At 73.2% G+C, this 113,966-nt stretch carries 103 protein-coding genes, 3 tRNA genes and 1 pseudogene (2 of these 107 running past the window's edge); 52 read left to right on the forward strand and 55 right to left on the reverse strand.

Going from position 1 to position 113,966, the window contains the following annotated elements:
* Positions 1-933, forward strand: partial view of an MBL fold metallo-hydrolase gene (locus tag CP969_RS32330; protein WP_016823645.1) — the 3' portion only. The gene continues 303 nt to the left of window position 1, outside the view; 933 of the gene's 1,236 nt are visible here — the last part of the coding sequence; the start codon falls outside the window, past its left edge; the stop codon is at positions 931-933.
* Positions 934-1,116: 183 nt separating this feature from the next.
* Here CP969_RS32330 and CP969_RS32335 read toward each other — a convergent pair whose 3' ends face one another.
* From CP969_RS32335 to CP969_RS32345, 3 genes are all read right to left on the reverse strand, one after another.
* A complete protein-coding gene (locus tag CP969_RS32335) occupies positions 1,117-3,075 on the reverse strand; it encodes a glycoside hydrolase family 15 protein (RefSeq protein WP_016823644.1) in 1,959 nt (652 codons plus the stop codon).
* A gap of 62 nt (positions 3,076-3,137) precedes the next feature.
* A complete protein-coding gene (locus CP969_RS32340; RefSeq protein ID WP_016823643.1) occupies positions 3,138-4,100 on the reverse strand; it encodes a TIGR03885 family FMN-dependent LLM class oxidoreductase in 963 nt (320 codons plus the stop codon).
* Between the two features lie 1,454 nt (positions 4,101-5,554).
* Positions 5,555-6,655, reverse strand: coding sequence for a vWA domain-containing protein (locus tag CP969_RS32345; protein WP_016823642.1), 1,101 nt, complete (start codon positions 6,653-6,655; stop codon positions 5,555-5,557).
* Between the two features lie 977 nt (positions 6,656-7,632).
* On the opposite strand from CP969_RS32345, the gene CP969_RS32350 reads away from it, so the two are divergent.
* The 9 genes from CP969_RS32350 (at position 7,633) to CP969_RS32390 (ending at position 15,658) form a co-directional block, all read left to right on the forward strand.
* Complete coding sequence (locus CP969_RS32350) at positions 7,633-9,591, forward strand: sensor histidine kinase (RefSeq protein WP_150475026.1); 1,959 nt, start codon at positions 7,633-7,635, stop codon at positions 9,589-9,591.
* A gap of 92 nt (positions 9,592-9,683) precedes the next feature.
* Positions 9,684-10,118: a roadblock/LC7 domain-containing protein gene (locus CP969_RS32355; RefSeq protein WP_016823641.1), complete on the forward strand. Its 435-nt coding sequence runs from the start codon at positions 9,684-9,686 to the stop codon at positions 10,116-10,118.
* Between the two features lie 2 nt (positions 10,119-10,120).
* Positions 10,121-10,492 (forward strand): DUF742 domain-containing protein, encoded by a 372-nt coding sequence (locus tag CP969_RS32360; RefSeq protein ID WP_004980210.1) that lies wholly within the window; start codon positions 10,121-10,123, stop codon positions 10,490-10,492.
* Positions 10,470-11,087: a GTP-binding protein gene (locus tag CP969_RS32365; protein ID WP_016823640.1), complete on the forward strand. Its 618-nt coding sequence runs from the start codon at positions 10,470-10,472 to the stop codon at positions 11,085-11,087. The genes CP969_RS32360 and CP969_RS32365 overlap by 23 nt, the downstream gene beginning before the upstream one ends.
* 59 nt (positions 11,088-11,146) lie before the next feature.
* Positions 11,147-11,722 carry a GAF domain-containing protein gene (locus tag CP969_RS32370; RefSeq protein ID WP_004980207.1) on the forward strand — a complete coding sequence of 192 codons (576 nt, stop codon included), beginning with the start codon at positions 11,147-11,149 and terminating at the stop codon, positions 11,720-11,722.
* Between the two features lie 215 nt (positions 11,723-11,937).
* Positions 11,938-12,966 (forward strand): L-threonine 3-dehydrogenase, encoded by a 1,029-nt coding sequence (gene tdh, locus CP969_RS32375; RefSeq protein WP_016823639.1) that lies wholly within the window; start codon positions 11,938-11,940, stop codon positions 12,964-12,966.
* A gap of 37 nt (positions 12,967-13,003) precedes the next feature.
* Positions 13,004-14,203: a glycine C-acetyltransferase gene (locus tag CP969_RS32380; protein ID WP_004980205.1), complete on the forward strand. Its 1,200-nt coding sequence runs from the start codon at positions 13,004-13,006 to the stop codon at positions 14,201-14,203.
* Between the two features lie 36 nt (positions 14,204-14,239).
* Positions 14,240-15,142: a LysR family transcriptional regulator gene (locus CP969_RS32385; RefSeq protein WP_016823638.1), complete on the forward strand. Its 903-nt coding sequence runs from the start codon at positions 14,240-14,242 to the stop codon at positions 15,140-15,142.
* A 156-nt stretch (positions 15,143-15,298) separates the two neighbouring features.
* Positions 15,299-15,658, forward strand: a complete 360-nt coding sequence (locus CP969_RS32390; protein ID WP_016823637.1) for an MmcQ/YjbR family DNA-binding protein — start codon at positions 15,299-15,301, stop codon at positions 15,656-15,658.
* A gap of 123 nt (positions 15,659-15,781) precedes the next feature.
* Here the strand turns inward: CP969_RS32390 and CP969_RS32395 are convergent, their stop codons facing one another.
* Both CP969_RS32395 and CP969_RS32400 read right to left on the reverse strand, forming a co-directional pair.
* Positions 15,782-16,705 carry a transketolase family protein gene (locus CP969_RS32395; protein WP_004980203.1) on the reverse strand — a complete coding sequence of 308 codons (924 nt, stop codon included), beginning with the start codon at positions 16,703-16,705 and terminating at the stop codon, positions 15,782-15,784.
* A gap of 88 nt (positions 16,706-16,793) precedes the next feature.
* Positions 16,794-17,501, reverse strand: coding sequence for a thiamine pyrophosphate-dependent enzyme (locus CP969_RS32400; RefSeq protein WP_016823636.1), 708 nt, complete (start codon positions 17,499-17,501; stop codon positions 16,794-16,796).
* Between the two features lie 165 nt (positions 17,502-17,666).
* Between CP969_RS32400 and CP969_RS32405 the strand changes: the two genes are divergently transcribed.
* The 5 genes from CP969_RS32405 (at position 17,667) to CP969_RS32425 (ending at position 22,341) form a co-directional block, all read left to right on the forward strand.
* A tRNA-Pro gene (locus tag CP969_RS32405) sits at positions 17,667-17,740 on the forward strand.
* Positions 17,741-17,960: 220 nt separating this feature from the next.
* Complete coding sequence (locus CP969_RS32410; protein WP_208868411.1) at positions 17,961-19,235, forward strand: ABC transporter substrate-binding protein; 1,275 nt, start codon at positions 17,961-17,963, stop codon at positions 19,233-19,235.
* 61 nt (positions 19,236-19,296) lie between these two features.
* Positions 19,297-20,256 (forward strand): carbohydrate ABC transporter permease, encoded by a 960-nt coding sequence (locus CP969_RS32415; protein WP_004980197.1) that lies wholly within the window; start codon positions 19,297-19,299, stop codon positions 20,254-20,256.
* Positions 20,256-21,089, forward strand: coding sequence for a carbohydrate ABC transporter permease (locus CP969_RS32420; protein ID WP_004980195.1), 834 nt, complete (start codon positions 20,256-20,258; stop codon positions 21,087-21,089). The genes CP969_RS32415 and CP969_RS32420 overlap by 1 nt, the downstream gene beginning before the upstream one ends.
* Before the next feature lie 67 nt (positions 21,090-21,156).
* Positions 21,157-22,341, forward strand: a complete 1,185-nt coding sequence (locus CP969_RS32425) for an ABC transporter ATP-binding protein (protein ID WP_004980192.1) — start codon at positions 21,157-21,159, stop codon at positions 22,339-22,341.
* 39 nt (positions 22,342-22,380) lie between these two features.
* Here the strand turns inward: CP969_RS32425 and CP969_RS32430 are convergent, their stop codons facing one another.
* The 7 genes from CP969_RS32430 to CP969_RS32460 form a co-directional block, all read right to left on the reverse strand.
* Entirely contained in the window at positions 22,381-22,908 is a 528-nt protein-coding gene (locus CP969_RS32430) for an NUDIX hydrolase family protein (RefSeq protein ID WP_004980189.1), read from the reverse strand.
* Positions 22,909-22,992: 84 nt separating this feature from the next.
* Positions 22,993-24,132 carry an amidohydrolase family protein gene (locus CP969_RS32435; RefSeq protein ID WP_016823634.1) on the reverse strand — a complete coding sequence of 380 codons (1,140 nt, stop codon included), beginning with the start codon at positions 24,130-24,132 and terminating at the stop codon, positions 22,993-22,995.
* 1 nt (position 24,133) lies between these two features.
* Complete coding sequence (locus tag CP969_RS32440) at positions 24,134-25,537, reverse strand: glutamine synthetase family protein (protein ID WP_016823633.1); 1,404 nt, start codon at positions 25,535-25,537, stop codon at positions 24,134-24,136.
* Positions 25,538-25,577: 40 nt separating this feature from the next.
* Positions 25,578-26,390 (reverse strand): SAM-dependent methyltransferase, encoded by an 813-nt coding sequence (locus CP969_RS32445; protein ID WP_004980183.1) that lies wholly within the window; start codon positions 26,388-26,390, stop codon positions 25,578-25,580.
* A 137-nt stretch (positions 26,391-26,527) separates the two neighbouring features.
* Positions 26,528-27,181 (reverse strand): HhH-GDP family DNA glycosylase, encoded by a 654-nt coding sequence (locus tag CP969_RS32450; protein WP_004980181.1) that lies wholly within the window; start codon positions 27,179-27,181, stop codon positions 26,528-26,530.
* A gap of 2 nt (positions 27,182-27,183) precedes the next feature.
* The gene (locus tag CP969_RS32455; protein WP_004980171.1) at positions 27,184-27,516 is read right to left on the reverse strand and encodes a DUF3140 domain-containing protein; all 333 of its coding nucleotides are present in this window, start codon (positions 27,514-27,516) and stop codon (positions 27,184-27,186) included.
* 96 nt (positions 27,517-27,612) lie between these two features.
* The gene (locus CP969_RS32460; RefSeq protein WP_004980170.1) at positions 27,613-28,095 is read right to left on the reverse strand and encodes a Dps family protein; all 483 of its coding nucleotides are present in this window, start codon (positions 28,093-28,095) and stop codon (positions 27,613-27,615) included.
* Between the two features lie 452 nt (positions 28,096-28,547).
* Between CP969_RS32460 and CP969_RS32465 the strand changes: the two genes are divergently transcribed.
* Both CP969_RS32465 and CP969_RS32470 read left to right on the forward strand, forming a co-directional pair.
* On the forward strand, positions 28,548-29,735 hold the full coding sequence (locus tag CP969_RS32465) for a thiolase family protein (protein WP_016823631.1): 1,188 nt from the start codon (positions 28,548-28,550) through the stop codon (positions 29,733-29,735).
* A gap of 86 nt (positions 29,736-29,821) precedes the next feature.
* The gene (locus tag CP969_RS32470; protein ID WP_026084696.1) at positions 29,822-30,595 is read left to right on the forward strand and encodes a sulfite exporter TauE/SafE family protein; all 774 of its coding nucleotides are present in this window, start codon (positions 29,822-29,824) and stop codon (positions 30,593-30,595) included.
* 36 nt (positions 30,596-30,631) lie between these two features.
* Here CP969_RS32470 and CP969_RS32475 read toward each other — a convergent pair whose 3' ends face one another.
* Complete coding sequence (locus tag CP969_RS32475; protein ID WP_016823629.1) at positions 30,632-32,059, reverse strand: diacylglycerol/lipid kinase family protein; 1,428 nt, start codon at positions 32,057-32,059, stop codon at positions 30,632-30,634.
* Between the two features lie 126 nt (positions 32,060-32,185).
* On the opposite strand from CP969_RS32475, the gene CP969_RS32480 reads away from it, so the two are divergent.
* Positions 32,186-32,935 carry a cobalt-precorrin-6A reductase gene (locus CP969_RS32480; protein ID WP_039830786.1) on the forward strand — a complete coding sequence of 250 codons (750 nt, stop codon included), beginning with the start codon at positions 32,186-32,188 and terminating at the stop codon, positions 32,933-32,935.
* 70 nt (positions 32,936-33,005) lie between these two features.
* Here the strand turns inward: CP969_RS32480 and cobF are convergent, their stop codons facing one another.
* Together cobF and CP969_RS32490 are read right to left on the reverse strand one after the other, a co-directional pair.
* Complete coding sequence (gene cobF / locus CP969_RS32485; protein ID WP_004980158.1) at positions 33,006-33,797, reverse strand: precorrin-6A synthase (deacetylating); 792 nt, start codon at positions 33,795-33,797, stop codon at positions 33,006-33,008.
* Positions 33,798-33,895: 98 nt separating this feature from the next.
* Positions 33,896-34,432: a DUF309 domain-containing protein gene (locus tag CP969_RS32490; protein ID WP_004980155.1), complete on the reverse strand. Its 537-nt coding sequence runs from the start codon at positions 34,430-34,432 to the stop codon at positions 33,896-33,898.
* 99 nt (positions 34,433-34,531) lie between these two features.
* Between CP969_RS32490 and CP969_RS32495 the strand changes: the two genes are divergently transcribed.
* Positions 34,532-34,605 (forward strand) — tRNA-Pro (locus tag CP969_RS32495).
* 110 nt (positions 34,606-34,715) lie between these two features.
* Here the strand turns inward: CP969_RS32495 and CP969_RS32500 are convergent.
* Together CP969_RS32500 and CP969_RS32505 are read right to left on the reverse strand one after the other, a co-directional pair.
* Positions 34,716-35,015, reverse strand: coding sequence for a hypothetical protein (locus tag CP969_RS32500; RefSeq protein WP_026084695.1), 300 nt, complete (start codon positions 35,013-35,015; stop codon positions 34,716-34,718).
* Positions 35,016-35,071: 56 nt separating this feature from the next.
* Positions 35,072-35,491 (reverse strand): hypothetical protein, encoded by a 420-nt coding sequence (locus CP969_RS32505; protein WP_016823625.1) that lies wholly within the window; start codon positions 35,489-35,491, stop codon positions 35,072-35,074.
* An 84-nt stretch (positions 35,492-35,575) separates the two neighbouring features.
* Between CP969_RS32505 and CP969_RS32510 the strand changes: the two genes are divergently transcribed.
* Entirely contained in the window at positions 35,576-35,881 is a 306-nt protein-coding gene (locus tag CP969_RS32510; protein ID WP_016823624.1) for a hypothetical protein, read from the forward strand.
* A 119-nt stretch (positions 35,882-36,000) separates the two neighbouring features.
* Here the strand turns inward: CP969_RS32510 and CP969_RS32515 are convergent.
* Positions 36,001-36,389 (reverse strand): annotated as a pseudogene (locus CP969_RS32515) (MFS transporter); the annotation flags it as partial.
* Positions 36,390-36,540: 151 nt separating this feature from the next.
* Positions 36,541-38,403, reverse strand: a complete 1,863-nt coding sequence (locus CP969_RS32520; RefSeq protein WP_016823621.1) for a DUF262 domain-containing protein — start codon at positions 38,401-38,403, stop codon at positions 36,541-36,543.
* A 411-nt stretch (positions 38,404-38,814) separates the two neighbouring features.
* On the opposite strand from CP969_RS32520, the gene CP969_RS32525 reads away from it, so the two are divergent.
* On the forward strand, positions 38,815-39,798 hold the full coding sequence (locus tag CP969_RS32525; RefSeq protein WP_016823620.1) for an aldo/keto reductase: 984 nt from the start codon (positions 38,815-38,817) through the stop codon (positions 39,796-39,798).
* A gap of 77 nt (positions 39,799-39,875) precedes the next feature.
* Positions 39,876-40,682, forward strand: a complete 807-nt coding sequence (locus CP969_RS32530) for a DUF427 domain-containing protein (RefSeq protein ID WP_016823619.1) — start codon at positions 39,876-39,878, stop codon at positions 40,680-40,682.
* On the opposite strand, the gene CP969_RS32535 is transcribed toward CP969_RS32530, so the two are convergent.
* The 5 genes from CP969_RS32535 to iolC all read right to left on the reverse strand — a co-directional run bounded on the left by CP969_RS32535 (position 40,672) and on the right by iolC (position 46,253).
* Positions 40,672-41,457, reverse strand: coding sequence for a GntR family transcriptional regulator (locus tag CP969_RS32535; protein WP_004980148.1), 786 nt, complete (start codon positions 41,455-41,457; stop codon positions 40,672-40,674). The two genes, CP969_RS32530 and CP969_RS32535, sit on opposite strands and share 11 nt — an antisense overlap.
* 70 nt (positions 41,458-41,527) lie before the next feature.
* Positions 41,528-43,399 (reverse strand): 3D-(3,5/4)-trihydroxycyclohexane-1,2-dione acylhydrolase (decyclizing), encoded by a 1,872-nt coding sequence (iolD, locus tag CP969_RS32540; RefSeq protein WP_016823618.1) that lies wholly within the window; start codon positions 43,397-43,399, stop codon positions 41,528-41,530.
* Positions 43,396-44,289: a 5-deoxy-glucuronate isomerase gene (gene iolB / locus CP969_RS32545; protein WP_004980143.1), complete on the reverse strand. Its 894-nt coding sequence runs from the start codon at positions 44,287-44,289 to the stop codon at positions 43,396-43,398. The genes iolD and iolB overlap by 4 nt, the downstream gene beginning before the upstream one ends.
* An 82-nt stretch (positions 44,290-44,371) precedes the next feature.
* The gene (locus CP969_RS32550; protein ID WP_004980141.1) at positions 44,372-45,247 is read right to left on the reverse strand and encodes a Cgl0159 family (beta/alpha)8-fold protein; all 876 of its coding nucleotides are present in this window, start codon (positions 45,245-45,247) and stop codon (positions 44,372-44,374) included.
* Positions 45,248-45,260: 13 nt separating this feature from the next.
* Positions 45,261-46,253, reverse strand: coding sequence for a 5-dehydro-2-deoxygluconokinase (iolC, locus tag CP969_RS32555; protein WP_004980139.1), 993 nt, complete (start codon positions 46,251-46,253; stop codon positions 45,261-45,263).
* A gap of 317 nt (positions 46,254-46,570) precedes the next feature.
* Between iolC and CP969_RS32560 the strand changes: the two genes are divergently transcribed.
* Genes CP969_RS32560 through CP969_RS32580 form a run of 5 tightly spaced genes read left to right on the forward strand, consistent with a single transcriptional unit; the run spans position 46,571 to position 51,529 of the window.
* Entirely contained in the window at positions 46,571-47,590 is a 1,020-nt protein-coding gene (locus tag CP969_RS32560) for a sugar ABC transporter substrate-binding protein (protein WP_004980135.1), read from the forward strand.
* Positions 47,590-48,666: an ABC transporter permease gene (locus tag CP969_RS32565; RefSeq protein ID WP_004980134.1), complete on the forward strand. Its 1,077-nt coding sequence runs from the start codon at positions 47,590-47,592 to the stop codon at positions 48,664-48,666. Before CP969_RS32560 ends, CP969_RS32565 begins: the two co-directional genes overlap by 1 nt.
* 5 nt (positions 48,667-48,671) lie before the next feature.
* Positions 48,672-49,583: an ATP-binding cassette domain-containing protein gene (locus CP969_RS32570; RefSeq protein ID WP_004980130.1), complete on the forward strand. Its 912-nt coding sequence runs from the start codon at positions 48,672-48,674 to the stop codon at positions 49,581-49,583.
* Between the two features lies 1 nt (position 49,584).
* On the forward strand, positions 49,585-50,487 hold the full coding sequence (locus tag CP969_RS32575) for a sugar phosphate isomerase/epimerase family protein (RefSeq protein WP_004980121.1): 903 nt from the start codon (positions 49,585-49,587) through the stop codon (positions 50,485-50,487).
* Between the two features lie 22 nt (positions 50,488-50,509).
* Positions 50,510-51,529 carry a Gfo/Idh/MocA family protein gene (locus CP969_RS32580; RefSeq protein ID WP_004980118.1) on the forward strand — a complete coding sequence of 340 codons (1,020 nt, stop codon included), beginning with the start codon at positions 50,510-50,512 and terminating at the stop codon, positions 51,527-51,529.
* Positions 51,530-51,945: 416 nt separating this feature from the next.
* On the opposite strand, the gene CP969_RS32585 is transcribed toward CP969_RS32580, so the two are convergent.
* The 3 genes from CP969_RS32585 to CP969_RS32595 form a co-directional block, all read right to left on the reverse strand.
* Positions 51,946-52,950: a Gfo/Idh/MocA family protein gene (locus tag CP969_RS32585; protein WP_016823617.1), complete on the reverse strand. Its 1,005-nt coding sequence runs from the start codon at positions 52,948-52,950 to the stop codon at positions 51,946-51,948.
* A 98-nt stretch (positions 52,951-53,048) separates the two neighbouring features.
* Positions 53,049-53,825 carry an SDR family oxidoreductase gene (locus CP969_RS32590; protein ID WP_016823616.1) on the reverse strand — a complete coding sequence of 259 codons (777 nt, stop codon included), beginning with the start codon at positions 53,823-53,825 and terminating at the stop codon, positions 53,049-53,051.
* An 18-nt stretch (positions 53,826-53,843) separates the two neighbouring features.
* On the reverse strand, positions 53,844-55,028 hold the full coding sequence (locus tag CP969_RS32595) for a phytanoyl-CoA dioxygenase family protein (RefSeq protein WP_016823615.1): 1,185 nt from the start codon (positions 55,026-55,028) through the stop codon (positions 53,844-53,846).
* 106 nt (positions 55,029-55,134) lie between these two features.
* On the opposite strand from CP969_RS32595, the gene CP969_RS32600 reads away from it, so the two are divergent.
* Both CP969_RS32600 and CP969_RS32605 read left to right on the forward strand, forming a co-directional pair.
* Positions 55,135-56,169: a LacI family DNA-binding transcriptional regulator gene (locus CP969_RS32600; protein ID WP_004980112.1), complete on the forward strand. Its 1,035-nt coding sequence runs from the start codon at positions 55,135-55,137 to the stop codon at positions 56,167-56,169.
* Positions 56,170-56,283: 114 nt separating this feature from the next.
* Positions 56,284-56,856 carry a TMEM175 family protein gene (locus tag CP969_RS32605; RefSeq protein ID WP_004980111.1) on the forward strand — a complete coding sequence of 191 codons (573 nt, stop codon included), beginning with the start codon at positions 56,284-56,286 and terminating at the stop codon, positions 56,854-56,856.
* Positions 56,857-56,860: 4 nt separating this feature from the next.
* On the opposite strand, the gene CP969_RS32610 is transcribed toward CP969_RS32605, so the two are convergent.
* Entirely contained in the window at positions 56,861-58,024 is a 1,164-nt protein-coding gene (locus CP969_RS32610) for a Gfo/Idh/MocA family protein (RefSeq protein ID WP_016823614.1), read from the reverse strand.
* Positions 58,025-58,134: 110 nt separating this feature from the next.
* Here CP969_RS32610 and CP969_RS32615 point away from each other — a divergent pair, with 110 nt between their 5' ends.
* From CP969_RS32615 to CP969_RS32630, 4 genes are all read left to right on the forward strand, one after another.
* Positions 58,135-59,172 (forward strand): LacI family DNA-binding transcriptional regulator, encoded by a 1,038-nt coding sequence (locus CP969_RS32615; RefSeq protein WP_026084694.1) that lies wholly within the window; start codon positions 58,135-58,137, stop codon positions 59,170-59,172.
* A gap of 138 nt (positions 59,173-59,310) precedes the next feature.
* Positions 59,311-59,961: a GntR family transcriptional regulator gene (locus CP969_RS32620; RefSeq protein WP_004980103.1), complete on the forward strand. Its 651-nt coding sequence runs from the start codon at positions 59,311-59,313 to the stop codon at positions 59,959-59,961.
* Between the two features lie 255 nt (positions 59,962-60,216).
* Positions 60,217-61,452 carry an L-2-hydroxyglutarate oxidase gene (gene lhgO, locus CP969_RS32625; RefSeq protein WP_016823612.1) on the forward strand — a complete coding sequence of 412 codons (1,236 nt, stop codon included), beginning with the start codon at positions 60,217-60,219 and terminating at the stop codon, positions 61,450-61,452.
* 129 nt (positions 61,453-61,581) lie between these two features.
* A tRNA-Pro gene (locus CP969_RS32630) sits at positions 61,582-61,655 on the forward strand.
* A 261-nt stretch (positions 61,656-61,916) separates the two neighbouring features.
* Here CP969_RS32630 and absR1 read toward each other — a convergent pair.
* Positions 61,917-63,002 (reverse strand): beta-glucuronidase AbsR1, encoded by a 1,086-nt coding sequence (gene absR1 / locus CP969_RS32635; RefSeq protein WP_004980097.1) that lies wholly within the window; start codon positions 63,000-63,002, stop codon positions 61,917-61,919.
* Between the two features lie 96 nt (positions 63,003-63,098).
* Here absR1 and CP969_RS32640 point away from each other — a divergent pair, with 96 nt between their 5' ends.
* Positions 63,099-65,024, forward strand: a complete 1,926-nt coding sequence (locus CP969_RS32640) for a LuxR family transcriptional regulator AbsR2 (protein WP_016823611.1) — start codon at positions 63,099-63,101, stop codon at positions 65,022-65,024.
* A gap of 9 nt (positions 65,025-65,033) precedes the next feature.
* Here CP969_RS32640 and CP969_RS32645 read toward each other — a convergent pair whose 3' ends face one another.
* The gene (locus CP969_RS32645; protein WP_171817448.1) at positions 65,034-67,607 is read right to left on the reverse strand and encodes a CHAT domain-containing protein; all 2,574 of its coding nucleotides are present in this window, start codon (positions 67,605-67,607) and stop codon (positions 65,034-65,036) included.
* 165 nt (positions 67,608-67,772) lie between these two features.
* On the opposite strand from CP969_RS32645, the gene CP969_RS32650 reads away from it, so the two are divergent.
* From CP969_RS32650 to CP969_RS32660, 3 genes are read left to right on the forward strand one after another with little or no spacing between them, the layout of a single operon-like run.
* Positions 67,773-69,203, forward strand: coding sequence for a S8/S53 family peptidase (locus CP969_RS32650; protein WP_016823609.1), 1,431 nt, complete (start codon positions 67,773-67,775; stop codon positions 69,201-69,203).
* Between the two features lie 59 nt (positions 69,204-69,262).
* The gene (locus CP969_RS32655; protein WP_004980085.1) at positions 69,263-69,838 is read left to right on the forward strand and encodes an RNA polymerase sigma factor; all 576 of its coding nucleotides are present in this window, start codon (positions 69,263-69,265) and stop codon (positions 69,836-69,838) included.
* Complete coding sequence (locus CP969_RS32660; protein WP_026084693.1) at positions 69,835-70,371, forward strand: hypothetical protein; 537 nt, start codon at positions 69,835-69,837, stop codon at positions 70,369-70,371. Before CP969_RS32655 ends, CP969_RS32660 begins: the two co-directional genes overlap by 4 nt.
* A gap of 67 nt (positions 70,372-70,438) precedes the next feature.
* Here the strand turns inward: CP969_RS32660 and CP969_RS32665 are convergent, their stop codons facing one another.
* From CP969_RS32665 to CP969_RS32685, 5 genes are all read right to left on the reverse strand, one after another.
* Entirely contained in the window at positions 70,439-71,236 is a 798-nt protein-coding gene (locus CP969_RS32665) for an N-formylglutamate amidohydrolase (RefSeq protein WP_016823607.1), read from the reverse strand.
* 96 nt (positions 71,237-71,332) lie between these two features.
* The gene (gene metX / locus CP969_RS32670) at positions 71,333-72,484 is read right to left on the reverse strand and encodes a homoserine O-acetyltransferase MetX (protein ID WP_078495335.1); all 1,152 of its coding nucleotides are present in this window, start codon (positions 72,482-72,484) and stop codon (positions 71,333-71,335) included.
* A complete protein-coding gene (locus CP969_RS32675) occupies positions 72,481-73,839 on the reverse strand; it encodes a bifunctional o-acetylhomoserine/o-acetylserine sulfhydrylase (RefSeq protein WP_016823605.1) in 1,359 nt (452 codons plus the stop codon). The genes metX and CP969_RS32675 overlap by 4 nt, the downstream gene beginning before the upstream one ends.
* A 381-nt stretch (positions 73,840-74,220) precedes the next feature.
* Entirely contained in the window at positions 74,221-76,440 is a 2,220-nt protein-coding gene (locus CP969_RS32680; protein ID WP_016823604.1) for an NADP-dependent isocitrate dehydrogenase, read from the reverse strand.
* A 340-nt stretch (positions 76,441-76,780) separates the two neighbouring features.
* Positions 76,781-77,878 carry a mechanosensitive ion channel family protein gene (locus tag CP969_RS32685; protein ID WP_004980063.1) on the reverse strand — a complete coding sequence of 366 codons (1,098 nt, stop codon included), beginning with the start codon at positions 77,876-77,878 and terminating at the stop codon, positions 76,781-76,783.
* A gap of 405 nt (positions 77,879-78,283) precedes the next feature.
* Between CP969_RS32685 and CP969_RS32690 the strand changes: the two genes are divergently transcribed.
* Positions 78,284-80,218, forward strand: coding sequence for an ABC transporter ATP-binding protein (locus CP969_RS32690; RefSeq protein WP_078495301.1), 1,935 nt, complete (start codon positions 78,284-78,286; stop codon positions 80,216-80,218).
* Between the two features lie 128 nt (positions 80,219-80,346).
* Here CP969_RS32690 and secD read toward each other — a convergent pair whose 3' ends face one another.
* From secD to CP969_RS32710, 4 genes are all read right to left on the reverse strand, one after another.
* The gene (gene secD, locus CP969_RS32695) at positions 80,347-82,665 is read right to left on the reverse strand and encodes a protein translocase subunit SecD (RefSeq protein ID WP_016823602.1); all 2,319 of its coding nucleotides are present in this window, start codon (positions 82,663-82,665) and stop codon (positions 80,347-80,349) included.
* A 67-nt stretch (positions 82,666-82,732) separates the two neighbouring features.
* Positions 82,733-83,089 carry a hypothetical protein gene (locus tag CP969_RS32700; RefSeq protein WP_223887137.1) on the reverse strand — a complete coding sequence of 119 codons (357 nt, stop codon included), beginning with the start codon at positions 83,087-83,089 and terminating at the stop codon, positions 82,733-82,735.
* Positions 83,090-83,136: 47 nt separating this feature from the next.
* Positions 83,137-83,805 (reverse strand): response regulator, encoded by a 669-nt coding sequence (locus CP969_RS32705; RefSeq protein WP_004980055.1) that lies wholly within the window; start codon positions 83,803-83,805, stop codon positions 83,137-83,139.
* Positions 83,802-84,755, reverse strand: coding sequence for a HAMP domain-containing sensor histidine kinase (locus CP969_RS32710; protein WP_026084690.1), 954 nt, complete (start codon positions 84,753-84,755; stop codon positions 83,802-83,804). The genes CP969_RS32705 and CP969_RS32710 overlap by 4 nt, the downstream gene beginning before the upstream one ends.
* A 283-nt stretch (positions 84,756-85,038) precedes the next feature.
* On the opposite strand from CP969_RS32710, the gene CP969_RS32715 reads away from it, so the two are divergent.
* The 7 genes from CP969_RS32715 to CP969_RS32745 all read left to right on the forward strand — a co-directional run bounded on the left by CP969_RS32715 (position 85,039) and on the right by CP969_RS32745 (position 91,241).
* Complete coding sequence (locus CP969_RS32715) at positions 85,039-85,365, forward strand: TraR/DksA family transcriptional regulator (RefSeq protein WP_004980044.1); 327 nt, start codon at positions 85,039-85,041, stop codon at positions 85,363-85,365.
* Positions 85,366-85,411: 46 nt separating this feature from the next.
* On the forward strand, positions 85,412-85,801 hold the full coding sequence (locus CP969_RS32720; RefSeq protein ID WP_039830598.1) for a TraR/DksA family transcriptional regulator: 390 nt from the start codon (positions 85,412-85,414) through the stop codon (positions 85,799-85,801).
* A 142-nt stretch (positions 85,802-85,943) separates the two neighbouring features.
* The gene (locus tag CP969_RS32725; RefSeq protein WP_004980040.1) at positions 85,944-86,747 is read left to right on the forward strand and encodes a rod shape-determining protein; all 804 of its coding nucleotides are present in this window, start codon (positions 85,944-85,946) and stop codon (positions 86,745-86,747) included.
* 66 nt (positions 86,748-86,813) lie between these two features.
* Complete coding sequence (locus CP969_RS32730; RefSeq protein ID WP_004980035.1) at positions 86,814-87,437, forward strand: Rv1733c family protein; 624 nt, start codon at positions 86,814-86,816, stop codon at positions 87,435-87,437.
* A gap of 444 nt (positions 87,438-87,881) precedes the next feature.
* On the forward strand, positions 87,882-88,391 hold the full coding sequence (locus CP969_RS32735; RefSeq protein WP_004980033.1) for a hypothetical protein: 510 nt from the start codon (positions 87,882-87,884) through the stop codon (positions 88,389-88,391).
* Between the two features lie 109 nt (positions 88,392-88,500).
* Positions 88,501-89,928: a flotillin family protein gene (locus CP969_RS32740; protein ID WP_016823599.1), complete on the forward strand. Its 1,428-nt coding sequence runs from the start codon at positions 88,501-88,503 to the stop codon at positions 89,926-89,928.
* A 323-nt stretch (positions 89,929-90,251) separates the two neighbouring features.
* A complete protein-coding gene (locus tag CP969_RS32745; RefSeq protein ID WP_016823598.1) occupies positions 90,252-91,241 on the forward strand; it encodes a glycoside hydrolase family 11 protein in 990 nt (329 codons plus the stop codon).
* A gap of 54 nt (positions 91,242-91,295) precedes the next feature.
* On the opposite strand, the gene CP969_RS32750 is transcribed toward CP969_RS32745, so the two are convergent.
* The 3 genes from CP969_RS32750 to CP969_RS32760 form a co-directional block, all read right to left on the reverse strand.
* Positions 91,296-93,149: a SpoIIE family protein phosphatase gene (locus CP969_RS32750; RefSeq protein WP_016823597.1), complete on the reverse strand. Its 1,854-nt coding sequence runs from the start codon at positions 93,147-93,149 to the stop codon at positions 91,296-91,298.
* Between the two features lie 224 nt (positions 93,150-93,373).
* On the reverse strand, positions 93,374-93,574 hold the full coding sequence (locus tag CP969_RS32755; protein WP_004980021.1) for a DUF397 domain-containing protein: 201 nt from the start codon (positions 93,572-93,574) through the stop codon (positions 93,374-93,376).
* The gene (locus CP969_RS32760) at positions 93,571-94,443 is read right to left on the reverse strand and encodes a helix-turn-helix domain-containing protein (protein WP_004980019.1); all 873 of its coding nucleotides are present in this window, start codon (positions 94,441-94,443) and stop codon (positions 93,571-93,573) included. The genes CP969_RS32755 and CP969_RS32760 overlap by 4 nt, the downstream gene beginning before the upstream one ends.
* A gap of 163 nt (positions 94,444-94,606) precedes the next feature.
* Between CP969_RS32760 and CP969_RS32765 the strand changes: the two genes are divergently transcribed.
* On the forward strand, positions 94,607-95,110 hold the full coding sequence (locus CP969_RS32765; protein WP_016823596.1) for an ATP-binding protein: 504 nt from the start codon (positions 94,607-94,609) through the stop codon (positions 95,108-95,110).
* Here the strand turns inward: CP969_RS32765 and CP969_RS32770 are convergent.
* Both CP969_RS32770 and CP969_RS32775 read right to left on the reverse strand, forming a co-directional pair.
* Positions 95,070-95,564 carry a hypothetical protein gene (locus CP969_RS32770; RefSeq protein WP_016823595.1) on the reverse strand — a complete coding sequence of 165 codons (495 nt, stop codon included), beginning with the start codon at positions 95,562-95,564 and terminating at the stop codon, positions 95,070-95,072. The genes CP969_RS32765 and CP969_RS32770 overlap by 41 nt on opposite strands.
* A complete protein-coding gene (locus CP969_RS32775; protein ID WP_016823594.1) occupies positions 95,561-98,050 on the reverse strand; it encodes a molybdopterin oxidoreductase family protein in 2,490 nt (829 codons plus the stop codon). Before CP969_RS32775 ends, CP969_RS32770 begins: the two co-directional genes overlap by 4 nt.
* 642 nt (positions 98,051-98,692) lie before the next feature.
* Here CP969_RS32775 and CP969_RS32780 point away from each other — a divergent pair.
* On the forward strand, positions 98,693-98,995 hold the full coding sequence (locus tag CP969_RS32780; protein WP_016823593.1) for a hypothetical protein: 303 nt from the start codon (positions 98,693-98,695) through the stop codon (positions 98,993-98,995).
* Between the two features lie 85 nt (positions 98,996-99,080).
* On the opposite strand, the gene CP969_RS32785 is transcribed toward CP969_RS32780, so the two are convergent.
* Positions 99,081-99,566, reverse strand: a complete 486-nt coding sequence (locus CP969_RS32785) for a carboxymuconolactone decarboxylase family protein (protein ID WP_004980008.1) — start codon at positions 99,564-99,566, stop codon at positions 99,081-99,083.
* Between the two features lie 174 nt (positions 99,567-99,740).
* Here CP969_RS32785 and CP969_RS32790 point away from each other — a divergent pair, with 174 nt between their 5' ends.
* The gene (locus tag CP969_RS32790) at positions 99,741-100,766 is read left to right on the forward strand and encodes an RNA polymerase sigma-70 factor (RefSeq protein ID WP_016823592.1); all 1,026 of its coding nucleotides are present in this window, start codon (positions 99,741-99,743) and stop codon (positions 100,764-100,766) included.
* 379 nt (positions 100,767-101,145) lie between these two features.
* Here the strand turns inward: CP969_RS32790 and CP969_RS32795 are convergent, their stop codons facing one another.
* The 3 genes from CP969_RS32795 to CP969_RS32805 form a co-directional block, all read right to left on the reverse strand.
* Complete coding sequence (locus tag CP969_RS32795; RefSeq protein WP_026084687.1) at positions 101,146-102,753, reverse strand: alpha/beta hydrolase; 1,608 nt, start codon at positions 102,751-102,753, stop codon at positions 101,146-101,148.
* A gap of 100 nt (positions 102,754-102,853) precedes the next feature.
* Entirely contained in the window at positions 102,854-104,074 is a 1,221-nt protein-coding gene (locus CP969_RS34480) for a bifunctional class I SAM-dependent methyltransferase/NUDIX hydrolase (RefSeq protein WP_016823590.1), read from the reverse strand.
* Positions 104,075-104,221: 147 nt separating this feature from the next.
* Entirely contained in the window at positions 104,222-104,947 is a 726-nt protein-coding gene (locus CP969_RS32805; protein WP_004980002.1) for a class I SAM-dependent methyltransferase, read from the reverse strand.
* 619 nt (positions 104,948-105,566) lie between these two features.
* On the opposite strand from CP969_RS32805, the gene CP969_RS32810 reads away from it, so the two are divergent.
* The gene (locus CP969_RS32810; protein ID WP_016823589.1) at positions 105,567-105,908 is read left to right on the forward strand and encodes an STAS domain-containing protein; all 342 of its coding nucleotides are present in this window, start codon (positions 105,567-105,569) and stop codon (positions 105,906-105,908) included.
* 141 nt (positions 105,909-106,049) lie between these two features.
* On the opposite strand, the gene CP969_RS32815 is transcribed toward CP969_RS32810, so the two are convergent.
* Together CP969_RS32815 and CP969_RS32820 are read right to left on the reverse strand one after the other, a co-directional pair.
* Positions 106,050-106,688, reverse strand: a complete 639-nt coding sequence (locus CP969_RS32815) for a hypothetical protein (RefSeq protein ID WP_016823588.1) — start codon at positions 106,686-106,688, stop codon at positions 106,050-106,052.
* Positions 106,689-106,906: 218 nt separating this feature from the next.
* Positions 106,907-107,476, reverse strand: a complete 570-nt coding sequence (locus tag CP969_RS32820) for a DUF6328 family protein (protein ID WP_016823587.1) — start codon at positions 107,474-107,476, stop codon at positions 106,907-106,909.
* A gap of 237 nt (positions 107,477-107,713) precedes the next feature.
* Between CP969_RS32820 and CP969_RS32825 the strand changes: the two genes are divergently transcribed.
* Positions 107,714-108,637, forward strand: coding sequence for a Rieske (2Fe-2S) protein (locus CP969_RS32825; RefSeq protein WP_016823586.1), 924 nt, complete (start codon positions 107,714-107,716; stop codon positions 108,635-108,637).
* A 233-nt stretch (positions 108,638-108,870) separates the two neighbouring features.
* Here CP969_RS32825 and CP969_RS32830 read toward each other — a convergent pair whose 3' ends face one another.
* Together CP969_RS32830 and CP969_RS32835 are read right to left on the reverse strand one after the other, a co-directional pair.
* Positions 108,871-109,782, reverse strand: a complete 912-nt coding sequence (locus tag CP969_RS32830; protein ID WP_016823585.1) for an SDR family oxidoreductase — start codon at positions 109,780-109,782, stop codon at positions 108,871-108,873.
* Positions 109,783-109,903: 121 nt separating this feature from the next.
* Positions 109,904-110,278 carry a hypothetical protein gene (locus CP969_RS32835; RefSeq protein WP_004979992.1) on the reverse strand — a complete coding sequence of 125 codons (375 nt, stop codon included), beginning with the start codon at positions 110,276-110,278 and terminating at the stop codon, positions 109,904-109,906.
* Between the two features lie 345 nt (positions 110,279-110,623).
* Between CP969_RS32835 and CP969_RS32840 the strand changes: the two genes are divergently transcribed.
* Positions 110,624-111,805 carry a Cmx/CmrA family chloramphenicol efflux MFS transporter gene (locus tag CP969_RS32840; RefSeq protein ID WP_016823584.1) on the forward strand — a complete coding sequence of 394 codons (1,182 nt, stop codon included), beginning with the start codon at positions 110,624-110,626 and terminating at the stop codon, positions 111,803-111,805.
* A 418-nt stretch (positions 111,806-112,223) separates the two neighbouring features.
* Here CP969_RS32840 and CP969_RS32845 read toward each other — a convergent pair whose 3' ends face one another.
* Genes CP969_RS32845 through CP969_RS32855 form a run of 3 tightly spaced genes read right to left on the reverse strand, consistent with a single transcriptional unit; the run spans position 112,224 to position 113,383 of the window.
* Positions 112,224-112,667, reverse strand: coding sequence for a hypothetical protein (locus tag CP969_RS32845; RefSeq protein WP_016823583.1), 444 nt, complete (start codon positions 112,665-112,667; stop codon positions 112,224-112,226).
* A 12-nt stretch (positions 112,668-112,679) separates the two neighbouring features.
* Positions 112,680-112,784 carry a BBE domain-containing protein gene (locus tag CP969_RS34715; RefSeq protein ID WP_109541748.1) on the reverse strand — a complete coding sequence of 35 codons (105 nt, stop codon included), beginning with the start codon at positions 112,782-112,784 and terminating at the stop codon, positions 112,680-112,682.
* Complete coding sequence (locus CP969_RS32855) at positions 112,772-113,383, reverse strand: FAD-binding protein (RefSeq protein WP_016823582.1); 612 nt, start codon at positions 113,381-113,383, stop codon at positions 112,772-112,774. Before CP969_RS32855 ends, CP969_RS34715 begins: the two co-directional genes overlap by 13 nt.
* 86 nt (positions 113,384-113,469) lie before the next feature.
* On the opposite strand from CP969_RS32855, the gene CP969_RS32860 reads away from it, so the two are divergent.
* Positions 113,470-113,966, forward strand: partial view of a helix-turn-helix transcriptional regulator gene (locus CP969_RS32860; protein ID WP_016823581.1) — the beginning only. 631 nt of this gene lie beyond the right edge of the window; 497 of the gene's 1,128 nt are visible here — the first part of the coding sequence; the start codon lies at positions 113,470-113,472; its stop codon lies off the right edge, out of view.

Raw genomic sequence — 113,966 nt, forward strand, 5'->3', positions numbered from 1 at the left:
ACGGGCCACTCCAGCGTGCTCGCGGAGATCGACGGGCAACGGGTCCTGTTCGACCCCGTGTGGGGCGAGCGCTGCTCCCCGTTCCCCTTCGCCGGGCCCAGGCGGCTGCATCCCGCGCCGCTGCCGCCGGCCGCGCTCGGGCCGGTCGACGTGGTCGTCGTCTCGCACGACCACTACGACCACCTGGACCTGCCCAGCATCAAGGCGCTGGCCGGCACGGACACCCTGTTCGCCGTCCCCCTGGGCGTCGGTGCGCATCTGGAGCACTGGGGCGTGTCCGCCGGCCGGCTGCGCGAACTGGACTGGCACGAGACGACGAGGGTCGGCGGACTCACCCTGACCGCCACCCCCGCCCGCCACTTCTGCGGCCGGGGCCTGCGCAGCACCCAGCACACCCTGTGGGCCTCCTGGGTGGTCGCCGGGGAGGAGCACCGGATCTACCACAGCGGTGACACCGGCTACTTCGAGGGCTTCAAGGACATCGGCGCCGGGCACGGCCCGTTCGACGCCACGATGATCCAGGTCGGCGCGTACTCGGACTTCTGGCCCGCGGGCCACACGGACCGCACGCCGCTGCCCGGCGCGTGGCCGGACATCCACATGACGCCCGCCCAGGGGGTTCAAGCCCACCTCGACCTGCAAGGAGGCCGGCCGGGCGGCGTGCTGCTCCCGATCCACTGGGGCACCTTCAGCCTGGCGCCCCATCCGTGGGCGGAGCCGGGGGAGTGGACGAAGGACGCCGCCGAGGAGGCCGGGCAGGCGGCGGCGTTCCCCCGTCCCGGCGAGCCGTTCGAGCCCGCGGGGAAGCTGCCCGAGGAGCCCTGGTGGCGGGCCGTGTCCCGGCCGATCGCGCACCCGTGGCGCCGTCCCCGGAGTGCCGGGGGCGCGGACGGGACGCGCAGCGGCGATCTCGACCTCGCGGGCGAGCGGTGATGCCGACGGGGGACCACCTTGCCGAGGCCGCGCGGATGCCGGAGCGCCTCCCGCCCGAAGGGCGCGACCGTGCGGTGCGGGCCCCGGGCGGAACGCCCAGCAGGCCGGGCGCGGCCTCGACCGCCGCCCCGGACGGCGCGGGGGGCCTCGAGCCGGTCGGCGGGTCCGGGCCCGGGCCGGCCGTCAGCCTCCGTGCCGGCCGGCCCAGGCCCGCAGTGCCTCCTCGTCGCCGGCCGCGTCGAGGTTCATCGCCGCGTCGATCAGACCGAGGTGGGTGAACGCCTGCGGATAGTTGCCGAGCATGGTCCCGTCCCGGGCCATCTCCTCGGAGAACAGTCCGAAACGCCCCATGCGTGAGCAGATCTCCTCGTAACGGCGGCGGGCCTCGTCATGACGGCCGGCGAGGACCAGGGCGGAGACCATGGCGAAGGAACAGAGCAGGAAACCGCCTTCGGGCCCGTTGATCCCGTCGTCGGTGGCCTCGGGGTCGTAGCGGTGGACCAGCCAGCCGTCCTCGCCCAGTTCCTCCTCGACGCGCTCCACAGTGGCCACCACCCGGGGGTCGGCGCCGTCCAGGAAGCCGAGCAGCCCCAGGGAGAGCAGCGAGGCGTCGACGTTGGCGGAGCCGTAGGACTGGGTGAAGCTCCCGACCGACTCGCTCCAGCCCTTGTCGAGGACCTCGGCACGGACCGCGTCGCGCTCCCGCCGCCAGCGGTCGAGGTCCGGCCGCTCGTCGTCCATCAGCTCCGCCAGCCGGACACCGCGGTCGAAGCAGACCCAGGCGTACACCTTGGAGATGGTCCAGTGCCGGCTCCGGTCGCGGACCTCCCAGATGCCGTCGTCCGGCTCCCGCCACACGCGGACGGCGGCGTCCACCACCTGGTACACGGCGGCCAGCTCGTCCCGCGCCAACTCCCCACCGGTGCCGAGGGCCGCCTGCTGGTACACGAAGACCGCGTCCAGCACCTGCCCGTACGTGTCGAGCTGGTGCTGGGAGAACGCGCTGTTGCCGCACCGGACCGGCGACGAGTCCCGGTAGCCGCCCAGATGCTCCAGCACGGTCTCCTCCCCCTCGACGCGCCCGTCGATGTCCAGCATCGGATGGAGCGCGCCGGACGCCCGGGCGCTGTGGTCGAGCAGGATCCGCACGTACAGGGCGGCCTCGACCCGGTGGCCCAGACGCATCAGGACCAGGACGACGAGCGCGGCATCACGGTGCCACAGGTAGCGGTAGTCCCAGTTGCGCCCGGCCCCGATCCACTCGGGCAGCGAGGTGGTGGCGGCCGCGATCAGGGAGCCGGTGTCGGCCGCCATCAACCCGCGCAGGGTCAGCGCGCTGCGCCGGACGTGGTCCGCGCCGAACCCCCGGTAGTCGTTGAGCCCGTCCCAGGCCCGCCACGCCTCCACCGTGTCGTCCCGCGTCCGGTCGACCAGCCCCGTGTCCAGGGGCTCCTGCGGGGGACCGTCGTAACCGAGGACGACGGCCAGCGTCCCACCCGCCCGCAGCACCGCCTCCACCGTCACCGCGCCGTCCTCGGCCACCCGGACCCGCGGTGCCGCGCCCGTGGCGGTGGCACCGAGCCACAGTCCGGCGGTGGTCTCCTCGAGAGCCGGCGGGGCCGCCCCGGCCTCCGCGCCGTCCACGGCGGACCAGCGTGCCCGGGCACGGGCGTAGTCCGGCCGGGCGTCGAGACGGTGGCGGACCGTCACCGTGCCGGTCTCGCAGGTGAGCCGCCGGACCAGGAGAGCCAGGGGTTCGATCAGGCAGGCCTCGTCCCGGTCGGGCCGGCGGACGGCGAGGTAGTCCTCTCCCCGCACCGTTCCGTGCGGCGTGGTCCATCGGGACTCGACCAGCAAGGTGGTGTCCCGGTAACGCTGCCGCGGTGCGGGAGCACCCTCGACCCGGAGCTCCCACGCGCCGCCGATCCGACGGTCCAGCAGGCGTCCGAAGACGGAGGCGCCGTCGAAACGGGGGGTGCAGAGCCACTCCACGGCGCCGTCGGGTCCCACCAGCGCCGCCACTCGGCAGTCCGACAGGAACGCCAGCGAGCCGATGGCGGGCCAGCCCCCGCCGTCCTCCCCGGTCCCGGAGCCCGCCGGATCCGCCGGATCCGCCGGCGCTGCCCGGTCCGCCCGATCCACCGGGGCCGTCCGATCCGTCGGGTCGCCCGGGCCGGCCGGGGCAGGTGGGTCGGGCCGGCGGGTCACGAGTTCAGCTCCGGCAGAACCTCGGAGCCGAAGACCTCCACGAACCGCACCTGGTGGCCCTTGCCCACCTGGTGCAGCATCACTTCGTCGAACCCGTGGGAAGCCTGCCGCGCCAGCCAGTCGGTGTGGTGGCCGAGATCGTCGGAAACGACCACGAACGGCTCCACGCCGGACGGCTCGATCAGGCGCGCCGCCTGTTCGAAGTGCTCGGGAAGCGGGATCTCCCAGCCGACGTCGCTCCCCAGGACCGCCTCCCGCCACTGGTCGTGGGCGGCGGCCAGCGCCTCCTCGCGGGTCGGCGCCCAGGACAGGTGCGCCTGGAGGACGGCGGGGCCCCGGCCCCCCGCCTCCCGGTAGGCGGCGAGGGTCTCCCGGTGCGCGTCATCGGGCTGGTTGACGGTGATGATCCCGTCGGCCCACGCCGCCACCCTCCGGGCCGTCGCCGGACCGACCGCCGCGCCCAGCAGGATCGGCGGACGCTGCGGAAGCGACCACAGCCTGGCCCGGTCCACCGTGACCAGGCCCTCGTGGGACACCTCCTGCCCGGCGAACAGCGCCCGCATGATCCGTACGCACTCCTCCAGGCGGCGGGTGCGCGCCTCCTTGGAGGGCCAGCGATCACCGGTGATGTGCTCGCTCAGCGCCTGCCCGGTGCCGAGCGCCACCCACAGACGGCCCGGATACATCTGGGCGAGCGTCGCAGCGGCCTGCGCCAGCACGGCCGGGTGGTAGCGCTGACCGGGCGCGGTGACCACGCCCATGGGCAGGACGGTGGAGGCCAGTGCCGCCCCGAGCCACGACCATGCGTGCCCGGAGTGCCCCTGCCGGGAACTCCACGGCGCGAAGTGGTCGGAGCACATGCCGGAGGCGAAACCGGCGTCCTGGGCCACCTTGAGCAGTTGCAGCAGTTCCGACGGCGGGAACTGCTCGTGCGACGCGTGATAACCGAAGGTGGCCATGGATCTCGCTCGCTTCCTGCTCACCGCGCGGGCGGTCCAGGCCGTCCGGCGAGGCCCGACGCCCCGCGTCCGGGCGCGGCCCTTGCTTGCCCGTCCCGCACGGGCCCGCCGTCCGGGGGCCGTGCCTCGTGCCTCACCTCCCAGCGTGCCGCAGCCGCAGGCCGACTGCTGAGATCTGTTGCTCCGATCGCGGAGGGCGCGGGCCGCCGACAAGCCCCGCTTCCTCGCCGCCCCGGGCCCGAACGCCCTGTTCAGCGAGCACTCCTCGCAGTCTCTTGAACCATGGTCTGAAGGTTGAACGGTGGCAAAAGGTCGGCACACAGTCTCCATCCACCCAGCGACCCCATCACGTCGCGCGAGAGGTACGGCGGGTATCCAAGGTCTTCGCGGATGTGCCGCAACACTTCTTGCTCGACACCCCACGCCGTCCTGCCAACCGCGAACTGCTCACAGTGCACCATTACCCAGCCCGCAGACTGAAAGCCTCTCACTCGATCACTCTTGGTCGATGTCACTCCGACCTTGACCGAATTGAACCCGCTGTGATGCAGCACATACACAAGCGCCGGGGCTTCCTGATCAAACCCATTGGTTTTGCACCTTGGACAAGGATTGAAACCTGATCGCACTTTGGCGAGCTTTACGGCAACCCGCGTGCCGCAGGGAGTGTGAATACAGCTCCAGGGGCGATTTACTCCGGGATAGTCTTCGAGTGGTTCATACCCGGCTTCAATCAGATCTGTGGCCGCTTCCACGGGATCCCCGAGCTGCCTCAGGGTGCTCGTGGCCCATCCGCAATACCGGCAACCAGATCCCTTTCTCACGTTGTCCAGTAGTGGAAAAACTGTCTTGCCGCACCTGAGGCATAACGCTTTCCACTTATGACGCATCCCCGGAAATGGTTCGAGCGGTTTCAGGCTCATGGAAAGCATGATCCTGACTGCCCCTTCTTCGTTCCACCGGCGAGACGCTGCACGTTTCCTCGCGCCACACGCTCGACAGCCTCCCTGGCCAGACGCAACGTTCGCGTACCGGGGGGGGGCAACGATGTCGCCACATACGAGGCATCGACTTTTCCATGCCTTGCCGACCGAGCCAGGATACGGTTCAAGAGGTTCGAGATTGGCAGAGAGCATCGCTTCAAACGCCTTGCCCGGATCAAGGCTTCTTGTCGACCCATGCTTTTTGGCGCCGCATGGCATGCAGCATCCTCTACCCTGGCGCAAAACGTGCAGCCGTATGCTGACCTCATTTCCGCATTCAAGATGGCGAGCTTTCCACTTGGCGGTCGTAATGCCCGGATATTCCTCCAAGGGGGCATACCCAAAACCCGCCAATTCCATCCTGGCGGACAGCGGGGTGATCCTGGCCACGCTTTGTCCTTTCCGATTCCGATGCGTCCATGGCATGGGGCGTCCCCTTCACAGGGTCGCCCCATGTCTCCGCTCGACCGGCTAGAGCATGACGAGGAGTCGGGTGCCCTTTTTCAACTTACGGTTGACCGACTTGCTCTGAATGAAGACGTGAAGGTCGGGGTTGTGGCCGGCCTTCACCGAGAGCGTGCCATTGGTGCGACCGTCGGCACCGAACAGCAGCTCGCGCGCATCGGGGCCGCCGTAGACCAGCTCGCTGGACTTCTCGAAAACTGCCACTTCCTTGCTGGCCTGCACGGAAACCCGGGCGCCAAGCTGGTAGTACGCCATCCCGGTGACATACGTGTGGTTCTTCGACTGCACGAAGTCGCGAATCTGCATGCCGTCGTGCTCATCCTTGACCTCGTACAGTTTGTACTTCGTCGAGTCGAGCGGCGTAAGGGCGGACTTCACCGTGGTCATGTCGAGATCCTGGCCGACGGCGAACAGGTTCTTCGTACCGCGCACCCCCTGCTCCCGGTCCTGCAGGAACCTCGTGGCGGCCGTCTTGACGGTGCCGATCGCCTCTTCGACGCCCTGGGCCGAGTCGGCGTCCCAGATCGAGATGTTGCCCGTCGGGAAGCCGTACTGCTGAGCGGTGCGCTTGGCCAGGGAGTTCGGCACCATGATGGCCGAGGTCCAGTGGTCCGGCAGGTTGTTCAGCTTGTCCGCGATCCTGCCCCGCCACTCGTCCAGGACGGCGCGGCCGTCGGGAAGGTGGTCGTGGCGCGAGCCCGTCCTGTCCGCGCCGGAGGCGTTTTCCTCGCCGTCGGTGACGACGACCTGGAGGAAGCTGTGCTCGCCGTACTCCTCCCATATGTGGCCGAGGTCGTCGAGCGCTTTCACCGACGCCTGGATCAGCGCGGTCGCGCCGTTCTCGACGGTGTACAGGCCCCGCATGGACGGCAGGTGCTTCACGTCCATGTCCCACACCAGGTTCTCGACCAGGTGGTCGAAGGCGTAGAGACTGATCCGGGTCTCGTGGCCGAGCCTGTCGGACTCCTCCTGCAGCCCCTTCACGAACTCGTCCACCACACGGATGAGTTGCTCCGAATGCCCCCTCATCGAACCGGACTTGTCGATGACGAGGGCGACGTGGTTCACGAAGTGCTTCTTGAGTCGGTCCTTTACCGTTGCGCTCATCGCGCCGATCCCCTTCCGTTCGTTCCCCGTGGGGCCGCGACGGCGCCCTGCGGAGACATGGCTTCCTGACGAAGGCGTGCCAGTCGGTGTTCCAGCCTGTCCAAGTCGTCGAGCGTCGGCGTGCACCGGTGGCGGACGGTTGCCACGGGAGTCACAAAACGCCCTCTTCCGTCGGCGGACGTCTCCTTCCGGGCGCGCGCAACCCGGTGGGGAATCCAGTCCGTTCGGATGATGGCTTCACTGTAGGGAGCAGCACTGACAAAGCAGGGGGCGGACGGCCGCGGCCGCCTTCCGGCAAGGCGCAGCGAGGCAGCGCGACTCCTGGGGGCCTTGCGGGGTGTCGGCGAGGACGGAGCGCCGGTTATTACGCTGAGTGAAGTTCTGGCCGGTGAAGGGCGGGTGGGGCGACGTCCCGTGGAAGGGGGTGAAGGGTCGGTCGCGAGGGGGTGGAGCGGGGGCGGTGGCGGCCGGGGAGGCAAGGGCTCCCCGGCCGCCGAGGTCTTCGCTTGACCGCTTATGACCAGCTCGGATCGTTCTCTTTCCGTTTGAGGTCCCCCCGCTCGAAAGGGTTATCGGCCTGTCGTACGAAACCTCATACCAGAGCGGGATGCTGTCCGTATGAGTTTGTCAACTGCCCACCGCACATGATGCGGTGACGACTACGGTGAGTGTCGGTCGGGCGGCGCGTGGCCGACCCCTTCGGCCTTCCCGGGCCCTCCCGACCGGTACGGCGACACACCGCTGACGACGCGGGTCCGACGGGCGCACCGCGCCACCGGACCGTGTCGGTCGGTGTCGGCCGGTGTCGATCAGGTCGGAGCAGGGAGCGGGGACGGGCAGTGCAGGCACAAGGCGGACGAGGGAGCCGGCGGGGCGACGGGCCCCGCCACCGGGGCCCGGCAGACGCCCCGGTCACGACCGGCACACCGGCGTCCACCGGCACCGCGGTCGCGGCCCGCGAGCCCGGCCGCACCGCCGTGCGCTCCCCCGGAGCCCGGAACCGGCGGACCGGTCCGAGGGCACCGGGGCCCGGCCTCCGCGCTCCGGCCGCCGGCCCGGACCGGCGCGAGGGCGGACGGCACGGGCGCCCGCCCGCCCGGACCGCCCCCGCGCTGCCCGAGACGCACATACGGCCCCAGTTGCTGCGCCTCGCCGTCCTCCCGCCCACTGCGGTGGTCCTCAGCGCCTGTGCGGCCGTGCTGTTCACCGTCCGCTCGAGCGGAGTGCGGCCGGACCCCGCCCTGTGGTGCGTGCTCGGCGGCGCGCTGTCGGTGGCGCTCGCCGGCATCGTCATCGCCGCCGTGGCCGCCGACCGCGCCGCCCGGTCCGTGCACGACCGCCTCGACGCGCTGCGCCGCGGCACCGCCCGGCGCGAGGCCGACCTGCGCGCCCTCGTCGAGGGGCTGCGCCGCGGGGACGACCCGCCCCCGCCCCGGCGGCACGGGGGACCGGCCGGGGACGCCGACGACTTCGACCTGCTCGCCGCCGACCTCGCCCGCGCGCACGACGGCGCCGTCACCGCCGTCGTGCAGGCGTCCCGGCTCTCCAGCCAGACGGGCAGCGAACAGAAGCTCGAGGTGTTCGTCAACCTCGCCCGGCGCCTGCAGTCGCTGGTGCACCGGGAGATCTCGATCCTCGACGAGCTGGAGAACGAGATCGAGGACCCCGACCTGCTCAAGGGCCTCTTCCACGTCGACCACCTCGCCACCCGCATCCGCCGCCACGCCGAGAACCTCGCCGTGCTCGGCGGGGCCGTCTCCCGGCGGCAGTGGAGCAACCCGGTCTCCACGACCGAGGTGCTGCGCTCGGCCATCGCCGAGGTCGAGCAGTACTCCCGGGTCAAGCTCGTACCGCCGATCGACGGCACCCTGCGCGGGCACGCCGTCGCCGACGTCATCCACCTGCTCGCCGAACTCGTCGAGAACGCCACGGTGTTCTCCGCTCCCCACACCCAGGTGCTGCTGCGGGCCGGCCTCGTCACCTCCGGGCTCGCCATCGAGGTCGAGGACCGCGGACTCGGCATGCCGGTCGGCGAGCAGGGCCGGATGAACGCCCTGCTCGCCGACCCCGACCAGGTCAATGTCGCCAGCCTGCTGGCCGACGGCCGCATCGGCCTGTTCGTGGTCTCCCAACTCGCCAAGCGGCACGGCATCCACGTCCGCCTCCAGACCAACATCTACGGCGGCATCCAGGCCGTGCTCGTGGTGCCGCAGGCACTGCTCGGCACGGAGCCGGGGGCCGTCGGCGGCGGACAGGACGCGGGCCGGCCGCCGCACGAGGGCGGTCCCGACGCGGCCCCGACACCCCGTCACCCGTCGCCCGCCCCCGGGGACGTACCGGTGCCGGGGACCGCGCACGGCGGCGGGCCGGTGCCGGCACCCGAGGCGCCCCGCACGCCCGTGGCACCTCCCGCCCCGCAGCGGCACCACCCTGAGAGCGCCCCCGCCCCCGCCCCCGCTCCCGCCCCGGCCCCGTCGCCGCAGTACGGCACGGTCCCCCCGCCACTGCCCGTGCGGGGCACCCGCGCGGTGCGGCCGAACCCCGCCGAGGCCGTGCCCGGCGTCCGCCGCGACGACCGGCACGACCCCGCGGAGAACGGGGTCCTCCCGCTCACCCCGCGCACCGGCACGGTGCGCGGCACGATGGGCAGACCCCAACTGCCCCGCCGCCGCGCCCAGGAGCACATCGCGCCCCAACTCCGCGACGCCCCCGCGCCCCGCCCGGACGCCGAACACGTCGCCGGCCACGACCCCGACCTGATGGCGGCCTTCCAACGGGGCTTCGGCCTCGCGGAGGCCCAGCAGGCGGAGCACGACCGCGCGGACCCCGCCCGCCCCCCGGGCGAGCGCCCCGCGCCCGACGGGCCCGGGCCGGTGGTGCCCGCACCCCGCACCGACCACGTCGTCCGGCACGACGGGAGCGCACCCGCCGGATGACCACGCCTCCCCTCATCCCGACGCCCGCACCCACCCGCACCCCCGAGCCCAGCGCTCCCGCAGACCTTCGTATCCCAAGGAGTCGATCCACCATGGCGAGCGATGCGCCGACCGCCCACGCATCCGACCTCGACTGGCTGATGAGCGGCCTCGTGCAACGCGTACCGCACACCAGCAGCGCCGTACTGCTCTCGTGCGACGGACTGGTGAAGTCCGTGCACGGCCTCGACGCGGACAGCGCCGACCACATGGCCGCCCTGGCCTCCGGCCTGTACTCCCTCGGCCGCAGCGCAGGCGTCCGCTTCGGCGACGGCGGCGAGGTCCGCCAGGTCGTCGTCGAGCTCGACGCGATGCTGCTGTTCGTCACCACCGCCGGATCCGGCACCTGCCTCGCCGTGCTGGCCGGCCGCGAGGCCGACGCGGCGGTGCTCGGCTACGAGATGGCGATGCTGGTCAAGAGCGTCCGGCCGTATCTGATGACCGCGCCCCGGCAGCCGTCCGTCGAGCCCCCGGCGATGAGGCCTTGAGCGTGACGGCGGCCGGCGACGGGCCCTGGCTCGACGACGCGGCCGGGCGGCTGGTGCGCCCTTTCACGGTCAGCAACGGCCGTACCCGGCCCACCGTCGCGCTCGACCTCATGTCGCAGGTGAGAGCCACCGGTTCCACACCCCTCGGCTACCTCGGTCCCGAACACGCGCAGGCGCTCGACCTGTGCCGCGCGCCCGTCCCGGTCGCCGAGGTCGCCGCCCACCTCGGGCTGCCGGTGGCCGTCACCAAGGTGCTGCTGGCGGACCTCGTCGACTGCGGGGCGCTGACCGACCGACCCCCCGCGTTCCACCACACCCCGACGGACCGGGCCCTTCTGGAGGCAGTGCTCGATGGACTACGACGACAGCTCTGACCGCGTCGACGGCGCCGACCCGTTCCCCACGGCACTCAAGATCCTCGTGGCGGGCGGGTTCGGCGTGGGCAAGACGACCTTCGTCGGCGCGGTCAGCGAGATCGCGCCGCTCAGCACCGAGGAACTCCTCACCACGGCCGGCGCCGGCACCGACAACCTCGACGGGATCGAGAACAAGGTCGAGACGACCGTGGCCATGGACTTCGGCCGCATCACCCTCGACGCGCAGCACGTGCTCTACCTGTTCGGCACCCCCGGCCAGGAGCGGTTCTGGTTCATGTGGGACGAGCTCTGCGAGGGCGCGCTCGGCGCGGTCGTCCTCGCCGACACCCGGCGCCTGGAGGAGTGCTTCGCCGCGGTCGACTTCTTCGAACAGCGCGGCCTCGGCTTCATCATCGCCGTCAACGAGTTCGACGGCGCCTTCCACTACGACCCCACGGAGGTGCGCGCCGCCCTCGACCTCCCCGAGGAGGTCCCCGTGGTGTGCTGCGACGCCCGGATCTCCAGCTCCGGCGTCCAGACCCTGCTGACCCTCGTCCGGCACCTCATCGCCCACGCCCCGGCCCCCGCGACGGGCTACGGCGCCCCCATGTGACCCCCGCCCACCCCACGGAGCCCGTACATGACCCTCGCCCGCACCCCGGGAGCCCGCCCATGAGCTACGACCCGCCGCGCCCGGCCGGTCGTCTGCTGCTCACCCCCGAGGACAAGGAGGCCCCGGCACGCACCCGCAGGCTGCGCCGGCTGGGACTGGGGGACCGTCCCGAGCCCGCGCTGGACGCCTTCGCGTACGGCCTCGCCGAGCTCACGGGGGCGCCGTACGCCATGGTCAACTTCCTCGGCGAGAACGGGCAGTTCTTCGCGGGTCTGCACACCCCGGCGACGGCACCGTTCGCCCGCGGCGACGGCACCGGCGCCCTGCTGGGCCGGGTGCTGCCCCGCGACCACGGCTTCTGCCCCCATGTGGTGGCCCGACGCAAGGCGCTGGTCCTGGAGGACGTGAGCGACTATCCGCGGTTCGCGGGCAATCCGGTCGTGGACGGGTTCGGCATCCGCTCCTACCTGGGCGCGCCGCTCATCGACGGCACCGGGACGGTGCTGGGCACCGTCTCGGTCACCGACGTCCGGCCGAGGGCCTGGGGACAGCCGGGGCTCGCGGCCATCAAGGAGCAGGCCGCACGACTCGTCGCACGGCTGGAGCGCCGGGAGGACGACGGGCTGCCGCGGTGAGCCCGGGCCCGCCCCGGGCCCTCGGCCGGACGGGTGACGGCGGCGAGGGAGGACGGGTGACGGCGTGAAGGAAAGCTGTGGCCGCGCTTAAGAAAACCTCGATGGACCGGTGAGGGTGGTCTACGGCAGATTGCAGTGCGATTCCACTTCCTTCCCCGGCCCGGGGCTCCCTCGGCGTGCCCCGGCGCCGGGACTCACCCTCAGGAGCCGTAGCGTTGAAGGCGCTGGTCAAGGAGAAGGCGGAGCCCGGGCTGTGGCTCGTGGACGTCCCGGAGCCCGCCGTCGGACCCGGCGACGTGCTGATCAAGGTGCTGCGCACCGGTATCTGCGGCACCGACCTGCACATCCGGGCCTGGGACGGCTGGGCCCGGCAGGCGATCACCACCCCGCTGGTCCTCGGACACGAGTTCGTCGGCGAGGTCGTCGAGACCGGCCGGGACGTCACCGACGTCAAGACCGGTGACCGGGTCAGCGGCGAAGGGCACCTGGTGTGCGGCAAGTGCCGCAACTGCCTGGCCGGACGCCGGCACCTGTGCCGGTCCACCGTCGGGCTCGGCGTCGGACGCGACGGCGCCTTCGCCGAGTACGTCGTGCTCCCCGCCGGCAACGTCTGGGTGCACCGCGTCCCCGTCGACCTCGACATCGCCGCGATCTTCGACCCGTTCGGCAACGCCGTGCACACCGCCCTGTCCTTCCCGCTCGTCGGCGAGGACGTCCTGATCACGGGGGCCGGCCCGATCGGCCTGATGGCCGCCGCGGTGGCCCGGCACGCCGGTGCGCGCAACGTCGTGATCACCGACGTCAGCGAGGAGCGCCTGGAACTCGCCCGCAAGATCGGCGCGAGCCTGGCGCTGAACGTCGCCGAGGCCAGCATCGCCGACGGCCAGCACGCCCTCGGCCTGCGCGAGGGCTTCGACGTCGGCCTGGAGATGTCCGGCCGCCCCGAGGCCCTGCGGGACATGATCGCCAACATGACGCACGGCGGCCGGATCGCGATGCTCGGCCTGCCCGCCGAGGAGTTCCCGGTCGACTGGGCCCGGATCGTCACCTCGATGATCACCCTCAAGGGCATCTACGGCCGGGAGATGTTCGAGACCTGGTACGCCATGTCGGTCCTGCTGGAAGGCGGCCTGGACCTCGCCCCGGTGATCACCGGCCGCTACGGCTACCGCGACTTCGAGGCCGCCTTCGACGACGCGGCCGGCGGCAGGGGCGGCAAAGTCATCCTCGACTGGACCGTCTGACCCCCACCTCATCCGCAAGCACCTTCAGGGAGCCCTCATGTTCGACTCCGTGCGCGACGACCTGCGCGCCACCCTCGACGAGATCCGCGCCGCCGGCCTGCACAAGCCCGAGCGCGTGATCGACACCCCGCAGTCCGCCACCGTGAACGTCACCGCGGGCGGCCGTCCCGGCGAGGTCCTCAACTTCTGCGCCAACAACTACCTCGGCCTCGCCGACCACCCCGAGGTGATCGCCGCCGCCCACGAGGCCCTGGACCGCTGGGGCTACGGCATGGCGTCCGTCCGCTTCATCTGCGGCACCCAGGAGGTGCACAAGGAGCTGGAGGCGCGGCTGTCGGCGTTCCTCGGCCAGGAGGACACGATCCTGTACTCCTCCTGCTTCGACGCCAACGGCGGTGTGTTCGAGACGCTGCTCGGGCCGGAGGACGCGGTGATCTCCGACGCGCTGAACCACGCGTCGATCATCGACGGCATCCGGCTGTCCAAGGCCCGCCGCTTCCGCTACGCCAACCGCGACATGGCGGACCTGGAGCGGCAGCTCAAGGAGGCCGCCGAGGGCGGCGCCCGGCGCACGCTGATCGTCACCGACGGCGTCTTCTCCATGGACGGCTACGTCGCCCCGCTGGACGAGATCTGCGACCTCGCCGACCGCCACGGCGCCATGGTCATGGTCGACGACTCGCACGCCGTCGGCTTCGTCGGCCCCGGCGGCCGCGGCACGCCCGAACTGTACGGCGTCATGGACCGGGTGGACATCATCACCGGCACGCTCGGCAAGGCGCTCGGCGGAGCCTCCGGCGGCTATGTCGCCGCCCGCGCGGAGATCGTCGCCCTGCTGCGCCAGCGCTCCCGCCCGTACCTGTTCTCCAACACGCTGGCCCCGGTGATCGCCGCGGCCTCCCTGAAGGTCCTCGACCTGCTGGAGTCGGCCGACGACCTGCGTGTCCGGCTCGCCGGGAACACCGCCCTGTTCCGCCGCCGGATGACCGAGGAGGGCTTCGACATCCTCCCCGGCGACCACGCCATCGCCCCCGTGATGATCGGCGACGCGGCCCGCGCCGGCCGCATGGCGGAACTGCTGCTGGAGCGCGGGGTGTACGTGATCGGCTTCTCCTACCCCGTGGTGCCGCAGGACCGGGCCCGCATCCGCGTCCAGCTGTCCGCCGCGCACTCCACCGAGGACGTGAACCGCGCGGTGGACGCCTTCGTGGCGGCCCGGGCGGAGCTCGACGCCTGAGCGGAGCACGGCGCGGCATTTGAGAGAATCGCTCCCATGATCGAGGCGCGGCGGCTCCACATCCTCCGTGCGGTGGCCGACCACCGCACGGTCACGGCGGCCGCCGCCGCGCTGTACCTGACCCCCTCGGCCGTCTCCCAGCAGCTCGCCGCGCTGGAGCAGGAGACCGGCCACCGCCTGGTGGAGCGCGGCGCCAAGGGGGTCCGGCTGACCCCGGCCGGTGAGATCCTGCTCAACCACACCAACGTGGTCCTCGCCCAGCTGGAGCGGGCCGAGGCGGAACTCGCCGCGTACCGCTCGGGCGAGGCCGGCACCGTCACGGTCGCCGCCTTCGCGACCGGCATCGCCGAGGTCGTCGCGCCCGCGGTGGCCCGGCTCGCCGCGTCCGCGCCCGGCATCCGCATCCGGGTCCGGGACGCCGAGGGCGACGCCAGCCTGCCGATGGTGCTGGACCGGCAGGTCGACGTCGCCGTGGCGGTCGAGTACCGCGGGGCGCCGTCCGCCGACGACCCGCGGCTCACCCACGTACCGCTGTACGCGGAACCGTTCGACGCGGTCGTCCCCGTCCGCCACCGGCTGGCCGACTGCGCCGAGGTGCCGCTCGCCGAGCTGGCCAAGGACCCGTGGATCGGCCCGTACCCCGGCAACCCCTGCCATGACGTGGTCGTCCTGGCCTGCGAGAACGCCGGTTTCCAGCCCGGTATGGAGCACTCCTCGGACGACTTCCGCGCGGTGGTCGCCCTCGCCTCGGCGGACGCGGGCGTCGCGCTCGTGCCCCGCTCGGCGCTGCGCGGCATGGACCTCGCGGGCGTCGTCGTCCGCCCGGTGGACGGCGTGGCGCCGACCCGCCGGGTCTTCGCCGCCGTGCGCCGGGGCGCCGAGGAGCACCCGCTGATCCGCCCGGTGCTGGACGCGCTCCGCGCGGCGGCGGAGGCGTAGGGCCGCCCGCCCGGCCGGAGCCGTGAGAACAGGCCCCGGTGACCGGGCAGAACAGTCGGAAGACGACCCGGCAGGGCGTCAGTCAGCGGCTGGGCCACGATCGCCGGAACCTGAGTGTCAGCGTCGATGTCAGTGGCGGCCGCTACGGTCTCTGCCATGCTCGAAGCCGAGGACGTACGACGGATAGCCCTCTCCCTGCCGGACACGACGGAGAAGATCGCCTGGAGCATGCCCACGTTCCGGGTCGGGGGGAAGATGTTCGCCACCCTGCCCGAGGACGAGACCTCCGTCGCGGTGCGCTGCCCGAAGGAGGAGCGCGACGAACTGGCCCTCGCCGAGCCGGACAAGTTCTGGATCGCCGACCACGAGGCGCAGTTCGCCTGGGTGCGGGTCCGTCTCGCCGGCCTCGAGGACGAGGCCGAACTGCGCGACATCCTCGCCGACTCCTGGCGTCAGGCGGCCTCGCCGCGCCTGCTGGAGGCGCACCCCCGCCTGGGCCTGCCGCCCGCGGACTGAGAGGTCCGGGGCTGAGAGGTCCGGGGCGTGGCCGGTGCCCCGTGGCATCGCCCGGGGCCGTGAGGGGCAGCCGGGGCCGGAGAGGGACTCCGACCGCCACGGCGGGGCCGCCGCCCGTCCGTCTCACACCCCGGCCGGCACCGTCCCGCCCGCGCGCAGGAACCCCCCGATGCGCTCCCGCAGCGACCGCGCGTCGAGGCCGTGCGCGGTGAGGTGCTCCTCGACGCGCCCGTACCGCCGCAGCTCGGCCCGGCCCACGCCCAGCCCCAGCACCCGGTGCGGCAGGTCGGCGAGCGCGTCGTTCGCCGCCGCCGTCGAGGTCCCCGCCAGATACGGCTCGACGAGCACGACGTCCGTCCCGGCCGTCCCGGCGGCGCGGCGCAGGGCGGCCGCGTCGAACGGGCGGACGGTGGTGGCGTACAGGACGGTGACGTCGAGGCCCTCCGTGGCGTGCAGCACCGCGTCCAGCAGCGGCCCGACGGCGACCACGACACCAAAGCGGCCCTCGCGGACGGTGCGGAAGCGTTCGCCGTCCACGGGTAGTCCCTGCGCGTTGGACTGCACGGACAGCCGCACGTACACCTTGTCGTCGCCGGCCGCCACCGCCCGCCGCAGCAGCGCCTCGGCCTCGTCCGGGTGCCCCGGCACGTGCACGGTCCAGCCGTCCAGGGTGTCCAGCAGGGCCACGTCGCCCGGCGCCATGTGGGTGTACCCGCCGGCCGGCCAGTCGAAGGAGGCGGCGGCACTCACCAGTACCGCGCCCGCGCCCTGGTGCCCGAGGTCCAGTTTGACCTGCTCGAAGGGCCGCTCGACGAGGAAGCTCGCGAAGGTGTGCACGACGGGCCGCAGCCCGGTCAGCGCCATTCCCGCGGCCGCCCCGACCAGGAGTTGCTCCCGGATACCGACATTGACCACCCGGTCCGGGTGGCGGCGCAGTGCCTCGGCGAAGCCGTCCGCGCCGATCTCGGCGAGGACGACCGCGACCCGCGGATCCTCGTCGAGCAGCCGGGTGAGGACGGGGGCGAAACGATCGCGCATGGTGTCCACGGAAGTCGTTCCTTTCCGGAGGTCCGTACGAGGACGGAGGGGAGCGAGGGAGGTGAAGGGAGCGGGGGAGGTGAGGGGAGCGGGGGGATCACGCGTTCTTCGGCTCGACCCGGGCGACGACCGCGTGCGGCCGGTCCGGGTGCGGTGCGGTGAACGCGGCGTACAGCTCCTCGTGGTCCCGGCCGTCGACCGTGAGCACGGACCAGCCCGCCGCCTCGAAGCGGGCGGCGATCCCGCCGGGACGGGCATGGCTGGCGGAGGAGTTGTCGACGACCACGGTGTGCAGCCGTGCCAGACCGGCGGGCCCGGCGAAGGCGATCGCCTCGTGGTTGCTGCCCTCGTCCAGCTCGGCGTCCCCGATCAGCGTCCACACCCGCGGCTCGTCCAGCCCCTGCGCGCGCAGCCCCAGTGCCGTGCCGACGGCGATCGGCAGCCCGTGCCCCAGCGATCCGCTGCCGATCTCGGCCCCCGGCACCAGGAGGCGGTCGGGGTGGTGGCCGAGGGGCGAGTCGTAGGAGCCGAAACCCGGCAGCCAGTCCACGGGCAGGAACCCCTTGGCGGCCAGCACGGCGTAGTACGCCATCGGCCCGTGCCCCTTCGACAGCAGGAACCGGTCGCGTTCCGGGTCCTCCATCCGCTCCGGGCTCACCCGCAGCACCCGGTCGTAGAGGACCCACAGCACGTCCAGCGTGGAGGTCGCGGCCGGACCGTGCTTCTCGTCGCCCGTCATCAGGGCCATCAGGGCCGGCAGATCCGTGTACCCGTACGTACGGGCGTGCTCTTCGGTGATCGTCATACGGCGATCGTGCAACCTCAATCAAACTTCAGGTCAAGCCCTCGGTGATCCACCCGGCCGAGGGTCCGGTAGGGGGCCGGTAAAGGAGTGCGCGATCACCGCCTCGAGTGCGGTATGGTTTCCGTGCGCGTTCGGCCGGGGGAATCCCCAGGTCAGGCGGGCGAACGGGACGTGGCGCAGCTTGGTAGCGCACTTGACTGGGGGTCAAGGGGTCGCAGGTTCAAATCCTGTCGTCCCGACTTGTGAAACAGCAGGTCAGAGGTCGTGTCGGGGCAACCCGAGGCGGCCTCTTCGTCGTTTCCGCGGACCGGCCGTGAGCTCGCCGGACGGGTCCGCCGCGGGCGATTCGCCCCTGGATGTCCTTGATATCGACCTATGTGCTGTTTAGCGTTCGCCGGGTAAGTGCCGTCGCGGGGTCCGATACCCGTGCCGCCATCCCGGAAGCGAGGTGTGGAGCGCGTGTGGAGACGCCCCGAAGGGGCGCGACGGACGCGGGCACTGGTCGCACTGACCCTGCTGGCCTCCGCGCTCGCCGCATGCGGCGGTGACGGGGGCGGCGGCCGTCCCACCCTCGACTGGTACAACTTCCCCGACGACTCCGGTGCCCTGCAGAAGGCCGCCGACCGCTGCACCGAGGCGTCCGGCGGCCGCTACCGCATCAGCTACCGGAAACTCCCCCGGGGCGCGGACGGCCAGCGCCAGCAACTGGTGCGCAGGCTCGCCGCCGAGGACGCGTCCATGGACATCCTGGGCCTGGACGTCACCTGGACCGCCGAGTTCGCCGAGGCCCGCTGGATCCGGGAGTGGACCGGCGAGGCGAAGCGGCGGGCCACCGAGGGCACCCTGCGCGTCCCGCTGCAGACCGCCACCTGGAAGGGCAGGCTCTACGCCGTCCCGTACAACACCAACACCCAGCTGCTGTGGTACCGGAAGGACCTGGTGCCCACCCCGCCGAAGACCTGGTCCGAGATGCTGGACGTCTCCCGTGACCTCGCCCGGCGCGGCGAACCGCACTACGTGGAGATCCAGGGCGCCCAGTACGAGGGCCTGACCGTCTGGTTCAACACCCTGGTCAACAGCGCGGGCGGCTCCATCCTCAACCCGAGCGCCACCGGGCCCTCCCTCGGCCCGCCGGCCGTGCGGGCCGCCTCGATCATGCGCGAACTCGCGAACTCCCCGGCCGCCGACCCCTCCCTGCCCAACCAGATGGAGGACCAGAACCGCCTCGCCATGGAGTCGGGGACGGCCGCCTTCGAGCTGAACTACCCGTTCGTCTATCCGTCGATGAAGGCGAACAACCCGCGGCTGTTCGAGAGCTTCCACTGGGCGCCCTACCCCCGCGTCGACGCCGACCGCCCGGCCCGGCCCACCATCGGCGGGATCGACCTCGCCGTCAGCGCCCACTCCCGCCACCCCGACCTGGCCTTCGAGGCGGCCCTGTGCCTGCGCGACCGGGAGAACCAGCTCACCGCCGCGCTCGAGGGCGGACTGCCGCCCACCCTGCGCGCCCTGTACGACGAGCCGGCGTTCATGAAGGCGTACCCCTTCTCCCAGGAGGTGCTGGCCGCTCTGGAGTCGGCGAGCGTGCGTCCGCTCACCCCCGCCTACCAGAACGTGTCGATCGTCATCGCCCACACGCTGTCCCCGCCGTCCGCGATCCGGCCGGAGAAGGCGGTCGACACCATCGGGGAACAGATCGGCGACGCCCTGCGATCCGAAGGTGTGATCCCGTGAACCACCACCTCCCGCAGCACCCCGCCGGCCCGCGGGCGGCCTCCTGCCCGGGCGGCCCGCGATGAGCACGGCGGCGGGCCCGGCCGACACCCGGCCGCCCGGCGGGGCGGGACCCGGACGGAGGGCGAAGGGCCGGGCGGCCCTCTCCGCCGGCGCCCGGCAGGAGCGGCGCCTGGGCTGGCTGCTGTGCGCACCGGCCGTCCTCGTCATGGTCGCCGTGACCGCCTACCCCATCGGCTACGCGGTCTACCTCTCCCTCCAGCGCTACGACCTGCGCTTCCCGGCGCGGGCGGAGTTCGTGGGCCTGAGCAACTACGGGGCGGTGCTGTCCTCCCCGTACTGGTGGGACGCCTTCTGGGTCACGCTGTTCCTCACCGTCGTGTCCGTCGCCATCGAACTCGTCCTCGGCATGGGACTCGCCCTGGTGATGCACCGCACGCTCTTCTGGCGCGGCACGGTCCGCACCGCCGTCCTCATCCCCTACGGCATCGTCACCGTCGTCGCCGCCTTCTCCTGGCAGTACGCCTGGACCCCCGAACTCGGCTACCTCGCCGAACTGCTGCCCAGCGGGGAAGCCCCGCTCACCGAGCAGTGGCCCGCGCTGTGGCTGATCGTCCTCGCCGAGGTGTGGAAGACCACCCCGTTCATGGCGCTCCTGCTGCTCGCCGGCCTCGCCCTGGTCCCCGAGGAGACCCTGAAGGCGGCCATGGTGGACGGGGCGACGGCCTGGCAGCGCTTCACCAAGGTCGTGCTGCCGCTGATGAAGCCGGCCATCCTGGTGGCGCTGCTCTTCCGCACGCTGGACGCGTTCCGGATCTTCGACAACATCTACGTCCTGACCGCGGGCGCCCACGGCACCGGCTCCCTGTCCATCCTCGGCTACAACAACCTGTTCACCGCGCTGAACCTGGGCATCGGGTCGGCGATCTCGGTCCTGATCTTCCTCTGCGTCGGGATCATCGCCTTCACCTTCGTCAAGCTGTTCGGCGCCGCCGCACCGGGCGCGGAGGTGGGGCGCTGATGTCCGCCGCGGGCAGGACGCACGCGACCCGGTGGGGGGTCGTGAACGTCGTGGTGGTGCTGTACGCCCTGTTCCCGGTGTGGTGGATCGCCGCACTGTCGTTCAAGGACCCCGGCACCCTCACCGACGGCGACTACATCCCCCGCAAGTGGACCTGGGAGAACTACCGGGGCATCTTCGAGACCTCCGAGTTCACCCGGGCGCTGGTCAACTCGATCGGCATCGCCCTGATCGCCACCACGATCGCGGTGGCCCTCGGCACCATGGCCGCCTACGCCGTCGCCCGGCTGCGGTTCCCCGGCAAACAGGTCCTCATCGGCATGTCGCTGCTGATCGCCATGTTCCCGCCGATCTCCCTGGTATCCCCGCTGTTCGACATCGAGCGGAGCATCGGCATCTTCGACACCTGGCTCGGGCTGATCATCCCGTACATGACCTTCTCGCTGCCGCTGGCGATCTACACCCTGTCGGCGTTCTTCCGGGAGATCCCCTGGGACCTGGAGAAGGCCGCCAAGGTGGACGGGGCCACCCCCGCACAGGCCTTCCGGATGGTCATCGTGCCGCTCGCCGCGCCGGGCGTGTTCACCACCGCCATCCTCGTGTTCATCTTCTGCTGGAACGACTTCCTGTTCGCGATCTCGCTGACGTCCACCGAGTCCGCGCGGACGGTGCCCGCCGCCATCGCGTTCTTCACCGGCAGCTCGCAGTTCCAGCAGCCCACCGGGTCGATCGCCGCCGCCGCCGTGGTGATCACCGTCCCGATCGTCGTCTTCGTCCTGCTCTTCCAGCGGCGGATCGTCGCCGGACTCACCTCCGGGGCGGTCAAGGGATGACCGGGCCGCACCGAGCCGTCCCGCACCACCCCGGGCCCGGCGGGCCCGAAGGCAAGGAGGCACCACCATGGCCGAGATCGTCCTCGAGGCAGTCACCAAGCGTTTTCCCGACGGGTCCGTCGCCGTGAAGGACGTGGACCTCGCCATCGCCGACGGCGAGTTCGTGATCCTGGTCGGCCCGTCCGGATGCGGCAAGTCCACCACCCTGAACATGATCGCCGGACTCGAGGACATCACCGAGGGCACCCTGCGCATCGACGACCGGGTCGTCAACGACCTCGCGCCCAAGGAGCGCGACATCGCCATGGTGTTCCAGAGCTACGCCCTGTACCCGCACATGAGCGTGCGGGAGAACATGGGGTTCCCGCTGCGGCTGGCGAAGGTGGACAAGGCCACCGTCGACCGCAAGGTCGAGGAGGCCGCCCGGGTGCTCGACCTGACCGGCTTCCTGGACCGCAAGCCCGCCCACCTCTCGGGCGGCCAGCGCCAGCGGGTGGCCATGGGGCGGGCCATCGTCCGCGACCCCAAGGCGTTCCTGATGGACGAGCCGCTGTCCAACCTGGACGCCAAGCTCCGGGTACAGATGCGCACCCAGATCTCCCGGCTGCAACGCAGCCTGGGCACCACCACCGTGTACGTCACCCACGACCAGGTCGAGGCGATGACCCTCGGCGACCGGGTCGTGGTGATGCGGCAGGGCGTGATCCAGCAGGTCGGCACCCCCACCGAGCTCTACGACATGCCGCGCAACCTGTTCGTCGCGGGCTTCATCGGCTCCCCGGCGATGAACTTCGTCAACGCCTCCCTGTCCGGCGGCCTGCTGCGCACCCCGCTGGGGGACCTGCCGCTCGACGACCGCATGCGCAGGGCACTGGAACGGCGGGACGCGCCCCGCGAGGTCATCCTCGGGCTGCGGCCGGAGGCCTTCGAGGACGCGAGCCTGGCGCGCGGGACGGGCGGCCCCGTCGTCACAGCCACCGTGGACGTGCTGGAGTCGCTGGGCTCGGACGCGTACGTCTACTTCGGCGCGGAGGGCGGGCCGGCGACGAGCGCCGAACTGGAGGAGCTCGCCACGGACTCCGGCCGGCGCGACACCGGCGCCGCCGCGCAGATCGTGGCCCGGCTGGACGCCGCCACCCGCGCCCGCGAGGGCGCGCCCGTGGAACTCCGGGTCGACCTGGGCAAGGCCCACGTCTTCGATCCGTCGACCGGCGTGAACCTCACCCGCCCGGACGGCACGGCCGGCCCCTGACCCCGCGGTCCGGGGCCCCGCGCAGGGGGCGCCCCGCGGTCAGACCGCGCAGCCCGCGTGCGCCAGGGCCTGCTTCAGCAGCACCCCGTGCCCGCCCGGCATCTCGCTCTGCACCGCCTGCGACACGGCCTCCTGAGGGCTGAACCACACCAGGTCGAGGGCGTCCTGCCGGGGCCGGCAGTCACCCGTCACCGGCACGATGTAGGCCAGCGACACCGCGTGCTGACGGGGGTCGTGGAAGGGCGTGATGCCCTGGGTGGGGAAGTACTCCGCGACCGTGAACGGCTGGAGCGACGCCGGGACGCGGGGCAGCGCCACCGGGCCGAGGTCCTTCTCCAGATGACGCAGCAGGGCGTCGCGGACGCGTTCGTGGTGCAGCACCCGGCCGGAGACCAGGGTCCGGCTGACCGTTCCGTCGGGCCCGATGCGCAGCAGCAGGCCGACGCTGGTGACTTCGCCGCTGTCGTCCACGCGCACGGGGACGGCCTCGACGTACAGGATCGGCATGTGGGCGCGTGCCATCTCCAGCTCGTCGGAGGACAGCCAACCGGGCGTGGTCTCGGTCATGTCAGACATTGCTTGATCATACTTTCAGCGGTCCGCTCGTGGGGGGCATCCGCTCCGCGACGTCTGTGACCGGCCCCACGCCGTTCAGTCGCCGTCCGGAGCGTCGCCGGGCAGTCCGTAGACCCGGCGGGCGTTGTCCCGCCCCGCCCAGGCGGCGAAGCGCAGGGCGTCCGGCAGGGCCAGTTCATCGGCGTCCACCCGGTCCTGCAACAGCTCCGCCAGCCCCCGCCGGAAGGCCAGCGCGCCCAGGTGGTGGAACTCGGCCACGCCGCAGGCGTCCGAGCTGTACAGCAGCTTGCGGAACGGGGTGATCTCCAGCGCCTCGGCCAGCACCGCACCGGCGCGGGCGGGGCCGACGTGGTGCAGGGTGAGCCCGACGTCGAGGTGCACCCGCTCGAACACGGCCGCGAGGTAGGCGGCCCGGCGCTGGTAGGGCCAGCAGTGCAGCAGCAGGACCGGGACCGTGCCGGCGGTCAGGCGCAGCCAGTCCGTCAGGAGCGCGGGGTCCGCGCGGTGCAGCCGGAGGTCGCCGTCGCCGAACCCGGTGTGCAGCTGGAGCGGCAGCCCGAGGTCCACGGCGGTCCACAGCAGGTGCCGCACGAGCACGGGCTCGGCCAGCCGGCCGCCGTGCGCGAGCCAGCGGGCGGCGGCCCCGGTGACCTCGGCCGCGGTGGGGCGGTGCGGGTCCAGGTCGAAACCGGTGCGGTAGGCCGCCACCGACTTCACGGCCACCACCCCCGGCCGCCGCACGGCCGCCAGCGCGGCCGTGCGGAACGCCTCGGCGTAGCCGTCCGGCTCGACGCCCGCGGCCGCCACCGACTCCGCGACGCCCTCCAGCCGTACGACCTCGTACACCGCGGCGTCCTCCACCGGCAGGGCGGCCGGGCCGGGCGGGTAGCCCGTGTCCACGCAGAACACCCCGGTGCCGGAGGCGGCCAGGAAACGCCGGGTCGCCTCCGGCCCGCCGAGCGCGGCCCGCCGGGCCAGGTAGTCCTCGGCCGGCGCGTGCCGCGGCAGGTCCAGCAGGGGAGCGCAGTGGCGGCGCACCGCCACGCCGACGGGGCTGTCGAAGGGGGAGACGCCGGGCCACACGTCCCCCTCGGTCAGCAGGGACTCGAACCCCGCGCGGTCCAGATCGGCGGTGACGACGCGGTGGCAGTGGTGGTCCACGAGCGGCAGCGCGTCCAGCGCCTCGCGGACCGGCCCCTCCGTGGCCCCGGCCATGTCAGTACTTCCACCGGTACGCCGCCGCCACCTGCTCGTCGTCCAGCCCGGCGACGGCCGCGATCTCCCCCTGCCGCACGGCGATCACCGCGTCGGCCAGGACCGGGCCCAGCACCGCGCGCAGCAGCCCGTCCGCGCGGAACTCCCCGACGGCCTGCTCCAGCGAGGTCGGCAGCCGCCGCACGCCCGCGGCCGCCGCCTCCCGCTCGCCGAACCGCGCCGGGTCCCCGGTGGTCTCCTCGGGCAGGGCGGCCGACGCGGCCAGCCCGTCGACCCCGGCGGCGATCACGCCGGCGAGCGCGAGGTAGGGGTTGGCGGCGAGGTCGACCGGTTTCACCTCCAGGTTCGCCGCCCGGTCGCGCAGCCCCCTCGTACCGGTGACCACCCGCAGCGCGGTCTCCCGGGTCTCGCGGCCCCAGGCGGTGAAGACCCCGGCCCACTGGGAGGGCCTGAGCCGCAGGTAACTGGCCGGGGACGGGGCGGTCAGCGCCGTCAGGGCGGGCAGGCGGGCGAGAACGCCGGCGACGAACGACTCGGCGCCGGCCGTCATGCCGTACCGGCCCTCGCCCCCGGAGTGCAGGTTGGCCCCGTCGCGCCAGGCGGAGAGGTGGAGGTGGCCGCCGTTGCCCACGCCCCGGGCGAGGACGGCCGGCGCGAAGGACACCCGCAGCCCGTGCCGCCGCGCCACCGCGCGGATCGTCTGCCGCACCAGCACACTGCGGTCGGCCGCCGCCACCGGGTCGAGGGCGCCCACCGAGATCTCGAACTGCCCCGGCGCGTACTCGGGATGGACCTGTTCGACGTCCACGCCCTGCGCCGCGCACACCGCCAGCAGCTCGGCGGCGCAGTCGCCGAGCTCCACCTGCCGGACGGCCCCGTACGCCGGGCCGGTGGCCGCCGGGACGAACGCGCCGTCCGGGGCGTCGTCCCGGCCCGCCGTCCACTCGATCTCGACGGCCGCCCGGAACGTGAGGCCGTGCTCCTCGGCCGCCCCGGCGACGACGCGGCGCAGCAGGGTGCGGGTGCAGCCGGGGTGCGGCTCGCCCTCCTGGGTGAGCCGGTCGACCGGAGCCCACGCCCAGCCGGGCTGCCCGGCCAGCACGACCAGGTGGTCCAGGTCCGGGTACAGACGGAGGTCGCCGTCGGGGGAGCCGAGGACGTCGGTGCGGACGATCGCGTCGTTCGCCAGGAAGGTGTCGAACACCGGTGACATGCCGACACCCCAGGCCACCGCCGCCGGGAGGCGGGCCGTCGGCACCGTCTTCACCCGGCCGATGCCCGCCGTGTCGACGTAGGACAGCACGACGCCGTGCACACCCCGGCCGGCCAGCTCACCGCTGAGCGCGGTGGCCGCCTCGACCTCACCGGGACGTCCACCGGGCACGGGATCGGCCAGGGTGGTCATGCGTCCTCCTCGAGGGAACCGGCCGGATCGGCGGGTCCCGTCAGGGTTTCACGGCCACCGCGCCGTACTGGGGCACCACGGCGGCGGAACCGGACGTGGCGTGCCACTGCGAGCACGACACCAGGCCGGGCTCGACCGGCTCCAGCCCCTCGAAGAACGCGGCGATGTCCGCGGCGCCGCGCGCCGTGATCGGGGGAGTGGCGTTCTCGTTCCAGAACTTCATGGCGGGAACCTGGTCCTCGCCGCCGACCTCGGGATCGAAGGTGGGGTGCGTGAGGACGAGGAAGCTCCCGGAGGGCACCGCGGCCATGACGCGGCGCACGATGGAGCGGGCCTTGCCGGTGTCGAGGACGAAGTTGAGGATGCCCAGCATCATCACCGCGACGGGCCGGGTGAGGTCCAGTGTCCCGGCGGCCCGCTCGAGGATGGCGTCCGGGTCGTGCACGTCGGCGTCGATGTAGTCGGTGGCGCCGTCGCGGGTGCCGGTCAGCAGGGTGCGGGCGTGCGCCAGCACGATCGGGTCGTTGTCGACGTACACGATCCGCGCGTCGGGCGCGATCCGCTGGGCGATCTGGTGGGTGTTGTCGGCGGTCGGCAGCCCGGTGCCGATGTCGAGGAACTGCCGCACACCGCGCTCGCCGGCCAGGTACGTCACCGCCCGGCCCAAGAACTCCCGGTCCGCCCGGGCGATGTCCCGGATGACCGGGATGATCGAGGCGACGTGGTCGCCGACCCGCTGGTCGACCTCGTAGTTGTCCTTGCCGCCGATCCAGTAGTTCCACACGCGCGCGTTGTGCGCCACACCGGTGTTGGGCCTCGCCGAGCCGCTCGGCGGGGTGTGGCTCTCACTCACGGTCTCTCCCTCTCCCTTGCCGGTACGGCCGCGGCCGGCCGTCGCGGTCATTGTGCCGCGCGGTGATCACGTTGTCCCGGGAACGAGGGGACCGGGGAGGGACGAGGGGAAGCGGGGGGCGGCCCGCCCGGGGCCGGTCAGGAACCGGCCCGGTCCAGGGCGTCCTCGGCCACCTTCTCGTCGACGGCCGCGCGCACCAACGCGGCCGCGAGGACGGCCGGTTCGGTCCGCCCCGCGAGGCCGGTCAGCCGGTTTGGATCCTGCGGCAGCTCCAGCCGCCGCGCGCCCTGGAGCGCCTTGGCGTCCAGGTAGGGGGCGGTCCCGGGCCAGACGCGCTGGACCTCGCGCAGGAAGATGTCGGCGCCGGCCGGGCCCACACCGGGGAACACCTGGAGCAGACGGCGCAGTTCGGGGACCTCGCCGCCCGCCTCCTCGCGCAGCCCGCGCAGGTCGCCGCCCCAGCGTTCGATCAACAACTCCGCTTCTTCGCCCAGTTGGGTCGCGGTGCGCTCGTCGTAGCGCCGGTAGCCGCCCCGGCCGAGGGCGTCCACCCGTTCCTGCCAGTCGGCAGCGGCCATGCGGCGGGGATCGCGCAGCCCCGCCTCGTGCAGGGCACGGGCGGTGGCCACGGCGATCGACCCGCGGATCCGGGCACTGAGCAGATGGGCCAGCACCAGCAGCCGGTACAGCGGCTGCGGGGTGTCCCTCAGCCGGATGCCCGCCTCTTCCGCGTACGTCCGGCCGTGGGCGTCGACGAGCGCGCGCACCACCCGCTCGTCACGGCCGGCCACGGCTACGCCTTGAGCGGGTCGTGGCCGAGCGTCATCAGCCGGTGCCGGAGACCGGTGTCCTCGGCGGCGGGCTCGTTCTCCAGGTCCGCCTGCGCGGTGACGGTGTCCACGACCTCCTGCATCACGCGCAGGTCGTCCTCGGTGAGGTCGGTGCGCCGCTTCTGCAGGATGGCGAGGACGTGCTGCCCGGTGCCGGTGCCCGCCTGGTCCGGCAGCGGTTCCACCTCCTCGTCGGCGTCGCGCACCCGCAGCCAGGCCGCGAGTTCCGCCGAGGTCATGTTCACCACGCGGTGGAAGTCCTCCCACAGCGCGTCCTGTTCGAGGGCGTCGCTCATGTTGTGCCCCTTACGTGCGTGCTCCGGCCGGGCGCGGGTCCGCGGAGGGACGCGGACGCCGCCGCGCCGGCCCGTTCCGTGCCGGTGCGGCGGCGGTCAGGACTCGCCGGGGAAGTTCGCCGCCTCGAACATCCACCGCTGCTTCTCCAGCTCCGCGGTGATCGAGATCAGCAGGTCCTGGGTGACCGGGTCGGCCTTCTCGGTGGCGTCGATGCGCTCGCGCAGCCGCGTGATCGCCGCCCCGAGCGCCTCCGCCAGCACCTGCACGGCCTCCGAGTCGCGCAGCCAGCCCTCCTTCGGGGCCGGCAGGGAGAAGACCTTGGCGATGGTCTCCGGGCGGCCGTCCGGAGACACGCCGAGCGCCGCGGCCCGCTCCGCCACCGTGTCGGCCTGGGCGCGCGAGGCGGAGACCACCTCGTCCAGGTGGAGGTGGATCGAACGGAAACGCGGGCCCACGACGTTCCAGTGCGCCTGCTTCCCGATCAGCGACAGCCCGAGCAGGTCCACCAGGGTGTCCTGGAGGGCCTCGCAGGAAACCCGGCGGGCCTCGTCGGACAGGGTGCTCCTCACAACGGTCATGGGATGCTGCTCCTCCTCGGTGCGTCCGTGGTCGTACGGGAGCGGTGCCCCGCCCGGAGGGAGGGCGACCCGGGGTCCTCCCCACGCGGTCGGAGCCCTCACTCCGGGCGGTGTTCCGCCACCACTCCCTGAACGCGCGGGTGCCCCCGCCCTCTGCCCGCAAACCCGGCCCGGCCGCCGCCGGGAACGTCTCGGCCTGCGAGAACGCCGTCCGGCAGGCGCGTCGGAGCGTCGGACGCCGTCGCCCTGCAGGTCTCGTGGAACGCCTCGTACCGGGCGCCGGGGCGGGGGCGCCCGCGGACGCCGGGCACGGGATCTCCGGGCGGAGCCGGTGCGGTCCCGGGGATCTTCCCAGGGAGCCGGTCGGCGGTCTATAGTCCAAAACTAGCGGTGCTAACCACGTAAGTCGCCGGTCACGGCACAGCCCCCGGCATCCGGTCAGGAGTCCCCTCGTGCGTCCCGTCCACTTCGCGGCCGCCCGCCGCACCCCCCTCGGCAAGCTGCGCGGAGCCCTCTCCCCGGTCCGGCCCGACGACCTCGCCGCCACCGTGATCCGGGGTCTGGTCGCCGACGTGCCCGCCCTGGACCCGGCCCGCGTGGACGACGTCTACTGGGGCGCCGCCAACCAGGCCGGCGAGGACAACCGCAACGTCGCCCGCATGGCCGCGCTGCTCGCCGGGCTCCCCGAGTCCGTCCCCGGCGCCACGGTCAACCGGCTGTGCGCCTCGGGACTGGAGGCCGTCACCACCGCCGCCCGCACCATCGCGGCCGGTGAGGCCGACATCGTGATCGCGGGCGGCTCCGAGTCGATGAGCCGCGCCCCCTTCGTGCTGCCCCGCCCCGACGAGGCCCTCCCGCACCGCGTCGAGACCGCCGACACCCGGCTCGGCTGGCGGCTGGTCAACCCCGCGATGAAGGACCTCCACGGCCTGCTGTCCATGGGGGAGACGGCGGAGGAGGTCGCCGCCCGGTACGGCATCCCGCGCGAACGCCAGGACGAGTTCGCCCTGCGCAGCCACCGACGGGCCGCCGAGGCGCGCCGCAGCGGCCACTTCGACGACGAACTCCTGCCGGTGAGCCGCCCGGACGGAGTCGTCGTCGACGCCGACGAATGCATCCGCGAGGACACCTCCCTGGAGAAGCTGGCCCGGCTGAAGCCGGTCTTCCGCGAGGGCGGCTCGGTCACCGCGGGCAACGCCTCCCCGATGAACGACGGCGCGGCCGGACTGATCCTCGTCAGCGAGGAGGCCCTGAACGAGCTGGGCCTGGAGTCGCTCGGCCGCTACGTCGCCGGCGCCTCCGCGGGCGTCCACCCGGACGTCATGGGCATCGGTCCGGTCCCCGCCACGCGCAAGGCGCTGGCCCGCGCCGACTGGACCGTCGGCGACCTCCAGGAGGCCGAGTTCAACGAGGCCTTCGCGGCCCAGGCCCTGGCCTGCGTGGACCGGCTCGGCATCGATCCCGACCTGGTCAACCCGAGCGGCGGCGCGATCGCCCTGGGCCACCCGCTGGGCTGCTCCGGCGCCCGCATCCTCACCACCCTGCTGCACCGCATGCGGCGCACCGGCGCGGAGCGCGGGCTGGCGACGATGTGCGTGGGCGTGGGGCAGGGGAGCGCGGTGCTGGTCGAGAGGCACTGACCGGGAGACGCGACCAGGACGACGGGTGCCACCAGGCGAGACGGTCCTTACGGGCCCGGTTGCCTGCACATACCATCGGTCCCCGCATGAACACCATGACCCTCTGGGACCTCAACGCCTGGGAATTCGCCGCGCTCGCCTTCGCGGCCCTGCTCGTCGGCTTCTCCAAGACCGCCGTCAGCGGGGCCAACACGGTCAGCCTCGCCATCTTCGCCGCGGTACTGCCCGCCCGCGCCTCCACCGGCGTCCTGCTGCCGATCCTGATCGCCGGCGACCTCCTCGCCGTCCTCACCTACCGCCGGCACGCCCACTGGCCCACGCTGTGGCGGCTGTTCCCGGCGGTCGCGGCGGGCGTGGTCGTCGGCACGGTGTTCCTGATGTGGGCGGACGACGGGGCCGTACGGACGTCGATCGGCGCGATCCTGCTGCTGATGGCCGGGGTCACGGTGTGGCGGCGGCGGAAGGCCGGGGCGGAGGGGGAACCGGACGCGGTCACCACCCGCGCGGGCCGGGCCAAGGCGCGCTCCTACGGCGTCCTCGGCGGCTTCACCACCATGGTCGCCAACGCGGGCGGACCGGTGATGTCGCTGTACCTGCTCTCCGCGGGCTTCCGGAAGATGGGCTTCCTGGGGACCTCCGCCTTCTTCTTCCTGATCGTCAACACGTCCAAGCTGCCGTTCAGCGCCGGGCTCGGCCTGATCGACGCCCGGTCGCTGCTGCTCGACGCGGCACTCGTGCTGTTCGTGGTGCCCGGCGCGCTCCTCGGCAGATGGGCCGTGGACCGGATCGACCAGCGGCTCTTCGAGCAACTGGTCATCGCCGCGACGGTGGTGGGCGGCCTGCAACTGCTGGTGCGCTGAGCCGCGCGGCCGGTGGGGGACGGCCGACGGGACCGGTCAGGAGGGCGGGGCCGAGGCGCCCGATCCGCTCGGCTCGTGCCGGCCGGCCGGTCCGTGCGGGCGGGACGGCGGACCGCCCGGGTGCCGCAGTCGGGCGGGCGCGGCCGTACGGCCGACCGTCGCCGCCAGCTTGCGCAGCCGCCGCCAGTCCAGCCGCGGCGGAGCCTTGGTGACGCCGGGCCGCCTGCGCGGGACGCGGACCCGGAGCACGCCCGGCGCGATCCGGCAGCGGACGGGCGCCGGCAGCACCATGGCCTCCCCGTCGACCCCGGCCTCGATCTCCGCGCGGTCCGCCTCGATGACGACCTCGGGAGCGGTCAGCAGGGTGAGCCCGCTCGGCTCGGGGTTCAGCAGCAGCGCGGCGGCGTCCACGGCGCCCTCCAGCCGCACGCCGAGGACGCCGAGCACACCGGAGTCGAGCCGTTCACGCCGGCCGAGTCCGAGGGGGTCGCCGGTGTGGTACGGGTTGTTGCTGATCAGCACGGCCTGCGGAGCGGTGATCGTGGTGTCCCCCGCGCGGGCGACCAGCCGGGGCCCCTGCTGGCCGGTGAGCAGGTCCGGCAGCATCTCCAGGCTGGTGCCGAGCTTGTCGTCGCGGTAGGCGGGGCTCTGCACGATCGCCGCGTACGCGCCGAAGGAGGCGTTGTTCACGAACGGCTGGTCCCCCGCGAAGCCGAGGTCGACGCGGAGCTCGACGCCGTCCGTCAGCGCGTCGAGGCAGGCGGCCGGGTCGCCGCGGTCGAGGCCGAGGTCCAGGGCGAAGTGGTTGCGCGTCCCGGCGCTGATGACCAGGAACGGGACGTCGTACTCGGCGGCCACGGCCGCGACCAGTGCCTGGGTGCCGTCGCCGCCCGCGGCGCCCAGCAGATCCGCGCCGTCCGCGACGGCGGCCCGGGCCAGCGCGGTGACGTCGTGCCGCTTCTCCGGGTCGAGCAGGACGACCCGCGCCCCCATGCGTTCCGCCTTCTCCCGCAGCCGGAACCGGCCCACCTTGCCGCCGCCCGACCGGGGATTCATGATCAGCACCGGCCGCCGGGGCGGCGGCAGCCGCCGCTCCCGGACGGGGGCCGGCTCGCCGCCCGCCCCCCGCAGCGCGAACCGGCCGCACCACACCGCCAGGCCCCACAGGGCCAGGGACACCAGCAGCGCCCAGAACAGGGTCGCGGCGAACAGGGTGATCACGGCTACGGGCACGCACACGGCGACCAGCGCGGCCCCCCACCGCAGCGGGCCCCGCAGCGTCAGCGTCCACCACACGGCGGACGCGCTGAGCCCCAGCCCCAGGACCCCGCAGGCCAGCAGCAGCAGGCCGCGCAGCCCGCCGTAGACGAGGGGGGCCGCCACCGCGAGCGCGGCGGCGGCCAACGCCCCCCGCGCCGCCCACCGCTGGGCGCGGTAACGCCGCCCGCTCAAGTCCACGGCCATGATTCCTCCAGTCGACGGCGTCATCGTAGGACGTGTGCGGACCGGTGCGCGGCCGGAAGGCGGTGCGGGGCGCCGGCGGCCGGGGCGGCGCCGGACGCGGTGTCCGGCCCCCGTACCCTCGGCGCCATGTCCCCGCACATCCTGGTCCTCGGCGGCACCACCGAGGCACGCGAACTGGCCACCGAGCTGACCGCCCGTCCGGGGACCCGGGTGACCACCTCGCTCGCCGGACGCGTGGCACGGCCGGGAGCCGTCGCGGGCGAGGTGCGCGTCGGCGGTTTCGGCGGCGCGGAAGGACTGGCCCGCTGGCTGCGCGAGCAGCGCGTGGACGCCGTGGTCGACGCGACGCACCCCTTCGCGCGGACCATGACGGCGCACGCGGCACGGGCCGCGGCCACGACCGGAGTGCCCCTGGTGGTCCTGCGCCGGCCGGGCTGGCACCCGGGCCCGCGCGACGACTGGCACCCGGTGCCCTCGCTGCACGCGGCGGCCGACCTGCTGCCCCGGTTCGGACACCGGGTCCTGCTCACCACGGGCCGCCTGGGCCTGGCGGCCTTCGCCCACCTGACAAAAACGCGTTTCGTCGTCCGGTCGGTGGAGCCGCCCGAACCGCCCCTGCCGCCGCACACGCACGTCCTGCTGGACCGGGGCCCCTACACCGTGGCCGGTGAGACGGCGATCCTGCGCGAGCACCGCATCGACGTGCTGGTGACGAAGGACAGCGGCGCGGCGGCGACGTCCGCCAAGCTCACCGCGGCCCGCGACCTCGGGCTGCCGGTCGTGGTGGTCCGGCGCCCGCCCCTCCCGGACGGGGTGGCCACGGTCCCCGACGCGGCGGCGGCCCTGCACTGGCTGAACGCCCTCGACCGGACGTGACCGGCCGTGACCGGCGGACCCGCCGCGACCACGCCCGGACGGGCCCGCGCACGCCCGGACCGCGTACCGCCTACTGCTCGGGCGTCCGGCGCCGCAGCAGATACGTGTCCATGATCCAGCCCTTGCGCTCACGGGCCTCGGCGCGCAGCCGCTCGATCCGGGGCGCGGCCTCGGCCAGCGGCCCGGAGACGAGGATCTCGTCCGGGGTGCCGATGTAGGCGCCCCAGTAGATGTCGAGGTCCTCGGCGCCCTCGCCGTCCTGGCCGGCGTACCGCCGGAAGGCCTGGTGGGCGTCCAGCATCACCACCACGTCGTCCACGCCCTCGGGGAAGCCCTCGGCGAGCCGCCGGCCCGTGGTGATCTGGACCGGGCGGCCGACGCGGTTGAGCCCCGTCCGGTGCCGGGCGACCAGCGCCGAGACGCTGCTGATGCCCGGCACGACGTCGTACGCGAAGGCGACGGCCCCGCGCCGCAGGACCTCCTCGAGGACCGCGAGCGTGCTGTCGTACAGCGCCGGGTCCCCCCACACCAGGAACGCGCCGGTCCCGTCCTCGCCGAGCTCCTCGGCGATCAGCCGCTCGTAGACGTCCGCCCGGGCGCTGCGCCAGTCCCCGACGGCGGGGGAGTAGGCCGCACCGCCGGCCGAACGGTCCCGCTCCGGGTCGCGCGCCTCGACGACCCGGTACGTCCCCTCCGGCACGTGCGCGTCGAGCATGTCCCGGCGGAGCCGGGTGAGGTCGGCCTTCACCTCGCCCTTGTCGAGGAGGAAGAACACCTCCGTGTCCCGCAGCGCCTTGACCGCCTGCAGGGTCAGCTGATCGGGGTCGCCCGCGCCGATGCCGATGACATGAATCCTTCGCACGCCCCGAGTCTGCCGCACGGCCCCGGCCCCGCCCGCACCGCACCCCGGTCCGGGACCCGTCCGGAGCCGGGACCCGTCGGGAGCCGGAGCCCGCTCTCCTACGCGGCCCCGCGCAGCCGGGGTGCCCGCGCCGCCGCGTCCACGGGGGCGCCGCCGTCCCGTTCCACCTCCGCGGCCAGCTCCCGGGCCCAGGCGACGACGCCGTCGAGGTCGATCCCGTGCGGTCGCCGTTCGCCCCCGGCCCCCGCCGCCCACTCCTGAGCCGCACCGGCCCCGCGCCGCAGCAGCCGGGCCCCGCCCGTGGCGTTCCCGCGCGCGGCATGGGTGAGCCCCACGGCGAGCTGGGCCAGCCCCCGCCACAGCTCGCGCTCCTCCTGCGGCCCCGTCTTCCAGGCGTCCTCGAACACCTCGTGCGCGTGGAACGGCCTGCCCTCGTCCAGCAGCCGCTGCGCCTCGACGACGCTCTCCTCCGGACGCCGGACGACCCCCTCGGGCTGCCGGGGCACCCCCTGCGCGCCGTACGGCAGGGGCCGTCCCAACCCGTCCCGCGGCCGGGCGTTGCGCGCCCGCCCCTCGCCGTCACGGTCCCGCGCGACGGCCGTCCGGCCCGGTGATGTCCTGTCCGTGCTGCCCATACGCCGATTGTCCCCCGCCCGCCCTCGCTTCGGCACGGGGCGCGGTGTGGGGTAAAGTGCTGTTCGCGCGATCACGCGGTCCACCGCACGTGAGCGCACCGGGACGTGGCGCAGCTTGGTAGCGCACTTGACTGGGGGTCAAGGGGTCGCAGGTTCAAATCCTGTCGTCCCGACTTATGAGAGTCGCAGGTCAGGGCCGGTTTCGGAGACATCCGAAACCGGCCCTCGACCGTTCTCGCGGATGACATCGCGACGAGTCGCGAGGCAGTCGGCGCCCGTCCGGTCAGGGAAGACGCCGTACGTGGGCGTCCGTCTCGGGGCTGCGTGGACCGAGGGCCAGATGGTCCGCAGCCGAGGAGAAGGCCACCGTCCGCGCCCAGGCGTCGAGCGGCCGGTCCCCGGTGTCCGCCTGGACCTGCGCGCCGTCGGCGCTGGCGATCACCACCCCGGTGCGGACGCTGCGCAGGTCGCGCAGGTACCAGGTGTCCGCGTCCGACCCGGGCGCGAACGCCCGGAGGAGACAGGTGCCGGCCGTTGCCGCGCAGAGCCTCGTCGACGGTCGTCGGTCCTCTTCCGCCCTCACCCCGCCGGTAGGGCGACACGAAGGCGCCCGCGGGTGCCGTCTCGACGCCTGGTCCGTCACTGTGTGCGGGCGGCCCGCGCCTCGCGCTCGTCGGCGATTCGGTCCAGTTCGCGCATCGCCTCGGCGTGGGCGCTCATCCTCATGCTGACGCTGCCGCTGGTGAACAAGGCCACTCCGGCCACGGACACCGGCACGGACAGCCCCAGTACGGCCACGGCCTCCGGCCAGTCCCGCTCGTTCTGGCAGTAGTCGCCCCGGGCCGGGCCGTCGTTGGCCGTGCCGTGCTCCGTCAGCAGCCGCGACTCGCATTCCACGGGGTACTTGTCGTCGGGCTTGCGGTCCACCTCGTACGGGGTGAGGAGCAGCAGCGCGCACCAGGTCCACAGCAGCCCGGCCACGGCCAGCAGGCCGATGCCCCAGGCCCGGGTCCGACCGGCCCGGTCACGGAAGTCGAGATCGTACTCGGGTGATCGCATGACAGGCGAATCTACCAACGGCTTCCGTTGCCCCGGCCGGAACGCCCTTTCAAGGAAACCCTTTTGGTCTTTCCTGCCGGAGCAGTGGATTCAGGCAGACAGCAGGCGGCCGAGCCGGCCCCCTGGGAGGGGAGCCTGTACCTGTACGACGGCGGCAGTGAGCCGGACGAGAGCGTGGCCGGGTCCACCAAGATGCCGCTCGACCCCGGCCGGATACTGCCGGTGCTCGACCATGGGCCGGCCTCCGTGACCGAGTTGCGCCGCGCCCTGCGGGGAGCGCGGTGGAGTGCGCACCTGGACGACCTCGACGTCCCGTGGGACGAGGACGACGGCTCCTCCCTCCCCGGCGTGCACGATGCGGACCCTGCAACCAGGCCGGGTGGCTTCTGAGGACCCCGGCCCCGTGCACTTCGGCCGGTCTGCCGGCGAAGGGCCGGCGTTCTCCGGAGTGTTGTCCAGGGCTGCGCGCGCCCGTACGGCAGTCCGGGCGCGCGCAGCCCTGCCCGGGGTCACCCGAGTGTTTCCTCCGTCACCGCGGCGGGCACGGAGATCCACCAGGCGGTGCACCCGGCGGCGGCGAGCCCGGCGACGGCCAAGAGGCTACTGGCGAGGAACGGGTCGGTGCCGCCCAGGGCGGGAGCGAAGCCGATGCCGACGTAGAGCGTGACACCGGCGGAACCTCCCAGTTGGTCGGCGGCCCGCTGGACGCCGGAGGCGATGCCGGCGTCGTCCTCGGTCACCCCGGTCGTCGCGATGTACTGCAGTCCGACGATCCCGAACCCCATCCCGGCGGAGACGAGCATCATGGCCGGGATCATCGCCGGATGGCGGCCCCGAGGGAGGAGACCAGGGCGATGGCTGCCATCGCCAGTACGGTGAAGCCGATGCCGGACGTCGCTCCGCCGCGGATCCGTCGGCCCGCCACGGCACCGTATCCGCCTCTCCGCACGACCTCCGAGTCCTCAAGGCTGCGAGCAGCCTGCGGCCGCGTCCGATCAAGGAAGGCGATGAGCGGCCGGCACCGCGCGGCTCCCGGACCGACCCGTTCGTCAGGCGCCGCCCGCAGGCTGCCCCAGCTGTGCCGCCCCCTCCGTCCGCTCCGCCGCCTGTACCGCTGCCCCCGGGCGTTGACCCGGGATGCGGTCGTCCACCGCCGGTTTGCCCATGGCGGTGGAGATCTGTTCCAGCAGGACCGCCTGCCGGGCGGCGAAGAACGCGTCGAAGTCATCCGTGCGCATGAGGTCGGGGTCCACGAGGTGCGTGCGGATGCGCTGGGCCACGCCTTCCGGGCTGGTCTGCGCGGTCTTGGTCAGACGTTGCAGGTACTCGGACGGTGCCGTGCCGCTGATGATCCGGTTGGTGCGGGCAGTCAGCGGGGTCTTGTTGACGATGGAGTTGTAGACGCTTCGTTCGTAGCCGTGCTTCTGGCACCAGGACTGCGGGAAGATGTGGTGGATGTCCACCGCCTCATCAAAGTAGGCGGTGACCTCCGCCTTTTCGCCGGTGCGCCAGTCCACGGCCCCCGCCTTGAGCAGCAGTGCGTAGATGCCCTTGTAGGCCGCACTCTGACGGGTACGCAGGGTCAAGAGGCGGCTGGCGGCGAACTGTGCTGCCGTGACCGTACGCGGTTCCGTCGGCGAGCCGTGGATCCAGTCGACGACATCCGGCAGGTCGAGGTTGAACCTCGTCTCCGTGGTGCCGCCGTACAGCTCGCCGAAGACCCCGCACCAGTACCAGCGGGCCAATTTCTCCTGGGCACCCGCGCTCTCCGCGTCCTTGCCGGCGAAGGCGAAGATTGCGGCGAGCGGGATGAGTTGGGTGCCGTACGGCAGGAAACGCGTGTCGAAGACGAACTGCTGACGGAGGAACTTGGCCGCGGCCTTGAAGCCGTTGACGACGTCGGGTGCGTAGCGCCGGTAGTCCTCAAGACTCAGCGCGAGCATGTCCTTGCGCTTGCACCCGATGCGCGGCAGGCGTTCCTCGTCCGTGCCGGCCTCCTGTTCGCGCCGACGCCGGGCGGCGGTGGCGCGGAGGGTAACCGCCTGGAGGAAGTCGGTGTTCGAGACGTCGCGCAGAATGGCGTATTCGGGGGTCTGCCAGGCGGCGCGGCACTCCTCCCAATGGTGGCGGAGGTCGAACTCGTCCGCGGCGTACGTCGCCGTGAGCAGTTCGAAGACGGTAAGGGTGACGCCGCCGGTGTTCACCTTCTCGAAGACTTGGCAGACGGCCTGACGCGGGGTGTTCTTGCCGAGTTCGATGACAGGGAAGTGATAGAGGTCGAACGACCGGACGAAACCGTCCCGGAAGCGGTACCAGAGCTCCATCGCGTCCGAGGCGTAGCCCCAGTGGCGTGCGTAGCCGTCGCCCCAGGAGTTGTCGAAGACGCAACGCAGGGGGAACAGGCGATGCCGGTACTCCAGCTCGGAGGTCGAGTAGTCCTCCAGCACCTCGCTGCGGAAGTTGACCACCTGGCGGGAGGCGGGGATGAAGCGGATGGCGTCCTCGCGGTCCTCGTTCTCGTCGAGCGCCCTCACCATGTCGACGTAGAACCAGCCCACCGCCCGGCGCTTGCGCTCGTCCTGCGTCACCACCGGCCTGTCCATGGCGAGGGACTGGAACAACGACGTCAGCCGCTGCTGGCCGTCGAGGACGAGGGACTCCGGTTGCGCCTGCCCGTCCGGTGTCGCGCCCTCGATCGGCCGGTACTTGAACCGGACGTCGCCACCGCCCTTGAGTAACATCATCGTGCCGACTGGGTAGTTGAGGGACACCGAGGCGAGCAGACTCGCGATGTTCGGCCAGGGCCAGACCCAACCGCGCTGGAACTCGGGCAACTGGATCTTCCCCGCCTCCACCTGGCGCAGCAGGTCTTGCAGGGGCCGCTTGTCAATACTGAACGTCTCGGTTGCCACATCTCCTCCTTGCACAGCACAACGCGTTCGGCCGGACCCGGTCACCGGTTCTGAGCGAGTGCGGGGCTCATGCGCCGACCGGGCATCGGGAAGGCGGGCCACGGCTTCCATCGCCGGTCGGGACGGTCCGCGGACCGTGAGCGGAGGCCGTGACCACTGTTCGCCTGCGGGCGGACGACACCCGCGCGTTGACCGGACACACGGGACTCTCCGTCCTCGCCCACTCCCTTCGTGTTCCCACCCCTTCACTGACCAGGCTTCTCGGGAGCGCGGCCGCCTTCATGGTGTCCGGGTACGCATGGCCGTGCTTGGTTTACCCGTCGCCCCTACCCTTGACTTGGAGCGCCCTTCAAGCTGAAGACTCCCTCCCCGTGCCCCGGTCGGCGGGGTGCGGGACACGAGGGAGCGGCCATGAAGTACCGCACGATCGGCACCGATCCGCGCACCCGGCGCGAGGTGAGCGTGCTCGCGCTCGGCGCGATGCTGTTCGGGTCGGTGACCGACGAGAAGACCTCCTTCGCCGTGCTCGACCGCTACGTCGAGGCCGGCGGCACCTTCATCGACACGTCCGACAACTACGCCTTCTGGACCGACGGAGGCCAGGGCGGGCAGAGCGAGGAACTGCTCGGCCGCTGGCGGCGCAGCCGCGGGATCGGCGACGAGGTCGTGATCGCGACCAAGCTCGGCGCCCGCCCGCTCGCCCCCGGCACGAGCTGCACCGACAACCCCGAGGGCCTGTCGGCGAAGGTGATCCGGGAGTCGGCGGAGCGCAGCCGGGAGCGGCTCGGGACGGAGCGGCTGGACCTGCTGTACGCGCACATCGACGACCACACCGTCCCCCAGCGCGAGACGGTCGAGGGCTTCGCGGCCCTGGTCGCCGAGGGCACGGTGGGGCTGCTCGGCGCCAGCAACCAGGCCGTGTGGCGGGTGGAGCGGGCCCGCTCCCTCGCGGCGGCGGCCGGGCTGCCCGGCTACGAGGTGCTCCAGTACCAGCACAGCTGTCTGCGTCCCCGCACCGACGTGCCGGAGGACCTCTTCCCCGACGGCAGCCTCGGCCACGCCGGCGCCGAGACGGCCGCTTACCTGCGGGCCGAACCCGGACTGACCCTGGTGGCCTACTCGCCGCTGCTGAAGGGCGCGTACACCCGCCCCGAGCGGCTGCCCCGCGACTACGACCACCCGGGCACCCCGGCCCGCCTGGCCGTGCTGCGGGAGGTCGCCCGGGAGACCGGGGCGACGGCCGGCCAGGTGGTGCTGGCCTGGCAGCTCGGCCACGAGCTGCCGGTCGTCCCGCTGACCGGGGTGTCCTCGGTGGCCCAGTTGGAGGAGAACCTGGCGGCGGTGGACCTGGAGCTGACGGCGGGGCAGCGGGCCCGGCTGGACGGGGCGCACTGAGACATCCGCGTCCGTCGGTGGGACCGTGGGAGGGGGCCCGGACATCCGGAGCCGGACACCCGGAGGGAGCGCCGGCCATGACCACCCATCCCGCCGCCCGCGCCATGCGGGCGACCCCCGAAGGCCTGCTGTGGGAGCCCAGCGAGCGCTGGGTGCGCGCTACCGCGGGCGGCGTCACCGTCGTCGACAGCCGCCACCCGCTCCTCGTCTGGGAGCCCCGGCTGCCCGTCCCGCAGTACGCCTTCCCCCGCGAGGAGGTGCGCACGGACCTCCTCCGCCCCGCGCGGAACCCGCTCACGGGCCGGCACACCGGCTCGACGGTCTTCTACGACCTCGAGGCCGGCGGTGAGGTGCGCCCGGACGCGGCCTGGACGTTCCCCGCGGACGACCTGGCCGGCCACATCGCCTTCGAGTGGTTCCCGCGCACCGGCACGGGACTCGACCGCTGGTACGAGGAAGAGGAGGAGATCTTCGTCCATCCCCGCGACCCGCACACCCGGGTGGACGCCGTGCCGAGCAGCCGCCACGTCCGGGTCGAGATCGAGGGCACGGTCGTCGCCGACACCCGGTCCCCGGTGCTGCTGTTCGAGACCTCCCTGCCGACCCGCTACTACCTCCCGCGCCAGGACGTCCGCCTGGACCTCTTCGAGACCACGGACCACAGCACCCGCTGCCCGTACAAGGGCACGGCCGACCAGTACTGGTCCTGGCGCGGCGGGGGCGCCGTACCGCCGGACCTCGTGTGGAGCTACCCCGACCCGCTGCCCGCCGTGGCCGCGATCAGGGGCCGGCTCGCCTTCTTCAACGAGGCGGTCGACCTCACCGTGGACGGTGAGCGGCTTCCGCGCCCGGTCACGTCCTTCAGCGCGAGCCTCAGGACCTGACCAGCAGCTGGAAGTCGAACGCGTACCGGGACGCGCGGTAGATGTGCCGTCCGAACTCCACCGGCCGCCCCGTGTCGTCGTAGGCCGTGCGCTCCATGGTGAGCAGGGCGGCGCCCTCCTCCTCGTCCAGGCGGACGGCCTCCTCCGCCGTGGCCGAGCGGGCGCCGACGGTCTGGCGGGCGCTGTGCAGGACGATGCCCGTCGCACGCATCATGCGGTACAGGCCGGTCGACTCCAGGCGGGCGCCGTCCAGGTCGAGCAGGCCGCACGGGAGGTAGTTGCACAGCAGGGCGACCGGCTGGCCGTGGGTGCCGCGCAGGCGCTCCAGGAGGACCACCTCGCCGCCCTCGGCCACCCCCAGGGCGGCCGCCACGTCGGCGGGCGCCGGGACCGTCTCGTTGCGGACCACCCGGGTGCTCGGACCCTGTCCGGCCGCCTCCAGGTCGTCGTAGAGGCTGCTCAGCTCCAGGGGGCGCTTGACCTGGCTGTGCACCACCTGGGTGCCCACCCCGCGCCGCCGGACCAGGAGGCCCTTGTCGACGAGGGACTGGATGGCCTGGCGGACGGTGGGGCGGGACAGACCGAGGCGTACGGAGAGGTCGACCTCGTTGCCCAGGAGGCTGCCGGGGGTGAGGACGCCGTGCTCGATCGCCGCCTCCAGCTGCTGGGCGAGCTGGTGGTACAGCGGCACCGGACTGCCCCGGTCCAGGGTGAAGTCCAGTGAGTCGAGCGCGGGTCCGGACACGGCGCGTGCGGGGTCACCGGTCTTCGCCATGGACGTACCTCTCTGATGCGGGGGAGGGGAGGGGGGCCGCGGAGGCGCGGGGCCTCGCGCGGCAGGGGTCCTACAGGTGGCGGCGGCGTCCGGCGACCTGGGAGTCGTACCGTTCACGGGCCCGGACGGCGGCCTCGCGGGACGCCACCTCGGCCACCGGCACGTCCCACCAGGCCTCGGCCGGGGGAGCGGTGGGGGCCGGGTCGGTCTCGACGTAGACGCACGTCGGGCGGTCGGAGGCGCGGGCCTCGGCCAGCGCCTCGCGCAGTTCCCGCACGGTCTTGGCGCGCAGCACGTCCATGCCGAGGCTGGCCGCGTTGGCGGCGAGGTCCACGGGCAGCGGGGCGCCGGTGAAGGTGCCGTCCTCGGCCCGGTGGCGGTAGGCGGTGCCGAACCGCTCGCCGCCCGTCTCCTCGGACAGGCCGCCGATGGAGGCGTAGCCGTGGTTCTGGATCAGCACCATCTTCACGGGCAGGCGCTCCTGGACCGCCGTGACCAGCTCCGTCGGCATCATCAGGTAGGTGCCGTCGCCGACCAGGGCCCACACCGGCGTGCCGGGAGCGGCCTGCTGCACGCCGAGGGCGGCCGGGATCTCGTAGCCCATGCAGGAGTAGCCGTACTCCAGGTGGTACTGGCGCGGGCTGCGCGCGCGCCACAGCTTGTGCAGGTCGCCGGGGAGCGAACCGGCCGCGTTGATCACCACGTCCTCGTCGCCGACGACCGCGTCGAGCGCGCCGAGCACCTGGGTCTGGGTCGGCGCGGCGCTGTCGTCCTCGGCCCGGTAGGCGGCCTCGACGACCTCCTCCCAGCGCTCCTTGCCGACGCGGTACTCGGACACGTACGCCGCGTCCACCCGGTGCCCGGCCAGCGCCCCGGTGAGCTGCTCCAGGCCGGTGCGCGCGTCGCAGACCAGGGTGCGCGCCGCCAGCTTGTGCGCGTCGAAGCCGGTGACGTTGAGGTTGAGGAACCGCACGTCCGGGTTCTGGAACAGGGTGCCGGAGGCGGTGGTGAAGTCGGTGTAGCGGGTGCCGACGCCGATCACCAGGTCGGCGGTGCGGGCGAGGGCGTCGCTCACCGCCGTGCCGGTGTGGCCGATGCCGCCGAGGTCGGCCGGGTGGTCGTGGCGCAGGGAGCCCTTGCCGGCCTGGGTGGAGGCGACCGGGATGCCGGTGGCGTCCACGAACGCCTTCAGGGCCTGTTCGGCCTCGCTGTGGTGGACCCCGCCGCCCGCCACGATCAGCGGGCGCCGTGCGGCCCGTACGGCTTCCACGGCCGCCGCCAGCTCCACCGGGTCCGGGGCGGGGCGGCGCACGTGCCAGACGCGCTCGGCGAAGAACTCCTCCGGCCAGTCGTACGCCTCCGCCTGCACGTCCTGCGGCAGCGCCAGGGTGACGGCGCCCGTCTCGGCCGGGTCGGCGAGCACCCGCATGGCGTTCAGCGCGGAGGGGATCAGCGCCTCCGGGCGGGTGACGCGGTCGAAGTACCGCGACACCGGGCGGAGCGTGTCGTTGACCGACACGTCGGCCGCGACCGGGTGCTCCAGCTGCTGGAGCAGCGGGTCGGCGACGCGCGAGGCGAAGTAGTCGCCGGGGAGCAGGAGCACCGGCAGCCGGTTGATGGTGGCGAGGGCGGCGCCGGTGACCAGGTTCGTCGCGCCGGGGCCGATGGACGTGGTCACCGCCTGCGCGGAGAGCCGGTTCAGCTGGCGGGCGTGGCCCACGGCCGCGTGCACCATGGACTGCTCGTTGCGGCCCTGGTGGTACGGCATGACGTCGGCGTACTCGACGAGCGCCTGCCCGATCCCCGCCACGTTGCCGTGGCCGAAGATGCCCCAGGTGCCCGCGATCAGCCGGCGCCGCACGCCGTCCCGCTCGGTGTACTGGGCGGACAGGAACCGCACCAGCGCCTGGGCGGTCGTCAGTCGGCGGGTGGCGGGGCTCATGCGGACCTCTCGGGGGCGGTGTAGAGGGGGAGGCGGGGGTCGACGGCGTGCTCCGGCCAGGTGTCGCGGATCCAGGCGTGGTCGGGGTGGTCGCAGATCAGCCAGGCGCGCTCGGCCTCGGGGCCCGCCATGACGTTGAGGTAGTACATGTGGTGGCCCGGCACGGCCATGGAGGGCCCGTGCCAGCCGTCCGGGACGAGGACGACGTCGCCGTCGCGGACCTCGGCCAGCACGTCCGTGTCGCGGCCCGGGCCGGAGGGGGAGACCCGCTGGTAGCCGAGGCCGGGGACGCCGTCGTGGCCGGCGAACTCGAAGTAGTAGATCTCCTCCAGGACGGACTCCTCGCCCGGCCGGTGCTCGTCGTGCTTGTGCGGCGGGAAGGACGACCAGTTGCCGCCCGGGGTGAGGACCTCGACCGCGATCAGCTTGTCGCACTCGAAGACCCCGGCCGCACCGAAGTTGTTGACCTGGCGCGAGCAGGTGCCGGTGCCGCGCAGCTCCACGGGGACGTCGGCGGCCGGTCCGTAACGGGCGGGCAGCCGGCGGGTGCAGCGGGCCCCGGTGAGCGCGAACCGCCCGCCGCCGGCCGAGGCCACCGTCGCACGGGCGTCGCGCGGGACGTAGGCGAAGTCGCTGACGCCGTCGAACACGCTTGTGCGGCCGGTGAGTTCGAAGGCGTCGTGGCCGAAGTCGTCGTCGGCGGTGACCGTGCAGCCGCCGTTCAGCGGGAGCACGATCCACTCGCTGTCGCCGGTGTCGAAGGTGTGCGTGCCGCCCGGCGGCAGCTCCAGCACGCGCAGCGAGGAGTACCCCCAGCCGGCCGTCTCGGGGGTGACGTCGACGAGGTAGGGGCCGGCGAGGGCCTTGCCGGCGGGAAGGTGATACGTCATGCCATGCCTCCGTCTGGGAACAGGCGTGTCGGAACAGCGTGCCGCAACGGGCGTCCCCGGGCGACGCCCCGGGACCGGTGTCTCACAGCAGGCCGACGGCGGTGTCCACCGCCGCCTCCACACTGCCCTCGGCCGGGTAGAGCAGCGACCGGCCGACGACCATGCCCTGCACGGAGGGCAGCCGCAGCGCCTTGCCCCACCGCTCGTAGGCGGCCTCCTGGTCGCCGACCTCGCCGCCGAGCAGCACGACGGGCAGCGTGGAGGTCTGCAGCACCTCCGCCATGTCGTCGGCGTCGTCGGTGACCGGCAGCTTCAGCCAGGTGTAGGCGGAGGTGCCGCCCAGGCCGGACGCGATGGCGATGGAGCGGGTGACGGCCTCGGCGGACAGGTCGTTGCGGACCCGGCCGTCGACCCGGCGGGAGATGAACGGCTCCACGAACACCGGGAGCCGGCGCGCGGCCATGGCGTCGACGGCGCGGGCGCTGGACTCGAGGGTGGTCAGGGAGCCCGGGTCGTCGTAGTCGATGCGCACCAGGAGCTTGCCGGCGTCGAAGCCCAGGCGCTCGATGTCCTCGGGGCGGTGGCCGGTGAAGCGGTCGTCCATCTCGAAGGCCGCGCCGGCCAGGCCGCCGCGGTTCATCGAGCCCATGACGACCTTGTCCTCCAGCACCCCGAGCAGCAGCAGGTCCTCCAGGACGTCGGCGGTGGCGAGCACCCCGTCGACGCCGGGCCGGGACAGCGCGGTGCAGAGACGTTCCAGCAGATCGGCGCGGTTGGCCATGGCCAGCCGCCGGTCGCCGATGCCGAGCGCGCCCCGGGCCGGGTGGTCGGCGGCCACGATCAGCAGCCGTCCGCTGTCGCCGATCAGCGGCCGGCGCGCCCGGCGGGCGGCGGCCTCGGCGACGGCCTCGGGACGGCGGGCTCGGACCGCGGTGAGGTCGGGGATGCTGAGATTCAAGGAAGGGCTCCGTTCAGGGCTGGCTCGGCCGGCTCGCACCGCTCGGCGACGCGGCCCGCGCGAGGAGGTCCGCGACCTCCGACTCGGTCGGCATGGCGGACGAACAGGCGAGGCGCGAGGCGACGAGGGCCCCGGCCGCGTTGGCGTGGCGCATGGTCCGCTCCAGGTCCCAGCCGGAGAGCAGGCCGTGGCAGAGCGATCCGCCGAAGGCGTCGCCCGCGCCGAGGCCGTTGACCACCTCGACCGGCACCGGCTCCACCTCGGCCCGGCCGCCGTCGCGGTGCACGGCGAGCACGCCCTTGGGGCCCTGCTTGACCACGGCCAGCTCCACGCCCGCCGCCAGCAGCGCCTCGGCGCACGCCTCGGGCTCGCGCACCCCGGTGGCCACCTCGCACTCGTCGAGGTTGCCGACCGCGACCGTGGCGTGCCGCAGGGCCTCGCGGTAGTACGGGCGGGCCTGGTCCGGGTCGCGCCAGAACATCGGGCGCCAGTCGAGGTCGAAGACGGTGGTGCCGGCCTTCGCGCGGGCCTCGAGCGCGGCGAGCGTGGCCGAGCGGCTCGGCTCCTCGCTCAGACCGGTGCCGGTGATCCAGAAGATGCCGGCCGCGCGGACGGCGTCCAGGTCCAGTTCGTCGGAGCGGATCTCCAGGTCGGGGGCCTTGGGCCGGCGGTAGAAGTACAGCGGGAAGTCGTCCGGCGGGAAGATCTCGCAGAACGTGACCGGGGTGGGGTACGCCGCGACCGGCGTGACCCAGCGGTCGTCGACGCCGAAGTCCCTCAGCGCGTCGTGCAGGTAGGCACCGAAGGGGTCGTCCCCCGTGCGGGTGATCACCGCCGTGGAGCGGCCCAGGCGGGCGGCGGCGACCGCGACGTTCGCGGCGGAGCCGCCCAGGAACTTCCCGAACGTCTCCACCCGGGACAGCGGTACACCGGTCTGCAGGGGGTAAAGATCGACCCCGATGCGGCCCATGGTGATCAGGTCGAAATACTGTGGTGAGTCGGCCATTGAGCGACGCTCCTCGAGCTGCTGGGGGACGCGGGTCCCGGGACACCCCGCCACGGTGGGGCGAGGGTCCCGGGACCTGCCGCCTCTCAGGTGTAGGTCTCGGAGGGCGGCGGTGTCAATAGTTTGTACTTACATTCAGACTAGCTCGTGAAATGATGTCTTAACAAAGTATTGACAGCAGGCGCAACACGGGATTTGATCCCGTCCCAGCACGACAGCCGTGTCCCACGGCACACCACCCGGACTCCCGAGGCTCCGGGCACCGGATCCTCGGGCTCCCGCCCTTTCCCCGCGTAGCACAGTGAGGTGCAGGAACGATGGACCGCTCTTCTCACACCCGCTCCCGCAGAATCGCGCCGTTCGTCGCGGTCGCGGCGGCAGCCGCCCTGACCCTCGCCGGCTGCTCCAGCGATTCCGGGGGCAAGAAGTCCGAGGAGGACGGAGCCGGCGCCTCCGCGGGCAAGGCCTCCACGCCCCGCATGAAGGTCGCCCTCGTCACCCACCAGGCGCCCGGCGACACCTTCTGGGACATCGTCCGCAAGGGCGCCGAGGCCGCGGCCGCCAAGGACAACGTCGACCTCGTCTACTCCTCCGACCCGAACGCGGGCAACCAGGCCAACCTGGTGCAGAACGCGATCGACCAGAAGGTGGACGGCATCGCGGTCACCCTCGCCAAGCCGGACGCGCTCAAGGACGTCATAGCCAAGGCGGAGGCGGCCGGCATACCCGTCGTCGGCCTCAACTCCGGGCTGAGCGACTGGAAGGACCTCGGCCTGCTGCAGTTCTTCGGCCAGGACGAGTCGGTGGCGGGCGAGGCGTTCGGCAAGAAGCTGAACGAGGTCGGCGCCAAGAACGCCGTCTGCGTCGTCCACGAGCAGGGCAACGTCGGCCTGACCCAGCGCTGCGACGGGGTGAAGAAGACCTTCGAGGGCAAGACCCAGGTCGTCAACGTCAACGGCACCGACATGCCGTCGGTGAAGTCGACCATCACCGCCAAGCTCAAGCAGGACTCCGCCATCGACTACGTCCTCACCCTCGGCGCGCCCTTCGCGCCGACCGCGGTGCAGTCGGTGGGCGACGCGGGCAGCAAGGCCAAGGTCGCCACCTTCGACCTCAACAAGGAGCTGACCAAGGCGATCCAGGGCGGCGACATCGAGTTCGCCGTGGACCAGCAGCCCTACCTCCAGGGCTACCTCGCGATCGACGGTCTGTGGCTCTACAAGAACAACGGCAACTACAGCGGCGGCGGTGAGCAGCCGGTGCTGACCGGTCCGGCGTTCGTCGACAAGTCCAACGTCGACGCGGTCTCCGAGTTCGCCGCGAAGGGCACTCGGTGATGAGCATGACCCACCAGGCTGAGCCGGCGGTGACCGCACCGCCGGCCTCCGGCCCGCAGCAGACCGACGGCCGCACCGTGCGGCGCCCGCTGGCGCTGCGCCTGCTCGCCCGGCCCGAGGTCGGCGTGTTCCTCGGTGCCGTGGCCGTCGCGGTGTTCTTCCTGTTCACCGCCCCGCCGGTGCGCGACGGCAGCTCGATGGCGAACATCCTGTACCAGTCGTCGACCATCGGGATCATGGCACTGCCCGTGGCCCTGCTGATGATCGGCGGCGAGTTCGACCTCTCGGCCGGTGTCGCCGTCGTGGCCTCGGCGCTGACCGCGAGCATGCTCAGCTACCAGCTCACCCTGAACGTCTGGACGGGTGTGATCGTCGCCCTGGCGGTGTCCCTCGCCGTCGGCGCGTTCAACGGCTGGATGCTGGTGAAGACCGGGCTGCCGAGCTTCCTGGTCACGCTCGGCACCTTCCTGATCCTGCAGGGCGTGAACCTCGCCGTCACCAAACTCGTCACCGGCAACGTCGCCACCGACGACATCAGCGACATGGCCGGCTTCGACCAGGCCAAGGCGATCTTCGCCTCCTCCTTCGAGGTCGCCGGCGTTCAGGTGAAGATCACGGTCGTGTGGTGGCTGGTCTTCGCCGCCCTGGCCACCTGGGTCCTGCTGCGCACCAAGTACGGCAACTGGATCTTCGCGGTCGGCGGCAACAAGGAGAGCGCCCGCGCGGTCGGCGTCCCCGTCACCTTCACCAAGATCTCGCTGTTCATGCTGGTCGGCTTCGGCGCCTGGTTCGTCGGCATGCACAACCTGTTCTCCTTCAACACCGTGCAGTCCGGCGAGGGCGTGGGCCAGGAGCTCATCTACATCGCCGCGGCGGTCATCGGCGGCTGCCTGCTGACCGGCGGCTACGGCTCCGCGATCGGCCCGGTCTTCGGCGCCTTCATGTTCGGCATGGTGCAGCAGGGCATCGTCTACGCCGGCTGGAACCCCGACTGGTTCAAGGCCTTCCTCGGCGTGATGCTCCTCGGCGCCGTCCTCATCAATCTGTGGGTCCAGCGCACGGCGACCCGGAGGTGACCGCAATGACCGACAAGACGACCGGTACCCACGGTGCCGTCCTGAAGGACACCCCGCCCGAGGGGGACCGCCCCCTGGTCGAACTCCGGGCGGCCGGCAAGTCCTACGGCAACATCCGCGCCCTGCACGGCGTCGACCTCACCGTCCACCCCGGCAAGGTGACCTGCGTCCTCGGCGACAACGGCGCCGGCAAGTCCACCCTCATCAAGATCATCTCCGGTCTGCACCAGCACACCGAGGGCGAGTTCCTCGTCGACGGCGAACCGGTGCGCTTCACCACCCCGCGCGAGGCCCTCGGCAAGGGCATCGCCACCGTCTACCAGGACCTCGCGGTCGTCCCGCTGATGCCGGTGTGGCGGAACTTCTTCCTCGGCTCCGAGATGACCAAGGGCCCCTGGCCCGTCCGCCGCCTCGACATCGAGCGCATGAAGAAGACCGCGGACGAGGAACTGCGCAACATGGGCATCGTCCTGGACGACCTGGAGCAGCCCATCGGCACGCTCTCCGGCGGCCAGCGCCAGTGCGTCGCGATCGCCCGCGCCGTCTACTTCGGCGCCCGCGTCCTCATCCTGGACGAGCCGACCGCCGCCCTCGGCGTCAAGCAGTCCGGTGTGGTGCTGAAGTACATCGCCATGGCCCGCGACCGCGGCCTCGGCGTCATCTTCATCACCCACAACCCGCACCACGCCTACATGGTCGGCGACCACTTCAGCGTGCTGCGCCTGGGCACCGTGGAACTGAGCGCGGCCCGCAGCGAGGTCGGCCTCGAGGAGCTCACCAACCACATGGCCGGCGGCGCCGAACTGGCCGCCCTCAAGCACGAGCTGGCACAGGTCCGCGGCGTCGACACGGAGGGACTGCCCGAGGAGGGCGACCTCCAGACCCCGGTCGCGGCAACCCCGGAAGGAAAGTCCTGACATGGCAGTCGCACTCGACCGCATCCGGGTCGGCTCCGCCCCCGACTCCTGGGGCGTCTGGTTCCCCGACGACCCGCAGCAGGTGCCCTGGCAGCGCTTCCTCGACGAGGTCGCCGAGGCCGGCTACTCCTGGATCGAACTCGGCCCCTACGGCTACCTCCCGACCGACCCGGCCCGCCTCACCGAGGAGGTGGACAAGCGGAACCTCAAGGTCTCCGCCGGCACCATCTTCTGCGGACTGCACCGCGGCCCGTCGGAGTGGGACGCCACCTGGGAGCAGGTCAGCCGCGTCGCCGCGCTCACGCAGGCCATGGGGGCGAAGCACCTCGTCGTCATCCCCTCCTTCTGGCGCGACGACAAGACCGCCGAGATCCTGGAGGCCCCGGAGCTCACCACCGAGCAGTGGGGCCACCTCACCCGGGGCATGGAGCGCCTGGGCCGCGAGGTGCGGGACGCCTACGGCCTGGACATCGTCGTCCACCCGCACGCCGACACCCACATCGACACCGAGGAGCACGTCGAGCGCTTCCTCGACTCGACCGACTCCGACCTGGTCAACCTCTGCCTGGACACCGGCCACTACGCCTACTGCGGCGGCGACAGCGTCAAGCTGATCGAGACCTACGGCGAGCGCATCGGCTACCTGCACCTCAAGCAGGTCGACCCGGACATCCTCGCCGACGTCGTCGCGAACGGGATCCCGTTCGGACCGGCCGTGCAGCGCGGGGTGATGTGCGAACCGCCCGCCGGCGTCCCCGAGCTCGGCCCGGTCCTCACGGCCGCGCAGAAGCTGGGCGTGGACCTCTTCGCCATCGTCGAGCAGGACATGTACCCCTGCGAGCCGGACAAGCCGCTGCCGATCGCGGTCCGCACCCGCAAGTTCCTCCGCTCCTGCGGCGCCTGACGACCCGAAGAGGAGGCGAGAGATGAACCGGCGCGAACCCCTGGGCATCGCCGTCATCGGCACGGGCCGCATGGGCGCGGACCACGTGCGCCGCATCGACCGGGTGATCAACGGCGCGCGGGTCACCGCCGTCGTGGACGTCGACGCCGAACGGGCCAAGGCCGTGGCCGCGGGCGTCGACGGCTGCACCGCCCACACCGACCCGGCCGCCGCGATGGCGGCGGCCGACGTCGACGCCGTGCTCATCGCCTCCCCGGGCCCGGCCCACGAGGCCGCCCTGCTCACCGCGTTCGAGCACGACCTGCCCGTCCTGTGCGAGAAGCCGCTCACCCCCGACGCGGCCTCCGCGCTGCGCGTCATGGAAGCCGAACAGGCCCTCGGCCACCGCCGGGTCCAGGTCGGTTTCATGCGCCGCTACGACGCCGAGTACGTGAAGCTGAAGGCGCTGCTGTCCACCGGCCAACTGGGCCGCCCGCTGATGCTGCACAACCGCCACCGCAACGTGGCCAGCCCGCCCTTCTTCACCAGCTCCATGCTGATCAGCGACTCCGTCGCCCACGAGGTCGACGCCACCCGCTGGCTCCTCGGCCACGAGATCACCGCCGTCACGGTCCTGCGCCCCACCCCCTCCTCCGGCGCCCCCGACGGACTGCGCGACCCGCAGTTCGTCGTCCTCGAGACCGACGGCGGCGCCCTCTCCGACGTCGAGATCTTCGTCAACTGCGGCTTCGGCTACCAGGTGCAGGCCGAGGCGGTCTGCGAACGCGGCACCGCCCGCATCGGCGACGGCCACGCCCTGGTCACCCACATGGCCGGCCGCTGGGGCGGCACCGTCGCCCAGGACTGGACCGAACGCTTCGCCCAGGCCTACGACGACGAGGTGCAGGCCTGGGTCGACGCCACCCGGCGCGGCGAGGTGACCGGCCCCAGCACCTGGGACGGCTACGCCGCGGCGGCCGTCTGCGAGGCGGGCGTCCGCGCGCTGGAGGACGGCGTCCGCACGGCGGTCGACCTGGTGGAGAAGCCGGCGCTGTACCGCTGACGAGCGTCGTCCGGCGGCGGGATCCGGGACCCCGGATCCCGCCGCCCTCGCCGTCGGGGACCGCCGCGCCGGAAGGGCGCGCGACAGGACACGGCGGCCGCCGGGATCCGGTCCTCGGGGAGGGCATCCGGTGCTCCGGGCCATCGCCGTCCGTGTCGCCGCCGCAGGGGCCGCGGCACCGGTCGCCCGCATCGGTGGCACGCCGCGGCGGAACCGGCGGCCTCCACGGCTGCCCCTGCCCCTGTTCGCGCCCCGGCAGCGCCTACGCGTCTCGGTGGCCGCGTTGCCGAGGCGCGACGACGAGGACCGCCCGAGGGGAGCCCGGCCACGAAGGCGGGGGCCTCATCGACGGCTGACGGCCGGGTCCGCGCCCCTCCCAGGGGCCCGGACCCGGCCGTCCTCGTGCGCCCCGTCCGTCAGGCCTCCCTCACCTCGGCGATCGTCACCGGCCGGTGCTCGCGCAGCGACAGGGTGCACGCCTCGGCGATCCAGCCCGCCTCCAGGGCGTCCTCGACCGTGCAGGGCGAGGGGCGGGAGCCGGCCACGACCTCGGTGAACGCGGTCAGTTCGGCGCGGTAGGCGGCCGCGAAGCGGTCCATGAAGAAGTCGTGCGGGGTGCCCGCGGGGAAGGTCGTGCCCGGCTCCACCGACCGCAGCGGCAGCTTGTCCTCCAGGCCGACCGCGATGGAGTCCGCGAAGCCGTGGAGCTCCATGCGGACGTCGTAGCCCCGCGCGTTGTGGCGGCTGTTGGAGACCACCGCGAGGGTGCCGTCGTCCAGGGTGAGGATCGCGCCGGTGGTGTCGGCGTCGCCCGCCTCCGCGATGAAGGACGCGCCCCGGTTGCCGCCGGCCGCGTACACCTCGGTCACCTCGCGGCCGGTCACCCAGCGGATGATGTCGAAGTCGTGCACCGAGCAGTCGCGGAAGATGCCCCCGGACGCGGCGACGTACGCGGCCGGCGGCGGCGCCGGGTCCAGCGTGGTCGAGCGCACGGTGTGCAGCTTGCCCAGCTCCCCGCCGCGCACGGCCGCCCGCGCGGCGACGAAGCCCGCGTCGAAGCGGCGGTTGTAGCCGATCTGGACCGGCACGTCCCGGCCCCCGACGGCCTTCAGCACCTCCACGCCCTCCGCCATCGTGCGGGCGACGGGCTTCTCGCAGAAGACGGGGACGCCGGCCTCGACGCAGGCGAGGATCAGCCCGGGATGGGCGTCGGTCGCGGCGGCGACCACCACGCCGTCCACACCGGCCGCGAGCACGGCCTCGGGGGAGTCGGCGACCTCGGCGCCGAACCGCTCGGCGGCGGCCTTCGCGGCGTCCGCGAACGGGTCGGAGACGACGAGGGACCCGACGGTGTCGAGCCCGGAGAGGGTCTCGGCGTGGAAGGCGCCGATACGGCCGAGGCCGAGGATTCCGATGCGCATGGGGAACGGTGCTCCTTGGGTCCGGGGGCGAGAGGTGCGGGGATGAGGGGTGCGGGGGCGAGAGGTGCGGGGGCGTGCGAGCGGGGGAGGAGGGGAGGTCAGTCGAGGCCGCCGAGGACGTTCTGGTCCCAGTCGATCACGGAGCCGGTGACCACCCCGGAGCGGTCCGAGAGCAGGAGGACCACGAAGTCGGCGATCTCGTCCGGTTGGCCGAGCCTGCCCATCGGCAGCCGCGCGGCGGCCCGTTCGCGCCAGTCGTCCCCGGCGCCGTGGAAGGTGCGCTGGGTCGCGTCCTCGCCCTCGGTGGCGGTCCAGCCGATGTTCAGGCCGTTGATCCGGATGCGGTCCCACCGGTGGGCGTGCGCCGCGTTGCGGGTCAGGCCGACCAGTCCGGCCTTCGCGGCGACGTACGGCGCCAGGAACGGCTGCCCGCCGTGCGCGGACGAGGTGATGATGTTGACGACGGTGCCCGGCGCCTCGCGCCGCACCATGTCCGCGACGGCGGCCTGCATCGCGAAGAACGGGGCCTTGAGGTTGACCGCGACGTGCTGGTCGAACAGCTCGGGCGTGGTGTCCAGCAGGGTGCCGCGCGAGGTCAGCCCCGCCGAGTTCACCAGGCAGTCCACCCGGCCGTGCGCCTCGACCACCCGCGCGACGGACGCCTTGGCCTGCTCGGCGTCCGCCAGGTCGGCGCGGACGAACATCGCCCTGCCGCCCGCGGCGGTCAGCTCGGCCGCCAGGGCCTCGCCGGGTCCGGGGCGCCGGCCGGTGACGGCCACCGCCGCCCCCTCGCGGACCGCCGCCCGCGCGACGGCGGCCCCCACACCCTGGCTGCCGCCGTTGACGAGGACGATCCTGTCGTCGAGAAGTCCCATGGTTCCCTCCGGGTCCCTTCAGCTCTGGCGCCGCTTGGCGCCGGCCCGCAGCTCGTCCCGCAGGGTCCGCGCGGTCCACCCCTCGCGCAGCGCCCGCCGTACGACGTCGGCCTGCGAGGACGGGGCCAGGCCGTCGACCGGCGGGTCGTTGTCGAGGTTGGTGGGGAAGGGGTAGCCCTCGGCGCTCGCCGCGATCACGTTCTCCAGCCACCGCTCGCCGGCGCCCTCGGCCTTGCGCGCCAGCAGCACCGGGTAGACGGCGCCCGCCACGGCCTCGCGGTCGACGGTCTCCATCGCCCGCCCGAACGCGGACGACACCTGGAGCAGGTTGGCCATGCGCCGGATGTCCGCCGAGTGGTTGGCGCCGGCGGCGTGGAACAGCGCGGGGTTGAAGAACACCGCGTCGCCCTTGGCGAGCGGCAACTGGACGTGGTGCTCCTCGAAGTACGCCCGGAACTGCGGGAGCCGCCAGGCGAGGTAGCCCGGCTCGTACTTCTGGGAGTGCGGCAGGTAGAGCGTCGGGCCGGACTCCACGGGCATGTCGCAGTGCGCGACCGCGCCCTGGAGGGTGAGCACGGGGGAGAGGCGGTGCACGTGCGCGGGGTGGGCGGCGGCGACCTCGTTGGTCAGGAAGCCGAGGTGGTAGTCGCGGTGCACGGTCTGCGCGGCACCGCCCGGGTTGACCACGTTGACCTGGGAGGTGACCTGGTAGCCGGGGCCCAGCCAGGCCGAGGAGACCAGGGCGATCACGTCGTTGGCGTAGTAGTCGGCGAACGCCTCCGGGTCGTGCAGGGCCGCCTTCTCCAGGGCGTTCCACACCCGGTCGTTGGCGCCCGGCTCGGCGAAGTGGTCGCCGGCGGTGGCGCCCGAGGCGCGCTGCTGGGCGATCAGGGCGTCGAACACGGCGGAGGTCCGGTCGACCACCGCCGGGTCGGGGAAGGCACCGCGGATCACCACGATGCCGGGGCCGTCGGCGAGGGCGCGGACCAACTCGGCCTGGACCGCGCGGCGGTCGGCGAGGGCGAGCCGGTCGGCGTCGTACAGCAGCACGTTCCGCTCGACGGCGGAGGCGTGCGGGTGGGCGGCGGGGTCGGTCGTCTGCTCGACCAGGGTGCGGAAGGCGTCCAGGTCGCAGTCCCGCTCGGACAGCCAGGCGGCGTGTGCGGGGGCGGTCTGCGCGGGGGCGGAGACGGTGGAGGACATCCTCGTCCTTTCGGGTCACGGAGCGACTCGGTTCTGCCATTCTTGTCAGTACAAACCCTTCGAACAACCAGCAGGAAGCCATCAAAAACCCCTCAGGAGACGCGGTATGGGCCACCCCTTCCCGATCCGGGAGATCGCACGTCAGGCAGGGCTGAGCGAGGCCACCGTCGACCGGGTCCTCAACGGCCGGGGCGGCGTGCGGGAGAGCACCGCGCAGGAGGTGCACCGGGCGATAGCCGACCTGGACCGGCAGCGCACCCAGGTCCGGCTGGTGGGCCGGACGTTCATGGTGGACATCGTGATGCAGTCGCCGGAGCGGTTCTCCACCGCCGTCCGCGCGGCCCTGGAGGCCGAACTCCCCTCCCTGCACCCGGCCGTGGTCCGCTCCCGCTTCCACTTCCGCGAGACCGGACCGGTCGCGGAACTGGTCGCCGTCCTCGACCGGATCGGACGGCGCGGCTCGCAGGGGGTGATCCTCAAGGCCCCGGACGTCCCCGAGGTCACCGCCGCCGTCGCCCGGCTCGCGGCGGCGGGCGTCCCGGTGGTGACGCTGGTGACCGACCTGCCCGCGAGCACCCGGGTCGGCCACGTCGGCAGCGACAACCGCGCGGCCGGCGCGACCGCCGCGTATCTCATGGGGCAGTGGCTCGGCGACCGTCCGGGCAATGTGCTCACCAGCCTCTCCAGCGGCTTCTTCCGCAACGAGGAGGAGCGCGAGATGGGGTTCCGCAGTGTCATGCGCGCCCGCCACCCCGGGCGCGCCCTCGTCGAGATCGCCGAGGGGCAGGGCCTGGACGCCACCCAGTACGACCTGGTCCGGGCCGCCCTGGAACGCGACCCGGACATCCGCGCCGTCTACTCGATCGGCGGCGGCAACATCGCCACCCTGCGCGCCTTCGAGGACGCCGGGCGCGAGTGCGCCGTGTTCGTCGCGCACGACCTCGACCACGACAACACCCGGCTGCTGCGCGAGCACCGGCTGTCCGCCGTGCTCCACCACGATCTGCGCCACGACCTGCGCGAGGCCTGCCACCTGGTGATGCGCGCCCACGGGGCGCTGCCGCCCGCCGGTCCCACCCTCCCCTCCCCGATCCAGGTGGTCACGCCCTACAACATGCCGCCCCTGACGTTGGCCGGGTGAGAGCCCGCGGTGAACGGGCCCCGGCCCGGGCGTGTACCCCCGTGCGCCGGGCCGGGCCCGCCTACCGTCGGGCGCATGAGGAAACCGACCCCGGAAGGCGGCCCCGAACGGCTGATGGCACTCGCCGACGGCGTGTTCGCCATCGCCATCACCCTGCTGGTGCTGGACATCTCCGTGCCGCAGGGGCTGAACTCCGAGGAGTTCCACCAGGCCCTGAGCGACACGCTGCCCAACCTGGGCGCCTACGGGATCAGCCTGGCGGTGCTGGCCGGCTTCTGGCGCGACCACCGGGCGATCTTCCGCACCGTCCAGCAGGTGGACGGGAACGTGATCGGGCTGACCGTGCTCGGTCTGGGCCTCGCGGCACTGCTGCCGTTCCCGACCACGCTGGTCTCCGAGTACGGCGACGAGCGCGCCTCGGTGATCATCTACTCGGTGGCGGTCGCCTCGCTCGGCGCCGTCCACCTCGCGCTGGCCGTCCTCATCGCCCGCCGCCCCTGGCTGCGCGGCGGAGCCGCACCCGTGCGGGACGAGGCGCTCTACGCCGTCGACCTGGGGGTGACGGTGGCGGTGTTCCTGGTGACCGTCCCGCTCGCCCTGCTCGTCGGATCCGCCGCCATGTGGTGGTGGCTGGTGCTGGTGCCGCTCAAGGTCTGGCTGGGCCGCCGGGAGAACGCGGCCCGCTGAACCGTCACGCCGGAGCGTCCACCGTCACCCACGCCCCGTTCCCGGCCGACCGCGCCATCGCGTCCAGTACGGCCGCGCTGTGCACGGCGTCCGCGAGGGTGGCGCCGTGCGGGACGCCCTCGGCGACGGAGCGCAGGAAGCGGTACGCCTCGATGACCTTGAGGTCGTCGTAGCCCATGGCGTTCGCCGCGCCCGGCTGGAAGGCGCCGAACTCGCCCTGGCCCGGGCCGACGTAGACGGTGCTGACGGGCTGGTCCTGGTAGGCGGCGCCGCGGCCGACGCCCAGTTCGTTCATGCGCCGGAAGTCCCAGAAGACCGCGCCCTCGGTGCCGTGCACCTCGAAGCCGTAGTTGTTCTGCTCGCCGACCGAGACCCGGCAGGCCTCCAGCACCCCGCGCGCGCCGGAGGCGAAGCGCAGCAGGCAGTTCACGTAGTCCTCGTTCTCGACCGGGCCGAGTTCGCCGCCGGCGGCGCGGGAGTGGCCGGCCGTGGCGCCCGCGGGACGGGCCCGCTCGGGCAGGAAGATCGCCGTGTCGGCGGTCAGCGCGGTGATGTCGCCGAGCAGGAAGCGGGCCAGGTCGACGCCGTGCGAGGCCAGGTCGCCGAGCACCCCGCTGCCCCCGCGCGCCCGCTCGTACCGCCAGGTCAGGGCACCCTCGGGATGGGCGGCGTAGTCGCTGAACAACCGGATGCGGGCGTGCGTGATCCGGCCGATCCCGCCGGAGGCGATCAGGTCCCGGGCCGCCTCCACGGCGGGCGCGTTGCGGTAGTTGAAGCCGACCGCGCCCTGGACCCCCGCCGCGGCGACCGCGTCCGCGACCGCACGGGCGTCCTCCGTCCCCAGGCCCACCGGCTTCTCGATCCAGAGGTGCTTGCCCGCCTCGGCCATCGCGACGCCGATCTCGCGGTGCAGGAAGTTCGGGGCGGTGACGCTGACGGCCTGCACCCTCGGATCGGCGGCCACCTCCCGCCAGTCGCGGGTCGTCGAGGCGAACCCGAACTGCGCCGCGGCCTCCTCGGCCCGGCCCGGCACCTCCTCGGCGACGGACACGAGTTCGGGCCGCAGGGCGAGGTGCGGGTAGTGGTGGAGCACGCGGGCGTACGCCTGGGTGTGCACCCGTCCCATCCAGCCGAATCCGACGACGGCGACACCGAGCGTATCCACCATGAGAGCCCCTCTTTGGACCGTTCCAGGATCTGTCCACGCCACCCTGTGCGGCCATGACCAGGGGTGTCAAGGCTTTGACAGGAGACGAGCGGCGTGGAACGGTCCAACCCATGAGAACGCCGACGATCCGTGATGTGGCCGCACGAGCCGGCGTGTCCAAGTCGCTGGTCTCGCTGGTGCTGCGCGGCTCGGACCGGGTGCGCCCGGAGAAGCGGGAAGCGGTGCTGCGGGCCGCGCGCGACCTCGGCTACCGCCCCAACACCGCCGCGCGCAGCCTGAGCGAGCGGCGCGGCCTCCCTCCGGCTCCCGGCACCTCCCCCTCCCCTTCCACCCCCCTGGTCGGCGTCCTCCTCGACGACCTGCGCAACCCCTGGTTCGTCGACCTCCTCGACGGCCTCAGCGCCCTGCTGCACGCGAGCGGCCTGCGCATGCTGCTCGCCGACGCCCGCCTCAACCGCCGTACGGGCCAGGACCCGGCCGGTCCCTTCCTGGAACTCGGGGTCGACGGCCTGGTCGTGGTCGGCACGCTGCCCGACCCGGCGGCGCTCGAAGCGGCCGCCGAACGGATCCCGGTGGTGCTGGCGGGCGGCCGGGAAGCGGTGCCGCCCGGGGTGGACGTGGTCGCGGGCGACGACGAGCGCGGCGCCCGGCTGGTCACCGAGCACCTCATCGGCCTCGGGCACCGCCGCATCGCGCACATCGCCGGGTACGGTGCCGTGGGCGAGCTGCGCCGGCGCAGCTTCGAGGCGACGATGCGTCACCACGGCCTGGCGGACCGGGCGGTGGTGGAGACCGGCGACCTGACGGAGGAGGGCGGCTACCGCGCCACCGTCCGGCTGCTGAACCGCCCCGACCGCCCCACCGCCGTCTTCGCCGTCAACGACATCACCTGCGTGGGCGTCCTGTCGGCGGCCGAGGAACTGGGGCTGCGGGTCCCGCGGGACCTGTCCGTGGCCGGCTACGACGACACGAGCATCTCCCGGCTGCGTCATCTGTGGCTCACCACCGTCGACAACGCGAGCCACGAGGTCGGCCACCGCGCGGCCCGCCTCCTCCTCGACCGGCTCGGAACGCCCGGCGGCACCGGGGAACTCCACCTGGTGGCGCCGACGCTGGAGATCCGGGGGACCACCGCGGCCCCCGCCTGACGTCCGCCCGCCGGCTCCCGTACCGCCGTACCGCCCGGGTGCGGCTCCGCGGCGCCCGCGGGAGCGGCGAACAAAATTGTTGACAATTGCGTTTCGTCGGGTGTAGGTTCGACGGCCACTCATTCAGGGAGAGCGACGATGCCGAACCAAGCCAGTCCGAGCTCCGGGGAGCAGGCCAAGCAGCATGCGCTCGCCCGGCTGCGGCAGGCGATCCTGCGGGGTGAGATGGCACCGGCCCAGCGGCTGGTGGAGAACGAACTCGCCGAGCAGTTCGGTGTGACGCGGGCCAGCATCCGGGCGGCACTGATCGAGCTGGAGGCGCAGGGACTGGTCGAGCGCATCCGCAACCGCGGTTCGCGGGTGCGGGTGGTGACCGTGGAGGAAGCGGTCGCCATCACCGAATGCCGGATGGTGCTGGAAGGACTCTGCGCGGCGAAGACGGCCGTGGCGGCGACCGACGAGCAGTTGGACGAACTGGCCGACCTGGGCGCGGCGATGACCAAGGCCGTGGCCGACGGCGAACCGCTCACCTACTCCGACCTCAATCACGAACTGCACGCCCGCGTACGGGAGTTCTCCGGTCAGCGGACGGCCGTGGAACTGCTGGAGCGGCTCAACGCCCAACTGGTGCGTCACCGCTTCCAGCTGGCGCTGCGGCCGGGGCGGTCGCAGCAGTCCCTGAACGAGCACCTGGCCATGATCGAGGCGATCCGGGCCAGGGACCCGCGGGCGGCCGAGGAGGCCGTCCGCGCCCACCTCGCCAGCGTGATCGAGGCGCTGCGCGGCTGACCCGCGGCTCACCGGTGCGCGGGGCAAGCGCCCGCCCGTCACCGAGGAGACGCGAGCACGCCCCACGGCAACGCGCCCACGCCCCGCCCCGGCCGGCTCTCGTCGTCACCGCGCACACGGAGCCCCCGTGCGTCCGGCAGCCGTGCGTGGCCCTCCCACCCGGTCCGGACCGCCGCCGTCCGCTCCGGCGCCCGAACCGCGTGTACGGGACTCGGGGGAGGTGACGGAGGACAATGAGGAACGAGGAGGACGCCCGTGGCTGACGAGACGGTCGGGATCGTCGGTGCCGGCATCGTGGGCCTGGCCACCGGCCGGGAGATCGCCCTGCGCCGCCCCGGCACCAGGGTCGTGGTGCTGGAGAAGGAACGGGAGGTCGCCGTCCACCAGACCGGACACAACTCCGGAGTGGTCCACGCCGGCATCTACTACTCCCCGGGCAGCCTCAAGGCCGCTCTGTGCGTGCGGGGCGTGTCCCTGCTGCGCGAGTACTGCCAGGAGCGCGGACTGCCCTACCGGGAGATCGGCAAGCTCGTCATGGCGGTGCGCGAGGACGAACTGGGCCGGATGGAGAACCTCTACGAACGGGCCGGGAACAACCACGTGCCCGAGCTGCGGAAGATCTCCCGGGAGGAGATCAGGGAGATCGAGCCGCACGCCGGCGGCATCGCGGCCCTGCACTCCCCGCGCACCGCGATCACCGACTACCGGGCGATCGCCCGCGCGTTCGCCCAGGACATCGAGGCCTCGGGCGGCGAGGTCAGACTCGGCTTCCCGGTCACCTCGGTCACCCGGGTCCCGGGCGGCATCGAGGTGGCCGGCACACCGGCGGGGGCCTCCCCGGCCGACGGTCCGGAGAGGGTGCGCGTCGACCGCCTGATCCTCTGCGCCGGTCTGCACTCGGACACGGTGGCCCGGCTGGCCGGGGACGGCGGCGACCCCCGGATCGTGCCGTTCCGCGGTGAGTACATGCTGCTCCGGCCGGACCGCACCCACCTGGTCAACGGCCTCCTCTACCCGGTCCCCGACCCCCGCTACCCCTTCCTCGGCGTGCACTTCACCCCACGGGTCGACGGCTCCGTCGAGGTCGGCCCGAACGCCGTCCTGGCCCTGGCCCGGGAGGGCTACAGCCTCGGCAGGATCTCCTTCGAGGACCTCGTCGGCCTGGCCGCCCACCCCGGCGTCTGGCGCATGGCCGCCCGGCACTGGCGGACCGGCCTGAAGGAGTACCGGGGCTCGCTGTCGAAGGCGGCCTTCATGAAGGACGCCGGGCTGTACGTGCCCGAGGTGGGCACCGCCGACGTCGTCCGCGGCGGCGCCGGCGTCCGCGCCCAGGCCCTGGACCGGGACGGCACCCTCGTCGACGACTTCCGCATCCACACCGCGGGCCGCGTCACCGCCGTCCGCAACGCGCCCTCACCGGCCGCCACGGCCAGTCTGGCGATCGCCGAGCACATCGTCGGCGCCGTGTACGACGGTCGGAACGACGTCTGAGCCGCCCCGGCGGCCCCCGGCGCCCCCGGAAGCCTCCACGGTCCGAGCAGGGGCGGCCCCGGCGCCCCGGTGCGCCCGCATGAGGTAATGTTGATCCTCGTGATCACGCGGTTCACCGCGTGCACACATCGGGACGTGGCGCAGCTTGGTAGCGCACTTGACTGGGGGTCAAGGGGTCGCAGGTTCAAATCCTGTCGTCCCGACGGACGGACGGGCCATCGGCCCGTTCCAGGGCCTTGTCTCACTTCGGTGAGGCAGGGCCCTCGGTCGTTTCCCGCGCCCTCGTTCGGCGACGGAGTCCGGCCGCGGTCATCGCCACGGGCGTCGCCGGCCGGTACGGGGCCGTGCGGACACCGGGTGTGGCGTGGGCCGGGGACGTCACCCTCCCCCGAAGGTGGCGTCCCCGGCCGCTCCCCCGGCGCCGGACAGTGGATCGGGGCGTCCGTGTGCGGTCGGTCGTGCCGTCACCAGCACATGACCGCCGTCTCGCCCGAACCCCGCGCGGAGTACAGGCGGACACGGACGTAGTAGCGGCGGCCCCTGACGAGCCGGGCCGCGATCGTCGCGTTGCGCGGGGTCCCCCCGTCGTCGTGGCCGGCGAGGAAGCGGGGCTCCCCGTCCCGCTCCTCGAAGAGCACGACGACCGTGTCGCCGTCGCCGAAGGTGCCCACCGTGTAGTCGCGGGTCTCCGGCGGGTCGATGCGGAAGTCCGCCTGCTCGCCCGGGCCCAGACCCAGCGGCACCGAACGGAACGGCACCAGCGCGGGCGGTCGCGGCGGATCGGCCGGCGGGTACCAGCGGAGCACGAACTCCTTGTCGCCGGGGGACAGGGTGCCCGGCGGGTGCACGCCCCCGCGGTACTGCTCCGGCTCCAGGATCAGCCCCGGCGGCACGGCGCACTGCATGATCGACTGCGGGTCCCAGACGGAGCCGTTCACCTCGTCCGGGCCGATCCTGCGCAGCACGTTGTGGAACGTCCGGTCCCGGCTCCAGTGGTTCGGCGGGCCCGCCAGTTCGGCGTACACGGCCTCGTCGTCCCAGTGGATGCCGGCGTACGGGCTCTGGTGCTCGTGCAGCATCCCGAGCGCGTGCCCGATCTGGTGCAGGGCCGTCGCGCGCTCGCCCGGTGCGGTCAGGTCCCAGCCGAAGTTCATGGTGCGGTCGTGCACGCCGGCCCGGAGCGCGTCCCTGCCCACGGCCGACCAGGAGCCGTCACCGAGCTGGAACCCGATGCGCAGCTCCGCCTCGGAGCGGTCGCGGACCTCGGTGAAGGCCAGCCCGATCCCGAGGCCGCGCCACTCCTCGAAGCACTCGCGCACCACGTCCTGCTGCTCCTTCGCACCGCCCCAGGAAACCCAGCGGGTCCGCCCGGTCCCGGGGACGGCGATGACCGATCCGTCGGTGTCGTCGTGGAAGAAGCAGTAGTGCAGCACGGTGCCGTTGACCCACATCCGCCGCCCGGCGACCAGCGCGCCGAGCCGCTCGGCGGCCAGGCCCGGCGGATACGCGGGGGCCGGCTGCGGCGGCAGCGAGCAGTGGCGAGCGGTCATGGGCCACAGACTGCCGTGCCGCCGGCCCGGGGCGCCTGAGTCGGGGTCTGCTCAAGTGGCCCTGTATCAGAGGTGAGTATCGGCGCTCCTGTTCATGTGACGACGACATGGCGACGGGATGAGACCGGACCGTACGAGCCGTACGGGCCCGGTGAGAAGGACGCGACGGCGCTTCGCGCCCCCTGGCCGTTCACCGGCCGGGAGGACGAACTCGACCTGGTGCGGCGGTCGCTGACCGGCGCACGGCGCGGCCTGGTGGTGACCGGCCCGGCGGGCCGGGGCAAGACCCGGCTCGTCACCGAGGCCGTCCGGGGCACCGACTGCGCGCACGTCACCGGAACGCCGCGGACCCGGGACCTCCCCTTCGCCGCCTTCGCCCCCCTGCTGCCCGAGGCCGTCACCCTGCACCGCGCGCTGCACCTCCTGTCCGGGACACGGACGCTGCTGGTCGACGACGCCCACCTGCTCGACGACGCCTCCGCCGCCCTGGTCCACCAGCTCGCCGTGCGGGGACGCACCCGGCTGCTGGTCGTGGTGACCGACGGCGAGCCGGTGCCCGCCGCCGTGTCGCGGCTGTGGACCGGGGAGCTGCTGCCCCGCCTGGCGCTGCCCGAGCTGCCCCGGGAGGAGACCGCGCGGCTGCTCGAGGCGGACGCGCACCGCCCCCTGGAGCCGCTCACCGTGAACCGGCTGCACCGTCTGTGCGGCGGGGACCTGCGGCTGCTGCGGGAACTCCTGGCCGCGGTGTGCGGGCACGGGCGGCTCACCCGGGTCCCGGGCACCGACGCCTGGGCGTGGCGGGGGCCGGTGCCGCCGACCCCGCTCGTGCGCGAACACACCGCCCGCCTCCTGGAGCGCGTCCGTCCCGAGGAGCGCGAGACGCTCGACCGCCTCGCCTTCGCCGAACCCCTGCCGCCGGACCCGGAGGACCTCGACCTCGCCGCCCTGGAACGCCTGGAGAGCGAGGGCCTGGTGGACGTCGACGAACCGCCCCCGGGCCCCGGCTCCGCCCGGCCGGGAGGCGCCCCCCTCGGCGTGCGGCTCGCCCACGCCCTGCACGGCCCGGTCCTGCGGGCCGCCGCCGGCCGGCTGCGGGCCCGCCGACTGGCCCGCGCGCCCGAGGAGTACGGCCCCGCCCTGGACGCCGAGTCGGCGGAACTGACCCGGCGGATCGAACGGGCCGACGTGACGGTGGTCCCGGCGCCCGTGGGGGACTGGCTCGTGGCGGAGGGAGTGCCGGTCCCGGCCGGGTACGCGGCGCTGCGCGCCCGGTACGCGCGTCTGCGCGGCGAACTGCGGGAAGCGGCCGCATGGGCCCGTGAGGGCCTGCACACCGCTCCCGACGACCCGTCCTGCCGCACGGAACTCGCCCGTGCCGGGACCCGGCCGACCGACCCGGCCGAGCCACGCGGCGGCCCCTGCGACGGGGGCCCCTGCGACGGCGGCCCCTACGACGGCGGTCCCCGCGACAGCGACCTCTGCGACAAGAGTCCCCACGGTGGTGATCCCCACGATGGCGACCCCCACGGGGGCGACCCCTACGACGCCGTACGTCTCGGCACCCCCGAACGGGCGGCCGGCCGGCTCGACGGCGTCTTCGCCGACCACGCCGACGCCCTCGCCCGTGCCGACGGACCCGCGCTGGACCGGGCGGCCGAGGAGCTCCGGCGGCGCGGCTTCCTGCTGTTCGCGGCCGAGGCGCACGCCCAGGCCGCGGGGGCCCACCGGGACCCGCTCGCCGCCCGCACCTCACGCACCCGCGCCGTCGCCCTCGCCCGCCGCTGCCAGGGCGCCCGCACCCCCGCGCTCGCGGGGCTGGTGCTGGGCGAACTCACCGCACGGCAACGGCAGATCGTCACCCTGGCCGCAGCGGGCCTGAGCAATCGGCAGATCGCGGAACGCCTCACGCTGTCCGTCCGCACGGTGGGCAACCACCTGTACGGCGCCTACGCCCGCCTCGGCGCCGGTGACCGCGGCGCCCTGCCGCGGCTGATGGAACCGGCCCGGGCGCAGTCGGCGTGAAGCACCCGCTCAGGCCGCCCCGAACGCGGAGAACGCCCACCCGGTGGCCTGGTGCAGCGCGTCACCGGGCAGTGCGGCCCGGGCGTCGCGCAGCGCCCGGGCGAGCGACAGCCCGGCACCGACCCCCTGGTGCAGCGCGAGCATCAGCGGTACCACGGCGGCGTCGTTGACGGGCGCGCTGCACGCCACCACCCCCGCCGTGCCCAGCGGCAGCAACGCCGTCACCAGGCCGAGGAGTTCGTCGGCGCCGACGGTGGCGAACCGGGCGGTGTCGCAGCAGGACAGGATGATCCGGTACGGACTGCGGTCCAGGCGTTCGAAGTCGTGGACGATGAGCGGCCCGTCGGCCATCCGCAGCGAGGAGAACAGCGGGCCGTCCGCGCGGAAGGTCCCGTGCGCGGCGATGTGCGCCAGCGCGGCCCCGTCCAGCTCCGCCAGCACCCGCGGCACCGTCGCGTCCTCGTGCTCCAGGACCGTCGCGCCGCCGTAGCGGCCGGCCAGCTCGGACACCTCCGCGCCGCCGGTCGCCAGACCCGGCCCGCGCACCAGCACCTGGCGGCCCCCGGGCGGCGGCGCGGTCTCCTTCGCGCGCAGCCAGCTGCTCGCCGACGGCGACACGCTCAGCACCCGCTCCCGCAGCGAGGGCAGCAGCGCCCACGGCACCCGGTGCAGCCGTCCCGGCGGCACGATCACCACCGGACCCGTGCCCAGGTGCGCCGCCGCCGGGCCCAGCAGCAGCTCCTCCAGCCGGCGGCCCGCGGCCTCCACCACCGGCAGCCGCGCCTCCGCCCCCGGGTGCGCCAGCCTGCGCAGCCCGGCCTGCACGTGCTCGGCCTCGGTCTCCGCCGCGGCCAGCAGCCCCGCCTCGAACCGCCGCACCCGCCCCTGCCCGCACAGCAGCACGTGCACCCGCCCGTCGAGCACGGCCAGCTCCACCAGCTGTCCGCCGTCCCCCTCGTCCAGCCGCCCGAGCAGCCGGCCGACGTCGAAGCGGTCCCCGCCACCGGGGGCCGCACCGCGCATGTGCAGCGTCCGGGAGCGGATCTCCCGCTCCAGGCGCCGCTGTTCCCGCTCCAGCGCCGGTACGGGCTTGCCCTCCTGGCGGGCCTCCTCCGCGCGGGCGGCGATCTCCCGGTAGGCGGTCATGCCGCTGAGCAGCGCGGGGTCGGCGGGCGGCCGGGTGGGCGGCGCGGACAGCGCGGTGGCCCGCCAGCGCTCGCTCCACACCAGCAGCCGCCGCGGCCCGCCCGAGACCAGGCTGGCCCGCTGGGCCAGGGCGGCCAGCTCCGCGCCCTGCGCGGTGGCGCGGGCCCGCAACTCCGAGGCGCCCAGCGTCATCCGGTGGTCGTCGAGCACGTCGAGGCCGCGCCGGCAGGCCTCCAGCACACCGCGCGCGGACCCGGCGGCCCGCGCGCGCAGCGCCTGCGCCGCCCAGCCCGTCATCCGCGCGAGCGGGGGCCCGCTGCGCCTGCTGCGCGCGGCGGCCGCCAGGTGCCGCTCCGCGTCCGCCGTCCAGCCGAGGTCCAGCGCGATCCGTCCCGCGAGCAGCGACGCCTCCGGCGCGGCCGGCGCGCCGAGCGCGACCAGCTTCTCGGCCACCGCCGCCGCGTCCGCGACCAGCCGCCCCGAACCCCGCCCGGCCGCGTGCCGCGCCTCGATCAGCACCAGCCGCGCGTGCGTCTCCCACCAGGCGCGCCGCTGCCCCGCGAACAGCTTCACCGCGAGCGCCGCGCGCGCGATCGCCGTCTGCGGGTCGTCCGCCAGCCGGGCGGCCCGCGCGGCGGCCAGCAGCAGTTCCGCCTTGCGGGTGGACTGCCCGCCGATCCCGTCGAGCGTCCTGATCGCCGCGTCCGCCTCGGCGAGCGCCTCCGCGGCCAGCCCGGCGGCCATCAGCACCTCGCACCGCCGGATGTTCAGCATGAACGTCGGCGTTCCCAGCTTGGCGTACCGTTCCTCCGCCTCGTCGAGCAGCTTCAGCGCCGCCGGGATGTCACCCGAGCGGAACGCGGCCAGCCCCCGGCTCTCCACCGCGTCCGCCTTGTCGTGCTCCTGGTCCGTGGTGTCCCACAGCGTCTCGGCCGCGGTGAAGTCGGCGTCCGCCCGCTCCACCGAGCCCAGCGCCAGGTGCACCGTGGCCCGCAGGGTCAGCGCGCGTGCCGTCCAGATCACGTCGTCCGCCTGCCGCAGCACGGGGACCGCCCGCCGTACGTCCTCCAGGGCGTCCTGGTGGTGGCCCAGCACCCACCACGCGTACGCCCGGCGGAACAGCACGCGCGCGCGGGTGTGGCCGGTGCCGCGCTCGACCCCCCGGCCCAGGGCGTCCATGCCCTGCCGGGTGCGCCCCGCGTGCACCAGTGCGACCCCGAGCGTGGCGAGGACGTCCGCCTCCCGCTCGGCCGAGTCCGCGCGCGCCGCCCAGTCCCGGGCCCGCCGCAGGTGGGACAGGGCGAGCCGCATGTCGCCGAAGTCCCGCTGCCAGATGCCGATCACCTGGTGGGCGACGGAGGCGTGCAGGGGCGGGGGACGGTCGCGCAGCACCCGCTCCGCCCTCGCCAGGGCCTCGCCGGGGGCGGCGAACACCATCGGCAGCAGCTCCGGCACCGATTCGCTTCCCGCTGTCACCTTACGGATGGTAGTGCTCCGCAACCGCGCCCCACAGACGTGACGTTGTATCAAACGCCCGTCTCAGGGCTCTGGTTCAGGACAGTCCGCGGCCCCGGCCGCCGTCGCCCCAGTGGAGGACACGCCATGGCACCACAGCGATTCCGCGAACAGTTCGAGCAGATCCAGCGTTCGATGCCCGACGTCCCCCTGGCGATGGGACCGGACGACGCGGGGGAGTTCCTCTACGAGAAGGGCGTCGTCCTCGCCCGCGACGGCGAGGAGGCCCGCGTCGTCGAGGACACCGTGCGGCAGCACTTCACCACGTTCGCCGGGCTCGCCCCGGACCACGTGCGCCGGACGAGCCCGGAGACCAACCGCTCCGGCATCACCCGCATCCGGGTCGCCGACCCGGGGCAGGGCGACGGCAGCGGCGACCCGGCGGTCGCGGGCGCGCTGCGCGCGCTCTCGGCGACCGAGGGCCGCGCGGGACGCCGGCTGGTCAGCCGCAACCACGTGGTGTCGATCGCGGTCAACGCCTGCCCCGGCGACGAGCCCGTGCCCGTGCCGGTCGGCGAGCGGCCCAACCCGGCCGCCGCCGAGGCCGCCCACGACCCGGACAGCGCGGTCGGCGTCCTCGTCATCGACACCGGTCTCATGCACGACCACCGCTCCTACCCGCTGCTCGCCCACACCCGGGGCGACGCCCAGGTCGAGGAGTGCGACGGCGAGGGCGTCCTGAAGCAGTACTGCGGACACGGCACGTTCATCGCCGGCCTCGTCGCCGCCGTCGCCCCCAACACCGACATCACCGTGCGCGGCACGCTCAACGACGCCGGCGCCGTCCTGGAGTCCGAGTTCGGCGAGAAGCTCTTCGAGGCCGTCGACCAGGACGGCTGGCCGGACGTCATCAGCCTCTCCGCCGGCACCTCCAACGGCCGCACCGACGGCCTCCTCGGCGTCGACGCGTTCATGCGGGAGCTGCGCGAGCAGCACACCCTGCTGGTCGCCGCCGCCGGCAACAACGGCAGCGCCACCCCGTTCTGGCCCGCCGCCTACGCGAGCCTGCCCGGCTACGAGAACGCCGTGCTGTCGGTCGGCGCGCTGCGCGCCGACGGCGAGTTCGGCGCCTGCTTCAGCAACCACGGCGCCTGGGTGTCGGCCTACGCCCCCGGCGAGCGCCTCGTCAGCGCCCTCACCGGTTTCGACACCCCCGTCCCGTACGTGTACCAGCACTCCACCTACGACGCCTGCCGCTACGGCTTCTCCTACGCCTGCACCTGCCGGTACCCGCGCCACACCGGCGTGCTGAGCGAGGAGGACGGGTCCGCCAAGCCGGACCAGGTGATGTTCGAAGGGCTCGCCCAGTGGAGCGGCACCTCGTTCGCCACTCCCGTCGCCGTCGGCATGGTCGCCGCCCACATGACCGCGCAGGCGCAGACCGACCCGCGCAAGGCCCGCCGGCAGCTCCTGGAGGCGAACACCGAGTTCGCCGAGGTGCGCGGGGCGCACGTCCCCGCACTCCTGCCGCCCACCTGGCGCCCGGTGGGGGCCTCGCTGCCCTCCGTACGGGCATGAGGACCGGAGCCGTTCTCTCCGCGGCGTACGATGACGTGCCGTACACGAGGGGTGGAACCGTGGAGCGTACCGATGTCGGCGCGTTGGTCCGGTCCGCCGCCGACGGAGACGCGGCGGCCTGGAAGGCGATCGTGGAAGGGCTGGGCCCACTGGTGTGGTCCGTGGTGCGCGCGCACCGGCTCTCCGACGCCGACGCGCACGAGGTCTACCAGACCGTGTGGTTCCGGTTCGCCCAGCACCTGGGGCGGATCCGTGAACCGGACAAGGCGGGCGCCTGGCTGTCCAGCACCGCGCGGAACGAATGCCTGAAGGTGCACCGCAACGCGCGCCGGCTGATGCTGACGGACGATCCGCACCTGCTGGACCGGGTCAGCGAGGACGGCGCGCCGGAGCAGTCGCTGCTGGAGGCGGAGGAGGCGGCCGCCCAGAGCGAACGCGTACGGCGGCTGTGGCAGGAGTTCGAGGAACTGGGTGAGCGGTGCCGGCAGTTGCTGCGCGTCCTGATCGCCTCACCGCCGCCCAGCTACCAGGAGGTGTCCGCCGCGCTCGGTATCGCGGTGGGCAGCATCGGGCCCCTGCGCCAGCGCTGTCTGCGCCGGCTGCGGGCCCGGCTCGAGGCACGGGGGGCGGCATGAACGACATGGACGACGCACACGGCACGGACGACGTGCACGGCATGAGCGGCGGGGCGGCGTTCGGCGAGGACCCCGCAGCGGCGGAGCCGGACGGCGAGGACCTCGACGCCGAACTGCTGGAGGAGGAACTCCGCCGGGCGGCCGCCGTGCTGGACCCGCTGCCGCCGGCACTGCTGCAGACCGCCGTGGACGCCTACGCGCTGCACGACCTCGACGCCCGCGTGGCCGAGCTGACCTTCGACTCGCTGGTCGACGCCCTCCCGGTCAGGGGAGCGACGGACGCGCCGCGCATGCTCACCTTCAGCGCGGGCGAGGTCACCGTCGACGTCGAGGTGACCGGGCAGGGGCTGATGGGGCAGTTGCTGCCGCCCCGGCCGGCCCGTATCGAGGTGCTCGGCGGACCGCAGCCGGGCGCCCCGCTCACGGCCGACGCCATGGGCCGCTTCACCGCCGACACCCCGCCCTCCGGTCCGTTCGCGCTCCGCCTGCGCACCGGCGGGGACGTGGTCGTGACGGAGTGGCTGCGCGCCTGACCCCCGGGGCGGGGGCGGCGTCGGCGCGCCCCCGCAGGCGTCGCGGGCCTCACGCCCCTCCGGGACGTCAGCGCGTCACCGCGTCCACCAGCGCTCCCAGCGCCGAGGCCAGCCGGGACAGTCCCGGCCCCGCCGGTCCGCCCGGCTCGCTCATGTAGGTGTCCCGGCGGATCTCCACCATCAGCGCGGTCACCTCGGCCCGCTTGCCGTAGAACTCCAGCGGCACGTACGTCCCGGCGAACGGGCTGTCCAGCCCCGTCTCCCCGCACGGCGCGAACGCCTCGCGGGCCGCGTCGAGCAGCCCGGACGGGGTGTGGAAGGGGTCGGTGCCCAGGCAGACCGCGGGCCGCGGCCCCGCGCCGTGCAGCTCGTAGGGCAGCGGCGCACGGGGGTAGGAGTGCACGTCGATGATCACGGCCCGCCCGGTCGCGGCGAGCCGCCCGGCGACCGCCTCCGTCATCGCCTCCGCGTACGGACGGAAGTACCGCTCGATCAGCGGCCCGGCGTCGTACCCGTCGGGCCGCAGCACCTCCTTGTGCGTGGTCCGGGTGTAGACCGCGCCCATCCCGACGGCGAGCATCTCCTCCCGCTCGTCCGGGAACCGCTCGGGATCGACCACCAGCCGGGACAGCCGGTTCACGAACCGCCACGGCGTGAGCCCGGCCGCGCGGGCCGCCGCCTCGGCCAGCTCGGCCGTGTGCGCGTCGGTGATGTGGTCCAGCTCCCGCTCCAGCCCGGTGTCGTCCAGCACGATCCCGGAGCGCACGGCGGCCGGTATCTCCCGCGAGGAGTGCGGCACGTGGAGGATCACGGGCGAGTCCGCGGCGCCGGGAAGGAACGCGAAGGACGGCGGGACATCGGTCATGCGGCTGCTCCAGGAAGGGTGTCGGTGGTGCACGGCACGATCAAGGTGCCACACGCCACTGACAACGCGTCCGCCCCGGCCCCGCGGCCCCCGCCCCTACGGCAGCAACTCCCGCACCAGCGCGCCGACCTGCTCGGTCTCGAGGAGGAAACCGTCGTGTCCGTACGGCGACTCCAGGATCCTGAGCCGGTCGGCGCCGGGGATGTGCGCGGCCAGCTCGGCCTGCTGGGCCGGCGGGTAGAGGCGGTCGGAGTCGACGCCGGCCACCAGCGTGCGCGCGGTCACCCGGCGCAGGGCGGCGCGGACACCGCCCCTGCCGCGCCCCACGTCATGGCCGTTCATCGCCTCCGTCAGCACCACGTAGCTCCCCGCGTCGAACCGGCGGACCAGCTTGGCCGCGTGGTGGTCGAGGTACGACTCGACCTGGTACCGGCCGCCCTTCCACGGGTCCTCCGCGCCCTGCGGCGCCCGGCCGAACCGGGCGGACAGCTCCGGCTCGCTGCGGTAGGTGACGTGCGCGATGCGGCGGGCGAGCCCCAGCCCGGCGTGCGGACCGCGACCGGTGTCGTGGTAGTCGCCGCCCCGCCAGTGCGGGTCGTTGCGGATGGCCTGCAACTGGAGACCGGCCCAGGCGATCTGCTCGGCGCTCGCCGCCGCCGCCGTGGCGAGCAGCAGCAGCCCCTCCACCCGTTCCGGGTGGGACACCGCCCACTCCACGGCCCGCATCCCGCCCATCGAGCCGCCGACCACCAGCGCCCACCGCTCGATGCCGAGGGCGTCGGCCAGCCGGGCCTCGGCGGCGACCTGGTCCCGCACGGTCAGGTACGGGAACGCGCCGCCCCAGCGGCGCCGCCCGCCGGGGCGCGGCGAGGCCGGCCCCGTACTGCCCTGGCAGCCGCCCAGCACGTTCGGGGCGACGACGAACCAGCGGTCGGTGTCCAGCGCCCGACCGGGCCCGATCAGGCCGTCCCACCAGCCCGGCGTGGGGTGACCGGGCCCGGCCGGTCCGGCCGCGTGGCTGTCGCCGGTGAGCGCGTGCAGCACCAGCACGGCGTTGGACCCGTCCGGCGCCGGCCGCCCCCACGTCTCGAACGCCAGCCTGACGCCGGGGAGTTCACCGCCCCCCTCCAGGGGCAGGGGCGAGCCGGCCGGCTGCCACCGGCGCCGGCCGGGCGGGTCCCCCTCCTGCCAGGCCCCGGTGGACGGCGGGAGGGGGACCTGGGTCCCGGAGGGGAGGACGGTGCTCAGGAGGCCTCCTTGGCCGCGCGGAACCCGGCCTCCAGGTCGGCCCTGAGGTCGGTGAGGTTCTCGATGCCGACCGACAGCCGCACCAGGCCCGGCGCGGTTCCGGTCGCCGCGAGCTGCTCCTCGGTCAGCTGGCTGTGGGTGGTGGACGCCGGGTGGATGATCAGACTGCGCACGTCGCCGATGTTGGCGAGGTGGCTGAACAGCTCCACCCCGTCCACGAACCGCTTGCCCGCCTCGACACCGCCCTTCAGCTCGAAGGAGAACACCGCGCCGGTACCGCGGGGGAGGTACTTCTGCGCCGCCTCGTACCAGCGGTTGGACGGCAGGCCCGGGTAGTGCACCGCCGCCACCTCGTCGCGCTGCTCCAGCCACTCGGCCAGCGCCTGCGCGTTGGCCGTCTGCCGCTCCATGCGCAGGCTCAGCGTCTCCACACCCTGCAGCAGCAGGAACACGGAGTGCGGGGCGATCGCCGGACCGAGGTCGCGCAGCAACTGGACCCGCAGCTTGATCGCGAACGCGCCGGGGCCGAGCGCCGGCCAGTACCGCAGACCGTGGTAGCTGGCGTCGGGCTCGGTGAAGTCCGGGAACCGCTCGGCGTGCGCGCCGAAGTCGAAGGTTCCGCCGTCCACGACCACGCCGCCGATCGTGGTGCCGTGCCCGCCGAGGAACTTGGTCGCCGAGTGCACCACGATGTCCGCGCCGTGCTCGATCGGACGCAGCAGATAGGGCGTGGGCACCGTGTTGTCCACGATCAGCGGCACACCCGCGCCGTGCGCCACGTCCGCGACCGCCCGCACGTCGAGCACGTTGTTCCGCGGGTTGCCCAGCGTCTCGGCGAAGAGGGCCTTGGTGTTGGGCCGGATGGCCGCACGCCAGGCCTCGGCGTCGTCGGGGTCGTCGACGAAGGACACCTCGATGCCGAACTTCGGCAGGGTGTGCCGGAACAGGTTGTACGTTCCGCCGTACAGCGAGGTCGCCGAGACGATGTGGTCGCCGCTGCGGGCCAGGGTCAGGAGGGCCAGCGTCTGAGCGGCCTGCCCCGAGGACAGGGCCACCGCCGCCACTCCGCCCTCCAGGGCGGCGACACGCTGCTCGAAGACGTCCTGGGTGGGGTTGTGGATGCGGGTGTAGATGTTCCCCGGCTCCGCCAGCGAGAAGACGTCGGCGGCGTGCTGGGTGTCCCGGAAGACGAACGAGGACGTCTGGTAGATCGGCGTGGCCCGTGCCCCGGTCGTGGGGTCGGGTTCGGCACCGGCGTGGACCTGCTTCGTCTCGAACGACCAGGCTGACGTCTCGGGGCCGGTGGACGTCTCGTCGGGCGTGTGACCGGCGGCGGATGCGGTGGACTGGCTCATGGTGCTCCTCGTACGAAGTGGCGACGCGCGGCCGTGCGGGCCCGCGGACGCCCCGGTGGGGCGGAGTCGCGCCGGACGGTTCCGGGCAGTGCGTCGGGGCGGGACGACGCGCCGACGCGGGTGCCGGCTCCCGGTGCGACACACCGGGGTGGTGACCCGTGCGGGGCCGGGGCGCCGGCTGGTCACCGCCTCGATGGTAGGCAGAGACGAACCGAAAATGAGATGAAGTCTCAGTAGGTGGGCAGTCTCTTCATACGGTGTTCACGAACGCGGCCGGCCACCGGCCGGATCGGGGCCGACGGCCCGTCACGCACACGACTCCGCCCCGGCCGGAGGACCCGGCCGGGGCGGAGTACGAGGGGCTCGCGAGGAGCGGCTGCGTCAGCTCAGGGACGCCAGCGCCTCGTTCCAGGTGGCGGACGGACGCATGACCTCGGCGGCCTTGGCCGGGTCGGGCTGGTAGTAGCCGCCGATGTCGGCAGGCCGGCCCTGGACGGCGATCAGCTCGTCGACGATCTTCTGCTCGTTCGCGGCGAGCGTCTCGGCGAGCGGGGCGAAGGCCTTCGCCAGGTCCGCGTCGTCGGTCTGCCGGGCCAGCTCCTGGGCCCAGTACAGGGACAGGTAGAAGTGGCTGCCGCGGTTGTCGATGCCGCCGACGCGACGGGTCGGGGACTTGTCCTCGTTGAGGAAGGTCGCCGTGGCGCGGTCGAGGGCGTCGGCGAGGACCTTGGCGCGGGCGTTGCCCGTGGTCTCGGCGTACTGCTCCAGGGACGGCACCAGCGCGAAGAACTCACCGAGCGAGTCCCAGCGCAGGTAGTTCTCCTTGACCAGCTGCTGCACGTGCTTCGGCGCCGAACCGCCCGCGCCCGTCTCGAACAGGCCGCCGCCCGCCATCAGCGGGACGACCGACAGCATCTTGGCGCTGGTGCCCAGCTCCAGGATCGGGAACAGGTCGGTCAGGTAGTCGCGCAGCACGTTGCCGGTGACGGAGATGGTGTTCTCGCCGCGGCGGATGCGCTCCACCGACAGCTTGGTCGCCTCGACGGGGGACAGGATGCGGATGTCCAGGCCCTCGGTGTCGTGCTCCGGCAGGTACTGCTTCACCTTGGCGATGAGGTTGGCGTCGTGGGCGCGGGTCTCGTCCAGCCAGAAGACGGCCGGGTCGCCGGTGGCGCGGGCGCGGGTGACGGCGAGCTTCACCCAGTCGCGGATCGGGGCGTCCTTGGTCTGGCAGGCGCGGAAGATGTCACCGGTGGAGACGGCCTGCTCCAGGACGACGTCGCCGGCCTGGTCGACCAGCCGGACGGTGCCGGTGGTGGGGATCTCGAAGGTCTTGTCGTGGCTGCCGTACTCCTCGGCCTTCTGCGCCATCAGACCGACGTTCGGGACCGAGCCCATGGTGGACGGGTCGTAGGCGCCGTTGGCGCGGCAGTCGTCGATCACGGCCTGGTAGACACCGGCGTAGCTGGAGTCCGGCAGGACGGCGAGGGTGTCGGCCTCCTGGCCGTCGGGGCCCCACATGTGGCCGGAGGTGCGGATCATGGCCGGCATGGAGGCGTCCACGATGACGTCCGAGGGGACGTGCAGGTTGGTGATGCCCTTGTCGGAGTCGACCATGGCCAGCTCCGGGCCCTCGGCCAGCTCGGCGTCGAAGGACGCCTTGATCTCGGCCCCCTCGGGCAGGTTCTCCAGGCCCTTGTAGATGCCGCCCAGACCGTCGTTCGGGGTGAGGCCGGCCGCGGCGAGCTTCTCGCCGTACTTCGCGAACGTCTTCGGGAAGAAGGCGCGCACCACGTGGCCGAAGACGATCGGGTCGGAGACCTTCATCATCGTGGCCTTCAGGTGCACGGAGAACAGCACGCCCTCCTGCTTGGCGCGGGCGACCTGCGCGGTCAGGAACTCGCGCAGCGCGGCGACCCGCATCACGGAGGCGTCGACGACCTCGCCCGCGAGGACGGGGACGGACTCGCGCAGCACGGTGGTGGTGCCGTCGTCACCGACCAGCTCGATGCGCAGCGCGCCGTCCTCGGCGATGACGACGGACTTCTCGGTGGAGCGGAAGTCGTTCTCGCCCATGGTCGCCACGTTGGTCTTGGACTCGGAGGTCCAGGCGCCCATGCGGTGCGGGTGGGACTTGGCGTAGTTCTTCACCGAGGCGGGGGCGCGGCGGTCGGAGTTGCCCTCGCGCAGCACCGGGTTCACGGCGCTGCCCTTGACCTTGTCGTAGCGGGCGCGGATCTCGCGCTCCTCGTCGCTCTTCGGGTCGTCCGGGTAGTCCGGCAGCGCGTAGCCCTGGGCCTGCAGCTCGGCGACGGCCGCCTTGAGCTGCGGGATCGACGCCGAGATGTTCGGCAGCTTGATGATGTTGGCCGCGGGGGTCTTGGCCAGCTCACCGAGCTCGGCGAGGGCGTCCGGGATGCGCTGCTCCTCGGTCAGGTACTCCGGGAACACGGCGATGATGCGCCCGGCCAGCGAGATGTCGCGCGTCTCCACGGCGACACCCGCCTGCGAGGCGTACGCCCGGACCACCGGCAGGAAGGAATACGTCGCCAGGGCCGGGGCCTCGTCAGTGTGCGTATAGATGATGGTCGAGTCAGTCACCGGGTGCTCCGCTCCACGTCTGCAACATTGCTCGACATCAAGATATCCCGTGACCGACCGCGACTCGACAGGGGTCCGCACCGACTTCCAGGCAAACCTCCGCCACACCCCGGCGGATGGCTTCGGGGGCGCGCCGACGGGGTGCCCGGACCCGGCGCATGGGGCCGGACGCACCGGGCCGAGGGGGGGCCGCCGGCCCGGTGCCGGCCGGGTGCGGGCGGGCCGCCCGGGAGCGCGGTCGTGCGGGCGCGGGGCGCCGCCGGCGCCCGGTCGGCCCGGCCGGACGACTCGTCCCGCCGGGCGGCTCGTCCCGCCGGGCGGCCGGAGGCGGACGCCCCGGTCAGATCGGCGTGGTCGTGGTCATGTCGATCGGCTCCGCCCCGGTGCCCCGCTGCTGCGGGATGACCACCGTGCCCTGCTGGAGCGCCACCGTCCGCGCGGGCGACGGGATCCGGATGCCCTCGTCGCGGTAGCGCCGGTGCAGGCGCTTGATGAACTCGTGCTTGATCCGGTACTGGTCGCTGAACTCGGCCACGCCCAGGATGACGGTGAAGCCGATGCGGGAGTCGCCGAAGGTGTGGAAGCGCACCGCCGGCTCGTGCTCCGGCACGGCACCGGTGATCTCGGTCATCACCTCGGTGACGACTTCCTTCGTCGCCCGCTCGACGTGCTCCAGATCGCTGTCGTACGACACCCCGACCTGCACCAGGATGGTCAGCTTCTGCTCGGGGCGCATGAAGTTGGTCATGTTCGTCTTCGCCAGCTGCGCGTTGGGGATGACCACCAGGTTGTTGGACAGCTCGCGGACGGTCGTCTGGCGCCAGTTGATGTCCTCGACATAGCCCTCCTCGCCGCTGCTCAGCCGGATGTAGTCACCCGGCTGCACGGTCTTGGAGGCGAGGATGTGGATGCCGGCGAAGAGGTTGGCGAGCGTGTCCTGCAGCGCGAGCGCGACCGCCAGACCGCCGACGCCGAGGGCCGTGAGCAGCGGGGCGATGGAGATGCCCAGCGTCTGCAGCCCCACCAGGAAACCGATCGCCAGGACCAGGATCCGGGTGATGTTCGTGAAGATGGTGGCCGACCCGGCGACGCCGGAACGGGACTGGGTGACCGAGCGCACCAGGCCGGCCACCACCCGCGCCGCCGATATGGTCGCGGCGAAGATGACCAGCACCGTCAGCGTCTGGTTGACGTTGTGCTGCACGGTCCGGGTCAGCGGCAGCGCCGCCGCCGCGGAGGCCACGCCACCCGCGATCGCCGCCCACGGCACGATCATGCGCAGCGCGTCCACGAGGACGTCGTCCCCGCGCCAGGTGGTGCGCTCGGCGTGCCGGCCGAGCCAGCGCAGCAGCATCCGCAGCAGGAACGCCGCCAGCAGACCGGCGGCGAGGGCGATACCGGCGTACACCAGATCGTCCAGGGTGAGTGAGCGGGTCACCGCTCACCTCCGGCGAACATCCTGGCCGGCGGCCGTGTGTGAAGTCGTGTCACGTGTCGTCACCTGTTCGAGTTCCGGTAAGGGGACTGTGCCGGGCCCGTTCTGACCTGCGGTCGGCACGATCGCACATCCTGCCGTATCCGCGCGGTCCGTCCGCACCGTCCCCGTCGGGATCCCGCCGCCACCGGAAGTCCTGCTCAACCGCCCGTCCGCCCGTCCGCCCGTCCGCCTGCCCGCCCGGCCGCTGGGGCCGCTCTCGCCGCACCGGTACGCCCGGCGTCACCGCACCCGGCAGCAGCGGCAGCCGCCCGCGGGCACCGCGCGAGCGCGGCCGAGGAGCGGACCGGCGGCGCGGGGCGGAGCCGTTCTTGACCTCAACCTCGCTGGAGGTCCTAGGTTCGTCCCATGAGCATGGAGACCACAGCGTGGACACAGCTGCACAGTGTCATGAACGCCCAGGACGAGCGCCGCCCCTTCGCACGGTCGACGCTCCGGCGCATCGGCGCCTTCGCGCGCCCGCACCGCCGCCGCATGGCCCTGTTCGTGCTGCTCGGCACGGCGACCGCGCTGCTGGCCGTCGCCACGCCCGTCCTCGCCGGGCACGTCGTGGACACGATCGTGTCGGGCGGCGACGAGGCCACGGTCGTCCGCCTGGCCCTGCTCATCGCGCTGATCGCGGTGGTCGAGGCGGCCCTCGGCATCCTCGGCCGCCGGCTGTCGGCGTCGCTCGGGGAGGACCTCATCCTCGACCTGCGGACGGCGGTGTTCGACCACGTGCAGCGCATGCCGGTCGTGTTCTTCACGCGCACCCGTACGGGAGCGCTCGTCTCCCGTCTCAACAACGACGTCATCGGTGCCCAGCGGGCCTTCAGCAACACCCTGTCCACCGTGGTCGGCAACCTGGTCACCCTGCTGCTGACCCTCGCCGTCATGCTCACGCTGTCCTGGCAGATCACCCTGCTCACTCTGGTCCTGCTGCCGGTGTTCGTGATTCCGGCCCGGCGCATGGGCCGCCGCATGGCCCGCATGCAGCGCGAGGCCGCCACCCTGAACGCGGCCATGGGCACCCGGATGACCGAGCGCTTCTCCGCGCCCGGCGCCACCCTGGTCAAGCTCTTCGGCCGCCCGGAGCAGGAGTCGGAGGAGTTCGCGGAGCGCGCCCGCCGGGTCCGCGACATCGGCGTACGGACCGCCACGGCCCAGACGGTGTTCATCACCGCCCTCACCCTGGTCTCCGCCCTCGCCCTGGCCCTGGTCTACGGGCTCGGCGGCTGGTTCGCCCTGCGCGGCGCCCTGGAACCGGGTGCGATCGTGTCACTGGCACTGCTGCTGACCCGCCTGTACGCGCCGCTGACCTCGCTGGCCGGGGCGCGGGTGGAGGTGATGAGCGCCCTGGTCAGTTTCGAGCGGGTCTTCGAGGTGCTGGACCTGAAGCCCCTCATCGAGGAGAGGCCCGGTGCGCGCGAGGTCCCCGAGGGCCCGGTGGCCGTCGAGTTCGACGACGTCCGCTTCGGCTACCCGTCCGCCGACAAGGTCTCCCTGGCCTCCCTGGAGGAGGTCGCCTCCCTCGACACCCGCGGTGGCGCCGAGGTCCTGCACGGGGTCTCCTTCCGCGCCGAACCCGGGCAGACCGTCGCCCTGGTCGGCTCCTCCGGCGCCGGCAAGTCGACCGTCGCGCACCTGCTGCCGCGCCTGTACGACGTCGACGCGGGCGCCGTGCGGGTGGGCGGCGTCGACGTCCGGGACCTGACCGCCGGATCGCTGCGCGACACCGTCGGGATGGTCACCCAGGACGGCCACCTCTTCCACGACACCGTCCGCGCCAACCTGCTGCTGGCCCGCCCGGACGCCGCGGAGTCCGACCTGTGGGACGCCCTGCGCCGGGCCCGCCTCGACGGACTCGTGCGGTCCCTGCCCGACGGCCTGGACACCGTGGTCGGCGAACGCGGCTACCGCCTCTCCGGCGGCGAACGGCAGCGGATGACCATCGCCCGGCTGCTGCTGGCCCGGCAGCGCGTCGTCGTCCTCGACGAGGCCACCGCGCACCTGGACAACACCTCCGAGGCGGCCGTGCAGGAGGCCCTCACGGAGGCGCTGGAGGGCAGGACGGCGCTGGTGATCGCCCACCGCCTGTCCACCGTCCGCGCCGCGGACCTCATCCTGGTGGTCGAGGCCGGCCGCATCGTGGAACGCGGCACCCACGAGGAGCTGCTGGCGGCCGGGGGCCGCTACGCCGAACTGCACCGCACCCAGTTCGCCCCCCGGCCGACGGGCCACGACCGGGAGCACGAGCGCGACCAGGCCCCCGGCGGGGACCGCGGCGCACCGGCGGCGGTGTAGCCCCCGACCGGGACCACCCGGCGTCACGCAGCCGGCCCGTCGCACGGCGCCGCCGCCCGCCCCGGGACCGGGACGGACGGCGGCGCTTCGTGCGGGCGGGGCGGCTCCCGCGGGGGAGCCGCCCGGTGTCACACCCCCTTGCCGGCGGCCTCGGCCCGGGACGAGCGCTCCCCGGCACCGGACTTGCCGCGCCCGGAACCGGCACGCTCCCGGTCCCGACCACGGCCGCCCTTGCCGCCGCGGGAGTACGCGTCGAGCTCGATGGCGAGCGGCGAGGCGGTCAGGACCGACGAGTACGTGCCCACCAGCATGCCGATCAGCAGGGCGAGCGCGAAGTCGGTGAGCGAGTCGCCGCCCAGCAGGGCCAGCGCGGCCAGGATGAAGATCACGCCGATACCGGTGTTGACCGTGCGGGGCACCGTCTGCAGGATCGCCAGGTTGGTGGACTGGGCCAGAGGTGCCTTGCGGTCCTTGGTCCACAGTTCCCGGACGCGGTCGAAGACCACCACGGAGTCGTTCACCGAGTAACCGATCACGGTGAGCAGGGCGGCCAGGAACACCCCGTCGATCGGCTTGCCCAGCCACGCGAAGATGCCGGTGAGGATCACCACGTCGTGCGCCAGGGTGGCGACCGCCGACGTACCGAACATCCAGCGGAACCGGAAGGCGAGGTACAGGAGCTGGGCGCCGAGGGCCAGGCCGAGCGCGATCAGCGCGTTGCGGCGCAGCTCGTCGCCGAGGCTCGGGCCGATCAGCTCGTCGCGGACCTTCTCCGCCCCGCCGCCGACCTGGTCGATGGCCTCGGCCACCTTGACCGCCTCGGCGTTGCTCAGCTCTTCGGTGCGCACCGTCAGCCCGTTGTCCCCGGAGGACTGCACGACGGCCTGCGGGAAGCCGGCGTCGGCCAGGGCCTCGCGGGCCCGGTCCGGGTCGACGGTCTTGGTGGTCGTGTACTCGATGAGCCGGCCGCCGGTGAACTCGACGCCGAAGTTCAGCCCGCGCACCGCGATGCCGGCGCCGGTGACGAGCAGCACGACGAGGGAGACCAGCAGCCACCGGCGCGGACGGCGCATCAGCTGCGGGTTGCGGCGGGTGAGGTACTCGCGCACCCGCCCGATCGAGGCCAGACCGGTGATCTGGGGACGGCGGTGCACCCAGCGGCGCTCCACCGCGAACTCGGCCAGCACCCGGGTGATCACCAGGGCGCTGATCACGGACGCGATGACACCGATGGCCAGGGTGACGCCGAAGCCCTTCACCGGACCGGAGGCGAGCAGGAACAGCAGCCCCGCCGCGATGAGCGTGGTGATGTTGGAGTCGGCGATCGCGCTGAAGGCGCCCTTGAAGCCGGCGGTCAGGGCCGAGCGGCCGCTGGGCCGGTTGCGTTTGCCGTACTCCTCGCGCGCTCGCTCGAAGACCAGCACGTTGGCGTCGACGGCCATGCCGATCGCCAGGACGAAACCGGCCAGACCCGGCAGGGTCAGCGTCGCGCCGAGCCCCGCCAGGGCGGCGTAGGAGATCACGCCGTAGCAGGCCAGGGCCACGGTGGCCAGGAAGCCCATGAGCCGGTAGACGACGATGATGAACAGCGCGGTGAGGGCGGTGCCGAGGGCGGCCGCGTAGGCGCTCGACTTGATGGCCTCGGCGCCCAGCGTCGGGCCCACGGTCCGCTGCTCCACCGTCTCGACCGGCACCGGCAGCGCGCCGCCCTCGACGAGCAGGGCCAGCTCACGGGCTTCGTCGCTGCTGAAGGAGCCGGTGATCTGGGTGGACCCGCCGGCGATGCCGACGCCGCAGGAGACGGACGGATCGACCTGCGGCGAGGAGATGATCTTGTTGTCCAGGACGATCGCGATCCGGCGCTTCGGGTCGCCGGCCGGGTTGCAGGCGGCCTCGCCGGTCAGCTTGGCCCAGCCCTTGTCGTCCTTGAAGTCCACGGTGACGTGCCAGCCGGCGCCGCTCTGCTGGTCGAACTGGGCGTCGGCGCCCTCGACGTCCTTACCGGTGAGGCTCGCGGCGCTCAGCCGGAGCCGCTCGCCGGCCTCGTCGGCCAGGATCCGTTCGTCCTTGGCCTCGGGCTCGGTGGACTCCGTGGCGGCGCCGAGCACCGCGTGGACGGAGAGCTGTGCGGTGCGGCCCAGGACGTCGGCGGCCTTGCGCGGGTCCTGGACGCCGGGCAGTTCGACGATGATCCGGTTCTCACCGGAGCGGACGATGGTGGGTTCGGCGACGCCGAGCGCGTCGACCCGGCCGCGCAGCACCTCCAGGGTGCGGTCGGTGGCCTCGCCGTCGGCCTTGGCCGTGGCGGTGGAGCGGGTCTCCAGAACGATCTGGGTGCCACCGCGCAGGTCCAGGCCCAGACGGACCGGGACGGTGACGGTGATGTACAGGGACACCGCCATCACGGCGAGCGCGAACAGCGCCCTGAAACGGGCGGGACGTTTCACGAATGCCTCCAGCAGGCATGCCGCGGCCGAGGGGACGCGCGGCGGAGAAGAGAAGGGAAAGGGGGCCTCAGGCGCTGGAGGACGCGGGCGGTGCCCGGCCGAGGTCCGACGGCACGTGCGCGGCGTCGGTCGGGACGTGGCCGGCCACCGGCGCGGGACGGGCCGGCCGGGGCGGGACCCGGGGGGCGTGCGGGGGAGCGAGGAGCGGCGGACCGGCCGACATCGTCCGTTCGCCGCCGTCGCGCTGCGGCCTGATGAGGACGGTGCCGGCGCCGACGTAGGCGTCGTCGAGGTACGGACGGGTGTCGGGCGGGTGCATCGAGGGAGCGGGGGCCGACACGGACACGAACGGGGCGATCCGGACTTCCTGGGTGAAACCGGGCACGAGGGTCAGCAGGAGGGCGGCCAGGGTGACGAAGGTCACACCGGCGAGAAGCGGAAGGCGGGCGACCGGTCCCGTCCGGTGGGCGGTCAAGGCTCGACGAGTCCGGCGCGGATGGCATAGCGGGTCAGGTCCAGGCGATCCCGCAGACCCAGCTTGTGCAGCAGGTTCTCCCGGTGGCGCTGCACCGTCTTGACACTGATGAAGAGCAGCTCGGCGATCTCCTTCGACGAGTGTCCCTCGGCGACCAGCTTCAGCACTTCCTCCTCGCGCGGGGTCAGCAATTGCTCGGGGGCTTCCTCACCGTCACGGACCCGGTCGAGATAGTTGCGGATCAGAGCGGTGACTGCGCCAGGGTAAAGGAACGGCTCGTCCCGCATCGCCGCGCGGCAGGCGGCGACCAGATCTCGGTCGGCGACGGACTTCAGCACGTAACCGCTCGCGCCGGCCTTGAGGGCCTGGAACAGGTACTGCTCATTGTCGTGCATCGTCAGCATCAGGATCCGCACGCCGGGGCGCACCGCGGCCAGCTCGCGCGCGGCCTGCAGGCCGGTGAACCGGGGCATGGCGATGTCCAGCACGGCCAGGTCGACCTCGTGGGTGCGGGCCATGGCGATCGCCTCCGCCCCGTCACCGGCCTCGGCGACCACCTCCAGGTCCGGCTCCCGGTCGAGGATGAGCCGGACCCCGCGACGCACCAGGGCATGGTCGTCGGCGAGCAGGATCCTGATCGTGGTCGGGTGGGCGTCGTGGCTCATGACTGCTTCCTGACGGCGGGCGCGGCCAGCCTGATCCTCGTACCGGTCGGTCTCACGGGGGCGATGTCCAGTGTGGCCCCGATGAGCAGGGCCCGTTCGCGCATGCCGCGGATCCCGGCGCCCTCGTGGGCGGCCCCGATGCCGCGGCCGTCGTCGCTCACCTCGAGGACGACGCCGTCGTCGGCGCCCCGCAGGCTCACCGTGACGTTCCGCGCCTCGGCGTGCCGGGCGGCGTTGGTCAGACTCTCTTGGGCGACACGGTAGATCACCAGCTCGGTCTCGTGGTCGAGCGGGGGCAGATTGGTGTCGAAGCGACGCGTCACGCGCAGCCCGGTGTGCGTGGCGAACTCGGTGGCGAGCGAGGTGACCGCGCTGACCAGACCGAGGTCGTCCAGGACGCCCGGCCGCAGCCGGCGCACCAGGCGGCGGACCTCGTCCAGGCTCGCCCGGGTGATCTCCTGGGCCTGCTGCAGTTCCCCGCGCAGCGGGTCGGACGCCTCGTCGGCGGCCTGCTTCAGGGCCAGCAGGATGGCGGTCATGCTCTGCCCGACCTCGTCGTGCAGCTCCTGGGCGATGCGGCGCCGCTCGGCCTCCTGCGCGAACAGGGCGCGGGCGCTGCTCGCGGCGCGCTCCCGCTCCAGCCGCTCCAGCATGGCGTTGAACGTCCTGACGAGTTCGGTGACCTCGCCGTGGCCGCGCACGGGAAGGCGCTGACCGGGACGCAGCAGGTCGACGGTGGTCATCAGCCGGGTCACCCGGTCCAACGGGGCGAGCCCGATGCGCAGCAGGGCCGCGTTGGCCACGAGCATCACGCCCAGGCCGCCCACGAGGATCACCGCCTCGGTCAGCAGCACCGGGACCGACACGGTCACCGGAGCCCACAGCAGCAGCGCGGTGGCCATGCCCAGCACCAGCGCGTTGAGGCCGAAGATCCGCCAGTAAAGGGACACGGAGGTCACGCCTTCCTCTTTCTCGTCAACCTCTACTGTCGGTCACCGTGCCGTCCAGTGCGGCTGCGACCCCCCATGGTCCCGGCGGACGCGGCCAGCGTGTACGACCCCACCTCCCCCGGTCCATGGGCCCCGCGCCCCATTTCCCGCGGGCCGCCGGACCCATGCCGCGCCGGGTGGGTCCTTCGACCCCGCACAGATGGGTACCGCGCCCAATGGGCGTGATGCGTGCAAACGGCGAGGGTGGAAGCATCACCCGCCCATTTGCCTGGAGGACCTTGCCGTGTCGCTCGACCTGCCCCGCACCGAACTGCGCCCCGACCACCCCGCCGCCGACGAGATCCGGCAGCGCCTCGAGCACGCCCGCAGTACGCGCCTCGCTCAGCTCAAGGCCCTGGACGAAACAGGGCAGAGCGCCGAGGACCACCTCATGTCCAACCAGAGGGAAGCCATCCAGCGCGCCCTCAAGGAGATCGAGGAGGCGTTCGCCCGCCTCGAGGACGGCACCTACGGGACCTGCCTCGGCTGCTCGAAGCCCGTGCCGCCGGAGCGGCTGGAGATCCTTCCGCACACCCCGCACTGCGTGACCTGCCAGAGCCGCGCGGCCTGACCGCGCTCCTGCTTCCGTTCCCCTCCCGCTTAACCCAAGGGGTGAAGTGGTGACCCACCAGACCATCGGTGAGCGCGGCGAGGTCCTCACCTCCGAGGACCTCGCCGCGCTGCGCGACAACCTGCACGAGCAGCGGCTGTTCCGTCAGGAGCAGCTGCGGCAGTTCGCCGCCGACTCCGCGTTCCCCGCCGACGACCCGCACAGCGCCGGCGAGGACGAGGTGCGCGGCCCCGGCCAGATCGAGGTGCGCGTCAAACTCGCCGCCTCCGCCCGCATGGTGCTGGCCGACGTCGAGGCGGCGCTCACCCGGATGGACACGGGCACCTACGGCATCTGTCACCTGTGCCGTCGCCCCGTACAGCGCGACCGCCTGCTGATAGTTCCGCAGGCCCGTTACTGCGCCCGCTGCCAGCAGGTGCGGGAGGCGGCACGATGACCACGCCACGGCCGGGGCGCGCCGCGCGCCCCGGACACGGGCGGTCCCGCGGTCGCGGCCACCTCTTCGGGGATCCGGCCGCGACCACTGCTTTCCCACCGGACCCCACGTTCGTGGGTCCGCCCGCACAGGAGGCTGTCCGATGACCGTGATCCGGCGTTCGCGCCCGGCGGCCAGGCGACACATCCCCTGGCCGCTGTGCCGCCGGTGCTCCGGAATCGCGCTCGACCTGGGGAGCGCCCGTACCCGCGCGTGGATCGCGGGGCGGGGGGTGGTGCTCGACGTGCCGACGGTGACGTTCCCGGGCAACGGCGCCCTGCACCCCATCCAGCGCGGCACCATCGTCGACACCCCGGGCACCGCCCGGATGCTCGACCGGCTGCTCGGGCCCCGCCTGCCCCGCTTCGGCCGCCCCCTGGTCGTCGTCACGGCGCCGGTCCTGGACGGGCTCGCCTTCCGGACCGAGGCCCGGACGGCCGTCGAGATCCTCCGCCCGCGCGCCGTCCTGACCGTCCCGGGCGCGCGGGCGGTGGCCTTGGCCGCCGGTGCCGACCACGCCCGGCCGCTGCTGGTCGTGGACATCGGCGCGCACCTCACCGAGGTCGTCCTGCTCGCCGAGGGCGCGGTCACCGACGCGCGCCGCACCGCGCTCGGCACCGGCGACCTGGGCGACGACACGACGCCGGAGCAGCTCACCGACGCCGTGGTCGACATGGTGACGGCGATGCTGCGGCAGGACCGCACCTCCCTCACCCGTACCGCCCTGCGCCGCGGAATCCTCCTGGCCGGCGGAGGCGCCCTGCGCCCCGACATCACCCAGGACCTCCCCGGCCGGCTCGGCTGCCCGGTGCAGCCGGTGCCGTCCCCGCACACCGCCGCCGTCCGGGGCGCCGCCAGTCTCCTCGCCGCGGAGCACCATCACCCCTCCGCCACCGGCACCGCCTGACCCGGCGCCCCCCGGCCCCGCCCCGCCCCCCTGCCCGCGACCCGAGACTCCGAAAGGAGTGACGACGTGGCGTGCGAGACACCACCGGCACAGCCGCCCCCCGGCCCGCCTCCGCGCCCCCTGCTGTGGCGCTGGCGGCGCAACCCCCTGCGCCGCCGCACCGACGCGCTCCAGGCGTGGCTGGGGCTCGGGCTGCTGTTCGCCGTACTGGTCGTGGCGCCCGTGGCCGCCGTCCTCGTGGGCGACGCCGCCCACCGCCACTACGAGGACACCGCCCGCCACCAGGCCCTGACCCGGTACGAGACGACCGCGACCCTCACCCGGGACACCCCGCGCCACCCGGAGCCGGGGTCGGACGAGGAGAAGAACACCCGCTACCCGGCCGAGGTGCGCTTCCTCACCCGTGAGGGGCGGACCCGGACGACGCAGGCGGAGGTCCCGCCGGGTCTGCCCGCCGGCAACGAGGTCCGCATCTGGGTCACCACCGACGGCGAGGCGACCGAGCCGCCGCTGTCGCGCGAGCAGATCCGCAGCCGCAGCATGGGCTGGGCCCTCCTCGCCGCCATCGGCGTCGCCCTCACCGGCGCCGCCGCCCACGCCCTGACCACCTTCGCCCTGCGCCGCCGCAACCTGGCCGACTGGGCCACCGCCTGGGCCGAGACGGCACCGCGCTGGACCACACCCACCTGAGCCGCCCGGCACGCCGGGTCCCGGAGTCAACGGGGCCCGGGGGTGGGGGCCTTGACGCGGCGGAGGGTGAGGACGGTCTGCGCCGCGTGCGCGTCGGCCGGGGCGCCGGCCCTCTCGCTGAGGAGCCGGTACAGGTCGTCGGTGGCGCGGCACGGCCCCGGGCGGAGTCGGCCGCGACGCCCTGCCGAACTGCCGGAGTCGGGCAACGAGTTCCGCTCCGCGCCGACCCGTCCCGGCCCTCGGGCCGAGGCGGCGGCCGTTGCACGGCGCACTCGACCCTCATGTCGTCGACGCTGCGGCCCGAACGGCGGCGGAACCCGGGGGTCCGGGGGAAGGCGGCATTAATAACCCGTAAAGATTGCCGAGTTCTGGCAATGTGTCGTGCCCCGTTCACATGAGAGCATGTCCCGGCGGGGAGGTCGTCGAGCGAAAGCGGGGGACCCGATGGAGTGGTTCGTGGGTCTCGGGATCGCGGGGCTGGTTCTGCTCCTGCTCTCGCTGGTCTTCGACGGGATCCTGGAAGGCGTCTTCGACGGCGTGCTGGACGGCATGTTCGACGGGCTGCTGTCGCTGCCGGTGATCGCCGGGTTCGTGTCCATGCTCGGCTTCGGCGGCGCGATCGTGCTCGGCACGACGGAACTGGGGGTCGCGGGGGCCACGGCGACCGGCGCGGTGGCCGGTGTCGGCGCGGGCTGGCTGACGTGGCGGCTCAGCCGCGCCCTGATGCGGGATCAGACCGACGCCACTCCACGGGGCGACGACCTCGTCGGCAGCTCCGGCTCCGTGGTGACCGCCATTCCCGCCGAGGGGTACGGCGAGGTGCTGGTGTACCTCGCCGGGCAGCCGATGAAGCTGGCCGCGAAGTGCTCGGTGCCCGTGGCACGGGGCACCGAGGTCTGGGTGGAATCGGCGCTGTCCGCGACCTCGGTCGCGGTCCGGCCGGTCGAGCGCTGACCGGTCCGCCACCGCGGCCCGCTTCTCCGGGGCTCCACCCCTTCCCGCGTCCGTTCCCGATCCGAACCGAACCGCCGTCCCCCGGGAGGGCTGAGGAGATATCACCAGCATGAGCCCTGTACTGATCGCCGTGGTGGGAGTCGTCGTACTCCTGGTCCTGCTGGCCCTCGTGGTGGTCACCCGCTACAAGGTGGCGGGACCCAGCGAGGCGTTCATCGTCACCGGACGGCGCGGCAAGAAGTCCACCGACCCCGAGACCGGCCGGGTCTTCACCGACAACAGCGGTCAGAAGGTCGTGGTCGGCGGCGGTGTCTTCGTCGTGCCGTTCGTCCAGCAGAAGTTCACCCTCGACCTGTCCAGCCGGCACATTCCGGTGGCCGTCCGGGGCGCGGTCACGCTGCGCGGGGTGAAGGCCAACCTGGAGGGCGTCGCCATCGTCAAGGTCGGCGGCACCGAGGACTCGATCCGCGCCGCCGCCCAGCGCTTCCTGCAGCAGCAGGACGGCATCGTCGGCTTCACCCAGGAGGTGCTGTCCGGCGCGCTGCGCTCCATCGTCGGCAGGATGTCGGTCGAGGACATCATCCGTGACCGCGCCGTCTTCGCCGGGCAGGTCGCGGAGGAGGCCGAGGCCAGCCTGTCCGGCCAGGGCCTGGTGCTGGACGCCTTCCAGATCCAGGACATCACCACCGAGGGCTCCTACCTGGAGGACCTCGGCCGGCCCGAGGCGGCCCGCGCCAAGCAGGAGGCCGACATAGCCGAGGCCGTCGCCCGGCGCGCCTCCGAGCAGGCCCGCCTCAAGGCGGAGGAGGAGATCGCGATCGCCCAGCGCACCTTCGCGCTGAAGCAGGCCGAGATCAAGGCCGAGACGGACGAGGCCGCCGCGCGCGCCGACGCCGCCGGCCCGCTCGCCGAGGCCGCCCGCCGGCAGGAGGTCCTGCAGGAGCAGGAGAAGGTCGCCGCCCGGCAGGCCGCGCTGACCGACCGCGAACTGGACACCAAGGTCCGCAAGCCCGCCGACGCCGCTCGCTACCAGGCCGAGCAGGAGGCCGAGGCCCGCCGTATCGCCCTGGTCAAGGAGGCCGAGGCGGCGGCCGAGCGGGCTCGTCTGACCGGTGAGGGCGAGAAGGCGCAGCGTGCGGCGCTCGCCGACGCCGTGCGCATCGAGGGCGACGCGGAAGCCGCCGCGATCGCCGCCAAGGGCGCGGCGGAGGCCGAGGCCATGCACAAGAAGGCCGACGCCTTCGAGCGGTACGGCGACGCGGCGGTGCTCCAGATGCTGGTCGAGGTGCTGCCGCAGGTCGTCGGCAAGGCCGCCGAGCCGCTGGCCGCCGTGGACAAGCTGACCGTCATCTCCACGGACGGCGCGGGGCAGCTCCCGCGCACGGTGGCCAACAACGTCGCCCAGGGCGTGGAACTGCTCAGCTCCGCCACCGGCGTCGACCTCGCCCAGCTCCTCCAGGGCCTCGCCCGACGCGGTACGCCGGCGGCCTCCGCCCCGGCCGAACCGGCCAACGGCAAGGTCGACATCACCGAGTGACCCGAGCGGTCCTTTTTCCCTGCGGAGCCCGGACGCCGAACAGGCGCCCGGGCTCCGCCGTCTCTACGGAACGGGCCGGCCCGAAACTTTCGAACCGTGCTGCAAAGAGTTCGCCGGGCAATCTTCGGGTGCCGGAACTCCTTCAAGTTCGACCGGTCACATGGGTGGTTCGAACTGGGGAAACGCTGATCGTCTCCAGGTCGCATCGCGTTCGAACTTTTCGAAAGTTCTACCGAAACCGTTGACGGTTGACGCGAGCAGGCCAACACTGTCCGGCGTTGGCCCACCACCCGCACCGACCGTCACGAGGAGGCGCACCTCCCATGAACGCGTTCGCCCACCCGAGAGGCCGCAGACACGGCCGCTCGGCACCGATGAGCCCCAGGAGTACCTGGGCCGTCCTGCTGGCCGCTCTGGCCGTGATGCTGCTGCCCGGCACCGCCACCGCCGCCCCGGTCATCACGACGAACCAGACCGGCACCAACAACGGCTGGTGGTACTCGTTCTGGACCGACGCCCAGGGAACGGTCTCCATGGACCTGGGGTCCGGCGGCACCTACAGCACCCAGTGGAGGAACACCGGCAACTTCGTCGCCGGCAAGGGCTGGAGCACCGGCGGGCGCAAGACCGTGAACTACTCGGGCACCTTCAACCCGTCCGGCAACGCGTACCTGACGCTCTACGGGTGGACGACCGGCCCGCTCATCGAGTACTACATCGTCGACAACTGGGGCACCTACCGGCCCACCGGCGAGTACAAGGGCACCGTCACCAGCGACGGCGGCACGTACGACATCTACAAGACGACCCGGTACAACGCCCCCTCCATCGAAGGCACCAAGACCTTCGACCAGTACTGGAGCGTCCGGCAGTCGAAGCGCACGGGCGGCACCATCACCAGCGGCAACCACTTCGACGCGTGGGCCCGCAACGGCATGAACCTGGGCAACCACAACTACATGATCATGGCCACCGAGGGCTACCAGAGCAGCGGCAGCTCCACCATCACGGTGAGTGAGTCCGGCTCCGGCGGCGGTGGCGGCGGTGGCGGCTGCACCGCGACCCTGTCGGCCGGTGAGAAGTGGGGCGACCGGTACAACCTGAACGTCTCGGTGAGCGGGTCGAGCAACTGGACCGTGACGATGAAGGTGCCCTCCCCGGCGAAGGTGTCGTCGACCTGGAACGTCAGCACCTCCTACCCCGACAGCCAGACGCTCGTCGCCAAGCCCAACGGCAACGGCAACAACTGGGGCGTGACGATCCAGACCAACGGCAACTGGACCTGGCCGACGGTCTCCTGCAGCACCGGCTGACCCCGCACACCCGGCACACCGCACCCGAGGCGCGGCGGTCCCGTCCGCCGCGCCTCACTCCGGGCGGGCGGCCCGCGTGGGGTCCCGCACCTCGGGACGCTCCACCGTGGATCCGGGGGCGGCCCGGTCGGGGGCGGCGGGGCTGTACGGGGACTGCCGCGGAGGCGGGGGCGTGGTGTCACCGGGGGCTCCCGCGCCGGCGGCGGGCATGCGCAGGGCGAGCAGGGCGACGTCGTCCCCGCGGGGGTCGATCCGCGCCAGCAGTTCGTCGCAGAAGTCGTCCACGGTCTGCTCGGCCATGCGCCGGGCCAGGATCGCGGCATGGTGGCGGAGCTTGGCCAGACCGAGGTCGATGGAGCGGCCGCGGCTCTCCACCAGACCGTCGGTGTAGAGGAGCAGAGTGGAGTGCGGGGGAAGGTCCTCGTAGGCGTCGGGCCAGCTCAGGCCCAGGTGCAGGACGGAACTCATGCCGATCAGCGGCCCGTGGCCGCCGGTCAGGAAGCGTGTGTCCCCCTCACCGGTCACCAGCAGGGGCGGCGGGTGCCCGGCGGTGACCCAGTGCAGCTGCCAGGGGCCGCCTTCCTCCCCCTCGACGCGGGCGAAGACCAGGGTGGCCATCGGGGCGTCGCTGGTGTGGGTCACGGCCTCGTCCAGGCGCCGCATGATCACGCTGGGCGGCTCCTGGTGGTCCCACGCCAGGGCGCGCAGCATGTTGCGGACCTCCGCCATGTGCGCGGCGGCCTGCCGGTCGTGGCCGACCACGTCCCCGATGACCAGGGCCGTGATGCCGTCCGAGAGCAGGAAGGCGTCGTACCAGTCGCCTCCGATCTCCATGGCGCTCTGCGCGGGGAGGTAGCGGGCGGCCATCCGCAGACGGTCCACCTGGGGGAGCGGGGCGAGCAGTTGGCGCTGCATGGTCTCGGCGACGTTCCGCTGCTCGTGGTACAGCCGGACGTTGTCCAGCGCCATCCCGAGACGTCGGCCGATGTCGGACAGCACCCTGACCTCGGAGTCCGCATGGGCGGGGGAGGGCCCGGCGCGGCCCACGGCCAGCGTTCCGAAGAACCGCTGCCGGGTGCTCAGCGGAACCACGACGGCCGACCGGCCGCCGAGCCGGTCGAACAGCGTCCGAAGAGGGGCGGCCAGCGGGGCGTCCGGGTCCGCGGTGAGTTCCCCGGCGGTCACCCGGACGGGCTCGTCGCCGCTCAGGCGGCGTTCCACCGCCCGGCGGCTCTCCTCCGACAGCGGCGGAAGCGGTTCCTCCAGGTACACCGGCCGCTCCCCGTCACGGGCGCTGTGGACGGCGATCCGCTCTCCTTCCCCCGACCCGGTGGGGCACAGGTCCAGTGCGGCCCAGTCACCCATCCCCGGGACCAGCAGGGGCAGCAGCCGGCGGCTCATGCCGGAGGCGTCCACGGTGGACATGAGCGCCGCCGAGACGTCCGCCACCAGATTCAGCCGGTCGGTCAGCGCCTCCAGGGCGGCGGTGTGCGCCGCGGCCCGTTCCTCGGCCTCGCGCTGCAGGCTGAAGTCATGGAAGACGATCACCATCCCGGCCTTGCGGCCCGCCACCCGCAAGGGGGTGGTCGACCAGATGATCGGCACGGTCGTGCCGTCGGCGCGCAGGAAGTACTCCTCGCTGCCCAGTTCCCCGGACCCGCCCTCTCGCAGGGGGGCCAGCATCGAGCACCGCTCGCGCGGCACGGGGCTCCCGTCGTGGCGGCGGTGCAGCAGGTCGTGCACGTCGTGGCCGCGCATCCGCTCCTGCGACCGGCCCAGCAGGTGCTCGGCCCAGGGGTTGGCGAACGTGATGCGCCCCGAGGTGTCGACCGTGAGGACACCCGCGCCCACATCGTGGAGGACGGCATGCAGGAAGGCCGGGCCCACCACCTGCTCGGTCCCGCTCACGGCTCCACCGTCCCCTCGTCGGTTCGGACGTCCGTCCGGGACAGATGCCACAGCCGTCACCGTGATTCCGGAACCGTGTGCCCAGCGGGTGCCGCACCATGCACGACCGCACGACCGACGGAGGGGATGTCACACGGGGTCGCGCCTCGTCACCGAGTGGTGCGGCCGACGGGGGAGGGATCGCGCCACGAGGCCCGAGCACCAAGGCCTCGTGGCGCGGCAGGTCAGCTCCGGTCCCGCCCCAGGCCCGTGACGAACCCGGACCATGCGCTCCGCGCGAACACGAGCCGGGGGCCACCGCGCCCCTTGGAGTCCCGTACGTGTATGGCGGTGGCGTCGGCGGCGATCTCGACGCACGCCCCGCCCTCACCGCTGCTGTAGCTGCTCTTGAACCAGTCCAGCCGTGCGGGCTGTTCAGTGTTCATCGGTCTCCCAGCATCTTCTCGATCAGGGTCAGTGACTCTCCCGGTGTGAGCGCCTGTGCCCTGATGCTGCCGTAGCGTGCGGCAAGGATACGTACCTCGTCCGGATCCGTAATCAGACGGCTGACGTGCTGTACTTCCAGGTACGCCACCTGTGGCCTGCCCTTCGGGGTGAGCAGGATGAAGGGCCCGCCCAGGCTGGGGTGTTCCTTGCGCTCCACCGGCAGCACCTGGAGTTCCACACTGCGTAGCCTGCCGAACCTCAGCAGCGCTTCAAGTTGTTTCCGGTGAACGTCCCACCCGCCCAGTGGGCGACGCAACACGGATTCCTCGAGGATGAAGGTCGTGAACGGCGGAGGCCAGCGGTCGAAGATCTGCTGGCGGTCCAACCGTGCGGCCACCCGCTGTTCGACGGTCGTCTCGTCCAACAGGGGTTGGCGGGTACCGAACACCACACGGGCGTGAGCCTCGGTTTGAAGGAGCCCGGGGACCGCGAGCGAACTGTAGTCGTGCAACTCGACCGCCTCCGCCTCCAACCGCGCGTAATCCCGGAACCACTCCGGATGACGCACCCTCCGCCGGGTCTTCGCCCGCTCCACGTCCTCCGCCGCGGACGCCAGCAGACCGCCGCAGTCCAGCAACCGGTCCACCGCGACCAGCAGTTCGGGCTGGGGCGTCCGTCGGGCCCGCTCGACCGAGGAGATCGTCTCCTCGCCGTACCCGATCCGGTCGCCCAGTTCCTTCTGGCTCAGTCCGGCCCGCTCCCGCGCGACCTTGATCTGCCGGCCGAGGGCCCGGAACAGGTCCGCGACCTCGTCCGTTCCGTCCGCCTCGTCACCCGTGGGAATCCCCGTACCCGGCTGCGCTGCCATGCCGTACCACCACCCTGTTTCCTCGTGCGGAGGGCGAACCGGCGAAAGCCCGGCCGGGGCACGGCCGGACGCCCGTACACCACACCGTCCGCGCCGGGACAGTCACTCTGCGTACCGCCCGGAGTGCTCCCCACGGTAGGGCGACTCGGTCACCCTCGGTGATGTGAATCAGGAAACCGTCACCGCACCTGGTAAACCGGCCGTCGGCACAGCCCACTTCCGCACCCTGTTCCCCACCACCGCGCACGGTGCGCACACCGCGCGCCACGCCGCCGAGCGCTGGCTCGCCGCGCAACGGGGACAGTCCGCACCCGCCGACGACGCCGGCACCGCCACGGCCTCCCTCCTCATCGCCGAACTGACCGCGAACGCGGCCCTGCACGGCCGGGTGCGGGGCAGGGCCGCGCGCCTCGCCCTCACCCTGACGCCCACCGCCCTGCGGATCGAGGTCACCGACGCGCGGGGCGAGCGCCCACCCGTGCCCCCCACCCCGGCCGCCGATGTCCACGGCGAGTCCGGGCGGGGCCTGTTCCTCGTGGCCTCGCTCGCCGACGCCTGGGGCTGCGAGCCGTACCCGCCGGGCGGCAAGACGGTGTGGGCGGAGTGCGCCGGATCGCCCGGCGCACTCACTGCAGGGACGCCAGGACCTGGGGAGACAGGTTCTTGATCATGGTGTTGGTCCAGCGCATCTGGCGCAGGGTCTCCGGGTGGCACTCGGAGGCCAGGGCGAGCAGACCGGTGTCGCGGGTGGCCTGGGCGGCCTGGGCGAGCATCTCCCAGTACAGGGAGTTGCCCGCCGCGTCGAGGTGCAGCTTGCGCAGGTCGCGCAGCAGGAGGAGGCCCGTTTCGGGCCGGTGGACGGTCGCCTCGGCCGTCTTCTCCCGGAGCGTCGACAGCAGCCCCGCGGAGTCGTCCCCGGAGGGGGCGCCGAGGTGCACGCCGTGGTCGCGGCCGGTGTCGGCCAGGCGCCGGACATGGGTGCGGGACCACCGGGCGAGGTCGGTGGCGACGTGGTGGACCTCGTGTTCCGTGCGGTGGCGTTCCGCCACCGCCGTCAGCTCCCCGGCCAGGTGCTTCTCGCCGTGGTGGAGCGCGCGCAGGACGAGGGTGACGCCGTTCATTCCGACTGCTCCTTCCGGCGGTCCGGGGGAGCGCCGACGGACTCGGTGACGAGGGCGGAGGGGCCGCCGACCGTGTCCGGGACGGTGCCGGCGCGGGACGGGGCGGACGCGGTGGTCGTCGGTGCGGGGGCGGGGCGGCCGTCACCGCGTTCGACGCGCCGCAGGGCCGCCGCGGCGGTCTTGTACAGCGGCTGCTTGGAGGCCGGGTCCCAGTCGGTGACGGTGGTCTCGTTCGCGGCGCGTCCCGGTGTGCCGCCGTCCGGGGCGTGACCGCCCCCGGTGTCCCAGTAGCCGTAGTGGAAGGGGACGAACAGCAGCCCCGGCCGGATGTCCGTCACCCGGAGCCGTCCCCGCAGGGCGCCGCGCGGCGTGGCCACTTCCACCAGGTCGCCCTCGTCGAGTCCGAGCGCGGACGCGTCGGAGGGGGCGGCCTCCACCCACACGTCGGGGGCGGCTTCGTTCAGTTGGGGGGCACGGCCCGTCTTCGTCCGCGTGTGGAAGTGGTAGAGCGTCCGGCCGGTGGTCAGCTGGAACGGGTACTCCTCGTCGGGCGCCTCGTGGGGCGGCAGGTAGGCGGCGGCCTTGAGCATGGCCTTGCCGTCGGGGTTGAGCGAGCGGTACTCGACGACGTCGTCCGCCGCGCCGGTCACCAGGTCCTTGCCGTAGGTCTCGCAGACGTCGGGGTGGGCCCAGCTGATCCCGTCGGTGTAGAGGCGGTCCGTCCCCTCCGGGGCCCGCTCGTTGCACGGCCACTGGATGCCGCTGCCTCCGCGCAGCTTGTCGTGGCTGAGACCGGTGTAGTCGCACGGGCGGCCGGCACTGCAGCGTTTCCACGCCTCGAACGCGGACTCCGGGTCGTGCCAGGTGATCAGCGGGCCGCCGTCCTTGTCGCGGAAGTCCATGCGAGCGGCGTAGTCGAGGAAGATGTCCAGGTCCGGCCTGGCCTCGCCGGGCGGATCGACCGCCTTGTCGGACAGGTGCACGGTGCGGTCGGCGTTGGTGAACGTGCCGGTCTTCTCGCCCCACGTCGCCGCGGGCAGCACCACGTCCGCCAACTGGGCGGTCTCGGTGAGGAAGAGGTCCTGCACGACCACGAACAGGCGGTCCTGGGCCAGGACCGAGCGGATCCGGGACAGCTCGGGCAGCGAGACCGCCGGATTGCTGCCGCTGATCCACAGCATGCGGATCGAGCCCTGCTCGGCGTAGCGGAACATCTGCATCGCGTGGGTGGGCGGGGCGTAGTGGGGGATGGTCTCCGGGTCGACGTTCCACACCCGCGCCAGGTCGGCCACGTGGTCGTCGTTCTGCCAGTTGCGGAAACCCGGCAGGTCGCCGTTGGCGCCGCACTCACGGGTGTTCTGGGCGGTGGGCTGCCCGTTCATCTGGAGGACCCCGGCGCCGGGCCGCCCGAGCATGCCGCGGATCAGATGCAGGTTGTTGATCTGCACGGCGGCGGCGGTGGCCTGGTGGGACTGGTAGACGCCCTGCAGCACCGTGGACAGCAGCCGGTCGGCCGTGCCGAGGAGTTCGGCGGCCTCGCCGATGCGGGCGGCCGGTACGTCGCAGATCCGGGCCGCCCACTCGGGGGTGCAGTCCTCCACCCGGGACGCCAGTTCCTCGAATCCGACGGTGTGGGCCTCGACGTAGTCGTGGTCGACGCGGTCGGTGCGGATGATCTCGTGCAGCAGGGCGTTGAACAGCGCCACGTTCGTCCCGAGGCGGGGAGCCAGGTGCACGGTGGCCGCGCGGGCCGGCCGCGTGGGACGCGGGTCGACGCACAGCAGGCGGGGCGGGTCGCCGCCCTCCAGCCGGTCCAGGACGCGCATCCACTGCACGGGCTGGGTCTCGGCGAGGTTGTGCCCGAACAGGGCGATCACGTCGGCGTGGTCGATGTCGTCGTAGGTGCCCGGCTGCCCGTCGCACCCGAAGGACTCCTTCAGCGCCTCGGCGGCGGTGGCCGTGCACAGGCGGGTGTTGCCGTCGAGGTGGTTGGTGCCGATCCCGGCCCGGGCCAGCACCGCCAGCGTGTAGTACTCCTCCAGGAACAGCTGCCCGGAGGTGTAGAAGCCGATCGACCCCGGACCGCGTTCGTGCAGCAGCTCCCGGGAACGGGTCGCGATCCGGTCCATCGCGGTCGCCCAGTCGCACTCCACCAGCTGCCCGTCCCGGCGCACCAGCGGCCTCGTGAGCCGGTCCGGCGAGGCGTTCGCCTGCCATCCGAAGAGGTCCTTCGGCCCCAGCCGGCCGCGGTTGACGCGGTCCTGCGTCCGGCCGCGCACCCCGGCCATGCGTCCGTCCACGACCGCGATGTCCATCGCGTCCCCGTCGGAGTGCAGGATCGACGCGGCCTGGACCCACCGCTGCACCGTGTCCGGGTCGACGCCCTCCCGCAGGCAGATGTCCTGCCGCTCCGGCCACGACCCGTGTCGGCCGTACGGGGTGCGGCTGCCCCACGGCAGGGCGATCCGGTCCACCGAAGCGACCACGGCTACCTCCCAGGGAACGGCGGCGAAGCCCGACGCACGTGCGTCCTCGGTACCCCTGCCCTCCGATCCCTAACGCCGCCGTCCGCGTCCCAGGCGCCGCATGCGTTGCCGCATGCGTTGCCGCGGCGGGGCCCCTCGTCCGCGCTTCCGCGTCGCGGAGTCGCGGATCGCAGGAACCGCGACCGGAAGGACCGCGGCCGCCGTGCCCGCCCTCGCGGCGGGAGCCGCCGCGGCCGTCATGGTTGCCGGGCATCGCGCGGGCGGCACCGTCCGGCGGCGAGGACGTCACGGCCGTGGTGTCCGAGGGGAGTTCGGCTCGGGCGCCGAGCGTGCGGGGCCGGCCTCGTCGTGGCACGCATCGATTTCTTCACCTGCGGCAGCACCTTTTTCCGGTCGATCCGCGGGCTCCGCCGACGGCGTGCCCCGCGGGTCGGCCGCCCACCGCGTCAACGCCGCCGAGCGCCGCATCTGCGGATTCATACGGCGCCCGGTGTTCAAAGATTGTTGAAATACCTTACTGAAAATTGCGGAAAGGTGGCGCAAACCTCATCCGGCCGCCGATGGGCCGCTCTAGCCTGAAGCCCATCGGTTCATGAGTTGAAGGGGAGCAGTCCCATGCGCCAGGTAATGCGTCCATTCATCATGACGGCGGCAGCACTGCTGCCGGTACTGACGGGCAGCGCGGCAGCACACGCGACGCCGTCCGAAGCCGAGCGGGCGCAGACCGGCGCCCCCGCCTGCGTGGAGGTCGGCGCCGACTGGCGCTACGCGTTCGTCACCAACACCTGCTCCAGCACGTACACGCTGACCGTCGCCTACAGCGACGGCCGTGAGGTCCCGTGCCGCGTCGTCCACCCCGGCGACCGCGTCACCTTCCCCGGCCACGGCACCCGGGGCGACCGAGTGCTCGGCGCCGTCCTGTGCTCCGGCGGCACCGACCACTGACGGACCTGTGCTCCGGCGGCACCGGCCGCACCCGTGGGCCCGGCCCCGGACCGGACGGTCCGGGGCCGGACGTGTCCGCCGCCGTTCAGCCGAACGCGGCGGCGAACATGCCGGGTTCGTAGGAGCCTCCCCGCTGGTGCACGATCACGGCGAGCCGGTTGGCCGCGTTGATCAGGGCGACCAGGGCGACCAGGGCGGCGGTCTGGTCGTCGTCGTAGTGCTTGCGCACCTGGGCCCAGGTCTCGTCGGACACGCCGGGGTGGGCGTCGGCGAGCCGGGTGCCCTCCTCGGCGAGCGCCAGCGCGGCCCGCTCGGCCTCGGTGAACACGGTGGACTCGCGCCAGGCGGCGACCAGGTGGAGCCGGACCGCGGTCTCACCGGCCGCCGCGGCCTCCTTGGTGTGCATGTCGATGCAGTGGCCGCAGCCGTTGATCTGGCTGGCGCGCAGCGACACCAGTTCCTGGGTGGACCTCGGCAGCGACGACTGGTGGACCACCAGGCCGGCGCCGGCGAACCGCTTGGCGAACCTGGCGGCGACCTCGTTGTCGAACAGGTTGAATCGGGCGTCCACGACGTCCTCCTCATGCGTGGTGCGGCAATGAACGAACACGAGACGCCGACGGTCCGCTCCTTGTGACGGCGAGGCCGGTGTGACGTGCGCCACCGCTCATGGATGTCACAGAGCCGCGGGGACCGGCGTCCCGTGCGTGTGGCCCCGTCACGAGCGGACAGGCAGGAGCAGTCGGTGAAGAGCGAGTACAGCGAGCGCACACAGAACACGGCCGGGCGGCTCCCCGACCGCGGACGCCCGGGCCCCGGCGGTGGGCACACGGACCCCGGCGGTGGGCACACGGAACCAGGCGGCGGGCGCCCGGAACCCGACGGTGGACGCACGGACTTCGCCACCGAGGCGTTCGTCGCCCATCGCAACCTGCTGTTCACCGTCGCCTACGAGATGCTCGGCTCGGCCGCCGACGCGGAGGACGTCCTGCAGGAGACCTGGCTGCGGTGGGCGGGCGTGGATCTCGGCACGGTGCGCGACCGGCGCGCGTACCTGGTCCGGATCACCACCCGCCAGGCACTGAGCCGGCTGCGCGTGCTCGGCCGCCGCAAGGAATCCTACGTCGGCTCCTGGCTGCCCGAGCCGCTGCTCACCACGCCCGACGTGGCCGAGGACGTCGAGCTGGCCGACAGCGTCTCGATGGCGATGCTGCTGGTGCTGGAGACGCTCACGCCGGTCGAGCGGGCGGTGTTCGTGCTGCGCGAGGTGTTCGACCTCGAGTACGGCGAGATCGCCGAAGCCGTCGACAGGAACCAGGCCGCGGTCCGTCAGATCGCGCACCGGGCACGGGCACACGTCGCGGCACGCCGGCCGCGCGGGACCGTCTCCCCGGACCAGACCCGGGACGCGTTCGACGCGTTCCGGCGGGCGGTCGAAACGGGCGATCTGCAGGGCCTGCTCGACATCCTCGCGCCGGACGTCGTCCTCCTGGGCGACGGCGGCGGAGTCAGGAAGGCCGTGCCGCGGCCCGTCGTGGGGGTCGGCAAGGTGGCCCGCCTGCTGGCCACCGGGCTGGACAGGGTCGCGGGCGAGGCGTCGCTGCGGACGGCGGAGGTCAACGGCCACCCGGCGCTGGTCCTCCGGCTCGACGGCGTGATCGACACCGTCGTGGCCGTGCGCATCGACGACGGCCTCGTCACCGGGCTCTACGCCGTGCGCAACCCCGAGAAGCTGTCGTACATGCGGCGGGAGACCGCCCTGCGCCGCTGAGCCCGCTCCCCCCGGAAACGGCGGCGTCGGACCGTCGACCCCGCGCTCCCCGCCCCCGGCGTCCCGGCCGCGTCAGCGACTGCCCCGTCGGCACGGTGCGCTCACGCATCGCCCGCGCCCGCACCTCGCCGATCGAGTGGCTCGACGACGCCGAGCGCTGCGCCCCGGAGGCCGCCGCGGCCCGACCGGCCGCACCCCACGCTGCCGCCCGGTTCCTCGTCCGGGCGGCAGCAGTCCGGTGCGGTGGGGTGTTCCGGTCCGGAGTCGCCCGCCCTTCCCGGCCGGGGCGACGCTCGCGACCGGGGCCCCCACCCGGCGCCCTCGGCGCCGCCCCTCGGCCGGCCGGCGGCCGGCCCCCACGGACAGCGGCGCCCGTCTCCTACTTGCCTTCCGGCAGCGGCTCCGCCTCGCACACCGCGCCGCTCTTCGGGAGCTTCCCGCCGAGCAGATACGCGTCGACGGCGTTCCGCACGCACGCGTTCCCGCTGTTGTAGGCACCGTGGCCCTCACCCTCGTAGGTGAGCTCGAAGCCCACGCCCTTGCCGAGCCGCTCCGCCATGCGGGCGGCGCCCTCGTAGGGGGTGGCGGGGTCGCCGGTGTTGCCGACCAGCAGGATCGGCGGCGCGCCCGGCGCGCTCACCTCGGGGTGCTCGGCCTCTCCCGTCACCGGCCAGCCGTCGCAGGCGAGCAAGCCCCACGCCAGGAGGGGCCCGAACAGGGGCGACGTCTTGACGAACTCGGCCATTCTTTCCTCCACGTCCGCCACGGTGTAGCGGTCGCTGGAGTCGTCGCAGGTGATGGCCCTGAAGGCGTCGTTCCTGTTGCTCGCGTCGTCAAAGCGGTGCTGACTCAGCGCCTTCGCCAGGTCCAGCATGATGTCGCCGTTGTCGTTGGCGGCCGCCTCCAGGCCCACGAGGAGGGCGGGCCAGTAGTCCTGTTTGTAGAGCGCGCCGACGATGGCGGCGAGGAACGCGTCGCCGTCGAGCTCACTTCCGTCCGAAGTGGGGAGCGGAGCGTCGTCCAGGTCGGCCTCGAGCTCCACGGCGGTCTCCACGATCTCCGCGACGTCGTCACCGAGCGCGCAGCCCCTCTCGACGCACCACGCGGCGAAGTGCTCGAAGGCGAGCTGGAAGCCGCCGGCCTGCCCGAGGGCTTTCTCCATCGCGTCCAGGGTGGGGTCGACGACGGCGTCCAGGACGGCCCGGCCGACGTTCTCGGGGAACAGGTGGGCGTACACGCCACCGAGTGAAGTGCCGTAGGAGATCCCGAAGTAGTGGAGCTTCTCGTCGCCCAGGACGTGCCGCATCAGGTCCATGTCCCGGGCGGTCTCGGTGGTGCCGACGTGCGGGAGTACGTCGCCGGAGTTCTTCTCGCACGCCGCGACCGTCTCCCGGTGGAAGGCGACCAGCGCGTCGATCTCGTCGGTGCCGTCGTCGGGGGTGGCGTCCACCCGGTCCTCGTCGCCGGAGCCGGCGTCCAGGCAGCGCACGCCCCGGCTGTTGCCGACGCCGCGCGGGTCGAAGCTGACCAGGTCGTACCGGGAGCGGAGCTTCTCGTAGTCGGAGGCCAGAGCGGGCAGGAGGGTGACCCCGGAGCCCCCGGGGCCGCCGAAGTTGAAGAGCAGCGAACCGATCCGGTCCTTCGCGTCGCCGCTGGAGCGGGCCCGGATCAGCTCGATGCCCATCGACTCCCCGGAGGGCTTCTTCCAGTCCAGCGGCGCCTGCAGGGTGGCGCACTGCCACCGGGTGCCGTCCGACAGGAGGGCGGGGGCTTCGCCACCGCCCTGGAGGAGTGAGGGGGCGGGGCAGTCCTTCCAGTCCAGGGACTGCTTCCAGAAGCGGCCTTCGTCCGGTCCGGTGGTCGCCGTGCCGCCGCCACCGCCCTGGCTGCCGTCCTGCGCCACCGGCGTACAGGCCGTCAGGGAGCAGGAGAGCAGGGCGGCGGCGGACAGCAGGGCAGCAGCGGATGTCGCTCGTATGGAGGGCATGGCCTCAGCTTTCGGCAGCCCGGCCGGAGGCGCACGGTGTGTCGTCCGTTCGGGGCAGGCAGGCGGCCCGGAGCCGACTCGGACCGGACGGGGGCACGCGTCAGGCCGGGGCCTCCTCCGGGGCGGCCACGGCCCCGGTCGCCCCGCGTGCCGTGCGGTGGGCGTAGGGCGTGAAGTGCGCAGGGGGGTGGTCGACGGGCAGGTCGGGGCGCCAGGCGGTGAGGATCTGGGCGCTGCACACGAACAGGCCGTCGGGCAGTCGGTCCAGGGGGTACCAGGCCCAGTCGCCGACGCTCTCGTCCGGCCGCGTGGCCGGCCGGCCCTGCCAGGCGCCCACGAGGGCGCCGACGGTGACCCGGACGACGTCACCGACGTGATCGACGAGTGTGCCCAGGAGCGTGACGTCGTCGGGCCGGGCGATCAGACCGGTCTCCTCGGCGAGTTCACGGACCACGGTCGCTTCGAGGGACTCCCCGGCCTCCACGGTCCCTCCCGGTAGTTCGAGAGTGCCGTGACGGTGACGGCCGAGGAGCACACCCCGGTCGCCGAGGACAATGGCGCCGACCCCGATGGCCGCGTGCGGCGCGGGTGGTCGCGTGGTGCGGGGCCGACTGGAGACGCGTGCGGAACGGTCCGGGAGGCGGCGGGCGCGGATGAGCTGCTGCACGACGGGGTTGCTCTCGTCGCGGGGGCGCAGGAGATCGACGGCCTCGATGCGGAAGCCGTGCTCGGAGAGCAGGTCCTCCCACAACTGCGGTGTCAGGACCCACATCCGGGTGGGCAGCGGCGGGTCGTCCCGGAGCCTGATCGTCTGCTCACGCGGCGCGACCGTCGTGGACGGACCGCGGCCGTGCAGGTCGGTGTGGAGGAGCGAGAGGACCAGCGGCGCGCCGGGGCGCAGACCGTCGCGCAGCGCGGGCAGGACGCGGTACGGGTCGGTGAAGGCGAGGCTGCCGATGGCGTACGCGGCGTCGAAGGGTTCGGCGGTGCGCAGGTGGTCGACCACGTCGCCGTGCACGAACCGGACGCCGGGGGTGCCGGCGTGCGTGCCGGTGGCGCGTCGGTGCTGGGTGGGGGACAGTTCGATCGCGGTGACCCGGGCGCCGTGGACCCGGGCCAGGTGCACGGCGTGGTGGCCGGCGCCGGAGCCGATGTCCAGGACGCGTGTGCCGGTGACGTCCCCGAGGATCTCCGCACCGGGACCGATCCCCTCCCACGGAGTCCACTCCAGTCGTTCGGGGACGGGCGGCACGTACCCCCGATCGAGCTGGCGTCGGCCGTACACGGTCCAGGCTTCGGTGTTGAGGTCCTCGACGGACACGGGCACTCCTGAGAGCGGAGGGGAGCGGCGACCGCGTGATGCCGTCGCCCGGATGTGCGGACCGAGGTTCGGTCGCGAGGTGGTTCGGGCCTCGGCCCTGGTGTACGTGTTCGACGGCGTCCAGGTGGGTGAAGGGTCCCTCGCCCGTCAGCCGTGGTCACTCGGCGAGACCGTGGGTGGCCCTTTGGTCGTACGGGGCCGGGGCGAGCCGGCGTCGGCGCGGTTGCTCGGAGGTGGGTCGGCCGCCGTCGAAGGTGAAGCCGGTCCCGCCCAGGGGTCGGCCGGTGCCTCGACCCGTGGCGTGGTGCCGTCCGGGTGGGAGCCGCGCAGGACCACGAAGGCCAGGCCCTCGACGTCGTGGCGGGCGGTGGCGGACCAGCCGGCCCGCAGGCGGGCGAGTTCGTTCTCGTCGAGCGCGATGCCGCGCCGCTCGACCGGGGTCTCTGCGGCGAGGGGCGTGACGACCACGAGGGCACCGCCGGCGCGCAGCCGACGGCTGAGCGAGGACATGGCGTGCTCGCGGTTCTTCAGGAACGGATACACGAACCGGAGGGTGATCACGTCGTAGCCGTCGGCGTGCAGCGGTGCCGGGTCGTCGCCTTCGATGTCCAGGCACAGCCACCGGGCGGCCTGTCCGTACCGGGCGGTCGCCTCGGCGAGGGCGTTGTCGGACCAGTCGACGGCATCGACGCGGTAGCCGAGCGAGGACAGGTGGGCGGCGAGTTCGCCGACCCCGCACCCGACGTCGAGGGCCCTGCCGCCGACCGGGGCGGGAACGTGTGCGGCGAGCAGCGACCGCTCGGAGTCGCTGAGCCGGCGATAACGGCGGCCGTTGGCGTAGCCGGTGTTCCATGCGTCCTGCGTCGTGAACACGAGGGGGTACGTCCTTCCCGGAAACGGTGAACTCAAGGAAACGGCACAGAGGGACGGTGCGGGGTCGAGGACGGTCGGCCCGCCCGTCGTGCTGTCCGGAGCACCTTTCCGGCGGTGATGCGCCGCGGGCAAGGGATCCGATGCGGCCGTCGGCGTGGCGCACGGTGCTGCCCGAGGAGGCGGTGACGGGTTCGAACACAGGATGAACGAGCGCAGGGCGGTGCGAAGTGTGCACGAGTGCTCCTCGGGGCGTGATGCGGACAGGTGATCGGCCAACTGGGGAATTCCTGTCGCCGTCACGGGTCCGCGGGGGCGACGTCTGGAACGTGATGTCGATTGACCGGCCCAGCCCTGATGGAGCGGAGGGGCGCACACCGTGATGCTGTGTTCGATCACTCCTGTGGGTGTGGGTACGGCTTCCGGGGGATTGCGGAGAAGTCTCCGCGTGACGCGGATGCGTGGCTGGGGGAACCGTTGCCCCACCCGGTGCCTCACCCGCGCACGTGGTCCCGTGAGAACGATCTCGCGGGCACCCGATCGCAGGGCCGGGGGAGTAGGGGATACGCGGATGGTGTGCCGGGAGCGAGGATCCTTGTCAACGAGCGCGGACGAGGAAACCGTGTCGGACGCTTGTGCGGCACGACCCGGCCTGTCGATCGGTTACGAGAACGTCGACGGCACCCGGGTCGTGGTCCTGCGCGGCGAGATCGATCACCACCACCGCGACGGTCCGCAAGAGGCGCTGCTCCCGCCGGAGGGAAGCCCGCGGACCGTGGCCGACTTCGGCGGAGCGACGTTCATGGACCCCAGCGGTGTCGACGTACTCATCGCCACCCACCAGGCCGGGGGCCGGCTGCGTCTGGTGGGCGGGCGGGAGCTCGTCCGGTGCGTCATGGCGTTCGTCGGCATCGACGTGTTCATTCCCTGCCACCCCACCGTCGAGGATGCCCTGACCAGTTGATCGGGGCGTTGCCCCCCGGGGGCCCCGCCCACGGCGTCGGAGACACCGGTGCGATCGCGGCCGTTCCCGTGGTTTCCCGCCGCCGGCCCTGTTCAGGGGGCCCTCTTCGCGGAGGCGGCCGGGGCCTCGCGCCGGGTGTCGTCACCCCGGAGGGAGGGCCACCGTCGTCGTGACCCGGGTGAGGGCGGGGTCCGGCGGCGTCGAACCGAACCCGAAGCGCACGGGCGGTTCGACCGGTGCCATCGTTCCGAGGTCGGTGCTCCCGAAGGCAGCCGAGACCGCACGGATCGGCAGCAGGTCCCGGGCGCCGTACCACTCGCGGCGGCCCCCACCGGCACTGCCGCGGGTCCGCACGCCCGGCAGCAGCAGGCGGGCGGGCCGGTCGATCAGCGTGCTCCACACCGGACGGCGGGCGAGCACGCCGGGAACGGCGCGCAGCACGAGGCCCAGAAACCGTCGCCAGCCGGTGGTGAAGCGCAGGTCGAGCGGCCCCGCGGTGACGGTCCAGGTGCCGTCCGTGACACGCACGTCGACCGGGACGACACGCACCGAGTCGAAGAGGTAGGTGCTGCTGATGAAGTCGGCCGTCTCCTGCGTGGGGGCCAGCAGCAGCCTCTCCCCGTCGGCCCGTTCCAGCATCACGTCGCTGAACGCCCCGAACGGTGAGCGCTGCCAGTGTCCGAGCACGATCCGCGTGCCCGAGGAGGTGCCCAGGCCGGCGATCCAGCCGTCGAAGCGCAGCCGCGGGCGCCGCGCGGCCCCGCCGAGCATCCGGTTCATCCGCTCGTCCTCGCTCGGAAGGCTCCCCGGGCCCTGCCCGGGACGAGCCCGCCGCGGTCCGGAGGGACCGCACTGCACCGGCTGTACGGGCATGACAGGCAAGCCGGTCATCACCTACAGGGGGACGCTACGCCCCGCCCGCCGCGACGGCACCCCGCCCCGAAGCGGTCACGGCGCCCCGGCGGGCTCGCGTCCCGGCGGGCGCGCGCCCCGGTGAGCTACGCGGCATCGCTTCCGGAGCGCCGGGCGGCGCGGCGGCGCAGGTACAGCGGCAGCGCGTACCAGCACAGACCGAACCACAGCATGACCCCGGCGGCGAGTGCTTCGGCGAGGACGCCGGGCACCACGACACGGAGGATCAGCAGGAGCGTGCAGCCGATGGTCAGCGCGAGGAGGACCATGCCGCACATCATCAAGCGGCCGGCGGCCTCCACCAGCTCGTCCTTCATGCGCTGGCCGGACAGGAAGCGGTGGATGGAGACGGGCGCTATGAGCGACCCGGTGGCCGCCGCGCCGAGCACCACGGTGATGACGTAGACGACGCGGTCGAAGGTCTCCAGCTCCCGGAACAGCGGGGTGAACGCCACACTGAGCAGGAACCCGAAGAGGATCTGCACGCCCGTCTGGGTGACCCGGGTCTCCTGCAGGATCTCGTTCCAGCGGCGGTTGACCCGCTCACGTGCGGTTTCCGGCGCCTCGGCAGCGGGCTGCGGACCGTGGCCGCCGTGGTGCGTGCAGCAGGCGGTGTCCTCCCCGGCCGACCCGGCCGGCTGCTCCGTCATGGTCATGGCGCCCTCCGTATCCCAGGCAGACCGCTTGCCCCGTCCGGGCCCCTTCCATGCGGATCATGGATGCGGGAGGACCGGTGCCCGCGGGACCGCGGCGTGAGGCCCGAGGCCGGGGGGGCGGCCGCCGGCCTCGGGCCGCCGCCCGGGCACCGGACTCGGGCCCGGCTCCGTTTGCCGTCCGGACGGATGGGGACCCGGCGGGTCATGAATGCCATGAGTGCGACGCCTCGTCGTCGGATGCGGCAGAGCCGGGCCCTGCGACTGCTGGACCGGCTGGAACGGGAACCGCGGGCCGACCGGCTGATCGGCGTGCTCCGCGAGGGAGTGCGTTCGCTCCCGCTGGGGCGCGGCAGGGACGCGCTGCACGGCAGGTGGCTGGGGCACCCCGTGCATCCGCTGATGGTGCAGGTCCCGATCGGGAGCTGGATGTCCGCGGCGGTGCTGGATCTGCGGCCGGGCCGTTCCCGCGAGGCCGGGCTGCTGGTCGGTCTCGGGCTGGCCGCCGCCGTGCCCGCGGCCCTGGCGGGTGCCGTCGACTGGGCCGAGCTGCACCGTCAGCAGCAACGCGTCGGCCTGGTGCACGCCCTGGCCAACACCGCTGCCGTCGGCATGTACGCGGCCTCGCTCGCCTGCCGTCTCAAGGGACGGGAGGCGGCGGGCCGGACGTTCGGCTTCCTGGGGCTGACGGCGGTGGGACTCGGCGGAGCGCTGGGCGGCCACATGGCCTACCGGCAGGCTTCCGGCGCCAACCACGCCGAAGAGGTGCCGCACGTGGTGACGCGGGGCTGGCACCGGGTCGGGGGCGTGGACGAGTTCCCGGCCGGCCGCCCGGTGCGGCGCAGCGTGGACGACGTGCCGGTCCTGGTGGTGCGTGAAATCGGCGGCGCCGTCCACGCGTTGGCCGAGCGGTGCAGCCACCTCGCGGGACCGCTGTCCGAGGGCACCGTCGCCGACGGATGCGTCCAGTGCCCCTGGCACGGCAGTGTCTTCCGGCTCGCGGACGGCTGGAACGTCCGGGGCCCGGCCACCGCGCCGCAACCCGCCTTCGACACCCGGATCGTCGACGGCCACGTCGAGATACGCCTGAGGCAGCAGGACGGGGAAGCGGACCGGCGGGCAGTCGGGACGGGTGCGGGCTCGGCCCCCGGGAACACCGGCTGACAACCGGCCCTGACGACCTGTGACCCGGCCCCGCAGGCCGGAAGTTCGTCGTGGATGCTCTGCACAAGGTGGATGCTCTGCACAAGACGGCCTACGCCTTCGCCCCGGCGTCGCCGCCGACGCCCCCAGAGCCGACGCCCCCGCCGCCCCAAAGAGGACCCGGCCGCGCCGTCCGCCCCTTCACCCGTACGACGGCTTCGGCCGGTGCCGGTGGAGGGGCGGACGGCCAAGGGTCAGCGGGTGTCGGTCAGTCCGCCGGTGACGGCGACGACCTCGCCCACGGTGTAACTGGAGTCCGCGTCGGAGGCCAGGTACACATAGGTCGGTGCGATCTCCTCCGGTTGGGCCACGCGCCCGAGCGGGCCCTCGCTGCCGAGCTGGGCCAGGCCTTCTTGGGGCATGTTCTGGTCGGCGATGTTGAGCACCGTCCAGGTGGGGCCGGGGGCGACCACGTTCGCGCGGATGCCGTCCTTGGCCAGGTGCGGGGCGATCGACTTGGTGAAGTTGACCAGGGCGGCCTTGGCGGCCGCGTAGTCGATCATGGTGTTGCTGCCCTTGAGCGCCTCCTCCGAGGCGGTCGCGATGATCGCGTCGCCCGCCTTCAGGTGCGGGCGGGCGGCCTGCACCAGGTGGAAGTAGGCGTACACGTTCACCTGGAAGGACCGGTCCCAGTCCTCGAAGGTGAGCTGCGACAGGTCCGTCTGGCTGTTCAGGTGAGCCGCGTTGTTCACCAGGATGTTCAGACCGCCCAGCTCCCGCACGGTCCGCTCCACCGCCTCGCGGCAGAACGACGCCTCGGACAGATCGCCGGGGAGCAGCAGGCACCGCTGCCCCTCGGCCTCCACCGCGCGACGGGTCTCCTCCGCGTCCTGCTGTTCCTCGGGCAGGTACGCGAGGGCCACGTCGGCGCCCTCGCGCGCGTACAGCACCGCCACCGCACGGCCGATGCCCGAGTCCCCGCCGGTGATCAGCGCGATCCTGCCGCGGAGCTTGTCCGCCGCACGGTAGCGCTCCGCCAGGTAACGCGGCCTCGGCTCCACGTCCTTCTCGTGCCCCGGGGGCTGCTGGCGCTGCTTGGGGTAGGGCGGCTTGGGCTCCGCGACCACCTGCGGCTCGCCGCCACGGATGCTGCCGTCGTCCTGCATGGGGGAGAACCTCCTGACGTCTGCGGCGGCAGGATCCGGTTTCCCCTGCCGCCCGCGGTCAGGTGCCCCTGGGAGCGCCGGGGAAACGGAAGGGCGGCGGACCGGTCGGATCGACGCCGCGTCAGACGAAAGCCGTGAGCCGGGACGAGCCGGGCCCGGCGACGCGCAACCGAACGGAACGGAGCGCGCATCCGGACCTGTCGGGGCGGCCACGTCCCGAGAGCGCGGAAGCCGGGCGGCGCGGTGCGGCACACCGGTGCGCGCCTGGGCCCGCCTGGGCCCGCCCCGCCCGCTGTGTCAGGCGGGCGCGCAGTCGGCTCAGGCGGTCGATCCCGGCGTCGAGGACCGCCGGCCGGCGCTCGACCACCCCGTGGGCGGGGGAGACCGTTCCGGCGTGCGCGCAGCGCCGCTGCGGATCGTCGACCAGGAGGTGGAGCCGGTCGGCGATGCCGCGCGGGTCCTCGACGGTGAGGCCGAGGGCGAGCAGTTCCTGCACCGCACGAGGGGCCCGTTCGATGTGCGGCAGACGGGCAGGGAGCCGAACTCTGGGCGGTCCGGGGCACGAAGACGGTGACACTGGCCAATGCGGTCGAAACCGAGGTGCCTCGACGGGCGTCGGTCGGGTAGCGTGCGGGCCATGTCGAGTCCTGAGTCGGACAAGGTGGGGGCTTTCGGTCACGCCGTCAGCCCCCTGAACCGCTGAGCTCGTAGTGCTGTCGTCTGGACCACTGAGCTCGTAGTTCCGTCGTCGCGCCGCATTCCGCGGTGGGACGCGCGCCCTTGGGGCCGGCCGCGGTGACGAGATGACCTTCTCGTTCCTCTCTCACCCCGGAGCCGCTCGATGCCTCTCCCGCTGTACCTGCTTGCCCTGGCGGTCTTCGCCATGGGCACCTCGGAGTTCATGCTCGCCGGCCTCTTGCCGGACATCGCCTCGGATCTCGACGTCACCGTCGGGACAGCGGGCGCGCTCACCTCGGCCTTCGCGATCGGCATGATCGTCGGCGCCCCGCTGGTGGCCGCGCTCGCCCGCAACTGGCCCAGGCGTTCCAGCCTTCTCTGGTTCCTCCTCGCCTTCGCGGCAGCTCACGCCGTGGGCGCCGTCACCACGAGCTTCCCGGTCCTGTTCACCACCCGGGTCGTCGCCGCGCTCGCGAACGCGGGGTTCCTCGCCGTCGCTCTGACGGCTGCCGCCACGCTGGTCCCGCCGGACAAGAAGGGACGTGCGCTGGCCGTGCTGCTGTCGGGCACGACGGTGGCCACGATCGCCGGTGTCCCCGGCGGATCGGTCCTCGGCACGTTCCTCGGCTGGCGGGCCACGTTCTGGGCCGTCGCCGCTCTCTGCCTGCCCGCAGCTCTCGGCATCCTGAAGGGGGTCCCGGCGCGACAGGCGAAGGAAGGGGCGACCGGCGGGCCGGCCCTGCGCGCGGAGCTCGCCCAGCTCACCCGGCCGCGGTTGATCCTGGTGATGCTGCTCGGCGCGCTGGTGAACGCGGCGACGTTCGGAAGCTTCACCTTCCTCGCCCCCGTGGTGACCGACACCGCCGGGCTGGACGAGTGGTGGATCTCCGTCGTGCTGGTGCTCTTCGGTACCGGTGCCTTCGTCGGCGTCACCGTCGCCGGCCGGCTGTCCGACCGGCGCCCCGGCCCGGTCGTCGCAGCCGGTGGGCCGCTGCTGCTCATCGGCTGGCCGGCCCTGGCGGTGCTGGCCCACCGGCCGGTCGCCCTGTGCGTCCTCGTGTTCGTGCAGGGCGCGCTGTCCTTCGCGCTGGGCGGCACGCTGATCACGCGGGTCCTCTACGAGGCCGCGGGCGCCCCCGCCATGGCCGGCTCGTACGCGACCGCGGCACTCAACGTCGGCGCCGCCGTCGGCCCCCTCGTCGCCGCGACCACCCTCGGCACCGCGGTCGGACACCTCGGGCCGCTGTGGGCGAGCGGCCTGCTCGTCGCGGTCGCGCTGCTCATCGCGTTCCCCTTCCGCACCGTCGTGGTCGCGGCCGGCCGAGGCGCCGAGGTGCTCCAGTGACGCATCCGGACGGCCCCCTGGACACCGAGGGGCACCGAAGGCGCGTGGAGCGCCGCCGCGCCCGTCCGACCGCCCGCACGGCCGCCGGCCACCGGTGCGGTGTCGGCCGCCGAGTCACCGGGGCGCCCCTCGGACGCGGGAACGCGCCCCGTGGTGTCCCGCTCCAGGTCGCCGGGCAGCAAGCCAGGTCGAGAACCGACAGCTCATCGCGCGCCATACGTCCTCCTCCTGTGACTTCTGTTCCGGCGGGCAGCGCGGCCGGCCGGCCGGACCGGCTCCTGCGAAGGGCGGGACGGCGTACCGCGGCCTCCGATCAGCGGCGGCCGCGGACACGAAGGAACAGGGAGTGCTCAACCTGTCGGGGAGAGCGCGGCCACACCCTTGCCCACCGCGTCGCCGGCCTTCCGGCAAGACACAGTCAGCCGGACCGGAGCGTCCGCAGCTCGAGGGTCTGCCAGGATGCGAACACCGCGACCGGGACGATCTGCAACCAGGTCCACACGACACCACCGGTGGTGAGGTCGAGCCAACCGAAGGCCAGGGCGGCCAGGCTCAGCAGGATCCACGACACGCCACAACCGATCACGGTGCGTACGGCCCCGGCGGAGATGCGGGCGAGCCGTGCCACGACCGCTATGCCCACGCCCAGCGCCAGCATCACCGCGCCGACCGCCGCCACGAGCGCCGTACTCGGGCCCAGGAGCCGGCCGAGTGGACCGGCCGCCGCCAGATAGCAGACTCCGACGACGGCCATGCCGGCCGCGTCCAGGGCGAGTGTCCGGCGCAGTCCGTCCTCGGCGCCGCGCCGGCCGGCGGGGTGGTCGTCGGAGGGAAAGCGGACGGAGGAAGGGGGATGGGACACGTCGACTCCCCGTCAGTTCGCCGAGGCCGCGTCGGTGGCGGCCGGCGGGATGTTGTAGGTGAGGCGGAAGAGGTTCTGCGGATCGTGGACGGTCTTCAGCCGCGTCAGTCGCTCCAGGTCGGCCGGTGCGTATGGGGCACGGACCCGGTTCTCGCCCGCATTCGCGCCGAAGCCGAGGAAGGTGAGGCGGGCGCCGGACGAGACCGGTGCGAGTGCCTCGAAGAGCTTCTCGTACAGCCGAAGTCGTCGTGACCGCCCACCACCGCCCGGTGCAGATCCGGTTCGCTGTCCACGGTGACCCGGCGCAGTTCCCCGTCCGCGGTCACCAGCTCCAGGCCGCGCACCCGGTCCGAGGCGTAGCCGTACGTGCGCACCAGCAGTCCCACACCACCGCCCAGGACGTAGGAGACGACACCCACGTGCGGTGCGGAACCGTTCAGCGGCGCCAGCCCGTGCGGCACCGTGGCGGGGATCACCTGCTCGAAGCGGGCACCCGCCCCGACCCTCACCGTGCGCCGGTCCGGATCCACTTCGACGCCCGTCATGCGGCTCGCGGTGAGGAGCACCCCGCCCCGCGCGGCTCCGACGATCAGCTCGAGCTCGCGCCGGACGGCGAGATTCGCCCCGGTGCGCTCCTCGTCGTACCCCTCGTCCCCGGGCAGCAGGACAGGTCCCTCCACCCGGGAGGCGAGCGTCTGGATGTCGGTGTGCTCCACGAGTCTCTCCGTCCGGTTCCGCTGGTGTGCGCCATCGTGAGGCCGAAACCTGACAGCCGCCGACAGGTATGGGAAAGACTCGAGGGGTGAAGTTCGACCGGCTCCTCTCGATCCTCCTGCTGCTCCAGCAGCGGGAGCGCGTCCCCGCGACCGAACTGGCCCGGCGCCTGGAGGTCTCGGTGCGCACCGTCTACCGGGACGTCGAGGCCCTGTCGGCGGCCGGGGTCCCCGTCTACGCCGAGCGCGGGCGGTACGGCGGCGTCCGGCTGCTGCCCGGGTTCCGTACGGACATGACGGGCCTGACCCGGGACGAGGCGCGAGCCCTGTTCGTCCTCGTGAGGCAGAGCGCGCACTCCGCGCTGGGGCTGGACCGGGCGCTGAGCTCGGCGCTGCGCAAGATGATGGCCGCGCTGCCCGCGCCGCACCGATCGGCCGCCGAGCTGACGAGCCGGCGACTGCTGATCGACCCCGACGGCTGGCTCGGCGAGCAGTGCGACCGGACCGGGCTGGACGAACTGCACGACGCCGTCCTCACCGACCGCCGACTGCGGATCGCCTACCGGCACAGCGGCCGCGCCACGGT

The sequence above is a fragment of the Streptomyces viridosporus T7A genome, from assembly GCF_008704515.1.
GTDB classification, from domain to species: Bacteria; Actinomycetota; Actinomycetes; order Streptomycetales; family Streptomycetaceae; genus Streptomyces; species Streptomyces viridosporus.

Bases quoted from the DNA above. Each gene is read 5' to 3' on its own strand.
- CP969_RS32340 (WP_016823643.1), bottom strand. From the start codon at position 4,100: ATGGCCACCTTCGGTTATCACGCGTCGCACGAGCAGTTCCCGCCGTCG.
- CP969_RS32345 (WP_016823642.1), bottom strand. From the start codon at position 6,655: ATGAGCGCAACGGTAAAGGACCGACTCAAGAAGCACTTCGTGAACCAC.
- CP969_RS32355 (WP_016823641.1), top strand. From the start codon at position 9,684: ATGGCGAGCGATGCGCCGACCGCCCACGCATCCGACCTCGACTGGCTG.
- CP969_RS32365 (WP_016823640.1), top strand. From the start codon at position 10,470: ATGGACTACGACGACAGCTCTGACCGCGTCGACGGCGCCGACCCGTTC.
- CP969_RS32370 (WP_004980207.1), top strand. From the start codon at position 11,147: ATGAGCTACGACCCGCCGCGCCCGGCCGGTCGTCTGCTGCTCACCCCC.
- CP969_RS32380 (WP_004980205.1), top strand. From the start codon at position 13,004: ATGTTCGACTCCGTGCGCGACGACCTGCGCGCCACCCTCGACGAGATC.
- CP969_RS32385 (WP_016823638.1), top strand. From the start codon at position 14,240: ATGATCGAGGCGCGGCGGCTCCACATCCTCCGTGCGGTGGCCGACCAC.
- CP969_RS32390 (WP_016823637.1), top strand. From the start codon at position 15,299: ATGCTCGAAGCCGAGGACGTACGACGGATAGCCCTCTCCCTGCCGGAC.
- CP969_RS32400 (WP_016823636.1), bottom strand. From the start codon at position 17,501: ATGACGATCACCGAAGAGCACGCCCGTACGTACGGGTACACGGATCTG.
- CP969_RS32415 (WP_004980197.1), top strand. From the start codon at position 19,297: ATGAGCACGGCGGCGGGCCCGGCCGACACCCGGCCGCCCGGCGGGGCG.
- CP969_RS32420 (WP_004980195.1), top strand. From the start codon at position 20,256: ATGTCCGCCGCGGGCAGGACGCACGCGACCCGGTGGGGGGTCGTGAAC.
- CP969_RS32425 (WP_004980192.1), top strand. From the start codon at position 21,157: ATGGCCGAGATCGTCCTCGAGGCAGTCACCAAGCGTTTTCCCGACGGG.
- CP969_RS32430 (WP_004980189.1), bottom strand. From the start codon at position 22,908: ATGACCGAGACCACGCCCGGTTGGCTGTCCTCCGACGAGCTGGAGATG.
- CP969_RS32435 (WP_016823634.1), bottom strand. From the start codon at position 24,132: ATGGCCGGGGCCACGGAGGGGCCGGTCCGCGAGGCGCTGGACGCGCTG.
- CP969_RS32440 (WP_016823633.1), bottom strand. From the start codon at position 25,537: ATGACCACCCTGGCCGATCCCGTGCCCGGTGGACGTCCCGGTGAGGTC.
- CP969_RS32455 (WP_004980171.1), bottom strand. From the start codon at position 27,516: ATGAGCGACGCCCTCGAACAGGACGCGCTGTGGGAGGACTTCCACCGC.
- CP969_RS32460 (WP_004980170.1), bottom strand. From the start codon at position 28,095: ATGACCGTTGTGAGGAGCACCCTGTCCGACGAGGCCCGCCGGGTTTCC.
- CP969_RS32470 (WP_026084696.1), top strand. From the start codon at position 29,822: ATGAACACCATGACCCTCTGGGACCTCAACGCCTGGGAATTCGCCGCG.
- CP969_RS32475 (WP_016823629.1), bottom strand. From the start codon at position 32,059: ATGGCCGTGGACTTGAGCGGGCGGCGTTACCGCGCCCAGCGGTGGGCG.
- CP969_RS32480 (WP_039830786.1), top strand. From the start codon at position 32,186: ATGTCCCCGCACATCCTGGTCCTCGGCGGCACCACCGAGGCACGCGAA.
- CP969_RS32490 (WP_004980155.1), bottom strand. From the start codon at position 34,432: ATGGGCAGCACGGACAGGACATCACCGGGCCGGACGGCCGTCGCGCGG.
- CP969_RS32505 (WP_016823625.1), bottom strand. From the start codon at position 35,491: ATGCGATCACCCGAGTACGATCTCGACTTCCGTGACCGGGCCGGTCGG.
- CP969_RS32525 (WP_016823620.1), top strand. From the start codon at position 38,815: ATGAAGTACCGCACGATCGGCACCGATCCGCGCACCCGGCGCGAGGTG.
- CP969_RS32530 (WP_016823619.1), top strand. From the start codon at position 39,876: ATGACCACCCATCCCGCCGCCCGCGCCATGCGGGCGACCCCCGAAGGC.
- CP969_RS32535 (WP_004980148.1), bottom strand. From the start codon at position 41,457: ATGGCGAAGACCGGTGACCCCGCACGCGCCGTGTCCGGACCCGCGCTC.
- iolD (WP_016823618.1), bottom strand. From the start codon at position 43,399: ATGAGCCCCGCCACCCGCCGACTGACGACCGCCCAGGCGCTGGTGCGG.
- iolB (WP_004980143.1), bottom strand. From the start codon at position 44,289: ATGACGTATCACCTTCCCGCCGGCAAGGCCCTCGCCGGCCCCTACCTC.
- iolC (WP_004980139.1), bottom strand. From the start codon at position 46,253: ATGGCCGACTCACCACAGTATTTCGACCTGATCACCATGGGCCGCATC.
- CP969_RS32560 (WP_004980135.1), top strand. From the start codon at position 46,571: ATGGACCGCTCTTCTCACACCCGCTCCCGCAGAATCGCGCCGTTCGTC.
- CP969_RS32565 (WP_004980134.1), top strand. From the start codon at position 47,590: ATGAGCATGACCCACCAGGCTGAGCCGGCGGTGACCGCACCGCCGGCC.
- CP969_RS32570 (WP_004980130.1), top strand. From the start codon at position 48,672: ATGACCGACAAGACGACCGGTACCCACGGTGCCGTCCTGAAGGACACC.
- CP969_RS32575 (WP_004980121.1), top strand. From the start codon at position 49,585: ATGGCAGTCGCACTCGACCGCATCCGGGTCGGCTCCGCCCCCGACTCC.
- CP969_RS32580 (WP_004980118.1), top strand. From the start codon at position 50,510: ATGAACCGGCGCGAACCCCTGGGCATCGCCGTCATCGGCACGGGCCGC.
- CP969_RS32585 (WP_016823617.1), bottom strand. From the start codon at position 52,950: ATGCGCATCGGAATCCTCGGCCTCGGCCGTATCGGCGCCTTCCACGCC.
- CP969_RS32590 (WP_016823616.1), bottom strand. From the start codon at position 53,825: ATGGGACTTCTCGACGACAGGATCGTCCTCGTCAACGGCGGCAGCCAG.
- CP969_RS32595 (WP_016823615.1), bottom strand. From the start codon at position 55,028: ATGTCCTCCACCGTCTCCGCCCCCGCGCAGACCGCCCCCGCACACGCC.
- CP969_RS32600 (WP_004980112.1), top strand. From the start codon at position 55,135: ATGGGCCACCCCTTCCCGATCCGGGAGATCGCACGTCAGGCAGGGCTG.
- CP969_RS32605 (WP_004980111.1), top strand. From the start codon at position 56,284: ATGGCACTCGCCGACGGCGTGTTCGCCATCGCCATCACCCTGCTGGTG.
- CP969_RS32610 (WP_016823614.1), bottom strand. From the start codon at position 58,024: ATGGTGGATACGCTCGGTGTCGCCGTCGTCGGATTCGGCTGGATGGGA.
- CP969_RS32615 (WP_026084694.1), top strand. From the start codon at position 58,135: ATGAGAACGCCGACGATCCGTGATGTGGCCGCACGAGCCGGCGTGTCC.
- CP969_RS32620 (WP_004980103.1), top strand. From the start codon at position 59,311: ATGCCGAACCAAGCCAGTCCGAGCTCCGGGGAGCAGGCCAAGCAGCAT.
- absR1 (WP_004980097.1), bottom strand. From the start codon at position 63,002: ATGACCGCTCGCCACTGCTCGCTGCCGCCGCAGCCGGCCCCCGCGTAT.
- CP969_RS32645 (WP_171817448.1), bottom strand. From the start codon at position 67,607: ATGGTGTTCGCCGCCCCCGGCGAGGCCCTGGCGAGGGCGGAGCGGGTG.
- CP969_RS32650 (WP_016823609.1), top strand. From the start codon at position 67,773: ATGGCACCACAGCGATTCCGCGAACAGTTCGAGCAGATCCAGCGTTCG.
- CP969_RS32660 (WP_026084693.1), top strand. From the start codon at position 69,835: ATGAACGACATGGACGACGCACACGGCACGGACGACGTGCACGGCATG.
- CP969_RS32665 (WP_016823607.1), bottom strand. From the start codon at position 71,236: ATGACCGATGTCCCGCCGTCCTTCGCGTTCCTTCCCGGCGCCGCGGAC.
- CP969_RS32675 (WP_016823605.1), bottom strand. From the start codon at position 73,839: ATGAGCCAGTCCACCGCATCCGCCGCCGGTCACACGCCCGACGAGACG.
- CP969_RS32690 (WP_078495301.1), top strand. From the start codon at position 78,284: ATGAGCATGGAGACCACAGCGTGGACACAGCTGCACAGTGTCATGAAC.
- CP969_RS32705 (WP_004980055.1), bottom strand. From the start codon at position 83,805: ATGAGCCACGACGCCCACCCGACCACGATCAGGATCCTGCTCGCCGAC.
- CP969_RS32725 (WP_004980040.1), top strand. From the start codon at position 85,944: ATGACCGTGATCCGGCGTTCGCGCCCGGCGGCCAGGCGACACATCCCC.
- CP969_RS32735 (WP_004980033.1), top strand. From the start codon at position 87,882: ATGGAGTGGTTCGTGGGTCTCGGGATCGCGGGGCTGGTTCTGCTCCTG.
- CP969_RS32740 (WP_016823599.1), top strand. From the start codon at position 88,501: ATGAGCCCTGTACTGATCGCCGTGGTGGGAGTCGTCGTACTCCTGGTC.
- CP969_RS32745 (WP_016823598.1), top strand. From the start codon at position 90,252: ATGAACGCGTTCGCCCACCCGAGAGGCCGCAGACACGGCCGCTCGGCA.
- CP969_RS32755 (WP_004980021.1), bottom strand. From the start codon at position 93,574: ATGAACACTGAACAGCCCGCACGGCTGGACTGGTTCAAGAGCAGCTAC.
- CP969_RS32760 (WP_004980019.1), bottom strand. From the start codon at position 94,443: ATGGCAGCGCAGCCGGGTACGGGGATTCCCACGGGTGACGAGGCGGAC.
- CP969_RS32770 (WP_016823595.1), bottom strand. From the start codon at position 95,564: ATGAACGGCGTCACCCTCGTCCTGCGCGCGCTCCACCACGGCGAGAAG.
- CP969_RS32780 (WP_016823593.1), top strand. From the start codon at position 98,693: ATGACGGCGGCAGCACTGCTGCCGGTACTGACGGGCAGCGCGGCAGCA.
- CP969_RS32795 (WP_026084687.1), bottom strand. From the start codon at position 102,753: ATGCCCTCCATACGAGCGACATCCGCTGCTGCCCTGCTGTCCGCCGCC.
- CP969_RS32815 (WP_016823588.1), bottom strand. From the start codon at position 106,688: ATGAACCGGATGCTCGGCGGGGCCGCGCGGCGCCCGCGGCTGCGCTTC.
- CP969_RS32820 (WP_016823587.1), bottom strand. From the start codon at position 107,476: ATGACCATGACGGAGCAGCCGGCCGGGTCGGCCGGGGAGGACACCGCC.
- CP969_RS32825 (WP_016823586.1), top strand. From the start codon at position 107,714: ATGCGGCAGAGCCGGGCCCTGCGACTGCTGGACCGGCTGGAACGGGAA.
- CP969_RS32830 (WP_016823585.1), bottom strand. From the start codon at position 109,782: ATGCAGGACGACGGCAGCATCCGTGGCGGCGAGCCGCAGGTGGTCGCG.
- CP969_RS32840 (WP_016823584.1), top strand. From the start codon at position 110,624: ATGCCTCTCCCGCTGTACCTGCTTGCCCTGGCGGTCTTCGCCATGGGC.